General features: G+C 65.4%; 111 protein-coding genes and 2 pseudogenes (1 of these 113 only partly in view). 63 read left to right on the top strand and 50 right to left on the bottom strand.

Translation table 11 applies throughout. From position 1 onward, the window contains the following. The 5 genes and pseudogenes from mmsB to ACVWW6_RS32375 all read left to right on the top strand — a co-directional run. Positions 1 to 544, top strand: a pseudogene (gene mmsB / locus ACVWW6_RS32395) (3-hydroxyisobutyrate dehydrogenase); its annotated part reaches 350 nt to the left of the window's first position; the annotation flags it as partial. 132 nt (positions 545 to 676) lie between these two features. Further along, positions 677 to 2,395 (top strand): AMP-binding protein, encoded by a 1,719-nt coding sequence (locus tag ACVWW6_RS32390; RefSeq protein WP_456682073.1) that lies wholly within the window; start codon positions 677 to 679, stop codon positions 2,393 to 2,395. A 132-nt stretch (positions 2,396 to 2,527) separates the two neighbouring features. Continuing rightward, a complete protein-coding gene (locus tag ACVWW6_RS32385) occupies positions 2,528 to 3,007 on the top strand; it encodes a MaoC family dehydratase (RefSeq protein WP_011086736.1) in 480 nt (159 codons plus the stop codon). 144 nt (positions 3,008 to 3,151) lie between these two features. Continuing rightward, on the top strand, positions 3,152 to 4,069 hold the full coding sequence (locus tag ACVWW6_RS32380; protein WP_011086737.1) for an SDR family NAD(P)-dependent oxidoreductase: 918 nt from the start codon (positions 3,152 to 3,154) through the stop codon (positions 4,067 to 4,069). A gap of 144 nt (positions 4,070 to 4,213) precedes the next feature. Beyond that, complete coding sequence (locus ACVWW6_RS32375) at positions 4,214 to 5,446, top strand: NAD(P)/FAD-dependent oxidoreductase (RefSeq protein ID WP_456682072.1); 1,233 nt, start codon at positions 4,214 to 4,216, stop codon at positions 5,444 to 5,446. A gap of 37 nt (positions 5,447 to 5,483) precedes the next feature. On the opposite strand, the gene ACVWW6_RS32370 is transcribed toward ACVWW6_RS32375, so the two are convergent. Beyond that, on the bottom strand, positions 5,484 to 6,701 hold the full coding sequence (locus tag ACVWW6_RS32370) for an MFS transporter (protein ID WP_011086739.1): 1,218 nt from the start codon (positions 6,699 to 6,701) through the stop codon (positions 5,484 to 5,486). A gap of 92 nt (positions 6,702 to 6,793) precedes the next feature. On the opposite strand from ACVWW6_RS32370, the gene ACVWW6_RS32365 reads away from it, so the two are divergent. Then, the gene (locus ACVWW6_RS32365) at positions 6,794 to 7,696 is read left to right on the top strand and encodes a LysR family transcriptional regulator (protein ID WP_011086740.1); all 903 of its coding nucleotides are present in this window, start codon (positions 6,794 to 6,796) and stop codon (positions 7,694 to 7,696) included. On the opposite strand, the gene ACVWW6_RS32360 is transcribed toward ACVWW6_RS32365, so the two are convergent. From ACVWW6_RS32360 to ACVWW6_RS32350, 3 genes are all read right to left on the bottom strand, one after another. Continuing rightward, positions 7,693 to 8,772 (bottom strand): D-TA family PLP-dependent enzyme, encoded by a 1,080-nt coding sequence (locus tag ACVWW6_RS32360; RefSeq protein WP_456682071.1) that lies wholly within the window; start codon positions 8,770 to 8,772, stop codon positions 7,693 to 7,695. The two genes, ACVWW6_RS32365 and ACVWW6_RS32360, sit on opposite strands and share 4 nt — an antisense overlap. A 112-nt stretch (positions 8,773 to 8,884) precedes the next feature. Then, the gene (locus tag ACVWW6_RS32355; protein ID WP_456682070.1) at positions 8,885 to 10,696 is read right to left on the bottom strand and encodes an ABC-F family ATP-binding cassette domain-containing protein; all 1,812 of its coding nucleotides are present in this window, start codon (positions 10,694 to 10,696) and stop codon (positions 8,885 to 8,887) included. 2 nt (positions 10,697 to 10,698) lie between these two features. Continuing rightward, the gene (locus tag ACVWW6_RS32350) at positions 10,699 to 11,202 is read right to left on the bottom strand and encodes a YaiI/YqxD family protein (protein WP_456682069.1); all 504 of its coding nucleotides are present in this window, start codon (positions 11,200 to 11,202) and stop codon (positions 10,699 to 10,701) included. Between the two features lie 107 nt (positions 11,203 to 11,309). Here ACVWW6_RS32350 and ACVWW6_RS32345 point away from each other — a divergent pair, with 107 nt between their 5' ends. Continuing rightward, positions 11,310 to 12,110, top strand: a complete 801-nt coding sequence (locus tag ACVWW6_RS32345; RefSeq protein ID WP_456682068.1) for a hypothetical protein — start codon at positions 11,310 to 11,312, stop codon at positions 12,108 to 12,110. Between the two features lie 100 nt (positions 12,111 to 12,210). On the opposite strand, the gene ACVWW6_RS32340 is transcribed toward ACVWW6_RS32345, so the two are convergent. Next, positions 12,211 to 14,583 carry a xanthine dehydrogenase family protein molybdopterin-binding subunit gene (locus ACVWW6_RS32340; protein WP_456682067.1) on the bottom strand — a complete coding sequence of 791 codons (2,373 nt, stop codon included), beginning with the start codon at positions 14,581 to 14,583 and terminating at the stop codon, positions 12,211 to 12,213. Positions 14,584 to 14,796: 213 nt separating this feature from the next. Here ACVWW6_RS32340 and ACVWW6_RS32335 point away from each other — a divergent pair, with 213 nt between their 5' ends. Both ACVWW6_RS32335 and ACVWW6_RS32330 read left to right on the top strand, forming a co-directional pair. Further along, positions 14,797 to 15,870 carry a Ppx/GppA phosphatase family protein gene (locus ACVWW6_RS32335; protein WP_011086746.1) on the top strand — a complete coding sequence of 358 codons (1,074 nt, stop codon included), beginning with the start codon at positions 14,797 to 14,799 and terminating at the stop codon, positions 15,868 to 15,870. Between the two features lies 1 nt (position 15,871). Beyond that, positions 15,872 to 16,558 carry an RlmE family RNA methyltransferase gene (locus tag ACVWW6_RS32330; protein WP_404522579.1) on the top strand — a complete coding sequence of 229 codons (687 nt, stop codon included), beginning with the start codon at positions 15,872 to 15,874 and terminating at the stop codon, positions 16,556 to 16,558. 153 nt (positions 16,559 to 16,711) lie between these two features. Here the strand turns inward: ACVWW6_RS32330 and ACVWW6_RS32325 are convergent, their stop codons facing one another. After that, the gene (locus tag ACVWW6_RS32325; protein WP_304552836.1) at positions 16,712 to 18,202 is read right to left on the bottom strand and encodes an MFS transporter; all 1,491 of its coding nucleotides are present in this window, start codon (positions 18,200 to 18,202) and stop codon (positions 16,712 to 16,714) included. Between the two features lie 405 nt (positions 18,203 to 18,607). On the opposite strand from ACVWW6_RS32325, the gene guaB reads away from it, so the two are divergent. The 3 genes from guaB to ACVWW6_RS32310 all read left to right on the top strand — a co-directional run bounded on the left by guaB (position 18,608) and on the right by ACVWW6_RS32310 (position 21,887). Further along, a complete protein-coding gene (gene guaB, locus ACVWW6_RS32320) occupies positions 18,608 to 20,101 on the top strand; it encodes an IMP dehydrogenase (protein WP_011086749.1) in 1,494 nt (497 codons plus the stop codon). Between the two features lie 291 nt (positions 20,102 to 20,392). After that, entirely contained in the window at positions 20,393 to 21,415 is a 1,023-nt protein-coding gene (locus ACVWW6_RS32315; protein ID WP_456682066.1) for an NADP-dependent oxidoreductase, read from the top strand. Between the two features lie 163 nt (positions 21,416 to 21,578). Further along, positions 21,579 to 21,887 (top strand): hypothetical protein, encoded by a 309-nt coding sequence (locus tag ACVWW6_RS32310; protein ID WP_028170998.1) that lies wholly within the window; start codon positions 21,579 to 21,581, stop codon positions 21,885 to 21,887. Between the two features lie 10 nt (positions 21,888 to 21,897). Here the strand turns inward: ACVWW6_RS32310 and ACVWW6_RS32305 are convergent, their stop codons facing one another. The 10 genes from ACVWW6_RS32305 to ACVWW6_RS32260 all read right to left on the bottom strand — a co-directional run bounded on the left by ACVWW6_RS32305 (position 21,898) and on the right by ACVWW6_RS32260 (position 30,358). Further along, positions 21,898 to 22,962, bottom strand: a complete 1,065-nt coding sequence (locus tag ACVWW6_RS32305; protein ID WP_456682065.1) for a LacI family DNA-binding transcriptional regulator — start codon at positions 22,960 to 22,962, stop codon at positions 21,898 to 21,900. A gap of 41 nt (positions 22,963 to 23,003) precedes the next feature. Continuing rightward, positions 23,004 to 24,032, bottom strand: a complete 1,029-nt coding sequence (locus ACVWW6_RS32300; protein ID WP_456682064.1) for a succinylglutamate desuccinylase/aspartoacylase family protein — start codon at positions 24,030 to 24,032, stop codon at positions 23,004 to 23,006. Between the two features lie 62 nt (positions 24,033 to 24,094). After that, complete coding sequence (locus tag ACVWW6_RS32295) at positions 24,095 to 24,439, bottom strand: RidA family protein (protein ID WP_456682063.1); 345 nt, start codon at positions 24,437 to 24,439, stop codon at positions 24,095 to 24,097. Positions 24,440 to 24,496: 57 nt separating this feature from the next. Next, positions 24,497 to 25,294, bottom strand: coding sequence for a transporter substrate-binding domain-containing protein (locus ACVWW6_RS32290; RefSeq protein WP_456682062.1), 798 nt, complete (start codon positions 25,292 to 25,294; stop codon positions 24,497 to 24,499). A gap of 31 nt (positions 25,295 to 25,325) precedes the next feature. Next, a complete protein-coding gene (locus ACVWW6_RS32285) occupies positions 25,326 to 26,054 on the bottom strand; it encodes an amino acid ABC transporter ATP-binding protein (RefSeq protein WP_404522576.1) in 729 nt (242 codons plus the stop codon). After that, positions 26,041 to 26,691, bottom strand: a complete 651-nt coding sequence (locus tag ACVWW6_RS32280; RefSeq protein WP_092182998.1) for an amino acid ABC transporter permease — start codon at positions 26,689 to 26,691, stop codon at positions 26,041 to 26,043. Before ACVWW6_RS32280 ends, ACVWW6_RS32285 begins: the two co-directional genes overlap by 14 nt. A gap of 10 nt (positions 26,692 to 26,701) precedes the next feature. After that, a complete protein-coding gene (locus tag ACVWW6_RS32275; RefSeq protein WP_011086757.1) occupies positions 26,702 to 27,361 on the bottom strand; it encodes an amino acid ABC transporter permease in 660 nt (219 codons plus the stop codon). 11 nt (positions 27,362 to 27,372) lie between these two features. Then, the gene (locus ACVWW6_RS32270) at positions 27,373 to 28,668 is read right to left on the bottom strand and encodes an amino acid deaminase (protein WP_456682061.1); all 1,296 of its coding nucleotides are present in this window, start codon (positions 28,666 to 28,668) and stop codon (positions 27,373 to 27,375) included. A 141-nt stretch (positions 28,669 to 28,809) separates the two neighbouring features. Beyond that, positions 28,810 to 29,652, bottom strand: coding sequence for a metallophosphoesterase family protein (locus tag ACVWW6_RS32265; protein ID WP_456682060.1), 843 nt, complete (start codon positions 29,650 to 29,652; stop codon positions 28,810 to 28,812). A 70-nt stretch (positions 29,653 to 29,722) separates the two neighbouring features. Continuing rightward, on the bottom strand, positions 29,723 to 30,358 hold the full coding sequence (locus ACVWW6_RS32260; protein WP_456682059.1) for an acriflavin resistance protein: 636 nt from the start codon (positions 30,356 to 30,358) through the stop codon (positions 29,723 to 29,725). Positions 30,359 to 30,515: 157 nt separating this feature from the next. Here ACVWW6_RS32260 and ACVWW6_RS32255 point away from each other — a divergent pair, with 157 nt between their 5' ends. Together ACVWW6_RS32255 and ACVWW6_RS32250 are read left to right on the top strand one after the other, a co-directional pair. After that, a complete protein-coding gene (locus ACVWW6_RS32255) occupies positions 30,516 to 30,938 on the top strand; it encodes an MAPEG family protein (protein ID WP_028171008.1) in 423 nt (140 codons plus the stop codon). Positions 30,939 to 30,973: 35 nt separating this feature from the next. Next, positions 30,974 to 32,275 (top strand): RsmB/NOP family class I SAM-dependent RNA methyltransferase, encoded by a 1,302-nt coding sequence (locus ACVWW6_RS32250; RefSeq protein ID WP_456682058.1) that lies wholly within the window; start codon positions 30,974 to 30,976, stop codon positions 32,273 to 32,275. 224 nt (positions 32,276 to 32,499) lie between these two features. Here the strand turns inward: ACVWW6_RS32250 and ACVWW6_RS32245 are convergent, their stop codons facing one another. The 3 genes from ACVWW6_RS32245 to ACVWW6_RS32235 all read right to left on the bottom strand — a co-directional run bounded on the left by ACVWW6_RS32245 (position 32,500) and on the right by ACVWW6_RS32235 (position 34,068). Further along, positions 32,500 to 32,709, bottom strand: coding sequence for a cold-shock protein (locus ACVWW6_RS32245; protein WP_008141931.1), 210 nt, complete (start codon positions 32,707 to 32,709; stop codon positions 32,500 to 32,502). 267 nt (positions 32,710 to 32,976) lie between these two features. Further along, positions 32,977 to 33,309: a DHCW motif cupin fold protein gene (locus tag ACVWW6_RS32240; RefSeq protein ID WP_011086763.1), complete on the bottom strand. Its 333-nt coding sequence runs from the start codon at positions 33,307 to 33,309 to the stop codon at positions 32,977 to 32,979. A 387-nt stretch (positions 33,310 to 33,696) separates the two neighbouring features. Beyond that, the gene (locus ACVWW6_RS32235) at positions 33,697 to 34,068 is read right to left on the bottom strand and encodes a nuclear transport factor 2 family protein (RefSeq protein ID WP_456682057.1); all 372 of its coding nucleotides are present in this window, start codon (positions 34,066 to 34,068) and stop codon (positions 33,697 to 33,699) included. Positions 34,069 to 34,218: 150 nt separating this feature from the next. Here ACVWW6_RS32235 and guaA point away from each other — a divergent pair, with 150 nt between their 5' ends. Then, positions 34,219 to 35,817, top strand: coding sequence for a glutamine-hydrolyzing GMP synthase (guaA, locus tag ACVWW6_RS32230; protein WP_456682056.1), 1,599 nt, complete (start codon positions 34,219 to 34,221; stop codon positions 35,815 to 35,817). Between the two features lie 319 nt (positions 35,818 to 36,136). Here the strand turns inward: guaA and ACVWW6_RS32225 are convergent, their stop codons facing one another. Then, positions 36,137 to 36,730, bottom strand: coding sequence for an NADPH-dependent F420 reductase (locus tag ACVWW6_RS32225; protein ID WP_456682055.1), 594 nt, complete (start codon positions 36,728 to 36,730; stop codon positions 36,137 to 36,139). A 16-nt stretch (positions 36,731 to 36,746) separates the two neighbouring features. Next, positions 36,747 to 37,481: an SDR family NAD(P)-dependent oxidoreductase gene (locus tag ACVWW6_RS32220; RefSeq protein WP_456682054.1), complete on the bottom strand. Its 735-nt coding sequence runs from the start codon at positions 37,479 to 37,481 to the stop codon at positions 36,747 to 36,749. Between the two features lie 284 nt (positions 37,482 to 37,765). Here ACVWW6_RS32220 and ACVWW6_RS32215 point away from each other — a divergent pair, with 284 nt between their 5' ends. Next, the gene (locus ACVWW6_RS32215; protein WP_456682053.1) at positions 37,766 to 38,662 is read left to right on the top strand and encodes a LysR family transcriptional regulator; all 897 of its coding nucleotides are present in this window, start codon (positions 37,766 to 37,768) and stop codon (positions 38,660 to 38,662) included. Positions 38,663 to 38,740: 78 nt separating this feature from the next. Here the strand turns inward: ACVWW6_RS32215 and ACVWW6_RS32210 are convergent, their stop codons facing one another. Together ACVWW6_RS32210 and ACVWW6_RS32205 are read right to left on the bottom strand one after the other, a co-directional pair. After that, complete coding sequence (locus ACVWW6_RS32210) at positions 38,741 to 39,424, bottom strand: methyltransferase family protein (protein WP_456683202.1); 684 nt, start codon at positions 39,422 to 39,424, stop codon at positions 38,741 to 38,743. Positions 39,425 to 39,488: 64 nt separating this feature from the next. Beyond that, complete coding sequence (locus ACVWW6_RS32205) at positions 39,489 to 39,950, bottom strand: GbsR/MarR family transcriptional regulator (protein WP_456682052.1); 462 nt, start codon at positions 39,948 to 39,950, stop codon at positions 39,489 to 39,491. Positions 39,951 to 40,099: 149 nt separating this feature from the next. Between ACVWW6_RS32205 and ACVWW6_RS32200 the strand changes: the two genes are divergently transcribed. From ACVWW6_RS32200 to ACVWW6_RS32185, 4 genes are all read left to right on the top strand, one after another. Continuing rightward, positions 40,100 to 40,423: an SGNH/GDSL hydrolase family protein gene (locus ACVWW6_RS32200; protein WP_456682051.1), complete on the top strand. Its 324-nt coding sequence runs from the start codon at positions 40,100 to 40,102 to the stop codon at positions 40,421 to 40,423. Positions 40,424 to 40,460: 37 nt separating this feature from the next. Then, a complete protein-coding gene (locus ACVWW6_RS32195) occupies positions 40,461 to 40,844 on the top strand; it encodes a glyoxalase (protein WP_456682050.1) in 384 nt (127 codons plus the stop codon). 239 nt (positions 40,845 to 41,083) lie between these two features. Then, a complete protein-coding gene (locus ACVWW6_RS32190) occupies positions 41,084 to 41,380 on the top strand; it encodes a hypothetical protein (RefSeq protein ID WP_011086772.1) in 297 nt (98 codons plus the stop codon). Positions 41,381 to 41,527: 147 nt separating this feature from the next. After that, positions 41,528 to 43,750 (top strand): hypothetical protein, encoded by a 2,223-nt coding sequence (locus tag ACVWW6_RS32185; protein ID WP_456682049.1) that lies wholly within the window; start codon positions 41,528 to 41,530, stop codon positions 43,748 to 43,750. 91 nt (positions 43,751 to 43,841) lie between these two features. On the opposite strand, the gene ACVWW6_RS32180 is transcribed toward ACVWW6_RS32185, so the two are convergent. Beyond that, positions 43,842 to 45,233 carry an NAD-dependent succinate-semialdehyde dehydrogenase gene (locus tag ACVWW6_RS32180; RefSeq protein ID WP_456682048.1) on the bottom strand — a complete coding sequence of 464 codons (1,392 nt, stop codon included), beginning with the start codon at positions 45,231 to 45,233 and terminating at the stop codon, positions 43,842 to 43,844. Between the two features lie 278 nt (positions 45,234 to 45,511). Here ACVWW6_RS32180 and ACVWW6_RS32175 point away from each other — a divergent pair, with 278 nt between their 5' ends. Both ACVWW6_RS32175 and ACVWW6_RS32170 read left to right on the top strand, forming a co-directional pair. Further along, positions 45,512 to 46,771 (top strand): serine hydrolase domain-containing protein, encoded by a 1,260-nt coding sequence (locus ACVWW6_RS32175; protein ID WP_456682047.1) that lies wholly within the window; start codon positions 45,512 to 45,514, stop codon positions 46,769 to 46,771. Between the two features lie 175 nt (positions 46,772 to 46,946). Then, positions 46,947 to 47,828 (top strand): AraC family transcriptional regulator, encoded by an 882-nt coding sequence (locus ACVWW6_RS32170; protein ID WP_456682046.1) that lies wholly within the window; start codon positions 46,947 to 46,949, stop codon positions 47,826 to 47,828. Between the two features lie 74 nt (positions 47,829 to 47,902). Here the strand turns inward: ACVWW6_RS32170 and ACVWW6_RS32165 are convergent, their stop codons facing one another. Next, positions 47,903 to 49,453: a carboxylesterase/lipase family protein gene (locus ACVWW6_RS32165; RefSeq protein WP_456682045.1), complete on the bottom strand. Its 1,551-nt coding sequence runs from the start codon at positions 49,451 to 49,453 to the stop codon at positions 47,903 to 47,905. 120 nt (positions 49,454 to 49,573) lie between these two features. Between ACVWW6_RS32165 and ACVWW6_RS32160 the strand changes: the two genes are divergently transcribed. The 3 genes from ACVWW6_RS32160 (at position 49,574) to ACVWW6_RS32150 (ending at position 51,591) form a co-directional block, all read left to right on the top strand. Continuing rightward, complete coding sequence (locus ACVWW6_RS32160; protein WP_161535209.1) at positions 49,574 to 50,365, top strand: AraC family transcriptional regulator; 792 nt, start codon at positions 49,574 to 49,576, stop codon at positions 50,363 to 50,365. Positions 50,366 to 50,566: 201 nt separating this feature from the next. Then, a complete protein-coding gene (locus ACVWW6_RS32155) occupies positions 50,567 to 51,229 on the top strand; it encodes an SRPBCC family protein (protein WP_271613010.1) in 663 nt (220 codons plus the stop codon). Continuing rightward, on the top strand, positions 51,229 to 51,591 hold the full coding sequence (locus ACVWW6_RS32150) for an ArsR/SmtB family transcription factor (RefSeq protein WP_028171024.1): 363 nt from the start codon (positions 51,229 to 51,231) through the stop codon (positions 51,589 to 51,591). Before ACVWW6_RS32155 ends, ACVWW6_RS32150 begins: the two co-directional genes overlap by 1 nt. Before the next feature lie 42 nt (positions 51,592 to 51,633). Here ACVWW6_RS32150 and ACVWW6_RS32145 read toward each other — a convergent pair whose 3' ends face one another. Beyond that, complete coding sequence (locus tag ACVWW6_RS32145) at positions 51,634 to 52,131, bottom strand: peptide deformylase (protein WP_456682044.1); 498 nt, start codon at positions 52,129 to 52,131, stop codon at positions 51,634 to 51,636. A gap of 77 nt (positions 52,132 to 52,208) precedes the next feature. Between ACVWW6_RS32145 and ACVWW6_RS32140 the strand changes: the two genes are divergently transcribed. Together ACVWW6_RS32140 and ACVWW6_RS32135 are read left to right on the top strand one after the other, a co-directional pair. After that, on the top strand, positions 52,209 to 52,793 hold the full coding sequence (locus tag ACVWW6_RS32140; RefSeq protein ID WP_028171026.1) for a TetR/AcrR family transcriptional regulator: 585 nt from the start codon (positions 52,209 to 52,211) through the stop codon (positions 52,791 to 52,793). A 105-nt stretch (positions 52,794 to 52,898) separates the two neighbouring features. Next, on the top strand, positions 52,899 to 53,492 hold the full coding sequence (locus ACVWW6_RS32135) for a DUF308 domain-containing protein (protein WP_271613008.1): 594 nt from the start codon (positions 52,899 to 52,901) through the stop codon (positions 53,490 to 53,492). Positions 53,493 to 53,658: 166 nt separating this feature from the next. Here the strand turns inward: ACVWW6_RS32135 and ACVWW6_RS32130 are convergent, their stop codons facing one another. Further along, the gene (locus tag ACVWW6_RS32130) at positions 53,659 to 54,120 is read right to left on the bottom strand and encodes a cupin domain-containing protein (RefSeq protein WP_456682043.1); all 462 of its coding nucleotides are present in this window, start codon (positions 54,118 to 54,120) and stop codon (positions 53,659 to 53,661) included. Between the two features lie 184 nt (positions 54,121 to 54,304). On the opposite strand from ACVWW6_RS32130, the gene ACVWW6_RS32125 reads away from it, so the two are divergent. Next, the gene (locus ACVWW6_RS32125) at positions 54,305 to 55,525 is read left to right on the top strand and encodes an MFS transporter (RefSeq protein ID WP_370198388.1); all 1,221 of its coding nucleotides are present in this window, start codon (positions 54,305 to 54,307) and stop codon (positions 55,523 to 55,525) included. A gap of 43 nt (positions 55,526 to 55,568) precedes the next feature. Here the strand turns inward: ACVWW6_RS32125 and ACVWW6_RS32120 are convergent, their stop codons facing one another. The 3 genes from ACVWW6_RS32120 to ACVWW6_RS32110 all read right to left on the bottom strand — a co-directional run bounded on the left by ACVWW6_RS32120 (position 55,569) and on the right by ACVWW6_RS32110 (position 57,388). Continuing rightward, complete coding sequence (locus ACVWW6_RS32120) at positions 55,569 to 56,441, bottom strand: bifunctional helix-turn-helix transcriptional regulator/GNAT family N-acetyltransferase (protein ID WP_011086786.1); 873 nt, start codon at positions 56,439 to 56,441, stop codon at positions 55,569 to 55,571. Positions 56,442 to 56,493: 52 nt separating this feature from the next. Further along, positions 56,494 to 56,907, bottom strand: a complete 414-nt coding sequence (locus tag ACVWW6_RS32115) for a cupin domain-containing protein (protein ID WP_304552912.1) — start codon at positions 56,905 to 56,907, stop codon at positions 56,494 to 56,496. A 79-nt stretch (positions 56,908 to 56,986) separates the two neighbouring features. Then, positions 56,987 to 57,388: an Ohr family peroxiredoxin gene (locus ACVWW6_RS32110; RefSeq protein ID WP_028171032.1), complete on the bottom strand. Its 402-nt coding sequence runs from the start codon at positions 57,386 to 57,388 to the stop codon at positions 56,987 to 56,989. Between the two features lie 148 nt (positions 57,389 to 57,536). On the opposite strand from ACVWW6_RS32110, the gene ACVWW6_RS32105 reads away from it, so the two are divergent. Continuing rightward, the gene (locus ACVWW6_RS32105) at positions 57,537 to 58,007 is read left to right on the top strand and encodes a MarR family winged helix-turn-helix transcriptional regulator (protein ID WP_011086789.1); all 471 of its coding nucleotides are present in this window, start codon (positions 57,537 to 57,539) and stop codon (positions 58,005 to 58,007) included. A gap of 75 nt (positions 58,008 to 58,082) precedes the next feature. Here ACVWW6_RS32105 and ACVWW6_RS32100 read toward each other — a convergent pair whose 3' ends face one another. The 7 genes from ACVWW6_RS32100 to ACVWW6_RS32070 all read right to left on the bottom strand — a co-directional run bounded on the left by ACVWW6_RS32100 (position 58,083) and on the right by ACVWW6_RS32070 (position 62,829). Next, the gene (locus ACVWW6_RS32100) at positions 58,083 to 58,238 is read right to left on the bottom strand and encodes a hypothetical protein (protein WP_011086790.1); all 156 of its coding nucleotides are present in this window, start codon (positions 58,236 to 58,238) and stop codon (positions 58,083 to 58,085) included. Positions 58,239 to 58,340: 102 nt separating this feature from the next. Further along, a complete protein-coding gene (locus ACVWW6_RS32095) occupies positions 58,341 to 58,694 on the bottom strand; it encodes an MmcQ/YjbR family DNA-binding protein (protein WP_011086791.1) in 354 nt (117 codons plus the stop codon). Between the two features lie 65 nt (positions 58,695 to 58,759). Then, a complete protein-coding gene (locus tag ACVWW6_RS32090; RefSeq protein ID WP_011086792.1) occupies positions 58,760 to 59,803 on the bottom strand; it encodes a threonine aldolase family protein in 1,044 nt (347 codons plus the stop codon). Further along, positions 59,803 to 61,053: a dicarboxylate/amino acid:cation symporter gene (locus ACVWW6_RS32085; RefSeq protein WP_011086793.1), complete on the bottom strand. Its 1,251-nt coding sequence runs from the start codon at positions 61,051 to 61,053 to the stop codon at positions 59,803 to 59,805. The genes ACVWW6_RS32090 and ACVWW6_RS32085 overlap by 1 nt, the downstream gene beginning before the upstream one ends. Further along, positions 61,050 to 61,733 carry a GntR family transcriptional regulator gene (locus ACVWW6_RS32080; protein WP_246740269.1) on the bottom strand — a complete coding sequence of 228 codons (684 nt, stop codon included), beginning with the start codon at positions 61,731 to 61,733 and terminating at the stop codon, positions 61,050 to 61,052. Before ACVWW6_RS32080 ends, ACVWW6_RS32085 begins: the two co-directional genes overlap by 4 nt. 85 nt (positions 61,734 to 61,818) lie before the next feature. Next, positions 61,819 to 62,052 (bottom strand): tautomerase family protein, encoded by a 234-nt coding sequence (locus tag ACVWW6_RS32075; protein WP_011086795.1) that lies wholly within the window; start codon positions 62,050 to 62,052, stop codon positions 61,819 to 61,821. A 36-nt stretch (positions 62,053 to 62,088) separates the two neighbouring features. Beyond that, the gene (locus ACVWW6_RS32070) at positions 62,089 to 62,829 is read right to left on the bottom strand and encodes an SDR family oxidoreductase (protein ID WP_038967644.1); all 741 of its coding nucleotides are present in this window, start codon (positions 62,827 to 62,829) and stop codon (positions 62,089 to 62,091) included. 104 nt (positions 62,830 to 62,933) lie between these two features. Here ACVWW6_RS32070 and ACVWW6_RS32065 point away from each other — a divergent pair, with 104 nt between their 5' ends. The 11 genes from ACVWW6_RS32065 (at position 62,934) to ACVWW6_RS32015 (ending at position 71,911) form a co-directional block, all read left to right on the top strand. Then, positions 62,934 to 63,827, top strand: coding sequence for a LysR family transcriptional regulator (locus tag ACVWW6_RS32065; protein ID WP_161535198.1), 894 nt, complete (start codon positions 62,934 to 62,936; stop codon positions 63,825 to 63,827). Between the two features lie 996 nt (positions 63,828 to 64,823). Further along, entirely contained in the window at positions 64,824 to 66,488 is a 1,665-nt protein-coding gene (locus ACVWW6_RS32060) for an acetolactate synthase large subunit (protein WP_011086799.1), read from the top strand. A gap of 181 nt (positions 66,489 to 66,669) precedes the next feature. Next, positions 66,670 to 67,017 (top strand): Lin0512 family protein, encoded by a 348-nt coding sequence (locus ACVWW6_RS32055; protein ID WP_008134681.1) that lies wholly within the window; start codon positions 66,670 to 66,672, stop codon positions 67,015 to 67,017. A 4-nt stretch (positions 67,018 to 67,021) separates the two neighbouring features. Then, positions 67,022 to 67,714, top strand: coding sequence for a GNAT family N-acetyltransferase (locus tag ACVWW6_RS32050; protein ID WP_028171040.1), 693 nt, complete (start codon positions 67,022 to 67,024; stop codon positions 67,712 to 67,714). A 74-nt stretch (positions 67,715 to 67,788) separates the two neighbouring features. Continuing rightward, complete coding sequence (locus ACVWW6_RS32045; RefSeq protein ID WP_456682042.1) at positions 67,789 to 68,973, top strand: serine hydrolase domain-containing protein; 1,185 nt, start codon at positions 67,789 to 67,791, stop codon at positions 68,971 to 68,973. A gap of 95 nt (positions 68,974 to 69,068) precedes the next feature. Next, complete coding sequence (locus tag ACVWW6_RS32040; RefSeq protein ID WP_456682041.1) at positions 69,069 to 69,278, top strand: YgaP family membrane protein; 210 nt, start codon at positions 69,069 to 69,071, stop codon at positions 69,276 to 69,278. After that, on the top strand, positions 69,275 to 69,796 hold the full coding sequence (locus ACVWW6_RS32035; protein ID WP_456682040.1) for an RNA polymerase sigma factor: 522 nt from the start codon (positions 69,275 to 69,277) through the stop codon (positions 69,794 to 69,796). The genes ACVWW6_RS32040 and ACVWW6_RS32035 overlap by 4 nt, the downstream gene beginning before the upstream one ends. A gap of 3 nt (positions 69,797 to 69,799) precedes the next feature. Then, positions 69,800 to 70,147: a carboxymuconolactone decarboxylase family protein gene (locus ACVWW6_RS32030; protein WP_456682039.1), complete on the top strand. Its 348-nt coding sequence runs from the start codon at positions 69,800 to 69,802 to the stop codon at positions 70,145 to 70,147. Positions 70,148 to 70,174: 27 nt separating this feature from the next. Next, positions 70,175 to 70,840: a DUF429 domain-containing protein gene (locus tag ACVWW6_RS32025; protein WP_456682038.1), complete on the top strand. Its 666-nt coding sequence runs from the start codon at positions 70,175 to 70,177 to the stop codon at positions 70,838 to 70,840. A 117-nt stretch (positions 70,841 to 70,957) separates the two neighbouring features. After that, positions 70,958 to 71,101: a hypothetical protein gene (locus ACVWW6_RS32020; RefSeq protein ID WP_165448151.1), complete on the top strand. Its 144-nt coding sequence runs from the start codon at positions 70,958 to 70,960 to the stop codon at positions 71,099 to 71,101. Between the two features lie 105 nt (positions 71,102 to 71,206). Then, complete coding sequence (locus ACVWW6_RS32015) at positions 71,207 to 71,911, top strand: glutathione S-transferase family protein (protein WP_456682037.1); 705 nt, start codon at positions 71,207 to 71,209, stop codon at positions 71,909 to 71,911. A gap of 1 nt (position 71,912) precedes the next feature. On the opposite strand, the gene ACVWW6_RS32010 is transcribed toward ACVWW6_RS32015, so the two are convergent. The 3 genes from ACVWW6_RS32010 to ACVWW6_RS32000 form a co-directional block, all read right to left on the bottom strand. Then, complete coding sequence (locus ACVWW6_RS32010) at positions 71,913 to 72,695, bottom strand: sulfite exporter TauE/SafE family protein (protein ID WP_456682036.1); 783 nt, start codon at positions 72,693 to 72,695, stop codon at positions 71,913 to 71,915. 3 nt (positions 72,696 to 72,698) lie between these two features. Next, the gene (locus tag ACVWW6_RS32005; RefSeq protein WP_456682035.1) at positions 72,699 to 73,331 is read right to left on the bottom strand and encodes a TetR/AcrR family transcriptional regulator; all 633 of its coding nucleotides are present in this window, start codon (positions 73,329 to 73,331) and stop codon (positions 72,699 to 72,701) included. A 217-nt stretch (positions 73,332 to 73,548) separates the two neighbouring features. Then, on the bottom strand, positions 73,549 to 73,920 hold the full coding sequence (locus ACVWW6_RS32000; RefSeq protein WP_011086810.1) for a tRNA-binding protein: 372 nt from the start codon (positions 73,918 to 73,920) through the stop codon (positions 73,549 to 73,551). A gap of 107 nt (positions 73,921 to 74,027) precedes the next feature. Here ACVWW6_RS32000 and ACVWW6_RS31995 point away from each other — a divergent pair, with 107 nt between their 5' ends. Continuing rightward, on the top strand, positions 74,028 to 74,381 hold the full coding sequence (locus tag ACVWW6_RS31995; RefSeq protein ID WP_028171049.1) for an ArsC family reductase: 354 nt from the start codon (positions 74,028 to 74,030) through the stop codon (positions 74,379 to 74,381). Between the two features lie 24 nt (positions 74,382 to 74,405). On the opposite strand, the gene ACVWW6_RS31990 is transcribed toward ACVWW6_RS31995, so the two are convergent. Continuing rightward, a complete protein-coding gene (locus tag ACVWW6_RS31990) occupies positions 74,406 to 75,086 on the bottom strand; it encodes a hypothetical protein (protein WP_456682034.1) in 681 nt (226 codons plus the stop codon). 310 nt (positions 75,087 to 75,396) lie between these two features. Here ACVWW6_RS31990 and ACVWW6_RS31985 point away from each other — a divergent pair, with 310 nt between their 5' ends. The 7 genes from ACVWW6_RS31985 (at position 75,397) to ACVWW6_RS31955 (ending at position 82,000) form a co-directional block, all read left to right on the top strand. After that, on the top strand, positions 75,397 to 76,152 hold the full coding sequence (locus ACVWW6_RS31985) for an ABC transporter ATP-binding protein (protein ID WP_011086813.1): 756 nt from the start codon (positions 75,397 to 75,399) through the stop codon (positions 76,150 to 76,152). Then, on the top strand, positions 76,145 to 76,891 hold the full coding sequence (locus tag ACVWW6_RS31980) for an ABC transporter ATP-binding protein (RefSeq protein WP_060911715.1): 747 nt from the start codon (positions 76,145 to 76,147) through the stop codon (positions 76,889 to 76,891). Before ACVWW6_RS31985 ends, ACVWW6_RS31980 begins: the two co-directional genes overlap by 8 nt. A gap of 90 nt (positions 76,892 to 76,981) precedes the next feature. Continuing rightward, positions 76,982 to 78,205: an ABC transporter substrate-binding protein gene (locus ACVWW6_RS31975; RefSeq protein ID WP_028171051.1), complete on the top strand. Its 1,224-nt coding sequence runs from the start codon at positions 76,982 to 76,984 to the stop codon at positions 78,203 to 78,205. A gap of 74 nt (positions 78,206 to 78,279) precedes the next feature. Then, entirely contained in the window at positions 78,280 to 79,149 is an 870-nt protein-coding gene (locus ACVWW6_RS31970; RefSeq protein ID WP_011086816.1) for a branched-chain amino acid ABC transporter permease, read from the top strand. Position 79,150: 1 nt separating this feature from the next. After that, a complete protein-coding gene (locus ACVWW6_RS31965; RefSeq protein WP_011086817.1) occupies positions 79,151 to 80,119 on the top strand; it encodes a branched-chain amino acid ABC transporter permease in 969 nt (322 codons plus the stop codon). Between the two features lie 156 nt (positions 80,120 to 80,275). After that, positions 80,276 to 80,920 carry a DUF47 domain-containing protein gene (locus ACVWW6_RS31960; protein WP_011086818.1) on the top strand — a complete coding sequence of 215 codons (645 nt, stop codon included), beginning with the start codon at positions 80,276 to 80,278 and terminating at the stop codon, positions 80,918 to 80,920. 72 nt (positions 80,921 to 80,992) lie between these two features. After that, entirely contained in the window at positions 80,993 to 82,000 is a 1,008-nt protein-coding gene (locus ACVWW6_RS31955; protein ID WP_011086819.1) for an inorganic phosphate transporter, read from the top strand. Here ACVWW6_RS31955 and sugE read toward each other — a convergent pair. Then, positions 81,993 to 82,307, bottom strand: a complete 315-nt coding sequence (sugE, locus tag ACVWW6_RS31950; RefSeq protein ID WP_028171053.1) for a quaternary ammonium compound efflux SMR transporter SugE — start codon at positions 82,305 to 82,307, stop codon at positions 81,993 to 81,995. The two genes, ACVWW6_RS31955 and sugE, sit on opposite strands and share 8 nt — an antisense overlap. A 158-nt stretch (positions 82,308 to 82,465) precedes the next feature. Between sugE and ACVWW6_RS31945 the strand changes: the two genes are divergently transcribed. The 10 genes from ACVWW6_RS31945 to ACVWW6_RS31900 all read left to right on the top strand — a co-directional run bounded on the left by ACVWW6_RS31945 (position 82,466) and on the right by ACVWW6_RS31900 (position 95,412). Continuing rightward, on the top strand, positions 82,466 to 84,088 hold the full coding sequence (locus ACVWW6_RS31945; protein ID WP_011086821.1) for a peptide chain release factor 3: 1,623 nt from the start codon (positions 82,466 to 82,468) through the stop codon (positions 84,086 to 84,088). 107 nt (positions 84,089 to 84,195) lie between these two features. Beyond that, positions 84,196 to 84,774, top strand: coding sequence for a hypothetical protein (locus ACVWW6_RS31940; RefSeq protein WP_028171054.1), 579 nt, complete (start codon positions 84,196 to 84,198; stop codon positions 84,772 to 84,774). Between the two features lie 69 nt (positions 84,775 to 84,843). Next, complete coding sequence (locus ACVWW6_RS31935; RefSeq protein ID WP_456682033.1) at positions 84,844 to 85,428, top strand: NnrU family protein; 585 nt, start codon at positions 84,844 to 84,846, stop codon at positions 85,426 to 85,428. A gap of 3 nt (positions 85,429 to 85,431) precedes the next feature. Then, the gene (panB, locus tag ACVWW6_RS31930) at positions 85,432 to 86,253 is read left to right on the top strand and encodes a 3-methyl-2-oxobutanoate hydroxymethyltransferase (protein ID WP_456682032.1); all 822 of its coding nucleotides are present in this window, start codon (positions 85,432 to 85,434) and stop codon (positions 86,251 to 86,253) included. 12 nt (positions 86,254 to 86,265) lie between these two features. Then, positions 86,266 to 87,858, top strand: a complete 1,593-nt coding sequence (locus tag ACVWW6_RS31925) for a class I adenylate-forming enzyme family protein (protein WP_456682031.1) — start codon at positions 86,266 to 86,268, stop codon at positions 87,856 to 87,858. Between the two features lie 169 nt (positions 87,859 to 88,027). Continuing rightward, positions 88,028 to 88,681 carry a tetratricopeptide repeat protein gene (locus tag ACVWW6_RS31920; RefSeq protein ID WP_456682030.1) on the top strand — a complete coding sequence of 218 codons (654 nt, stop codon included), beginning with the start codon at positions 88,028 to 88,030 and terminating at the stop codon, positions 88,679 to 88,681. Positions 88,682 to 88,711: 30 nt separating this feature from the next. Further along, on the top strand, positions 88,712 to 89,263 hold the full coding sequence (locus ACVWW6_RS31915) for a hypothetical protein (RefSeq protein WP_028171058.1): 552 nt from the start codon (positions 88,712 to 88,714) through the stop codon (positions 89,261 to 89,263). Positions 89,264 to 89,312: 49 nt separating this feature from the next. Then, positions 89,313 to 90,695, top strand: a complete 1,383-nt coding sequence (der, locus tag ACVWW6_RS31910) for a ribosome biogenesis GTPase Der (RefSeq protein ID WP_456682029.1) — start codon at positions 89,313 to 89,315, stop codon at positions 90,693 to 90,695. Further along, positions 90,692 to 91,966, top strand: a complete 1,275-nt coding sequence (locus ACVWW6_RS31905) for a TCR/Tet family MFS transporter (protein WP_271556756.1) — start codon at positions 90,692 to 90,694, stop codon at positions 91,964 to 91,966. The genes der and ACVWW6_RS31905 overlap by 4 nt, the downstream gene beginning before the upstream one ends. Before the next feature lie 365 nt (positions 91,967 to 92,331). Then, positions 92,332 to 95,412 (top strand): autotransporter outer membrane beta-barrel domain-containing protein, encoded by a 3,081-nt coding sequence (locus ACVWW6_RS31900; protein WP_456682028.1) that lies wholly within the window; start codon positions 92,332 to 92,334, stop codon positions 95,410 to 95,412. Positions 95,413 to 95,588: 176 nt separating this feature from the next. Here ACVWW6_RS31900 and ACVWW6_RS31895 read toward each other — a convergent pair whose 3' ends face one another. From ACVWW6_RS31895 to radA, 6 genes are all read right to left on the bottom strand, one after another. Then, on the bottom strand, positions 95,589 to 96,815 hold the full coding sequence (locus ACVWW6_RS31895) for an ABC transporter substrate-binding protein (protein WP_028171062.1): 1,227 nt from the start codon (positions 96,813 to 96,815) through the stop codon (positions 95,589 to 95,591). Between the two features lie 164 nt (positions 96,816 to 96,979). Then, complete coding sequence (locus tag ACVWW6_RS31890; protein WP_456682027.1) at positions 96,980 to 98,128, bottom strand: hypothetical protein; 1,149 nt, start codon at positions 98,126 to 98,128, stop codon at positions 96,980 to 96,982. Positions 98,129 to 98,219: 91 nt separating this feature from the next. Next, a complete protein-coding gene (locus tag ACVWW6_RS31885) occupies positions 98,220 to 98,960 on the bottom strand; it encodes an SDR family NAD(P)-dependent oxidoreductase (protein WP_456682026.1) in 741 nt (246 codons plus the stop codon). A 137-nt stretch (positions 98,961 to 99,097) separates the two neighbouring features. Further along, positions 99,098 to 100,621, bottom strand: coding sequence for an amidophosphoribosyltransferase (gene purF / locus ACVWW6_RS31880; protein ID WP_011086836.1), 1,524 nt, complete (start codon positions 100,619 to 100,621; stop codon positions 99,098 to 99,100). Positions 100,622 to 100,649: 28 nt separating this feature from the next. Beyond that, positions 100,650 to 101,279: a CvpA family protein gene (locus tag ACVWW6_RS31875; RefSeq protein ID WP_011086837.1), complete on the bottom strand. Its 630-nt coding sequence runs from the start codon at positions 101,277 to 101,279 to the stop codon at positions 100,650 to 100,652. 166 nt (positions 101,280 to 101,445) lie between these two features. Further along, complete coding sequence (gene radA, locus ACVWW6_RS31870; protein ID WP_011086838.1) at positions 101,446 to 102,891, bottom strand: DNA repair protein RadA; 1,446 nt, start codon at positions 102,889 to 102,891, stop codon at positions 101,446 to 101,448. Between the two features lie 204 nt (positions 102,892 to 103,095). Between radA and ACVWW6_RS31865 the strand changes: the two genes are divergently transcribed. Both ACVWW6_RS31865 and ACVWW6_RS31860 read left to right on the top strand, forming a co-directional pair. Beyond that, positions 103,096 to 104,253: an ABC transporter substrate-binding protein gene (locus ACVWW6_RS31865; protein WP_038967546.1), complete on the top strand. Its 1,158-nt coding sequence runs from the start codon at positions 103,096 to 103,098 to the stop codon at positions 104,251 to 104,253. Next, complete coding sequence (locus ACVWW6_RS31860) at positions 104,253 to 106,322, top strand: putative bifunctional diguanylate cyclase/phosphodiesterase (protein ID WP_011086840.1); 2,070 nt, start codon at positions 104,253 to 104,255, stop codon at positions 106,320 to 106,322. The genes ACVWW6_RS31865 and ACVWW6_RS31860 overlap by 1 nt, the downstream gene beginning before the upstream one ends. An 11-nt stretch (positions 106,323 to 106,333) precedes the next feature. On the opposite strand, the gene ACVWW6_RS31855 is transcribed toward ACVWW6_RS31860, so the two are convergent. After that, positions 106,334 to 107,059 carry a sulfite exporter TauE/SafE family protein gene (locus ACVWW6_RS31855; RefSeq protein WP_028171067.1) on the bottom strand — a complete coding sequence of 242 codons (726 nt, stop codon included), beginning with the start codon at positions 107,057 to 107,059 and terminating at the stop codon, positions 106,334 to 106,336. A gap of 186 nt (positions 107,060 to 107,245) precedes the next feature. On the opposite strand from ACVWW6_RS31855, the gene ACVWW6_RS31850 reads away from it, so the two are divergent. The 3 genes and pseudogenes from ACVWW6_RS31850 to ACVWW6_RS31840 all read left to right on the top strand — a co-directional run bounded on the left by ACVWW6_RS31850 (position 107,246) and on the right by ACVWW6_RS31840 (position 108,911). Then, positions 107,246 to 107,563, top strand: coding sequence for a hypothetical protein (locus ACVWW6_RS31850; RefSeq protein WP_011086842.1), 318 nt, complete (start codon positions 107,246 to 107,248; stop codon positions 107,561 to 107,563). Positions 107,564 to 107,639: 76 nt separating this feature from the next. Then, positions 107,640 to 108,009 (top strand): annotated as a pseudogene (locus tag ACVWW6_RS31845) (GFA family protein). Positions 108,010 to 108,092: 83 nt separating this feature from the next. Beyond that, positions 108,093 to 108,911, top strand: coding sequence for a DUF4886 domain-containing protein (locus ACVWW6_RS31840; RefSeq protein WP_011086844.1), 819 nt, complete (start codon positions 108,093 to 108,095; stop codon positions 108,909 to 108,911). 1 nt (position 108,912) lies between these two features. Here the strand turns inward: ACVWW6_RS31840 and ACVWW6_RS31835 are convergent, their stop codons facing one another. Continuing rightward, a complete protein-coding gene (locus tag ACVWW6_RS31835; RefSeq protein ID WP_011086845.1) occupies positions 108,913 to 109,683 on the bottom strand; it encodes an exodeoxyribonuclease III in 771 nt (256 codons plus the stop codon). Positions 109,684 to 109,722 lie beyond the last annotated feature (39 nt).

Raw genomic sequence — 109,722 nt, 5'->3', positions numbered from 1 at the left:
TGCGCCGGTGTCCGGCGGTACCGGCGGCGCCAAGGGGGCGACGCTCACCTTCATGTGCGGCGGCGAGGACAAGGCGTTCGCCGCGGCAAAGCCCGTGCTCGAAAACATGGGCAAGAAGATCGTGCATTGCGGCGGCGCCGGCGCCGGCCAGGCGGCCAAGATCTGCAACAACATGATCCTCGGCATTTCCATGATCGCTGTGAGCGAGGCCTTCGCGCTGGGTGAGAAGCTCGGCCTCTCGCATCAGGCGCTGTTCGACGTCGCCTCGACCTCGTCGGGCCAGTGCTGGTCGCTGACGACCTATTGTCCGGTTCCGGGCCCGGTGCCGACCTCTCCGGCGAACAACGACTACAAGCCGGGTTTCGCCTCGGCACTGATGGTGAAGGACCTGACCCTGGCGCAGGATGCCGCCAAGGCCGCCGGCGCGGCGACGCCGCTCGGGCAGCATGCGCAGGAGATTTACCAGGCCTTCGACAAGGCGGGGCAGGGCGGGGTGGATTTTTCCGGAATTATCAAGCACGTTCGCGGCCTCGCTGGAAAATAGCGAGGCTTTGCCCGTAGCCCGGATGGAGCGAATCGAAATCCGGGACAGCTTCTGCCAATTGCGTAGCCGGCCCCGGATTGCGCTTCGCTCCATCCGGGCTACGCTCGCAGGTCAATTGGACGGGCCCGGACCATGACGACATTTCAGGAAGCGCGCGCGTTTCTTCTACAACACCGCACGGATTACGAGGCAGCGGTCAAAGGCTTCCGCTGGCCCGATCCGGCCCCCTTCAACTGGGCGCTCGACTGGTTCGACGCCGAGCTGGCGGCGAATGCGGAGAGCAAGGATCGCCCCGCGCTCTGGATCGTCGATGCCGCACAGGACCGGCAGACGAAATTGTCCTTCGCGGCGCTGTCGCGCCGTTCCAACCAGGTCGCCAACTTCCTCCGAGCGCAGGGCCTGAAGCGTGGCGACCATCTCCTGCTGCTGCTCGGTAATGTGGTTCCGCTGTGGGAGACCATGCTCGCTGCGATGAAGCTCGGTGTCGTCGTCATCCCCGCCACCACGCTGCTCACCGCCGACGAGCTGCGCGACCGGCTCGATCGCGGCAAGGCGAAGGCCGTGGTGGCCGCGCAGGATCAGGTCGCGAAGTTCGCGAGCCTCGGTGCAGAGAATGTCGTCCGCATCGTGGTCGGCGCGGCCTCCGATGGCTGGCTCGCTTACGATGAAGCGGCAGAGGCTCCGGATAACTTCGTGCCCGACGGCCCCACCCACGCCGACGACCCGATGCTGCTCTATTTCACCTCGGGCACCACGGCAAAGCCGAAGCTGGTGCTGCATAGCCAGCGCAGCTATCCCGTCGGCCATCTCTCCACCATGTACTGGATCGGGCTGAAGCCCGGCGACGTCCATCTCAACATCTCTTCGCCCGGCTGGGCCAAGCACGCCTGGAGCTGCTTCTTCGCGCCGTGGAACGCGGGCGCCACCGTGTTCGTGGTGAACCAGCCGCGCTTCGATGCGAAGGCGCTGCTCGCCACCATCGGCCGCTGCGGTGTCACCACGCTATGCGCGCCGCCGACCGTGTGGCGGCTGTTCATCCAGGAGAACCTTGCCTCGTTCAAGGTCGCGTTGCGCGAGGTCTGCGGCGCCGGCGAGCCGCTCAATCCCGAGGTGATCGACCAGGTGCAGGCGGCCTGGGGCCTTACCATCCGCGACGGCTACGGCCAGACCGAGACCACCGCGCTTGCCGGCAACTCGCCGGGGCAAAACATCAAGGTCGGCTCGATGGGCCGCCCGCTGCCGGGCTATCGCGTGCAGGTCAGCGATGCCGACGGCAACCCGGCGAAGGAAGGCGAGGTGACGCTGGTGCTCGGGGCGAACCGTCCCGCCGGCCTGATGCAGGGCTATCAGGGCGACGACGGCAAGCTCTCGGGTGCCGAGGGCGCACTCTATCGCAGCGGCGACGTCGTGTTCGAAGACGAAGATGGTTATCTCACCTTCGTCGGCCGCTCCGACGACGTGTTCAAATCGTCCGATTACCGCATCAGTCCGTTCGAGCTGGAAAGCGTGTTGCTCGAGCATGAACTCGTCGCCGAGGCTGCCGTGGTGCCGAGCCCGGATCCGATCCGGCTGGCAATCCCCAAGGCGTTCGTGCTGCTGACTTCGGGTGCGGAGCGAACGCCGGAGACGGCGCTGTCGATCTTCAAGCACCTGCACACCCGACTTGCGCCGTTCAAGCGCATCCGCCGCCTTGAAATCGTCACCGAGCTGCCGAAGACGATCTCTGGCAAAATCCGCCGCGTGCAGCTACGACGTCTCGAGCGCGACGATGATCGGGGCGATCCGCTGCGTGGCCGGGAATTCCGCGAGGAGGATTTTCCGGAGCTGCCGAAAACCCGGAGCGAGAGTTAAGTGGGTACCTTCGTCATTCCGGGGCGCGCGGAGCGCGAACCCGGAATCCATTCGGCGACAAACTCTGTGGCACAGTGGATTCCGGGCTCGATGCTGCGCATCGCCCCAGAATGACGCCATCTGGAGCTATCAATGAACGAAGTCTGGAAGAAGCCGCCGATTACGCTGGACGCCTATCAGGCCATGGTCGGCAAGGAGATCGGCGTGTCGTCATGGCACCTGATCGACCAGCCCCGCATCGACACCTATGCCGACGTGATCGAGGATCACCAGTTCATCCACGTCGACCCTGAACGGGCAAAGAAGGAGACCGCGTTCGGCACCACCATCGCGCACGGCTTCCTGACCATGTCGCTGCTGTCGATCATGTCCTATGAGGTGATGCCGGTCATCGCCGGCACCACGATGGGCGTCAATTACGGCTTCGACAAGCTGCGCTTCATCTCGCCGGTGCGCTCGGGAAAGCGCGTCCGTGGCCGTTTCGTGCTGGCGGAGGCCAAGCTGCGCAAGCCGAATGAGCTGCAGTCCCGCACCAATGTCACGGTGGAGATCGAGGGCGAGGACAAGCCGGCGCTGGTCGCCGAGTGGCTGGGCCTGATCTATTTCGCGTAGGTCTGGCCGGGCTTGACCCGGTCCTTCATCGCTGCTCAAAAGCTGTCCAATCTCTCGCGAAGCGCTCTTACCCACTCCCCCTGTGGGAGAGGGTGGCTTCGCGCCACCTTCTCCCACAAGGGGAGAAGGAAGAAAGGAAGCACAATGGCAATCAGGTTTGACGGACGCGTCGCCATCGTCACCGGCGCGGGCAATGGCCTCGGACGGGCGCATGCGCTGGGACTGGCCAGCCGCGGCGCGAAGGTCGTGGTCAACGATTTCGGCGGCGCGCGCGACGGCACTGGTGGCTCGCTGTCGCCGGCGGAAGCCGTGGTCGAGGAGATCCGCAAAGCCGGCGGCACCGCGATGGCCGACGGTGCCGACGTCTCGAACTTCGAGCAGGTCACCGCGATGGTCGAGCGTGCCACGAAGGAATGGGGCAGCGTCGACCTCTTGTGCGCCAATGCCGGCATCCTGCGCGACAAGTCGTTCGGCAAGATGGAGGCGGCCGATTTCCAGAAGGTGCTCGACGTGCACCTCGTCGGCACCTTCTACTGCTGCAAGGCGGCCTGGGCCGGCATGCGTGACCGCAACTACGGCCGCATCGTGCTGACCACGTCGTCCTCCGGCCTTTACGGTAATTTCGGCCAGGCCAATTACGGCGCGGCGAAGTCCGGCATGGTCGGCCTGATGAATGTGCTGGCGGAAGAGGGCCGCAAGACCAACATCCGCGTCAACATCATCTCGCCGACCGCGGCGACCCGCATGACCGAAGAGCTGCTGCCGCCACAGGCGCTGCAACTGATGAAGCCGAACGCGATCACGCCCGCGGTCGAGTACATGCTCAGCGAGGACGCGCCCACCCGCACCATCATGGGCGCCGGTGCCGGCTCCTTCGCCGTGATCAAGATTGTGGAGAGCGAAGGCATCAACCTGCCGGAGTCCGAATGGACGCCGGACGCGGTCGCCGCGCATTTCGCCGAGATCAGCGACATGTCGAAGGCGAAGGCTTTGCAGGGCGCCTTCGAGCAGACGCAGAAGTATGTTGCGCAGGCCGCGGCCAGGGCCGGCATCAAGCTCTGAGTTGTCATTCCGGGGCGCGCGTAGCGCGAACCCGGAATCCATCGTGCCTCAGAATCCGTCGTCTAATGGATTCCGGGTTCGCGCCCAAGAAGGCGCGCCCCGGAACGACGAGCTGGGCGCTAGAATCTGGCCTAAACTCCCACCATGACCGCACCCGAATCCCACGTTGCCATCATTGGCGCAGGTCCGGCCGGGCTGATGGCGGCCGAGGTGCTGGCGCAGGGTGGCGCGCGCGTCACCGTCTACGACGCGATGCCATCCGCCGGCCGCAAATTCCTGATGGCGGGCCGCGGCGGGCTCAACCTCACTCACAGCGAGCCTCTGCCGCAGTTCATGCCGCACTATCGCGAGGCGGCGGCGAAGCTGCAGGCCGCTATCGAAGCGTTTCCACCCGACGCGCTACGCGCCTGGAGCGAGGCGCTGGGCGAGCCGACCTTTGTCGGCACCAGCGGCCGCGTGTTTCCGAACGCATTCAAGGCCTCGCCATTGCTGCGCGCGTGGCTACGGCGACTGGACGCCAGCGGCGTACGGTTCGCCTTTCGCCATCGCTGGACCGGGTGGGATGGGGAAGGGCGGCTGTTGTTTCAAACCCGGAGCGGCACCTCCGTCGTTGCGGCCGATGCCACGGTGCTTGCGCTCGGCGGCGCAAGCTGGCCGCGGCTCGGGTCGGACGGCGGCTGGGTCGATATCCTTGCGGCCAACGGCATTGCCATCTCAAAGCTGCGGCCGGCCAATTCCGGCTTCACCGTCGCCTGGTCCGAATTGTTCCGTGACCGTTTCGAGGGCCAGCCGCTCAAGGGCGTGGCGCTGACGATCGGTGCACACACGGTGCGCGGCGAAGCGATGATCACCCGCGGCGGCATCGAAGGTGGCGCGATCTACGCGCTGTCGGCGGAGCTGCGCGAGGCGGTGCTGGGGATCGGGCAGGCGACGTTGACCATCGCGCTGCGGCCCGACCTCGGCGCCGCCGCGCTGACCACGCGCCTGTCGGGTACGCGCGGCAAGCAATCGCTCGCAAACTTCCTGCGCAAGGCTGCGCAAGTATCGCCGGTCGGGATCGGCCTGATGCAGGAGGCCGCGATCGCATCCGGCCGGCCGCTGGCATCGTTCTCGCCGGCCGAGCTCGCACACCTGATCACCGCAATTCCGGTTCAGCTCACCGGCGTTGCCCCGATCGATCGCGCGATCTCGACTGCAGGCGGAGTTTCGTTTGACGAGCTCGACGCGGACTTCATGATCCGCAAGCTGCCGGGCGTGTTCGCCGCCGGCGAAATGCTGGACTGGGAAGCGCCGACCGGCGGTTATCTGCTGCAGGCGTCGTTCGCGACCGGCGCTGCCGCGGGCAGGGGTGTGCTGGAGTGGCTGAAGCGCTCGTAGAATCCCGTCGCTGTTCGAGGCTCGCTGATAGCGGTGCTCATGATGTCCCCGTCCGGCTGACGAGATCCGTGACCAGGCCGAGCACCCCAAAACCCGCCGCCACCGCGCAGACCATCGTCCAGCCGCCAAGGGTCCATGCCAGCGATGCCGCGGCGGCACCGACACCGCCGCCGATGAAGAACAGCGCGACGAACAGGCCGTTGATGCGGCCGCGTGCCTCGGGCCGCAACAGGTTGATTGCCCGGCGGCCGAGCGTCTGGTCGGTGGTGATGCCGACATCGAGCAGGATGGTGCCCAGACTGAGCACGAGGAGGGCGGCAATGCGGGACTCCAGCGCGCCGGCCCAGGCGCAGAGCGCGAGCGAGCCGATGATGAGCAGATGGGCCGCAACAAACATCGAGCGTGCCCATCCCTTGTCCCCCCACCGGCCGGCCATCGGCGTCGCGGCGGCGCCAACGACGCCAATCAGCGCGAAAGCGGCAATTCCCTTGGCATCGAGGCCGAACGGCGCCTCCGGCAGTCGCAGCGCGACCGCCGACCAGAAGGCGGTGAAGGAGGCCATGACCAGCGATGCGGTCCAGGCGCGCACGCGCAGCACGGGCTCTTCGCGCAGCAGCCTGGGAAATGAGCGCAGCAATTCGCCGTAGCTTGCGCGCACCGGCGATTGCAGGACTGGAAGGTAGCGGCCGAGCGCGCCGGCAAGCAGCGCCATCAGGGCGGCGGAGACGACGTAGTAGGCGCGCCAGCTCCAGAGATCGGCGATCAGGCTCGCCGCAGGCCGCGACAGCAGAATGCCGATCATCAACCCGCTCATCACCTCGCCGATGGCCTGTCCGCGCCGCTCCGGCGCCACCATTGACGCAACCAGCGGAACCATCATCTGAATCGCCGCGCAGGAGGCGCCGAGGGCGAAGGTGCCAAGCAAGAGCAGGAACGGCTTCGGCGCAAACGCCGTGGCGAGCGCGGCAAGGATAGCGCAGCCGAGCGTGCGCAGGATGACGCGCCGGTTTTCGACGAGATCGACCAGTGGCACCAGCAGCAACAGGCCGAGGGCATAGCCGAGCAGCGTCAACGTGCTGATCAGGCCCGCCTGCCACGCCGGCATGGACAAGGAGCGCCCGATCTGCCCGAGCAGGATCTGCGGCGCGAACAGGTTGGTGACGACGACACCGGCAGTGATGGCGCCAAGCCAGATCAGGGGCCGTTCGGCGAGTTGGTTTCGCGACGCAAGCGTGGGGGTTTCTGAAATCGTCATGGGACCTCGCGGGGCTCAGTGCAGGTCCCTTTAAGCCGCGGGTCTAATATGCTACAATTCAAATAAGTCTATAAAGAATATGCGAGTTAGTTATGAACACCCATGACCTTGTGGCGTTTGTTGCGGTAGTCGAGACCGGATCGATCGTGGCGGCCTCGGCGCGCCTCAATCTCACGCAGCCCGGCGTGACGCGGCGTATCCAGAACCTCGAGGAGATGCTGGGGGCGAAGCTTCTGGACCGGCTCTCCAAGCCGCTGAAACCGACCGCGGCGGGCCATGAAGCGTATGAGCAGGGCCGGCGCCTGCTCCGGATGCTGGACGATCTCAAATCAGGGGTCGCCAATGACGGCGTGGTGCGCGGCGAATTCCGGCTCGGCCTGACGCCGTTCCTCTCGGAGGCGGGGCTGACCGGACCGCTCGACGCGGTGCGTGCCGAATTTCCCGCGCTGGCCGTGCGTGTCGTCTCCGGCTGGTCGCCGAACCAGCTCGAACGTGTCTGCCGCAACGAGCTCGATGCGGCCGCGATCTGTCTGCCCGACGGCGCGGTCCCGCCTTCCGATCTCGCCGCCGACGATCTCGGCGCACAGCCCGTCGTGTTCGTCGTTGCGCGCGACATGAAGATCCCGCGCATCGTCGATCTTGAACGGCTGTCGCAGCTGTCGTGGGTGATCAACCAGGACGGTTGCGGCTTTCGCGATTCGCTGAAACGAAAATTCGACGCGGAGCATCTGCCGTTCAGCATCGCCGTGGAAGCGCTGGACAGCGAGCTCCGCCTGTCGCTGGTGTCGCGCGGCCTCGGCGTCGGGCTGGTCACTCCGATCGCCCTGAAACGCAGCGCGTTTCGCGACAAGCTCAAGCCGGTGGTGGCGCGCGACTTCAAACCCGCCGTGCGCGCCTGGATAGTCCATCGTGCGCCCGCCGGCCGTCTGGAGCGGCCGATCAAGCTGTTCCGCGATGGACTGGACCGGGAGCTCCAGGCGATGATCGGGAGTTAGCGCAGCTTCCCCCGCGCCGCCACCGGCAGCGTGCCGATGATCTCCTCGCCACGCACCATCACGACCTCGTCCATCATGTTGACGACGACGCAGACATGATTGGGAATGATCCGCACGACGTCGCCGACGTTCGGGCGCGTGTTGCTGCGGGAGAGATCGAGGAAGCCGTGCTCTTCGGCAAAGCGCGCGATCTTGGCTCCGGGGTGCTCCAGGATCAGGCCGTGGCCGTCGAGCCCGCCGGTGTCCGTGGTCAGCGTCTTCGAGCCGGCGTCGAGGATACCGCGCTCGGGCGCGGCGCGGCTCACCACGGTCGAATAGATGTGCAGCGCGCAGTCGTCCCAGGTGGCGGAGCCGGCCGCGACCTGCATGCGGTCGTTGTAGATATAAGTGCCGAAGCGATGCTCGGTGCCGCCCTTGAGCTTGCCGATGTTGACGAGGTTCGGCGTGCCGCCGGTGGAGACGATCTTCGCATCCAGCCCGTGCGCGCGCACGCCGGCCAGCGCCTCGTCATAGAATTTCTGCGCGTCCGCCCAGCCGGTCTCGGTCGGATAGAGCATGAAGCCGGCGAATTCGAGCCCCTTGGACCCGGCGATCTCGCGCGCCAGCGCAATCGCCTCGGCCGGCGTCTCGACGCCGGCGCGCTTGCGGCCGGTATCGCATTCGACCACCACCGAGAGCGGACGGCCTGATGCTGCGGCCGCCTTGGGCAAACCGGCAACGACCGTCGAATTGTCGGCGGCCACCGTCATGTTCGCCTTCGCCTGCAGCGCGCCGAGCCGCGCCATCTTCTCTTCGCCGAGCAGATTGTAGCTGATCAGGATGTCGTCGATGCCGGCATTGGCCATGATCTCGGCCTCGCCGAGCTTCTGGCAGGTGATGCCCTTGGCGCCGGCCGCGATCTGCATCTTCGCAATGGTCGGGTTCTTGTGCGTCTTGATGTGGGGACGATTGGCGACGCCGGCCTCGTCGCAGGCCTTCTGGATCCGCGCGATGTTGCGCTCGACCTTGTCCATGTCGATGACGGCGCAGGGGGTGCCGTATTCACGGGCGATCTTGGCGGCGAGAGGAGTGGTCATGTGATGTCTCTATGTTCGGTCCTGCAGGATGGGTAGAGCGCGGCGAAACCCATCATTTGCAGCAACCGGGCAAGTGTCGATGGGTTTCGCTTCGCTCTACCCATCCTACGGTTCAAGCCTGTTCGATTTCTTCGCGGAGCATTTCCAGTTCGAGCCAGCGCTCTTCGGCGGCGGACAATTCGTCATGCGCCTTGGCGATGGCGGCGGAGGTGTCGTCGAATGTCTTGCGATCCTTGGTGTAGAGGTTGGGATCGTCGAGCACGCGTTGCAGCTTGGCGATGTCGGCCTGCAACGTCTCCATCTTCTTCGGAAGTGTTTCCAGCGCGTGCTTCTCGTTGAAGCTCAATCGCCGCTTTGGCGCGGCAGCGGGAATAGCGATCCGCTCCTCTTTCTTCTCCGCGGGGGCTTGCGCCTTCGCCGTCTCGCGCTTCAAGTCCGCGCCGCGCTGCGCCAGCATATCGCTATAGCCGCCGGCATATTCGATCCATTTGCCGTTGCCCTCAGGCGCGATCACGGAGGTGACGACGCGGTCGAGGAAGTCGCGGTCATGGCTGATCAGGATGACGGTGCCCTCGTAGTCGCCGAGCATGTCCTCGAGCACGTCCAGCGTTTCGAGGTCGAGATCGTTGGTTGGCTCGTCCAGCACCAGCAGGTTCGAGGGCTTGGCCAGTGCGCGCGCCAGCATCAGCCGGCCGCGTTCGCCGCCCGAGAGCACTTCCAGCGGCGTGCCGCGCTGCTCCTGCGCGAACAGAAAGTCCTTCATGTAGCCGACGACATGCTTCGGCTTGCCCCCGACCATGATCTGGTCGCCACGGCCGCCGGTCAGCGCCTCCGCCAGCGTCGATTTGGGGTCGAGGCTTTCACGGTGCTGGTCGAGGGTTGCCATCTCCAGATTGGCCCCGAGCCGCACGGTGCCGCTGTCAGGCTGCATGCCGCCGGTGAGCAGATTGACCAGCGTGGTCTTGCCGGCGCCGTTCGGCCCGATGATGCCGAGCCGGTCGCCGCGCTGGATGCGGGTGGAGAAATTGTCGACGATCTTGCGCTCGCCATAGGCCTTGGTGATGCCCTTGGCTTCGATCACCAGCTTGCCGGACTGCTCGGCCTCGGCGGCTGCGAGATTGGCGCTGCCGGCGGTGCCGCGATAGTTGCGGCGCTGGTCGCGCAGCGTGTGCAGATTGGCAAGCCGCTTGACGTTGCGCTTGCGCCGGCCGGAGACGCCGTGGCGCAGCCAGTGCTCCTCGTCGACGATCTTGCGGTCGAGCTTGTGCTGGTCGCGCTCTTCCTCCGCCAGCACCTCGTCGCGCCAGGCTTCGAACGAGGCAAAACCGCGGTCGATCTGGTTGATCCGGCCGCGGTCGAGCCAGGCGGTCGAGCGCGAGAGGTTGGTGAGGAAGCGGCGGTCGTGGCTGATCAGCACCAGCGCGCTGCGGCGGCTGTCGAGCTCCTGCTCCAGCCACTCGATGGTGGAGAGATCGAGATGGTTGGTCGGCTCGTCGAGCAGTAGGATGTCGGGTGAGGGCGCAAGCACACATGCGAGCGCCGCGCGGCGAGCTTCGCCGCCGGAGAGGTTGTGCGGGTTCTCGTCGCCGGTCAGCCCGAGCTGCTCGAGCAGATAGCGCGCCTGATGCTGGTCGTCGCCGGGCGCAAGTCCCGCCTCGACATAGGCGAGCGTGGTCTTGTGGTCGCCGAAGTCAGGCTCCTGCGGCAGATAGCGGATCGTGGCGCCCGGCTGCACGAAGCGCGTGCCGCCGTCGGGCTCGACCAGGCCGGCTGCGATCTTCAGCAATGTCGATTTGCCCGAGCCGTTGCGGCCGATCAGGCAGACCCGCTCGCCAGTCGCGACGTTGAGCTCGACGCCGTTCAAGAGCGGCGTGCCGCCAAACGTCAGCTTGATGTCCTTGAGTTGGATCAGCGGCGGCGCCATCGTCAGCCCTGACTTGAATTCTGGCTCGTTGCGGCCGCTTCGGTGCGGCGCCGCTGGATCCGGCGCAGCGTCTGGTCGAGCGCCGAGAGGAACGTCGAGCGGTCGCGCGGTGCGAACGATCGCGGCCCGCCGGTGACTTCGCCGGCCGAGCGCAGATCCGTCATCAGGTTGCGTACCGCCAGCGTCATCCCGATCGACTCTTCGGTGAACGGTTTTCCGTTCGGCGCGATCACGTCGGCGCCCGCCTTCACGCAGCGGCTGGCGAGCGGAATGTCGGAGGTCACGACGACGTCGCCGGGCCTGGCGCGTTCGGCGATCCAGTCGTCAGCGGCATCCATGCCGGCTCCCGCCGCGATGCGCTCGATCAAGGGGTCCTGCGGCACGCGAATGAAGTTGCCGGCCACCACGCTCACGGGCACGCTGTGCCGGAGCGCGACGCGGTAGATCTCGTCCTTCACCGGACAGGCGTCGGCGTCGACATAGATGCGGGTGGGCGTGTCAGTCATTCGCGGGGTGGTACCCCATTCGGGCCGCAAAGGCGAGGGGATTGACCGGTGTTCCCCGGGGCCTACGATCGATCCGAAACAACAGGAATTTTGGGGGAAGGCCAGCCATGCCGAACCGGCTCGAAACCTACCGCGTCGAGGCCTACAACACCGCCAAACAATCCGAGAACAAGATGCATGACGACAAGGTGGCGCGCCGCTTCGGCTTCTCGGGCGGGCTGGTGCCCGGCGTCGATGTCTTCGCCTACATGATGCATGTGCCGCTGGCGCGCTGGGGCCGCGATTTCCTCACCCGCGGACTAGTGGAGGCCCGCTTCATCAAGCCGGTCTATGACGGCGAGACGGCCGATGTCGATGCGACCGAGCACAATGGCCTGCTCACGGTCGAGGTGTTCAGCCGTACCGAGCTCTGCGCCACCGGGACGGCCTCGCTGCCAGCGGCTGCGCCTGCGGTGGATTTGAGCGACTATCGCGCGGTCCCCGCGGTCGCCGAGCGCAAGCCGGTCAGCCCGGCGACGTTCGAGACCGGCAAATGGCTTGGCACAGAGCCGCGCCGATGGATCGGGCAGGCCGCCGCGGACTATCTCGCCGATATCAGGGAAACCGATCCGATCTTCGCGCGAGAGGGGCTCGGCCATCCCGGCCTGATCCAGCGCGTGATGAATCGCGTCCTCGTCGACAATACCATTTTGGGCCCGTGGATCCACGTCGGCAGCCGCATGCAGCTGCTGTCGCCCGCGCGTGCCGGCGACGAGATCGTTGCGCGGGCCAAGGTCACCGCGAACTACGAGAAGAAGGGCCACCGCTTCGTCGAGCTCGACGCGCTGGTCGTCGCCAACGGCACGACACCGCTGGCGCATTGCCAGCACACCGCGATCTACCAGCCGCGCGAGGAGGCTGCGGCGTAACATCCAGCGTCGTCATTCCGGGGCGGTCCGCAGGACCGAACCCGGAATCTCGAGGTTCCGGGTTCGATGCTTCGCATCGCCCCGGAACGACAAACAACTCCTACGCCGCCTTGCCCTTCGCATCCTGGATCGCACGCCACACGCGCTCCGGCGTCAGCGGCATGTCGATGTGCTTGATGCCGTGGTCGGAGAGCGCATCGAGCACGGCGTTCACCACGGTCGACAGGCTGCCGGCGCAGCCGGCTTCGCCGCAGCCCTTGCTGCCGAGCGGATTGGTCGTGGCCGGCACCGGGTGATCGCCGACCGTCATGAACGGCACGTCCTCGGCTCGGGGCAGGGCGTAGTCCATCAGCGAGCCTGTGATCGGCTGGCCGCTCTCGTCGTAGCGGACGTGCTCCATCAGCGCCTGTCCAATGCCCTGGACGACGCCGCCGTGGAGCTGGCCTGCGACCAGCAGCGGGTTGATCACCGTGCCGAAATCGTTCACCGCACTGTAGCGCACGATCTGCACCACGCCGGTGTCGGGATCGATCTCGACCTCGGCGACGTGGCAGCCGTTCGGGAAGGCAGAGGGCACCGGCTCGCTGGTGTGATCGACGTCGAGGCTATCAGGCACGCCGTCCGGCACCTTGCCGTCATGCAGGCGCTTGGCGAGCTCCATGATGTCGATGCTGCGGTCGGTGCCGGCGATGGTGAAGCTGCCGCCTTCGAACTCGATGTCGGCTTCGGACGCCTCCAGCATGTGCGCGGCGGCGCGCTTGCCCTTCTCGATCACGAGCTTGGCGGCTCCCACGATCGCCATGCCGCTCGCGGTGATCGAGCGCGAGCCGCCGGTGCCGTTGCCGGCGTGGACGATGTCGCTGTCGCCCTGCACGAGCGTGACGCTCTCGAAGGGCACGCCGAGCTGCTCGCACAGAACCTGCGCGAACGGAGTGGCGTGGCCCTGGCCGTAGTCGAGCGTGCCGGTGATGAGCTGCACGCTGCCGTCGGGATCGAACACGATCTTGCCGAGCTCGGGGCTCGGCGGCGCCGTGACCTCGAGATAGGAGCCGACGGCGATGCCGCGCAGCTTGCCGGCCTTCTTGCTCTCCTTCTTGCGCTTGGCGAAATTCTCGTGGTCGGAGATTTCGAGCGCCTTGTTGAAGACGGCCTGGAAGTCGCCGCTGTCATAGGTGACGCCGGAGGACGCCGGGAACGGCATCTGGGTCGGCTTGATGAAGTTGCGCTTGCGCATCGTCAGCCGGTTGATGCCCATCTCGTCGGCGGCGCGATCGATCAGCCGCTCCATGTAGTAGTTCGCCTCGGGCCGGCCGGCGCCGCGATAGGCGCCCATCAGCGTGGTGTTGGTCAGCACCGTCTTGATGTCGATGCCCATCAGCGGCGTGCGGTAGACGCTGGAAAAGTTCTTGCCGGTGTTGAGCGAGAGCGGGCCCGGCGCAACGCCGGTGATGTAGGCGCCGAGATTGCCGTAGCCTTCGAGCTTGGCCGCGAGGAAATGCCCCTCGGCGTCGAGCGCGAGCTCGGCATGGATCTTTTGCGCGCGGCCGTGGCTGTCCGACAGGAAGCTGGTCGAACGCTCGTCCAGCCACTTCACCGGCCGTCCCAGCGCCTTGGCCGCGTACAGGATGCACATGTATTCGGGGTAGTTGATGTTCTTCATGCCGAAGGAGCCGCCGACATTGGCAGTGAGAATGCGCACCTTCTCGTTCGGCACTTTCAGGTTCTTGGCGAGGTTGGCGCGGTTGCCGGCGACACCCTGCGTCGGAACCTGGAGCGTGTAGCGCTCGGCCTTCTTGTCGTAGGAGGCGAGCCCGACGCGCGGCTCCATCGAGACCACGGCGACGCGGGTGTTCTCGATGTCGATCTTGGTGATGTGAGCGGCGCTGGCGAAGGCCGCGTTCACCTGCTCCATGTCGCCATAATGGTAGTCCAGCGCGACGTTGTTCGGGATGTGGTCGTAGAGCTGCGGCGCGCCGGGCTTGGCGGCCTCCTCGGGGTCGGTCACAGCCGGCAGCGGCTCGATATCGAGCTCGACCGCCTCGGCCGCATCGCGCGCCTGGGCCAATGTCTCCGCCACCACGAAGGCGACGGGATCGCCGACGAAGCGAACCTTGTCGGTCGCCAGCGGCTGGCGGTTGGTCTGGAGCAGGGGCGAGCCGTCACGGCTCTTCAGCGGCAGGCCGCAGGTGAAGGGGCCGTAGCCGGCGGCATCGAGGTCCGTCCCGGTCCAGACCCCCAGCACGCCCGGCATCGCCTTGGCGGCATCGAGGCCGATGCCACGGATGATTCCATGGGCGTGGGTCGAGCGGACCACCACGGCGTAGGCCTGGCCGGGCAGGTTGAAATCGTCGGTGTAGCGGCCCTTGCCGCGCACCAGCGTGTCGTCCTCCTTGCGGCGGACGGGCTGCCCGACGCCGTATTTTTGCAGTGCAATAGCGTTTTCGAGCGTGGACGATTTGGTGTGTTCTTGCATGGAATTGACCTGAAAAGCCGGCAATTGCGCGTTTTGGGGGGCGCTTGGGGGGGCCGGACCCCTCAAAAATAACCCACGGTCCCGTTCACGACAACGCACGAATGGGCATGGTGCCATGTGATGCGTTGTTGCGCAGGCCTGCCGCGCTGCTAATGTTTCAGGCGAAAAAGCAATTCCAGCTCGGCCCCAGCGGGCCGCGGAAAGACAGTTTGTATGAATGACCACACGCGGCTCCGCGACGGCCATGGGCCGCACGGTGAGCTCGAGGGGTCGATGGCGGCGGTGGCGTTGGCCACTGAACCGGCCGTCGCCGCGCAAGCGCCGGGAACCGGCGTCTACGCGGCGCTGGACCTCGGAACCAACAATTGCAGGCTCCTGATCGCCAGTCCGACCAGCGACGGCTTTCGCGTGGTCGATTCCTTCTCGCGCATCATCCGGCTCGGCGAGGGGGTCTCGGCGACCGGCTCCATCAGCGAGGCCGCGATCGAGCGCGCCATCGCGGCGCTCAGCATCTGCCGCGACAAGATCAACTTGCGGAAAGCGCGCCGGCTGCGGCTGATCGCGACCGAAGCCTGCCGCGCGGCCTCGAACGCGGAGGGTTTTCGCAGCCGCGTCGCGGCCGAGACCGGCATCGAGCTCGAGGTGATCGACCGTGAGACCGAGGCATCGCTCGCCGTGCTCGGCTGCTCGCCGCTGGTTGACCCCAGGGGGCGCGGCGCGATCCTGTTCGACATCGGCGGCGGCTCGACCGAACTGGTGCGGATCGAGCGCGATCCGGAAAATCCGGAGCCGCGCATCAAGGCCTGGATGTCGATCCCGTTCGGCGTGGTCACGCTCGCCGAGCAGTTCGGCGGCCGCGACGTGACGCCGGAGATCTACGACGCGATGGAGCGGGAGGTCGCACACCACGTTGCGCCGTTCGCCGAACAGCACGGCGTCGATCTCGCCGACATGCACTTGCTCGGCACCTCAGGCACGGTGACGACGCTCGCCGGCATCCATCTCAATCTCGCGCGCTACGACCGCCGCCGCATCGACAGCATCTGGATGAACGATTCCGACATCACCGCGACCATCAACAAGCTGCTCGGCATGAGCTACGAGGAGCGCGCGAACAACAGCTGCATCAGCGTCGAGCGCGCCGATCTCGTGCTTGCGGGCTGCGCCATCCTCGACGCGATCCGCCGCGCCTTTCCGCTGCCGCGCCTGCGCGTCGCCGACCGCGGCCTGCGCGAAGGCATGCTGGTCGAGATGATGCGCGAGGACGGCGCGCTCAGGAGCTGGTGAGATGGCCAAGGACACCACCGGCCGCTTGCACGTCCAGGTCAAGACCGGCGGCAAGCGTAAATTGTCATCGAAGCTGTGGCTGGAACGGCAGCTCAACGATCCCTATGTGGCGAAGGCCAAGGCGGCGGGTTATCGCTCGCGCGCGGCATTCAAGCTGCTCGAGATCGACGACAAGTTTCGGCTGCTGAAGCACGGCATGGCCGTGGTCGATCTTGGTGCCGCGCCGGGCGGCTGGAGTCAGATCGCCGCCAAGCGCGTCGGCTCGGTGGACGGCAAGGGCAAGGTCGTTGCGATCGACCTTTTGGAGATGCCCGAGATTGCCGGCGTCGAGTTCGCGCAGCTCGACTTCATGGACAACGACGCCCCTAGCAAGCTCACCGCGATGCTGGGGGGCGGCGCCGATGTCGTGATGTCCGACATGGCCGCCAACACCACCGGTCACCGCAAGACCGACCAGCTCCGCATCGTCGGCCTGATCGAGACCGCGGCGGCGTTTGCGTGCGACGTGCTCAAGCCCGGTGGCACCTTCCTCGCCAAGACGTTCCAGAGCGGCGCCGATGCCGATCTGCTCGCCCAACTCAAGCGCGACTTCGCCACAGTGCGCCATGTGAAGCCGGCGGCGAGCCGGCAGGATTCGTCGGAACGTTACGTGCTGGCGACCGGGTTTCGCGGCGGGGCGAAGGCGTAGCAACGAACTCCGTCATTCCGGGGCGCCTCGAAGAGGCGAGCCCGGAATCCATTTCTCCCAGGACTCTTGCGGCACAATGGATTCCGGGCTCGATGCTCCGGGCCGCGCTTGCGCGGTCCCGTGGCATCACCCCGGAATGACGGAGCGCGTTTTTTATCCCAGCCGCTGGTCGCGCACGTCCTGCGTATCCTCCGTCGCTGCCTTCACGGCGGCCTTGGCCGCGCCCTTGCCGGCGCCCTTGCGGCTCGCGATTTCGGTCGCCTTGCGGCCGGAGATCTCGTGGCCGGCATCAGCGGGCATCTGCCAGAAGAACCAGCTCGACGCCGCCGAGGTCAGCGCGACCACGACGAAGGCCGGCGCGAACACGGTGGCGTTGAGCTCGCTGACATGGCTGAGCCACATCGTCGTCTCGACGGACGCTGCGCCGACGGCGACGCCGGCGGAGACCGCAAGCTGCTGGTTGACGCTGACGAGCGTGGTGGCGCGGCTCATCTGCCCAGTCTCGACCTCGGCATAGGCCACCGTGTTGATCGCGGTGAACTCGAGCGAGCGGAAGAAGCCGCCGACCACCAGGATCACCATGATGATCAGCAGCGGCGTCGTCACCGTGAACAGCGCGCAGACGCCGAGAAAGAACGCGCTGACGATCGCGTTCACCGTCATCAGATTGCGGAAGCCGAAGGTGCGGATGATCCGCGCCGCCAGCGTCTTCATGCCCATGGCGCCGAGCGAGGAGGCAAAGGTGACGAGGCCGGAGTGGAACGGCGACAGCCCGAAGCCGATCTGCATCAGGAGCGGCAGCAGGAACGGTAGCGCCCCGATGCCGAGCCGGAACAGGAAGCCGCCGAGCACGGCCGCGCGCAGCGTCGGCAGGTTCAGCAGCGAAAAGTCCAGCACCGGCGATCCCGTGCGCCGGGCGTGAATGACATAAAGCGTCATCGAGATCGCGCCGCCGGCGATCAGCGCGGCGACCGTGCTCCAGGGCAGCAGGTTGAGGCCGGCCACCGACAGGCCGAAGGCGATGCCGGCGAGCCCGATCCCCGCGAGCACCATGCCGTAGAGGTCGAACGGCTCGCGTTCCTCGCTCTTGATGGGATCGATGAAGCGCAGGGCCATGAAGATGCCGAGCAGCCCTATCGGGATGTTGATCAGGAAGATCCAGTGCCAGGACGCGTAGGTCGTGATGAAACCGCCGAGCGGCGGGCCGATCACAGGGCCTATAAGGGCAGGGACCGTCACCCAGGCCATCGCATTGACCAGCGCGCTCTTGTCCACCGAGCGCAGCAGCACGAGGCGCCCGACCGGCGTCATCATCGCTCCGCCCATGCCCTGGAGGATGCGCGCGAACACGAAATCGGTGACCGAGGTCGAGAGCGCGCAGCCGACCGAGCCGACCATGAAGACGCCGACCGCGATCGCGAACACCATCCGCGCGCCGAACCGGTCCGCGGTCCAGCCGCTCGCCGGGATGAACACCGCGAGCGACAGCAGATAGGAGGTGATCGCGAGCTTCAGCGTCAGCGGGCTGGTGCCGATGTCGGCCGCGATCGCCGGCAGCGAGGTGGCGATCACCGTCGAGTCCATGTTCTCCATGAAGAGAGCAGTGGCCACGATCAGCGGAATGACGCGTTGCTTGTCGACCATGACGGATTGGTAACGAAAATCGGAAGGAAGGGCGAGGCTTGCGGCTTAACACCGCCGCCCGGCGGCGACCATTGCGGATCAACGCATGGCACCTAAATCCTGGGTAATAACCATGTGACCCTCGACGGCGGTTGCACTCGCTCCCTCGTCATTCCGGTGCGCGTTGGTCGCGCCCCGGGGATGACGAGGGGTGGCCGTCGCCCGGCTATCCACGCTGAATTTAGGTAAAAAGCCTGTGCATGGCTGGCCAGCGGCTCGATTTGCTTTGATTCGTCACGCGGCCGTGCTATCGACCCGCGTCAACCCCACCGATGGGCTCCGATTCTCCGGCGATGCCGCAAGGTACGCCGAGGGCGGCGCTCATCCATAGCTATTTGCGGCAGGGCCGCAGGAAGGAGTTGGCAGATGGCCACGGTGCAAGTTCAAGGCATCCGCGAAGCCCTTACGTTCGACGACGTGCTGTTGAAGCCAGGCCTCTCGGACGTCATGCCGGGCGAGGTCGACATCCGCTCCCGCGTCACCCGCGCCATTCCGCTCAACATCCCGATCATGGCCTCCGCCATGGACACCGTCACCGAGGCCCGCATGGCGATTGCCATGGCGCAGGCCGGCGGCCTCGGCGTCATCCACCGCAATTTCGATCCCGAAGGGCAGGCCGCCCAGGTGCGCCAGGTCAAGCGCTACGAGTCGGGCATGGTGGTGAACCCGCTCACCATCAGCCCCGAGGCGACGCTCGACGATGCGCTCAAGCTGATGAGCGATCACGGCATCTCCGGCATTCCCGTCGTCACTGGCGCGGGCAAGTCCACGCCGGGCAAGCTGGTCGGCATCCTCACCAACCGCGACGTGCGGTTCGCCACCGACCGCCGGCAAAAAGTCTCCGAGCTGATGACGCATGAAGGCCTCGTCACGGTGCGCGAGAATGTCAGCCAGGACGAGGCGCGGCGGATGCTGCACCAGCATCGCATCGAGAAATTGCTCGTGGTCGACGAGCAATATCGCTGCGTCGGCCTCGTCACCGTGAAGGACATGGAAAAGGCGGTGGCCCATCCGCTCGCCTGCAAGGACGCGCAGGGCCGCCTGCGCGTCGCCGCCGCCACCACCGTCGGCGACACCGGCTTCGAGCGCACCGAGCGGCTGATCGACGCCGGCGTCGACCTCGTCGTCGTCGACACCGCGCACGGCCATTCCCGTCACGTGCTGCATGCGGTGAACCGGATCAAGCGCCTGTCCAACTCTGTGCAGGTCGTCGCCGGCAACGTCGCGACCTCCGAAGGCGCGCAGGCGCTGATCGATGCTGGCGCGGACTGCATCAAGGTCGGCATCGGCCCCGGCTCGATCTGCACCACCCGCATCGTCGCCGGCGTCGGCGTGCCGCAGCTCACCGCGATCATGGATGCGGTCGAGGCTGCGAAGAAGGCCGACATTCCCGTCATCGCCGATGGCGGCATCAAGTTCTCCGGCGACCTCGCCAAGGCGCTCGCCGCCGGTGCCGACATCGCCATGGTCGGCTCGCTGCTCGCCGGCACCGACGAGACGCCCGGCGAAGTCTTCCTGTGGCAGGGCCGTTCCTACAAGGCCTATCGTGGCATGGGCTCGGTCGGCGCAATGGCGCGCGGCTCGGCGGACCGATATTTCCAGCAGGACATCAAGGACACGCTCAAGCTCGTGCCTGAAGGCATCGAGGGCCAGGTACCCTACAAGGGCGCGGTCGGCCACGTCATGCACCAGCTCGCCGGCGGCCTGCGCGCCGCGATGGGCTATGTCGGCGCAAAGGACATGAAGGAGCTGCACGACAAGGCGCAGTTCGTCCGCATCACCGGTGCAGGCCTGCGCGAAAGCCACGTCCACGACGTCACGATTACCCGCGAGAGCCCGAACTATCCGGGCGGGGGTTAGTCGCCTCTGCCGTCATTTCGGGGGCGCGAAGCGCAACCCGGAATCTCGAGATTCCGGGTTCGATGCTTCGCATCGCCCCGGAATGACAATGAGTGGTTTGCGCGCTCGCCTCAACGACGGTGTCATTCCCCGCGAAGGCGGGGAATCCAGTACGCCGCGGCTTCTCGGTTCAATCACAGCCGCCCCTGAACTACTGGATCGCCCGCTTTCGCGATGACAGCGAGTGTGGGATTTGCTTCATTCCCACCTACCTCCTAAATGACTGCAACAAGCATTCAGGAGGAAGCCATCATGTCCCAAGCAAAACGCATCGTTCTCGCCGCGCGTCCCGTCGGCGAACCCAAGCCGTCCGATTTCCGCATTGAGGAATTCGCTGTCCCGACACCGGGGCAGGGCGAAGTCCTGCTGCGCACGATCTGGCTGTCGCTCGATCCCTATATGCGCGGCCGCATGAGTGACGGTCCGTCCTATGCCGCGCCGGTGCCGATCGACGGCGTGATGGAGGGCGAGGCGGTTAGCGAGGTCGCGGCGTCGAACAATCCTGATTTCGCGGCAGGCGACATCGTGCGAGCCCGTACCGGATGGCAGACGCATGCGATCTCCAGCGGCAAGGGCCTGATCAAGGTGGATCCCAAGCTCGGTCCGATCTCGACCTCGATCGGCGTGCTCGGCATGCCCGGCATGACCGCCTATACCGGCCTGCTCGACATCGGCAAGCCACAGGAAGGCGAGACCGTCGTCGTCGCCGGCGCATCCGGCGCGGTCGGCTCCGCCGTCGGCCAGATCGCCAAGATCAAGGGCGCGCGCGCGGTCGGAATTGCGGGCGGCAAGGACAAATGCGACTACGTGGTGAAGGAGCTCGGCTTCGATGCCTGCATCGATCACCGCGATCCCGATCTTGCGGCCAAGCTGAAGGAGGCCTGCCCGAAGGGGATCGACGTCTATTTCGAGAATGTCGGCGGCGCCGTGTTCGAAGCGGTGTTCCCGCTGCTCAATCCGTTCGCGCGCGTGCCGGTCTGCGGCCTGATCGCCCATTACAACGACACCGAGGCCAAGCCGCCGAAATGGGCCGCCAGCATGATGCGCGCGACCCTGACCAAGCGGCTGACCTTCCGCGGCTTCATCGTCTCCGACTTCGCCGCGCGCCATGGCGACTTCCTGCGCGACATGTCCGGCTGGGTCCGCGATGGCAAGGTGAAATACAAGGAGTTCGTCACCGAGGGCCTGGAGAGCGCCCCCGGCGCCTTCATGGGGCTTCTGAAGGGCGCCAATTTCGGCAAGCAGCTGGTGCGGGTCGGGCAAGATAAGGCCTGATGGCGAGGGCCTGGTTGCGCCGCCGACGCCCTCCGGGCGGTGGATGGTTAAGAAAGAGTCACCAAAAGGTCACACCCGGCCCGCAAAAGCCGCAGGTGTGACCGCCGGTTCATTGACCGGCGAGCGAAGGCATTGAATCATCGCGCATATTTTGGGTGTTGCGATGTTAGAGATCAGTGTTTTCTGCGTAATCCTCCTGGCCGCCGGCTATTGGACGACCATGTTCGTCATGGGCCGCCGCGACGACGTCATCCATGGCAAGTTCGTTCATGCCGAGGACGAGGGCGATTTGACCCGGCCCGCGATGCCGACACCGCCGCCGTTCCCGAAGCGTCCGCTCAAAGCTGCGCAGCCCGCCGGCGTCCAGTCCGCCAACGTCCAGCCCGAGATGGCCGAGGCGAGGCCGGTGAACAGCGCAGCGCTGGAATCCTTGCTGGCTGCGATCCAGCAGGACCTCAAGAGCGTCGCGTAAGCCGCAATCCTCAGACGCTGCCGCGCTCGACCAGGAACAGGTCGACGGCGAGCCGCTGTTCGGCAAGCTGCGTGCCCGACAGGCGCGCCAGCAGCAGTTCGGCCGCGATGCGCCCCACGGCCGCCGCATCGAACGAGATGGTGGTGAGGCCGGGCGTGATCTGATCGGCGACGTCGTTGTCGCCGAAGCCGAGCACGGCGAGATCGTGCGGCACCGACAGGCCGCGCGCGCGGGCCTCGATCAGCGCGCCGGTCGCGAGCAGATCGTTGGCGCAGAACACGGCATCGACGCGGTCGCCGCGATCGAGCAGGGCGGTGAAGGCGGCGCGGCCGTCTATGAGGCCTGTGATCTCGCCAACGCCGATCTCGTGGACGATCTCGAGGCCGAGCTGCGCCGCTGCCGCGCGAAAACCGTCGCGGCGCAGCGCGCCGCGGCCGCTGCTGCGGCCAATGAACGCGACGCGGCGATGTCCGGCCTCGGCAAGCCTGCGCGCCGCCATCGCGCCGGCATCCGCATTGGGCAGGCCGACCAGCATGTCGATGGGGTCGCGCGGAAACGCCCAGGTCTCGATCACGGGAATGCCGAGCTCCGCAAGCGCGGCGCGATTTTCCTCGAGCTCGATCACGCCGGTGAACATCACCGCGGCGGGGCGGATGCCGCGCAGCGACTGGATCATCGCGACCTCCTTGACATAGGAGTAGGAGGTCTGGCCGACGAGCACCTCGAATCCTTCCGGCTCGAGCGTGGCCGCGAAGCTGCTCACCGCCAGCCCGAACTGCTGGCTGAGAATGTTGGAGACGAAGGCGACGACCACGTTCGAGCGGCCCGAACGCAGCGCGCGCGCATGCGGGTTGGAGGCGTATCCGGTTGCCTCGATCACCTCGAGGATGCGCTCGCGGGTCTTTCGATTGACCTTCTGGGGGTGGCGCAGCACCCGCGACACCGTGATCGGGGATACCCCGGCGCGCTCCGCCACCTCCGCGATGCGCGGCGGCCGTCCGGTCGCGCTGGCGCGGCCGGGCGGCGCCGGAATGCGCACCACGTCGTCATAGCTCGGCTTTGCCGGATCGGTCATCGAATCCCGAGGGTAGTCGAAGTCGCTATCGTCTCCAAAGCTCAGCGCGCTGGCAGCTCGTCGCGCGACAGCGCGCGGCCGACCTGGACCAGGCAGTCGCCGCTCTGGCTGTCGGTGTGCAGGCGCTGCGAGATCACGATGCCATCGGCCGGGAAGCGCAACACGTCCTCCGGCAGCTCCGGCCGCTCGAAATCATGATACCAGCCGGCGACGTCGCCGGCCGCAACGCGCGCGCCGACCATGACGGCGGGCTCGAACCAGCCGCGCCGTGTCGCGAACACCGCCTGCGCATGGCTTTGCAGCGCCAGCAACTCGGTGGCACGCTCAACCGGCGCGTGCGGCCCCAGCACCGGGGCCTGGACGATGCCGAGCGCGAGCAGCAGCCGGTCGACGGCGCGCGCGGTGAACGCCATCGTCTGCGGCGTGACGGTGCCGCCGCCGCCGAACTCGCCTGACAGTCCGATCGCGCCGGCGCGCGCGGCCGCCGCCATCGATGTCGGCGCAGCGGCGCCGTTCTCGGCGACGAAGGCGAAGGGCATCCCTAATCCTTCCATCAGACGCAGCGCCTGGCCGAACATCTCGGGCGGTCCCTGCCGCTCGATCAGGGCGCAGGGCACGTGCGCCATCGACGTGCCGCCGGAATGGATGTCGAAGACGACGTCATGGCGCGGAAACAGCTCGTGCTCGAGGAAGTGCGCGAGGCGGAACGTCGGCGTGCCCCCGGCATCGCCCGGGAAGGCGCGGTTGAGATTGCCCTCGTCGAGCGGCGAGCGCCGTCGCGCCGCCATCACGGCAGGAAGATTGGCGAAGGGCAGGATGGTGATCTCGCCCTTGACCGCCTTGGCATCGAGCCGGCGATACAGCCGCGTCAGCGTGATCTCGCCCTCGTATTCGTCGCCGTGATTGCCGGCCATCAGGAGAAGTTTTGGGCCGGCGCCGTTCTTGATCCGGAAGATCGGGATCTTGAGCTGGAAGTAGGGCGATCGATCGATCGAGAAGGGAATGCCTAGATGGCCGGACCATTTCTGGTCCTTCTCGAAATCGATCTCGTGGAAAAGTCCGGTATGCATGGCTTGCCTCGGGGCCGCGTCGTCGCCGACGCCGGCCGAAGGTTGAAAGAGGGACGATGCCGTTACAGCAAGGCGACCGCGGTCATCTCGACGCGCAGGTCGGGATCGGCGAGACGGGCTTCGACGCAGGCGCGTGCCGGCGGATTGGCCGGATCGATCCAGGAATCGTAGACCGAGTTCATGGTGTCGAAGTCGGTGATATGCGGCAGGAAGACGTTGACCGCGATCAGCTTGGAGCGGTCGGTGCCGGCTTCCATGAGCAGCGCGTCGATCTTGGCGAGCACCTGCTGGGTCTGCGACACGATGCCGGCCTTGCGGTCGTCCGCAACTTGACCTGCGATATGCACCATGCCGCCGGCGGCGACGGCCTGGCTCATGCGCGAGCCGACGACGTAACGTTTGATCATCTCGAAGTCTCCTTGGGAAAAGCGGCTCCCGCGCGGGCGCGGGAGCCGCTTGTGAACTTACAGCGTCGGCAGCGACTGCTCTTCCCTAAACCATTTCAGCTGAAGTGCGCCGAGCTTGCCGTTGAGCTTGTTGAAGAAGATATCGGTGTTGATCCAGTTCAGCAGGTTCTGCTCGCCCTGGCGCACGCCGACATGGGCCGGCGACTGGCGGATCAGGAATTTCAGCTCGACCTCCTTGGTCGGGTTCTGGTCCTGCACCTTCAGCGCGATGGCGCTGTTCTCGGCGAAGGTGTCGGCCTGGCCGGCGAGGAAGGCGGCGAGCGCGGCCGGCGTGTCCTCGAAACGCACCAGCTTCACCTTCGGTGCGTTGTCGGTGAGCCAGACGTCGAGCGTCGAGCCCTTGGCTACCGCGACGCTGCGGCCGTCGAGATTGTCGGGCTTCTTGCCGGTGGCGGCGGGAAGCGACTTGGCGCCGTAGACGCCGAGATTCACCACGGCGTAGGGCTGCGAGAACATCACCTGCTGGGCGCGCTCGGGCGTGGCGCCAAGGCCCGCGATCAGCATGTCGATCTTGTCCGAGAGCAGGCTCGGGATGCGCGCTGCCCCCGTCACCGGCACGAGCTCGAGCTTCACGCCCATGTCGGCGGCGATCAGCCGGGCGAGATCGGCGTCAAGACCTGCGATCTCGCCCTTGTCGTCCTTGAAGCCCCAGGGCGCGGCATCGGTCAGGATGCCGACGCGCAGCTTGCCGGAGCCGAGCACGTCCTGCAGCTTGTCGGCGTGTGCAAGGTTCGGCGCGGCGAGCACTGCGAGTGCCGCGGCTGCGATCGCAAAGAGGGATTTCAGTTGTCTCATGACTCTCTCCTGGTGGCGGATGGCTGGATGATCATTTTGCGGAGGCGATGAAGCTGGCGAGCTCGGGGGTCTCAGGATTGGCGAACAGCTTTGCCGGCGGCCCCTGTTCCCAGACGCGGCCCTGGTGCATGAAGACGATGCGGTTGGCGACGTTGCGGGCAAAACCCATCTCGTGGGTGACTAGGATCATGGTCATGCCTTGCTTCGCCATCGCCTCCATCACCTTCAGCACTTCGCCGACGAGTTCAGGGTCGAGTGCGGACGTCACCTCGTCGAACAGCATGAGGTGAGGCGCCATGGCGAGGCAGCGCGCGATCGCGACGCGCTGCTGCTGGCCACCGGAGAGCTGCTCGGGCCAGGCGTCGATCTTCTCGGCAAGGCCGACGCGGGTGAGCACATCCTCCGCCAGCGTGCGTGCGCGGGCCTTGTCGATGCGGCCGGTGAGCAGCGGAGCCAGCGTGATGTTGCGCTCGACCTTCAGATGCGGAAACAGGTTGAAGGCCTGGAACACGATGCCGACGCGCTGACGGAATTTCTTGAGGTCGGGCATCTTCGTATGGACCCGCTCGCCCTCGACGCGGATCTCGCCGGAATCGACGCTCTCCAGCGCATTGATGCAGCGGAGCAGCGTCGACTTGCCCGAGCCCGAGCGGCCGATGATCGTGACGATCTCGCCTTCCTCGACGTCGAGCGAGACGCCCTTGAGCACCTCGACCTTGCCGAATGTCTTGTGCACGTCGCGGATTTCAACGAGAGCCATCGAGGCGGGCCTCCAGGGAGCGGGACCAAAGCGTGAGCGGCAGGCACAGCGCGAAATAGATCGCGGCGACCAGCGCGTAGGTGAGCAGCGGCTGGAACGTCGCCGCGCTCACCACTTGGCCTGCGCGGGCAAGCTCGACGAAGCCGAGGATCGAGGCGAGCGAGGTGCCCTTGATGAGCTGCACCAGGAAGCCGACGGTCGGCGGCAGCGACAGCCGCAGCGCCTGCGGCGCGATGATGTGGCGGAATTGCTGCCAGGCGGAGAGGCCGAGGCAGGCACCGGCCTCCCATTGCGCCTGCTTCACGGCCTCCAGCCCGCCGCGCCAGATCTCGCCGAGGAAGGCGGCGGTGTAGAGCGTGTAGGCGACGGTCACGGCGACGAGCGCCGGCACCTGGATGCCCAAAAACACCGGCATGCCGAAATAGAAGAAGAACAACAGCCCGAGCAGCGGCACGCTCTGGATCACCTGGATGCACGCCGCCATCGTCCACCGCAGCCCGGCGAAGCGGCTGATGCGGCCCATGGCGAGCCCGAGCGCCAGCGGCGCGCCGAAGGCGAGCGCGAGCACGACCAGCGCGACGGTCCAGCGCAGCGCCGCGAACAGCGAGACGAAATCGATGAGGGAGAAGGATCGCATCGCTGTCCCCTCAGCGCCGCCGCGGCCAGCGGAAGGCCGCCAGACCGATGATTGCGAACAGCGCCTTGAACGACATCGCCATCGCGAAATAGACCGCGCAGATCACCGCATAGACCTCGAAGCTGCGATAGGTGCGGCTCTCGATGAAGCCGGCGACATGAAACAGTTCGTCGGCCGCGACCTGCGAGGCGAGCGAGGTGCCGAGCAGCAGCAGCACGAACTGGCTGGTCACGGCCGGATAGGCGTTGCGCAGTGCCGGCGGCAGCAGGATGTGACGGAACACCTGCCAGCCCGACAGCCCGAGGCACTGGCCGGCCTCGATCTGGTTCTTCGGCACGGAGTCGAGGCCGGCGCGGATGATCTCGACCGAATAGGCGCCGAAATAGAGCGACAGCGCGACGGCAGCCGCCTCGAAGGCCGGCAGCTTCAGGCCGAAGTTCGGCAGCACGAAGAAGACGATGAAGATCTGGATCAGCGACGGCGTGTTGCGGAACAGCTCGATATAGCCGCGCACCAGCCAGCGCAGCGGCGTGATGCGGCCGTTGAGCGCGACCGCGCCGGCAACGCCGATCACGAGCCCGGCCAGTGCCGCGATCACCGTCAGCTCGAGCGTGACGATGGCCCCGTCGATGAGCTGGTTCTGATAGCGCCAGAGCGGCAGGAAATTCATCGCGCGCGCTCTCAGCCGAACTGGGTGGGGAGGGCGCGCGTGACCACACCATCGGCGTCGAGCCCGAGGATCACCCGCCAGCGGTCGAGGCAGGTGCAGGGATGCGAGATGCCGAAGGCGATGATGTCGCCGACAGCAAGGGCGCCTTCGGGGGCAACGGACAGGAACGCATGCTGGTCGTTGAGGCGCGTGACCGCCAGCGCAGCGTCGAGCCCTTGCTGCTCGATGCCGTCGCGGAATACGCGCAACGGGACCGGCAGTCCCTGATCGAAGGAGGCGTCGCGCATGCCGAAGCCGGCAATCGCAAGGCCTGTCTCGGGGCGCGACAAGACTTCGGCCCAGAGCGTCAGTGCAGGGCGAAAGCCTTCTACGGCGGAGTGGTGCAGACCGTCGATGAGGAGACCGCCGCGCCGGTCTACTTCCGCGAAGGCGCGGGCATAGATGCCGTGATCGGCGAAGAACAGCGCGCCGGAGCGCAGGATCACGCTGGCGTTGCCGTCAGCCTGCGCGCCAGGTGCGAGCGCGCGCGCGACGATGTCGAAAAAGGCCGAGCCGCCGGCACTGATGATCAGTGGCCGCTGCGGGGCGGCGGCGCGCACCAGCGCAAAAGTCTCGATGGTGCGCTCCATCAGTGCCGCGATCGCGCGCATCGTCTCGTCGGCATCGGGCGTTGCGGCTGCGCCCTCATAGGTCGCAACGCCGCCGAGCACGAGCCGGTCGGCGGCGAGCACGGATGCGATCGTCGCCTCGATGGCGGCGCGATCGCGCGCGCCGGCGCGGCCTGCGCCGAGCTCGACCAGCACGGACAATTCGCGGCGCTCCGCGATCCGTGCCGCTTCGGCGAGCGCGGCGACAGCGGCGGGTGAATCCGCGAAGGCGTGAAATTCGGCGTCGGGATAGGCGCTGAGCAGCGCGCCGAGCCGCCGACCGGCTGCCAGCCCGCCGATCTCGTTGGCCAGCAGCAGGCGCCGCTCGCCGCTCGCGAGCAGCACGGCGGCCTGCTGGACGTTGGCGACCGTCGTACCCCAGGCGCCGGCTGCGCGCAGCGAGCGGGCGAGCTCCGGCGACATCGGGGTCTTGGCGTGGGGCGCGACGCTGACGCCGGCGCTGGCGCACCATGTCAGGAAGAGGTCGCGGTTGGCCGCGAAGGCGGCCTCATCAAGGGTGAGGGCGGGCAGGGCAAGATCGCCGCGCGAAGGTGACCAGCGCTGGTTGCCGATGTCTTCAGTGGCCAGGCCATCGACCAGGGGAATGCCCCGGGTAGTCGTCGAAAGGCGTTGGCTATCCCACCGGGACAAGAACTGCATCGTCGCTCCTCCGCGGCCCTCGACCGCCGGAATGAACGATATGTCCGAATGACAACGTTGTCATCGACGGATTTTAGCCATCTACGGACCAAGTTCAGTGCAAATAGGTATGAAAGTAGAGGTGAATGCCGTCGAATTGGGCTAGTGCTCGCCGTCCATCTGGAGGAGGACTTCCTCGATATCGATGTCGACCTGGCCCGCCGCCCTGAGATGGCGGACCTCGAGACTGTCGCCCCGGAAGCGGTACTCGACGAGGCCGGTCTCCTTGATCGCGATCCGGTCCTGGCGCTGGTCGTTGATCTTGAAGCCGACCGACGGCGCCCAGACGTGGCGCGTGTGGCGGAACGTGAAGTCGCGGCGCTGGTGCACGTGGCCGCTGGCGATGAGGCGCAGATCGACACGCGCAAACATCTCGATCAGCCGCGCCCGCGCCGGCTGCGGCACGTAGCGGATCGAGGTCTCCGGCGTCTCTGGATCGTCGGGCAGGTTGAGGAACACGGGCTTGTGCAGGAACAGCGCGACCGGCCTGCCATTGGTGCGTGCGATCTCCTGGGTTAGCCAGTCGAACTGCGTGGCCTCGAAGGCGAGCCCGGAATTCATCACCAGCGTGTTGAGGCCGATGAAGCACCAGCCCGCGGCCTCGAACGACCAATGGTCTTCGCCGATGATGTCGCGGAATTGCTGGCGGTATGCCTCGCTGACCGGCGGCTTCGGCGCCGGCCCGATCGCGGTCGGATTGTCGCCGATGTCGTGATTGCCGGGGAGGTAACGGCAGGTCACGGGCAGGGCGTCGTGCAGGCCTTTGGCGAATACGACATCATCGCGGCTGGTCGGCCCGTCGAAGGAGACGTCGCCGGTGTTGATGACGAGATCGGGCCTGTCAGCGTCGATGTGCTCGCAGACGCGATGGAAGTTGGCGATCAGGCCGGGAAAGCGCCGGCCGAGATGGGTGTCGGAAATCTGCGTCAGGCGAAATTCGGACATGGCGTCAGCATACGCGTTGTCGCACGTCAGAACGATGACGGCGCGCGCATCATCCGCGATCGAACAATGTTTAAAGCACGCGATAGCGGATCGTGTAGGCGTCCTGCGGCGCGATGCTGCCCGTCACCGGCGAGGCGATGCGGTCGGCGAGATGCCAGGGGCCGAACTGCTCGGAGCGATGCGGCTCGGCCGGAAGGCGGAGGCGGAATTCGAACGTGCCCTTGCCGGGCAGGTTCACCACCAGCACGCGGTCGGCGGTGCGGTGGTTGAGCGCCACCGCGCCGCGCAGCAGAGCGCGGCCGTCGGCGAGGTCGCGCACGCCGTCGACCAGCGCCAGCGTCTGGTTGCGGTCGGTATGCAGCTCGATCTGGGTGTCGGTTACAGCCGTCAGCGTCTCCCTGGGCATGCGGATCTCGAACTCGACCGCGGGCTTGGACGGGTTGAGGCCGAGATAGGCGAGCGCAGCGTGGCGCATGTCGTAGGCGGCGAAGGCGAACAGGGCGACGGCGGCGAGCGTGGCGAGGCCATGCCTGACGACATCGCGCCAAGGGGAATAGCTCATCCGATAGCCCAGGCGGAAATACACCGTCATCGCCAGCGCGACCGCGAGCGCCATCGCGATACCTGACAGCGCCGACATCAGGATGCCGAGCCGGCCGCTGGCGGATTCGGCAAGGGGGCCGATCAGGCCGGAGAGGGTGTTCATGGCGGTCGCTCGCCTTGCGCCCCAAAGGGGACGAAATTGCTTTAACAATCGGTGGTTGGTCGCAAGAGCGGGAACACCGGTTCAACTCGCTGATTGTCAGCGTCAGAAGTCGCGGCTAATGACGGTCCGCGGTGTTCCGCCTTACGGGAAAGTTCCGATGTCTGTCCAAATGGTCCTGCTGCCTGTCTTCGTGCAGGTCGGTCTCACCTTCGCGCTTCTGATCGGCATGGTCTTCGGGCGCCGCAAGGCGCTGGTCTCGGGCGAGACCAAGATCCGCGACATTGCGCTGGGCGAGCCGAACTGGCCCAAGAGCACCACGCAAATCGCCAATTGCTACCGCAACCAGTTCGAGCTGCCGTTGCTGTTCTACGCCCTGATCGCGCTGGCGCTCCCCTTGCGCCATGTCGATCTCTTCATCGTGCTGATGTCATGGGTGTTCGTGGTGACACGGTTCGCCCATGCCGGCGTGTTCGTCTCCTCGAACGATCTCGGCCGCCGCTCGACGATCTGGCTCGCCGGCGTACTGGTGCTGCTGGTGATGTGGATCTACTTCGCGCTGAGAATGCTCTTGTTGATCTGACTTTTAACGGTCGGATTTCATCTGAAAGATTTGAAATGACCCCCGCTGCCCGGCTGTCCGCAGCCATCGAACTGATCGATACCATCGAGAGAGACCGCGTGCCCGCGGCCAAGGCACTGAAGGAGTGGGGCACCGCGCACCGCTTCGCCGGCTCCGGCGACCGCGCCGCGATTGCCGGCCTCGTCTGGGACGTGCTGCGCCGCTATGCCTCGAGCGCCTTCCTGATGGACGCCGACACCGCGCGGGCGCGGCTGATCGGCATGCTCCGCCTCGAGCGCGACATGGACGCGGCCACCATGGCCGCCCTGTTCGACGGCAGCCGGTTTGCGCCGGCGCCGCTGACGGAGGCCGAGCAGGCGGCGCTCAGCCATCGCTCCCTCAGGGACGCTCCCGCTGCGATCGCCGGCGACTACCCCGAATGGCTCGATCCGCATCTGGCAAAGGTGTTCGGCGAGGACCGTGCGGCGGAGGCGGCCGCGATGGCGAGCCGGGCGCCGCTGGACCTGCGCGTCAACACGCTAAAGTCCAATCGTGACAAGGTGCTGCGGGCGCTTGCTCATCTTCATGCGAAACCGACGCCCTGGTCTGCAACCGGCCTGCGCATCGAGCTTTCCGCCGATGCGCGCAACCCCGGCATCCAGGCCGAGGAGGATTTCATCAAGGGCGCCGTTGAAGTGCAGGATGAGGGATCGCAGCTTGCGGCCCAGTTCACCGCGGCAAAACCCGGCGAGCAGGTGATCGATCTGTGCGCCGGCGCCGGCGGCAAGACGCTGGCGCTCGCCGCCATGATGCAGGGCAAGGGCCGGCTGATCGCCACCGATCGCGACAAGCGGCAGCTTGCGCCCATTCACGAACGCCTGTCGCGCGCCGGCGTCCACAATGCCGATGTCCGCACGCCCAAGGGCGAGGCCGATCCGTTGGCCGACATCAGTGCCACGGCCGACCTCGTCGTGATCGACGCCCCCTGCACAGGAACCGGCACCTGGCGCCGCAACCCCGACGCCAAATGGCGGATGCGGCCGGGCGCGCTGGAGATTCGCCTGCGCGACCAGGCCGAGGTGCTGGAGCGCGCCGTGCCATTGGTGAAGGCCGGCGGCCGCGTCGCCTACATCACCTGCTCGGTTTTGGCGGAAGAGAACGGCGAGCAGGTGAGGGCGTTCATCGGCCGCCATCCGGAGTTCGCGGTGGTGCCACCCGAGCAGACCGCGAGCGTGCTCTGGGACAAGGCGGAAGATTTCGCAAAAGCCGCGCTGCAATCGCCCGAGGGCTGGCTGATGACGCCGCGCCGGACGGGGACGGATGGCTTCTTCGTCTCGGTGCTGAAGAAGACCGCCTGATCAACGTTGTCATTCCGGGGCTCGCGAAGCGAGAACCCGGAATCCATCGAGCCGCAGGGGCCGCCGCGCGATGGATTCCGGGTTCGCCCTCCGGGCGCCCCGGAATGACGGCCGTTGGGCCCCCCAAAAACAAAAGCCCCGCAGACCGAATCCCGGTCACGGGGCTTTCCAGTTCTCGCGCTCTGCCGGTACGTCCGTGGTCAGAAGCGCTGGTGCGTTGGCGATTAGCCGACGCGGAGATTATCAGCCGACGACTTGCCGCTGCGACGGTCGGCGACGATGTCGAACGAGACCTTCTGACCCTCGTTGAGGGAGGAGAGGCCAGCGCGCTCGACGGCGCTGATGTGCACGAACACGTCCTTCTGGCCGTCGTCCGGCTGGATGAAACCATAACCCTTTTGGGTGTTGAACCACTTCACGGTGCCCATAGCCATGGGAATTTCCTTTAGTTAGTTAGAGAGGATACGCACGCGGACCGGTACGCAGCACTGCGCCCATAGTCCTGATGAGTCGATGTTTTGGAGAAATCATCTGAAGCGTGCGCGCCTGTCTTAGACGAGGCGAAGCGGCCCAGTCGTTCGGCCAAGTATCGATGATCACAATATAGCGAGAATTTTGGGCCACTTCAAGGCACCACCCGCCACCCGGCACCTCGCCCGGATTTTCTATTTTGCGGTGCAAATTAACCGCTCCGGCGCATCTCAATCGACGATAAACAGCGTCGCTCCGGTGGCCGTCGAGGACCGGTGCGCGGCGTCGCCGAAGTCGGAGACCTGGTAGCTCATCCCCGCCGTGAGCTTGAACTTGCGGCCGTCGCGCAGCTCCGAATCGAGCTCGCCCTTGACCACGAAGATGACGTGGCCGCGGTCGCACCAATGGTCGGCGAGATAACCCGGCGAATACTCGACCATCCGCACCCGGAGATCGCCGATGTTGAGCGTGCGCCACAGCGCCTGGCCGGTCTCGCCGGCATGCTTGGTCGGCTCGACCTTGCTCCAGTCGGTGACGGTGAAGGGGGAGGTGGGGAGTTTCATTGGGAGGTCCTGTCTCAGAGCCGGCAATGCCGGTGTTAGCGTACGCTGCCGCCGTAGTCTCCGTCATTGCGAGCGCAGCGAAGCAATCCAGAAATGCATCCGCGGAGGCCGTCTGGATTGCTTCGTCGCGTCAGCGCAAAATTGCTCCGCAATTTTGTCTCGCGATGACGGGCTTGGGGCACGCTCGCACCCCGCTCAAGGTGTCATCGCCCGCCTTGTGCGCACTTGCGCACTGGAGCGGGCGATCCAGTATTCCAGAGGCCGTGCCGTGATACGGAGAAGCCGCGGCGTACTGGATTCCCCGCTTCCGCGGGGAATCCAGCGGTGGGTGGGGCGGCACCGTCTGCACACGACAAGCCGCGGCGGGGACAGCAACCCACGCAGGCGTCACTGCGGCAGATGGTTCGCCGACCCCTGCACGATCAGACCCGCGTCGTTCACCCGCAGATACTCGCAGATCTTCTTGCCCCGCTCGTTCGCGTAAAACACCACGACGCTGTCAGGGCTGACGAACACGTCGATCAGGGAGAAGTGCAGGTCAGGCAGCAGGGCGAGCGCCTTGCCCCAATAGGCCCGCAACGCGTCCTTGCCGCGCACGGTGCCGCTGGCATCGAATCCCATCACCGGGATGCGGTCCGAGGTCATCACGGTGTCCTCGTCATAGAGCGTCAGCACGCGTTCGAGATCGCGCGCGTTCCAGGCCTCGACCCAGGTCCGGCCGAGCGCGGCAAGCGTCGATGGCTGATGGTGCTGTGACATGGCATTCTCCCTGATCGGCCCCTGGTTGAAGGGTGGGGCAAATTAGGTCAATAATACTTACCTATATCCGTTTGTCCATGCCCAAAGAAGAATGTGGGCGCGCAAACCTGCGCGGTTGCGGGCCGGGCGCCTGTCGCGTATCTGCTTGCCATGACAGCAGCACAGAACGACCGCTCCGCGTCGACGCCCTCCGTGGCCTCGGCGCATGACAAGATTCTCATCGTCGACTTCGGCAGCCAGGTGACGCAGCTGATCGCGCGTCGCGTGCGCGAGGACGGCGTCTATTGCGAGATCGTCCCGTTCAACAAGGCCGAAGAGGCCTTCAAGGAGATGAAGCCGAAGGCGGTGATCCTCTCCGGCGGGCCGGAGTCGGTGCACGAGGCCGGCTCGCCCCGCGCCCCGCAATTGATCTTCGCCTCCGGCGTTCCCGTGATGGGCATCTGCTACGGCCAGATGACCATGGCGGCCCAGCTGGGGGGCGAGGTCGAAGGCGGCCATCACCGCGAATTCGGCCGCGCCGATGTCGAGGTGAAGGCGCAGAGCAAGCTGTTCGAGGACGTCTGGTCATCAGGCAGCAAGAACCAGGTCTGGATGAGCCATGGCGACCGCATCACCAGGATGCCGCCGGGCTTCTCCGTCGCCGGCACCTCGCCGAACGCGCCTTTCGCGATCATCCAGGACGAGAAGCGCAAATATTACGGCCTGATGTTCCACCCCGAAGTAGTGCACACGCCCGACGGCGCCAAGCTGATCCGCAACTTCGTGCGCAAGATCGCCGGCCTCACCGGCGACTGGACCATGCGCGCCTTCCGCGAGGAGGAGATTGCCAAGATCCGCGCCCAGGTCGGCAAGGGCAAGGTGATCTGCGGCCTCTCCGGCGGCGTCGATTCGGCCGTCGCGGCCGTGCTGATCCACGAAGCCATCGGCGACCAGCTGACGTGTGTGTTCGTCGATCACGGCTTGATGCGCCTCAACGAGGCCGAGCAGGTGGTTGACCTGTTCCGCCACCACTACAACATCCCGCTCGTGCACGTGGATGCGTCGAAGCAGTTTTTGGGCGAACTCGAAGGCGTCACCGACCCCGAGACCAAGCGCAAGACCATCGGCCGCCTCTTCATCGAGGTGTTCGAGGCCGAGGCCAAGAAGATCGGCGGCGCCGACTTCCTGGCGCAAGGCACGCTCTATCCTGATGTGATCGAGAGCGTCTCCTTCACCGGCGGCCCCTCGGTCACCATCAAGTCGCACCACAATGTCGGCGGTCTCCCTGAACGCATGAACATGAAGCTCGTCGAGCCGCTGCGCGAGCTGTTCAAGGACGAGGTCCGCAAGCTAGGGCGCGAGCTCGGCCTTCCCGAAATCTTCGTCGGCCGCCACCCGTTCCCGGGCCCGGGCCTTGCCATCCGCTGCCCCGGCGACATCACAAGCGACAAGCTCGACATCCTGCGCAAGGCCGATGCCGTCTACATCGACCAGATCCGCAAGCACGGCCTCTACGACGACATCTGGCAGGCTTTTGCGGTGCTGCTCCCCGTGAAGACGGTGGGCGTCATGGGCGACGGCCGCACCTACGACTACGTCGTGGGTCTGCGCGCCGTCACCTCCACCGACGGCATGACCGCGGACTTCTACCAGTTCGACATGAAGTTCTTAGGCGAGACCGCCACGCGCATCATCAACGAGGTGAAGGGCGTGAACCGGGTGGTGTACGACGTGACCAGCAAGCCGCCCGGGACGATTGAGTGGGAGTAGTGGACCGGTTGTCATCGGGCAGTTTGGCGTGGTTTTGGAGCGTCTATCTCATTTCTTCCCGGTCGCGTCGTCACATAAGCCTGATCGAGGTCTGAAAACTATCGCGCTTCCGCGAACAGCGCAATGTGGCGTACTGCGGCGTGCAGAAAGGTCGGAAGCGGTGAGCCGAAGTCTCAGTTTGAGGGATCGGGATTACGGTGACAGTGCATTTGACTATCGCTCGCTAAAGAAGGCTTGCGAGTTGAATTCACTGTCACCGTAATGTTCGAAGAAGTCAGCGCGCGACCGGTTCTCGGCGTCGATCACGGCCATAGATCGATTACTGCTCCTTCCTGAACAAATCCTGGAAGACCAGCGGGCCCCAGGTGCGGCCGCGCGCGTGCACCAGCGCGCCACCCTCGTTGAGCTTTCCGAGCTTCACGGGTGCGAAGCCGAGTTGTTTCGCCAGGGCCGCGACGGGAACGATCGCGTCCTCGTCGTCGCTGGACAGAAAGACGACCCGGTGGCCGCCCTCGACGACCGGATCGCTAGCCAGTTTGGCTGCAATCAGATGATTGAAACCTTTCACGAACCTGGCTCCGGTGAACGCCTTCGCGACGACGGCGGAGGACAGAAGACCGTCCAGCTCTTCTCCAAAGCCGTTCGTCGCGTCGATGATCGTCTTGCCTTGCCAACTCGGCAGGGCCTTCGCAACCGCGCGATGCTCCCCGAACGGGACCGCCAGAATGATGGTGTCGGCCTCGAGTGCGTCCTCCAGCGACCTGGCGACGACCGTGGGTCCGATCGCCCGAGCCTGCGGCGCCAACGTCTCGGGCGGCCGGCGGCTCGCGACTGATACGTCGATGTTCCTGCGGGCGAAGGCATGGGCGAGGGCCTGGCCTATCTTGCCGAATCCTATGATTGCGTAGCTCATCATACGTCTCCTATTTTCAGATGGCCGAGAAGCCGCCGTCGACGGACAACTCCACCCCGTTCACGAAGCTTGAATCGTCTGAGGCAAGAAACAGCGCGACCGCCGCGATTTCCTCAGGACGACCCATCGTTCCCCTGGGGATCAGGGATTCGAACATCCGCTTCGCGTCCTCGGTGAGAACCTGGTCCTGCATCGGTGTGGCGATCGGCCCCGGGCTCAGCACGTTCACCCGGATGTTTCTGCCCTTCAGTTCGTTGAGCCAGGTGCGTGCAAATGAGCGCAACGCCGCCTTGCTCGCCGCATACACGCCGTAACCGGGAAAGCCTTTCACCGACGCAACGGACCCGGTCATGAAGATCGATCCGCCGTCGCGGAACAGCGGCAACGCCTTCTGCACCGTAAACAGCGTGCCGCGCGTATTCAGGCCGAAGGTTGCATCGAAATGCTGCTCGGTAATCTCGCCGAGCGGAACGGCTTCCCCCATGCCGGCGCTCGCGTAGAGAACGTCGATCTTGCCCTTCTCCCGCTTGACCGTGTCGAACAGGCGGTCGAGATCGTCGAGATTGGCCGCGTCGCCGCGCACGCCGGTCACGTTCCGGCCAATCAGCCTGACGGCCTCGTCGAGCGCCTGCTGCCTCCGGCCCGTGATGAAAACGTACGCGCCTTCGTCAACGAACCGCCTGGCGCTCGCCAGCGCCATGCCACTCGATCCACCCGTGACGACCGCAACCTTGCCTTCAAGCTTTCCCATGACTTCTCCATTCGTGGTGTCGGGACAGCATCTGCCTCCGAGAACCCCGAGATGGGTCCGCCGGGGTCAGGTGTTGAGTGCGAAAGCGCGCACATCGGTGGTGCGAAATCGATCCGGCTGGACGATTGACGCCGGCCGCGACGAGCGGTGTCCGCCGGTCGGAATTGGGCCGTACCTGCCGGCATGGGGCTGTGATCGCTGCCCGTGCTACCCACATACGAGATGCCGCTCGATGTGTTGGACACGGGCTTTGGAAGGCGCACCGTGCGGTGCGGGATTGCACCATGATCGACTGGGATGACGTTCGCTACTTTCTTGCCGTCGCGCGCGGAGGCTCGGTGCGGGCTGCCGCCGAGCGCCTCGGTGTGAACCACGCGACCGTGCTGCGACGCATCGCCCAGCTCGAGGAGCGCCTCGCGGTCCATATGTTCGAAAAGCTGCCTTCGGGCTACCGCCTGACGGCTGCAGGCGAGGAGGTCCTCGAGTTCGCGGACCAGATGGAAACGTCTTCGCACCTGCTGGAGACGCGCGTCTTCGGGCGCGACCAGAGCGTGCGCGGGCTTCTGCGGGTGACGCTGGCGCCGCCGCTGGCGACACACCTGCTCATGCCTGATTTCGCCGATTTCGCGCGTCTGCATCCGGACATCGAGATGGACATCCTGTCGTTCGGCGAGTTGGCAAATCTGACCAACCGGGAGGCCGACGTCGCGATCCGCGTCGTCTACGACCGCAAAACCCTGCCGCTCAATCTTCACGGCCTGAAGGGACCGGAGCTGTTCGGCGCCGTCTACATGTCCAGGGATCGACTGGCCGCGTGGCGTGCGGGCGCGCCTGATCCTGTCAGGTGGATCGTCATCAGCATGCATGGGATTCCGGATTGGGCCAGCGAGGGTGAGGTTCGCACCACGGGCGGTCCGTTCAGGGTCACGGATGCCGGCGCGCAGATCGCTGCCGTACGGCAAGGGCTCGGGATCACGACACTGCCGTGCTTCGTCGGCGATGCCGACCCCCTGCTGGTGAGGGTGCCGGGCAGCGACCTGCACATGTACGGAACGGTTTGGCTTCTCACACAGGGCGAGACACGCAAGACGAAGCGCGTGCGGCTCTTCACCGAGTTCGTATCCCGCAGGCTCACCGCGTACGCGCCGCTTCTCGCGGGGCTGTCCGTATTGCGCGACTGATGCAGCGTCGTACTAAGGCGATGTTGTGTCAGCAATAGCAGGCGATCGTTCTCGCGTTGCCATGCAGGACGTACCGTCTCACCAGATGAACGGAATCAGGCGCCGGCGCACACGGCGCGCGTAATCGTCATAGCCCTCGAGGCCCGCGCGCAGCGTCCGCTCCTCGATGCCGATCCGGATGCCAAACAACAGGGCGAGGATGGGGACCGTCGGAAGTCCCCACCACGAGCCGAGCACCAGCGATGTCCCGGCGACGTAGAAGAGCGTGCCGAAATACATGGGATGGCGGACGATGGCATAGGGGCCTGTTGTGATGACCGCCTGCCCGCGGTCCTTTTGCAGTTTCACGACCGGCGCCGCGAAGCTGTTCGTGCGCATGATCCAGTAAATGAACAACATCGCCGCCAGGAGGAGCCCGCAGCCTGCCCACTGCACGGAAGACGGCATTGCCGACCAGTGCCAGCGCGCCGCATCCGCCGCCATGAAGCCCATTCCTCCAAATATGAGGAGCAGGATCGGGATGAGAATCAGCTTGTCCGCGAGCGGCTGATCTTTCTGCACGGGCGGCTTAAGGCGCTCTCTGAGCAGGCTCGGATCAACGCGCGCCATGTTTATCCCGAACACGACCGAGAGCACGACCATCACACCGAGAGAGAGCCACCCGCCGGGGTAGTCCGTCGTGCCTGCAGCACCAAAGATGATCGCGCCCATGAAGCCGAACCAGACGATTGTCTGCACGATGAGATTGAGAACGAGACCCATTGTTTCTGCCTTTCCCGTCGAAGGTTCGGAGTCTTCCGCACGGCCAGCGCCGCTGCGGGTTTCCTCATTGCCGTCGTCGGCCACGTGTCCAGCGGCTCATGGCGTCCTCCATGGCGCCCCGCATGACCCGATAGAAGTCGGCCATCTCCCTGAGACGCGCGCTTGCCGCCTTGGACGCAGCTATTTCAGCTCCGGCGTTCAACTGCCCGGCCAACGCGTCGAGCAGACGATTCTGCTGCCGGACCATGGCTTCGTAGTCGTCTGCCACGGCATAGAGCGCGCGTTTTGTCCCAGCCTCGCTATGGCGACGCGCCAGCGTGTAACTCTCGAGCAGTCGAGCGGCTACGCTCGCGCTGCTCTTGCTGATCCCGAGGTTTTCGGTGATCTGATCGAGGCTGACGGGACGAGGGCAGAGAAGCAAATAACCATAGAGACGGGCGGCGACGGGCGGCACGCCCCAGGGCGTGAGCAGCCGTGCCACGTCCTCCGTGAACCGCTGCTCGTCCCTGCTGGTCTTGTTTGACATATTCGGCATATTCCGAATATATAGAAGTTATGGCTGACGGCAAGCGCCAAGCGGGGGCTCATGCCTCCCTGTCAGTCCGCTGCGGCTTGTGTTCTGCAGGATCGGTATCATGTCGCCGGAGTTCACGCCTCGGCGGGAGCGATAGCACCATGACGGTCTTCGAGCAGAAAACCGTGGCGTGCCTCGGATCGAGCAGCACGGCAGGCAAAGGGCAGGCCTTCGATTGGATCGCCGAGCTGCGCGCCCGGCCGCGCAACGCGCAGGTCAAGTTCGAGAACTTCGGTGTCGGTGGTGACCTGGCCTACAATGCGCTGAAGCGATTGCCTGCTGTGCTTGCCTGTCGTCCCGGCAAGGTCGTCGTTTGGGTCTCGCGCATGAATGGATGGCGGTTCCATACCGATGGCGTGCACCTCGACAGCCGCGCGGGACGGATCGTGGCGGCTCGCATTCAAGAGTTCATCGACGCCTGCTAGGGTGCAATCATTGCATGATATTCAACGGAGCAGCGCCATGGACGAGCGGCAGACGTCGAGCGTAGTCGCAATCATTCCCTGCAACGACCTCGATGCAGCGGAACGGTGGTGGAACAGGCTCGGCTTCTTCAGGCCGGTCGATCAAGGCTACGAAGACTATCGGATGCTGTCAGATGGTGTTGGTGGCGAGGTGCATTTGCAGCAGGCGGTGGAAGGCTGGCTCATTCCGGGGAGCAACCCGTTTGGCGTCTACGTCTATACGCCCCGGGTCCGCGGCCTGGCCGCGGCGATGTGCCCGGAGATCGTCGAGCCGAGCCGCGCGGCCGAGCACAAGCCGTGGGGCATGTATGAAGTCGCGCTAAATGGCCCTGACGACCTGCTCGTCCGCGTGGGCTGGCCGAGCCGGTTGATGACGGAGTAGGTCTGGCGTTGGCGCGAGCCTCTCGGCGCTCAATTGTCGCACCTTCATGTGAAGCATCTCACACGCACGCTTGCGTCAATCATGCGACAGAACACCTGCTGTGATTGTACGTGGTGAATTGGGCTTATTGCGATGCCCGCCACCACATCAGCTGAAATGAGCTGCACACGCCAGAACGACATGTTGAGATAGCCATCAACCGGCCGATTGCGTCGGTTCATGAGAGCTATGGAGACACTATGGCTGACAAACACGAACAGAGCATGGTTGGTACGTGGACCAAAACCACGGCGGCTGCGTGTGCGGACAAATATCCCGCCACCATCACCTTCTCGACCGGCACCTACCGCGGCATGCGCGGCGAGGGGCAGGGCATGGTGTGGTGGGACGCGGGAATCTACCGTCTCGAGGATTCCAACACACTCGTCGTCGGGACGGCCAGCGATGAACTTGTGACCTATCGCATTTCACTCGAGGCCGACCGGTTTGAGTTTACGGATTCCGAGGGCTGTGTCGTGACCTATCGGCGCGCGTAGGACTGCGCACGCCACAGCTGACTTGAGATAACGCGGGCGTACCCGCGAACGAGCCCGATGCTCACGTCGATCGCCTCGTCATTTCAACGAGGAGATTACGACATGTGCAATTGCTCAGAGCATGAATCGAGTGGCAGCCTTGCGAAGATGACCGGAGCATCGGTCGAGCCGGCGATGAAGCCGCAGGTGCCGCTGTCGCGTCAGATCAGCATCAGCGACGACGATTCCGGCGACCAGCCGGCCGCGACCGATCTGCAGCCGTTTCCGCCGTTCAGGCTGTGCAGGCTCGACTTTCGCGAAGGCTGCTACCAGATCAACTTCAGGCCGACGGCCGGCTTCGTGTCCTTCGAAGGCACGCTGCGCGTCGATCGCTCGGCGCCCGACGGCGGCGCGGATCATCTGATCGTCAGCGGCGATCTCTATTCGAAGCGGCCGGTGATCGGTCCGATCCCCCATCCGTTGCCGCCGGTGGGGAACAAGGACGGAGATGCAGCCACAGCGGACGCGGGGCTGACGAGCCTCGCCGGTTCGCTCAGCGCGGTCGATGAGCCGGCTATTCCGTTCCCGATCCGCAGGCCGAGGATCCCCATCTTCCCCCGCGCGCGCTATCATTCCTATCTCAGGGTGACCAGCGTGTCCGCGCCGGTCGCGGTCCCGCTGCCGAAGAAGTGCGAGCTCACCATCGTCGCCGAGCAGTTCAATTACACGCAGCCGCCGGTCGGCCAGTTCAAGGGCACGTTCCCGGCGACGCCGTCGCGCACCGTGACGATGAAGCTTGCGAAGGTGCCGGCGCCGTTTCCGTTCTCCCTGACCGGCGGACCGTTCTACGAGGGCCGGCTGTTCGAGGGCGGTGTGGACAAGGGCAGCGTCACGCTCGCCTGGGTGTCGAAATTCTTCCGCAGAGCGACGCTGGAAATCGATACGCTGGTCGGCGCCGTGCGGCCCGCGCCGGTGCCCGACGGCACCGGCGGCACGGAGTTCTTCGACACGATCTTCGCCAGGACAGGCTGGCAGCTCACGGTGGTGCAGGACCAGCTCAACGTCCCGGTGCCATCAGGCGTGGTGCCGACCAACTGCTGGAGCTCTGCGGATCTGCACGCGCTGATGACGACCGTGCGCAATCCGGCGACGAATCTGGACGCCGAATGGCGCGTGCACATGATCGTCGTGCCTGCGAAGCTCGGCTGCTCGCGCGGCATCATGTACGACCAGATCGGCGTTCCTCGCGAAGGCTGCGCGAGCTTCTCCGATGACGGCTATCCCACCTCGGACTCGTCGAACTTTGGTCTCGCCGCGAACAGGAAGCAGCGCGACGTGCCGCGTGCGTTCCTGCGCAGTGCGACCCACGAGCTGACGCACACGCTGAACCAGATCCACCAGGAGCAGGAGACGGCGGCCGACAACTCGATCATGACCACGACGCCGAGCGTGGCGGACGTGCTCGGCGGTCCCGCGACCGGCGAGCCCGGCGTGTTCCCGGATCAGATCAAGCTCGCGCACAACACCAACGTCCGTCATCACCTGAACCACATGCCGGATCCGGTCATTCGTCCGGGCGGATGGCCGTTCGCAAGCTGGTTCCCGACCGGCGCGCCGCAGGCCGCCGACCGGCACGACTTCGAACCTTCCGAGCTGACGCTTGCGGTGACGGCTACGACCGACCGCGTCGCGCTCGGCCAGCCGCTGGATCTGACCTGGACGATGACGAACACCAGCGGCGTGTCGCTGCGCGCGCCGAACGACGTCGGCATCGAGGCCCTGTTCGCGTCGATCACGGTCACCGATGCCGAGGGGCGCGAGCGCCCGGTGAGGCCCTTCGTGATCCTGTGCGAGCACGCAAAATTGAGCGAGCTCAAGCCCGGCAAGAGCGTCACGGCCTCGGCGAAGGTGTTCTGGAGCACGGCGGGCTTTGCCTTCGAGCGACCGGGCCGCTACCGCGTCGACGTCGCCGTGTCGTGGTCGGCGCAGGGCGTGATGGTGGGCGTGCAGTCGGGGATCGACGTGTTCGTCGACTATCCGTCCAGCGCCAGCGACAACCATTCGGCCAATCTCGTGCTGCATCCCGAGGTCGGCAAATGGGTGGCGCTCGGCGGCGATGCCTATCACCTCGGCGAAGCGTGCCGGCGCTTGCAGGCGCTCAGCCAGACCGCGGCGCCGGCAGGTGCACTGGCCGTCGCCGGCGACGGTGCGCCCGCGCCGCGGGTGCTCGACGGCTTCGCGGACCTGCTGCCGGACCGCGCCAAGCTCGCCAGATTGCGTCCCGAGCTGACCGCCGATACGGGCGGCCGCGCGGAACGCGGTCCCGCGCGAGCAGCCCCGGGGCGCAAGCGCGCGGCAAAGGCAAAGAAGCGCACGGGGCGAAAGGGGTAAGCCGAAGCCGGAGCGACGGGTATCGATCGCCCGACCCATCCATCGCACGTCACCCGCGCCGCGCACGGCGCGGGTGACGCACGACACGCCGTCAGAACCGGGCGTCGATGTCGACGACGTCGATCAGCTTGTGATTGACGAACTCCTTGAGGCCGAGCCCCAGCAATTCGCGTCCGTAGCCGGAGCGGCGGATGCCGCCGAAGGGCGGGTCGGCCTCGACCTTGGTCGGGTGGTTGACGAACACCATGCCGGTCGAGATCTTCCTGGCGACGTCCGCGCCGTGCTTCGTGTCGGAGGTGAACACCGAGCCGCCGAGGCCGAACGGGGAATCATTGGCGATGCGCACGGCATCATTCTCGTCCCTGGCGCGAAATAGCATCGAGACGGGGCCGAAGAATTCCCAGTAGCGCGCCGGATTGTCGTCGGCGACATCGGTCAGGATCGTCGGCTGCACGAAGGCGCCCTGGTTGGGGACGGGCGGGCCGACCTGCTCGGCCTTGGCGCCATGCGCAACGGCCTGGCGGATCTTCTCCTTGATCTCGTCGGCCGCGGCCTGCGAAGAGAGCGGCGCGAGCGTGGTTTCGGGGGCGAAGGGGTCGCCCGCCCTGAGGCCGGCCACGCCCTCGCGGTAGCGCGCAAGAAATTCGTCATAGACTGCATCGACGATGATCATGCGCTTGGATGAGACGCAGACCTGACCGCCGTTCCAGTGACGGCCGAACACCGCCCATTTGATCGTCTTGGCCATGTCGGCGTCGGCGAGCACGACGAACGCGTCGGCGCCGCCGAGCTCCATGGTCGACTTCTTCAACGCCTTGCCGGCCTGCGCGGCGACGACCGCGCCGGCATCTTCCGAGCCCGTGAGCGCCACGCCATGGACGCGCGGATCGTTGATGATCGTCTCGACCTGCGAGCGGGTCGCGTAGAGATTGATGAAGGCGCCCTCGGGCAGCCCCGCTTCGCGCATCAGCCGTTCGAACGCCGCCGCGCTCTGCGGCACGTTGGAGGCGTGCTTCAGCAGCATGGTGTTGCCGGCCGAAAGCTGCGGGGCGATGATGCGGGCGATCTGGTAGTAAGGGAAGTTCCAGGGTTCGATGGCGAGCAGCACGCCGAGCGGCTCGCAGACGATGACGGCCTCGCCCTCGGCGGGATCGGCGACAGTCAATTTCTCCGGCCGGAGCAGGCTTTCGGCATTCTGGACGTAATATTCGAAGATCTTCGCGGACAATTCGACCTCGGCCTTCGCTTCGGTGAACAGCTTGCCCATCTCGAGCGTCAGGAGCTTTGCGTAGGCGTCGGCGTCCTTGCGCAGCAGGTCGGCTGCCTTTTGCAGGATCGCGCCGCGCGCGGCAAAGGACGTCTCGCGCCAGGCAAGGAAGGCCGCATGCGCCGCGTCGATCGCGCGGGCGACCTCGGCATCGGTGGCGGTGGGGAATGTCTCGAGGACTTCACCCGTGTAGGGGTAGGTGGTTGCGTAGGCCATGTGTCGTTCTCGCTCCAGGCATCGTGCAGTGCTTGGTGCCGGCTGCCTTCATGCGCTTCCGACGGGACTGCTGATGAAAGGATGGATCACAACCCAATTCGTCACTTTGAGACAGGTCAATCGAGATGCCTCAGCGCCGTTCACGAGACTGCGAGCGGGCGGTGGTCGGACCTGTCGTCATCAGGGGGCACTGCACAGCACCCCGGCACAAACGCGGGATGTGGGTTGCGCTGTCTCATGATACGCCAGCCACATCGTCCTCTCCGGAGCCTGCCTTCATGTCCGTCGCGACCACCGCCAATCAAGCCCCCGCAACCGCCGCTGAGACCGATCCCGAAACGCTCGGCTGGATGAAGGGCTTCCCGCCGGCGCCGGAGCGGACGATCACCTTCCAGGACGGCTCGTTCCGCAGCTTCCCCGAGCTGCGCTGGGCCTGGAGCAATATCCGCCAATTGGTGCCGACCGTGAACGTCTGGCGCGGGGCGGGACCGGCATCGCCGCTGCCGCGCGAGGACCACGACATCGGCGCGGTCGCCTCGACCACGATGGACGGCCGTCCCATGACCTTCGCGAAAGTGCTGGAGGAGACCTACACCGACGGCATCGCCGTGCTGCATCGGGGCAAGCTGATCTACGAGCGCTACTTCGGTGCGTTGAAGCCGCACAAGCCGCATATCGGAATGTCGGTAACGAAATCCTTCACCGGCGTGCTCGCGGGCATTCTGGTCACCGAGGGCAAGATCGATCCGCAGGCACCGGTCACGGACTATGTACCGGAGCTGAAGGCGAGCGCATTTGGCGATGCGCGCGTGCACGAGGTCATGGATATGACGACCGGCCTCGAATACACCGAAGTCTACACCGACAGGAATTCGCATGTTTGGGGCTTGCGGCGCGCCAACGGCATGGCGCCGATCCCGCCTGATTATGACGGCCCGACCACCATTTTCGATTTCCTCGTCGCGCAGAAGAAGCAGGGCGAGCACGGCAAGGCCTTCGCCTACAAGACCGTCAACACCGACGTGCTGGCCTGGATCTGCCGGCGCGCCAGCGGCCTGACGCTGTCCGATCTTCTCTCCGAGCGGATCTGGACGCAAATCGGCGCGGAGGAGGACGCGCATTATCACGTCGACCGCATCGGCACCGAGAGCGGCGGCGGCGGTCTCTCGACCACTTTGCGCGATCTCGCCCGCTTCGGCGAGACCATGCGCAATCACGGCCGTTTTAGTGGCCGCCAGATCGTGCCGTCGTCCGTTGTCGAGGACATTTCGCGCGGCGGCGATCCCGAGAAATTCAAGCCCGCCGGCTACACCACGTTGCCAGGTGCCTCCTATCGCAATCAATGGTGGGTGACGCACAACCCCCACGGTGCCTACATGGCGCGCGGCGTCCACGGCCAGGGCATCTACGTCGATCCCAAGGCCGAGATGGTGATCGCGCGCTACGCCTCGCACCCTGTCGCGGGCAACGCCGCCAACGATCCCGTGACGCTGCCGGCCTACATGGCGCTGGCAAAGGCGCTGATGGCGGGCGGATGAGGTGAGGTTGTAGGATGGGTAGAGCGATAGCGAAACCCATCGGCTTCTCTCGCGGAGCACCAGCGATGATGGGTTTCGCTGCGCTCTATCCATCCTACGAGTCCCCAAACCGCAAGATCGGTCGAGCACGTCGCAGCCGTCAGCGATTAACTGGAGCCGCCACGGAGGAGGGACGATGAAGGCGGCGCTGCAAAATTATCAGGATCGGATGCGGCGGGTGCTGGAGCATATCGACCGGCATCTCGACGCTGATCTGGACCTCGACACGCTGAGCGCTGTTGCGGCCTTCTCGAAATTTCATTTCCACCGGCAGTTCACGGCGACCTTCGGGCTGTCCGTGCATCGCTATGTTCAGCTTGCCCGTATGAAGCGCGCTTCGCATCGGCTGGCCTACAGGGACGACGAAAGCGTCACCGACATCGCGATGGATGCCGGCTACGACGCACCGGACGCCTTCGCCCGCGCCTTTCGGCAACGGTTCGGGCAATCGCCGTCGTCGTTCCGGAAATCTCCCGACTGGGAGCCGTGGCTTGCGGCCTTCGGGCCTCTCGACAACGCGAGGAGCAAGCTCATGCAGAAGACCTTTACCCCTGACGACGTGACGATCCGCGATGTGCCCACGACGAAGGTGGCGATCATGGAGCATCGGGGCGACCCGGCGACGCTTCCTGCCACCATCCAGCGGTTCATCGCCTGGCGCAGGGCGGCTAACCTGCACCCCAGGACAAGTCCGACCTTCAATGTCTGGCGTTCCGAGCGGCGTCCCGCCTCGCCGGCCGATTACAGCGTGGACCTCTGCGCCGGGACCGACCAGCCGATCCAGGCGAATGGCGAAGCGATCAAGGCCGGCGAGATCCCCGGCGGACGTTGCGCAGTGCTGCGCGTCGTCGGCCACACCGACAATCTGGAGCCCGCCGCGCTCTACCTTTATCGCGACTGGCTTCCGACCAGCGGCGAGGAAGCGCGCGACTTCCCGATTTATTGCCAGCGGCTGAGCTTGTTCCCGGAGGTGCCGGAGCATGAGGCGGTCGCGGAGCTTTTCCTGCCGCTGAAATAGCGCACCTGACGGCGGCGTGTCCGTTTCGGTCGTAGGAGACGGACTGGTCGCTATCGAGTTGGCGGTTAAGCCGCTTATGCCATCTCGCGCCAGCGCATCGGCAATACGCCGTCCTGCCTGAAACTGTCGAGGAAGCGGAAGCGGGCGGCTTGCGGATTGGGACGGGCTTCGATCGTCGTATCGAGGATCTGCACGACGTCGTTCTCGTCATAGGCGGGCCAGGGTGGCAGACCTGATCCGTTCGGGTTCCCCTGCGTCGCGAAATTCACCCAGTAACCCATCATCGTCCGCGCCAGCGCGCGGTCCTCCTCGGCCGGCGGTGCTGTGCTGCCGATCACCTGTTGCGGCGTCAGCGTGCCGAACACGAACGGGATTTCGGTGACATGCGAGGCGATCGGCGTGTAGCGCGACGTATAGCTGAACAGATAGCCGTAGGCGGGCGCGCGCCGGCGACGCCGATGCAGCCGCAGCCACTGCCAGCACTGCTCGCCGATCACGGTGTCGCCGGTGAGGGCCGCCGCGGAGGCCTTCGCCTCGGCATCGGTCGCGGCGGGGTAGACCTTCAGGAAATCGGCCATGCGTTCCCGGCCGAACATTGCCTCGGCCGCGGTGAGAAAGGCGCGCGCCGAGTGGTCGGGCAGGGATTGCGCAGGGAAGGGGAATTCCTCCGCGCTATTCCAGCCCGCCAGCAAGGGGATGTGCATCTGCTCGCCGCGCAGGAATCTGCGGGCGGGCACGTCGGGCACCACATCATGATCGATGCTCGGTGAGAATGCCGCGACGACGGGACTGGCCTTGAAGCTCCACGGCGCGGCTGCGTTCAATTGGTCGGCCGGCATCGCGCGCAAGGCGGCGATGGACTCATCGCCTTGTTGCCGGGCGAACGCGAGACCGCGCGCGCGGGCTTCTTCAAAACTCTGAAGTGGCCCGTGCTTGCCATCCCAGAACGCGCCGCTCTGTCCGATGGCCTTGTGAAACAGTCCGTGCGCGAGCGGCGAGGCCATCAGGATCCCGACGGCCATGGCGCCGGCGGACTCGCCGAACAGGGTGACGTTGTCAGGATCGCCGCCGAAGCCGGCAATGTTGGCCTTGACCCAGCGCAGCGACGCCAGTTGGTCTCTGAGGCCGTAATTGCCCGACGGCGCTTCCGCGTCGAGATCAGGATGGGCGAGGAAGCCGAAGACGCCGAGGCGATAGTTGAAGCTGACGACGACGACCCCGCTGGCCGCCAGCGCGCCGCCGTCGGTCGCGGGGTTGGCCGAGGAGCCGAATTGAAAGCCCCCGCCATGAATCCACACCATCACGGGCCGCCTCTCGTCCGGATGCTCCGCTGTGGTCCAGACATTGAGATAGAGGCAATCCTCGTCGCGCGGTCCCGGCCGATGGTCGTTTTCGAGAGCTGAAAGACAGCCGGCGCCAAACACACTTGCATCTCGCACGCCGTCCCAAGGCGCTGGCGGCCGCGGTGCGCACCAGCGCAGCCGTCCAACCGGGGGCGCCGCGTAGGGGATGCCCTTGAACGACAGCACGCCGCTTGCGTCCCGCACGCCGCCGCGCACGAAACCGGCTTGGGTGCGGACCACACGTCCGAGTTCGGCTGCTGTCGCGGTCGTGAAGGCATTCATGGTCGTATCCCGTCATCGGTGGGCGCCTGGCCGCCGCCCGGCAGGTTTGGCAGCAACCTATCGACTTTCGCCCTCGTTGAATTTAGATATTTAGCCATTCAATGACTAAAAACCGGCAGCATGCGGCAACCCCTTCGCTTTCCATGGTCCAGCCTCGATGTGGACGATCGCTCCGCCCCGGTCATCGCCGTGCGCGTTGACGTGACGGGGACCAAGGGGGAGGTCCCCGATCACAGCCACCGCAAGGGACAACTGGTCTTCGCGTTGGGAGGTGGTGTCACATGTCGCGTTCCCAGTGGCCTGTGGATGGTGCCGCCACATTGCGCGGTGTGGATTCCCGGCGGCATGCAGCACAGCAACCTCGCCACAGAGAATGCCCGGCTGTTTTTCGTCTACATCGAGCCCGACATCGTGGACCTGCCGGGTCGATGCTGCACGCTGTCGATCTCGCCGCTGCTGCGTGAGCTGATCGTCGAGTTGTGCGATCAGGTCGGGGATGACTTGGCGAGGGTGGACCTCCTGGCGAGCGTCCTGCTCCGCGAGCTGCCGCGCATGCCCGTCCAGCAGCTCCATCTGCCGCTCTCGTCCGAGCCGCGGTTGAAGCGGATCGCGGCTGCGCTGGCAAAAGATCCTTCCGACCGCAGGACCCTCGCCGAATGGTCGAAGCGCGTCGCGCTCAGCGAGAGCAGCCTCGCGCGTCTCGTCGTCAGGGAAACGGGTCTGAGCTTCGGGCGCTGGCGCCAGCAATTGCACCTGATCGTCGCCCTGCGAGAACTCACTGCCGGCGCCAGCGTGCAGCAGGTCTCGGCCGATCTCGGCTACGAGTCCGTCGCGGCCTTCATCACGATGTTCAAGAAGGCGCTCGGCAACCCCCCGGCAAAATATCTCAGCAGTATCGTGCGGGATGCGTAGGGAAGCACGCAACTTCCCGATCTATTGCCAGCGGCGGAGCTTCTTCCCGGAGGTGCCGGAGCACGAGGCGGTTGGGGACCTTTTTCTGCCGCTGAAGGAGGGGCACCGAATTCCAGGCGTCGAACGTCGTTAATATAAGACTTGACTTATATTAGTGCAGATCGATATTTGCCCTTGCGATCAACGACAAGGAGGAATGCAATGGAGATCGACGTCGCCAGAGTCTTGGGGCTTGTGACGCGTTCGGTGCGGAATTTCGAGAAAGACGGCAAGCCGGCCAGCGCGGTGACACTGACGCGGCTTTACGAGACGAGCGTTGACGATCTTTGGGACGCGGTGACCAGCAGGGAGCGCATTCCGCGCTGGTTCTTGCCGGTCGAGGGAGACCTCCAGCTCGGCGGAAGGTACCAGCTCAAGGGCAATGCGGGCGGCACCATCACGGCATGTACGCCGCCGATCCATTTTGCAGCGACGTGGGAATTCGGTGGTGCGATGAGCTGGATCGACGTCCAGCTCGCGGCAGAACGACATCAGGCGCGGTTGACGCTGGAGCACACCGCGATCATCGAGGATCACTGGAATCAGTTCGGCCCAGGCGCCGTGGGTATCGGTTGGGACCTCGCCATTGCCGGACTTGAGCGATATGTTGCCACCGGGGCATCGGTCGACCATGAGACGGCCGAGGCATGGATGGGATCTCCTGCGGGCAAGGAATTCATGACACGAAGCGGCGAGCAATGGCGCGAGGCGCATGTCGCGAGCGGGGTCGACCCTGAGACGGCGAAGCAGCGCTCGGACCGCACCATCGCCTTCTATCGCGGCGAGATGCCGCCCGATGTCGCACATCCAGGCACAGGAAGCTGATGCACGTCTTCGAGGTCCTCGCCGATCCCGTGCGCCGTCGCATCCTCGAGCTGCTGTCGCCCGGGGAAATGGCGTCCGGCGAGGTCGTCGAGGCGATCGGGGCGGAGTTCGGAATCACGCAGGCCGCCGTGTCGCAGCACCTCAAGGTGCTGCGCGAGAGCGGCTTCGCGACGGTTCGGGCGGAGGCGCAAAGGCGGCTCTATTCGGTCGACGTTGCGGGGCTTCGCGCGGTGGATGCGTGGATCGGTCAGTTCAGGAATTTCTGGGAGCCGAAGCTGGACGCGCTGGCGACCGAGATCGCGCGCGGCAAGCGGGAGCGTCGTCACGCTCCCGTCACCAAACGGAGCGGGAAGAGGGCTTGAAGGCGTCGCGAACAAGGTGGCGAAGCCGCCTTAGCGTCACGGTCACCCCCGCGACATTTTCTCGAACTTCTTCACCAGCCGTTCCCGCTTCTGCCGCGACAGCCGCTGGATCCAGAACATCCCGTCGAGCTGGTCGATCTCGTGCTGGTGACAGACGGCGCGCAGGGCTTCCGACTCCTCGGTCTGCATGGTGCCGTCGAGATCCCAGTAGCTGATGCGCACGCGGGCGTGACGCTGGACCTCGTCGTTGACCCCGGGCATCGAGACGCTGCCCTCCCGGTGCATGATCATCTCGGGCGAAGCCCATGTGATCTCAGGATTGACATAGGTCCGTGCGCCGTCTTTGGCGTCGAGCTCGAGCACCACGACGCGCAAGGGCACGCCGATATGCGGAGCCGTGATGCCGATGCCGGGCGCGGCGCGCATGGTGTCGAGCAGGTCCGCGGCGAGCTCGCGGAGCTCGTCGTCGAACGCAGTGACGGGGCGGGCAGGAATCGCCAGCCGGCGGTCGGGGTAGCGGACGAGGGGGCGGATGGTCATGCACGCTCCTACCACTCACGGATGGTTGAAGCACCTCGTTCTTGACGCCCTACCAACTGGAAGGTAGCTCATGCGCCATGACCAACGTTTCCTCGACCGCCGACGACATCCTGGCCTGCGCGCGCACGCTGATCATTGCCGGCGGCTATAACGGCTTCAGCTACGCCGACATCGCCGACATCGTCGGCATCCGCAAGCCGAGCATCCACCACCATTTCGCCAGCAAGGTCGACCTGGTCCGCACCCTCGTGTCGCGCTATCGCGAGGAGGCCGCGGCGGGACTCTCCGCAATCGAGCGCAACATCCCGGACCCCGGCGCACAGCTCAAAAGCTATCTCGCCTATTGGGAGGCGTGCATCAAGGACGCGACGGCTCCGTTCTGCGTGTGTGCGCTTCTTGCCAGTGAGCTTCCGCTCCTGCCCGAGGAGGTGGCGCTTGAAGTGCGCGCCCATTTCCGCGCCCTGGCATCCTGGCTGACCTCGGTGATGGAGCGCGGCAAGCGGCAGGGGCGGCTACAGCTTTCCGGCACGGCGCGGGTCGAGGCCGAAGGATTCATGGCCACGGTTCACGGCGCGATGCTGTCGGCGCGTGCCTATGGCGATCCCAAGATGTTCGGTGTCATCACCCGGCCGCTGCTGGAGCGGCTGTCCGCGACGCGCTGAGATCACGCGGCGGGCCCCCGACAATCACACAAGCTGCAAGCCATCTGCGTCGCTGCAATTTCGCTTCGCTCGAGAAACTACCAACTAGTAGGTAAGGAGACTGTCATGAGAGATCATCATCAGCCGGATTCGGCCCTGGCCGGTCAGGAGCAATGGCTGAGGCTGTACTACTTCACGCGCGCGGGGTTTTCCGTCGCCTGGGTCGCCGCTGCGTTTGCCGTCGGTCAGTCCTCCGCGCCGGTCGCCGGAGCTTTGCTCGTCGCCTATCCGGCGTGGGACGCCGCGGCCAATTGGCTCGACGCGCTGCGTAGCGGTGGGCTCAGCCAGAACCGCACCCAGGCTCTGAACGTCCTGGTCAGTCTGGCGACCACAGTCGCGGTCGTCCTTGCCTTGCAGGTCAGCATGAACTGGGTGCTCGGCGTGTTCGGTGCATGGGCGATCCTGTCCGGATTGCTGCAGCTCGGGACGGCAATCCGGCGCTGGAGGCGTTTTGGCGCGCAGTGGGCCATGGCGCTCAGCGGTGGCCAATCAGCGCTGGCAGGCGGCTTCTTCATCGCTCAAGCCGCGATGCCCGCGGCTCCGTCGATCACGAATGTCGCCGGCTATGCTGCGGTCGGCGCGCTCTACTTCCTGGTCTCGGCGATCTGGCTCACCGTCAGCGCGTGGCGGCGTGGCGCCAGGCGGGCTCAGCTGGGGTGATGCGATGGCGTTGGCGGGATCATGACAGGATGCCGGTGTTTTGCCCGACGAGTCAAATTGCGGCCTGGTATCGCATCGCAAGTGACGACATCGTAAGTCATTGATCCCGCAGCGCCCGCCTACTGTGCATGGGGTTGCTTTCGAGGTTTTTGTTCTCGTGGCCGAACTAGCCGTCCGGATAGGGCTTGCCATCCTTGTGCAGGAACCGGCCGTCGGAAGCCGGGCTCATCATGTCGATGTCGGAGCAGGTGATGAGGTCGGCGGGCGAGCGCGAGCCGATTTCGAGGTAGAAGGCCATCGCGTCCGACCGGTTGATCATGTGATGGCCGTTGCCGCTGCCTTTCGGAAAGGCGGCGCAATCGCCCGCGCGCAAGACGGTTTCACCGTCGTCCTCGATCAGTGTCAGTTCGCCTTCGAGCAAATAGACGAACTCGTCCTCATGCGGATGCCAGTGCCGCTGGCTCGACCAGCTGCCCGGCGGCAGCCGCATCAAATTGACGCCGAAATCGGAAAGGCCCCCGGCGTTGCCGAGCCGCTGCCGGATGCGCTCGGCGCAAGGAAGGCTGAAGGGCGAGGGATAGCCGGAGCCTCTGCGCTCCGGCACTGCGGCGATGTCGATCTTGGGCATGCGGGTGCTTTCCTGAAACCTTTGGAGTTATGAGGCGCGAACAGGCCGCATCAGGGGCGGCGCTTGCGGAACCGCGCACCGGCGGCGCGGTCGCGATCGCCGGAAAATTAAAGTACCGTCGCCTGTCGGCGCGCGCCAATCCCAATCGTCTTTCACTCAGACAGACTGACGGGAGACAAGGAAAATGAACTCGTCCTACTATCGCTGGGTGATCGTCGCCGCCGGCGGCCTGCTTGGCTGTGTCGCGATCGGCGGCATGTTTTCGCTGCCGGTGTTCCTGCAGCCGATCGCCAAGGACACCGGCTGGTCGGTGACCGGCATCTCCAGCGCCATGACGATCGGCTTTCTGGCGATGGCCTTCACCAGCATGGCCTGGGGCACCGCGACGGACAGGTTCGGGCCGCGGCCGGTGGTGCTGACGGGCTCGACGGTGTTGGCGCTGAGCCTGTTCGGGGCGAGCCATGCGACCTCGCTCATTGCGTTCCAGTTCGTGTTCGGCCTCTTGGTCGGTGCCTCCTGCGCGGCGATCTTCGCGCCGATGATGGCGACCGTCACCGGCTGGTTCGACACCCACCGCAGCCTCGCGGTCTCGCTGGTGTCGGCCGGCATGGGCATGGCGCCGATGACGATGTCGCCGCTCGCGGCCTGGCTCGTCTCCGGCCATGACTGGCGCACCTCGATGCAGATCGTGGCACTGGTGGTCGGCGCCATCATGATCCCGGTATCGCTGCTGGTGCGCCGTCCGCCCGCGCTTGCGCAGGCGATGCCCGTGCCGTCGGGTGAGGACGCCGCGCAGGCGGAGATGTCGCTGGGGGAGGCGCTGCGCTCGCCGCAATTCCTCATCCTGCTCGCGACCAATTTCTTCTGCTGCGCCACCCATTCCGGCCCGATCATCCACACCGTCAGCTATGCCGTGAGCTGCGGCATTCCGCTGATCGCGGCGGTGACGATCTACAGCATCGAGGGTTTTGCCGGCATGGGCGGCCGCATCGCCTTCGGCCTGCTCGGCGATCGCTTCGGCGCTAAGCGCGTGCTGGTCACGGGCCTGCTGTTGCAGGCGTTCGGCGCGCTCGCCTACGTCTTCGCGCATCAGCTCGCGACTTTCTACGCGGTCGGCGCCATCTTCGGCTTCATCTATGCCGGCACCATGCCGCTCTACGCGGTGCTGGTGCGCGAAAACTTTCCGCTGCGCATGATGGGCACGGTGATCGGCGGCACCGCGATGGCCGGCAGCCTCGGCATGGCGACGGGGCCGCTCGCCGGCGGCCTGATCTACGACGCGTTCTCGAGCTACGCCTGGCTCTACATCGCCTCCTGGGCGATGGGCCTCGGCGCCTTCCTGATGGCGATGACCTTCCGCCCGTTCGCGAAGCCGCAAGGGCAGGTGGCGACCGCGGCGGCGTGAGGCTGTAGCCCGGGTGAGCGAAGCGACACCCGGGACTTCTGCCTCACAGCTGCTTTTCGAAGAACAGATCCGGATAGGGATCGTCATTGAACCGCGGGATCTCGCGCCAGCCCGTGCTGCGGTAGAGCTGGCCGGCCTCGGGGAGGGCGCTGTTGGTGTCGAGCCGCAGCAGCGCGATGCCGAGCTCGCGCGCCGCGTCTTCGGCCGCGTCCATCAGGCGACGGCCGAGCCGCAATCCGCGCGCGGCGGGGGCGACCCACAGCCGCTTGATCTCGGCATAGCCGTGATCGGTTCCCTTCAGCCCGACACAGCCGATCGGGAGCGTGTCCGACATCGCGACGATGAAGCTCCCGCGCGGCCGGCGCATGTCCTTGGCATCGGGATCGCGCGACAGCGAAACGTCAAAGCCCTGTTTGAAACGGCGGCTGAGCTCCGCGTAATATTCGCCGAGGCAATAGCGCGCCTCCTCGGATCGCGGGTCCGTCTCGTCGAGCGCAACGCGCTCGCGTGTCAGCGCGGAGGCGATCATGTCCATGGCCGCCAGCAGCGCATCGCGCTGCAAATGGTGGGCGAGGAAGCTTTCTGCCTGCGTATTCGACAGCGCCTCGTAGGCTGCGAACTCGCGCCGGCCCGTGCGTGTGAGTTTTGCCACGCGGCGGCGCGCATCGCCCGCATGCGCCGTGGTCTCGACCAGCCCTTCGTCTTCGAGGCTGCGCAACAGCCGGCTCATCAGCCCGGAATCGAGCCCGAGATAGTCTCGGATCTCGGCCACGTCCGAACGTCCGTGCCCGATTGCGTTGAGCACCCGCGCGGCGCCGAGCGGCCGGCCACGGCCGAGGAACGAGGTGTCGAGCGCGCCGACGGCGGAGGTGACGGCACGGTTGAAGCGGCGAACGCGTGAGACGGGGTCGAGCATGATATCTGACTTTAGTCAGATATTGTCTCCTGGTCAATTGGAGTGGCTGGCCTCACTTCGCCAGCGTCAGCAGCGGCTTGTCCTTCGCGACGATATAGGTCGCAAGCTCGCTGGCGGTCTCGGTGCCCACGTTCTTCGCCGCATGCACCGTGCCGGACGGGATGAACAGCACGTCGCCGGCCTTCAGCGTCACCGGTGGCTTGCCTTCGACGGCGTATTCGATGGCGCCTGACAGCACGTAGATGATTTCTTCGCCCGGATGGGTGTGCCGGCCGAACGCCACGCCGGGGGCGAGGTCGACGCGCACCTGCACGGCTTCGCGGCCGGGCGCGCTGAGATCGTGGCGCTGGAGGTCGGTGCGCGTGACACCGGCCGGCTGCGCCGCTACCGGCAGCGTGAACAGGTTTGCGGCCAGTACGGCTGTGCTGGCGAGGATACGCACGGCGGGCAAAAGACGATGGCTCATGGTCGGCTCCGTGTGGTCGCTGGACTGATCGCACCACGCGGGCCCAGCCGATGCCGGCCGGTTCCCGCGTCGTGGCGCTTCAGACGAGGGTGGTGGTCACCTCGATGTTGCCGTGCACCGCCTTGGAGTACGGGCAGATGCCGTGCGCGGCCTCGATCAGCTCCTGCGCCACCGCACGGTCGACGCCGGGGACGCTGACGTCGAGACGGGCGCGCAAGAAGAAGGCGCCGTTCGCATTGTTGAGGTCGATCGCGGTGTCGACCGACGGCTCGCTCGGCAGCTTGACCTTGCGCTGGGCGGCGGCGAGCCCGAGCGCGCCGAGGTAGCAGGCCGACCAGGCGGCCGCGAACAGGTTTTCGGCGGCCGGATGCGGCTGCGCCAACTTGATGTCGAGGAAGCCGTCGCTGGAGCGCGCGGCACCGTCGGAGCCTGAGGTGACGTGGGTCTTGCCGGTAAAGAGAAGCTTGGCAGCGGATGACATGGCGGGGTCCTTTCGGGATGCCATTTATCGTATCCGATCTAATCGGATGCGCCTTTAAATAAACCCGCCGCATCCGCCGGTCAAGATCTTCCGATTTAATCGGATACGATTTATATCGGTTGGCAGATCACGAATTGCGGAGGTTCCCGTGGCCCGTTCCCCCAAAGCCGCCGGCAAAGGCCGAAAGCTGTCGAATTTCCTGTGCTTTGCGGTCTATTCGGCCAATCTCGCCTTCGGCCGTGCCTACAAGCCCCTCTTGGACAAGGTCGGGCTGACCTACACCCAGTACATCGCCCTGGTGGCGCTGTCGGAGGAGGACGAGCAGACCGTCAGCGCGCTCGGCGAGAAGCTGTTCCTGGAATCCAACACGCTGACGCCGATCCTGAAGAAGCTCGAGCAGACGGGTTACATCAGGCGCCACCGTGATCCCGCCGACGAGCGGCAGGTGCGGGTGAGCCTGACGCCGGGCGGGCGCAAGCTGATCGAACAGGATCTCGGCGAGTCCCTGATCGAGGCGACCGGCCTCGGCGACGATTTTCCGGTGGTGCAGAAGACGGTGAGCACATTGCGCGACAATCTGCTGCGCGCGACCCAAACGGGTGCAGAGAAGAAGCGCTGAGCGGGGCGGGCTTCTGCAGGGAAGCCGGAGGCGGTGTCCGCCTCCGGCGCAAGCACGAGGGACAAGCGCTCCGCTTCAGCTGCAGACCGTGCGCGGAATCATCCATGTCGCAAAGGTCTGCCAAATCCCGTCTTCGCGACGGCGCTGGTAGGCGACGAAGTCGGCTCCGTCACCATGCACGAGTTCATAGCGATGAGATTTGGCGGCTGTGGTGGTGCTCGGTGAGCTCATAAAACACTCCATCTCGAATGGACTTTGCCCTCAGTTAGTTGCGGTGCAGCACAAGTCCATGGGAGGAACATCACGTTATGGCGAGGGCGGCGCAGCGAGGCTCTAGTCCAGCCCCAGCATCTTGCGCGATTTGCGCGTCAGCTTGGCCACGATCAGCGCGTGGGCCTGCGCCAGATAGGCGGTGAGCTCGGCATCCGGCAGGGCGTTGTTGCTGACGAGCTGCACCCATTTGGCGCGGGCGAGATACGGCGCCGGACGTGCCACGCCGTGCTCGATCAGCATCGCATAGGCCATGTCCGAGACCTTGAACATGTAGCCGCCGGAGCTTGCGACAAAGCCGCCGCCGAGCGCGAACATCTTGCCGCCGACCTTGAATACGGAAGTGCCCTCCCACTGCACCACCTTGGTGGCGGCGGGCAGGCGCAGGCAGCGCGCTTCGAAGCTTTTCGGAGTCATGGGGCGAGCGATAGCACGCCGCGTGCGGCTTGCAATGCGCGCGCTTGCTGCTTGCAATGCGCGCGCTAGCGGCCGAGCGCCGCGAAGGCGGCAATGGTGCGGTCCACCGCCGCTCCGTCGATGTGGCGATGGGTGACGAGCCGGAGCTGCGAGGGGCCGCTGGCCTGCACCAGGATGCCGCGCTGCTTCACGCCCTCGGCCCATGCGGCGGCCTCGCGTCCGCTTGCGGAGACGTCGACGCGCAGGATGTTGGTTTGCACCTGGTCGGGATCGGCGAGTGCCGGGTCGAGCCAGCTCAAGGCCGCGGCGAGCCGCCTTGCTGCCGCGTGATCCTTGGAGAGGCGCTCGATCATCGTCTCCAGCGCGACGAGGCCCGCGGCTGCGACGACACCGGACTGGCGCATGGTGCCGCCGACGAGTTTCCGCAACGTGCGCGCCCGTGCGACGAACGCCGCGCCGCCGCACAGCAGGCTGCCGACCGGCGCGCTCAGGCCCTTGGACAGGCAGACCATCACGCTGTCGGCATGCTCGGCGATCCGTGCCGCCGGCACGCCGAGCGCGACCGAGGCATTGAACAGGCGGGCGCCGTCCAGATGCACGGGGATCCCGTTGCTCTGTCCGAGCGCGTGAATTCGCATCATGTGCGGCGGGGGCAGCACGGCGCCGCCGGCGCCGTTATGCGCAGTCTCCATTGCGATCAGGCCGGGACGTTCCGAGCCGCGGATCGCGTCTGCAAGCGCCGCTTCGTCCATTGCACCGCGACGGCTCGGCATGGGCTTGGGCACCAGCCCCGCGATCGTCACGACGCTGCCGAGCTCGGAGTTGAGCAGGTGCGCACCAGCGTCGGCGAAGACCTCTCCGCCGCGCTCGGCATGGGCGAGCATCGCCAGGAGATTGCCCATCGTGCCGCTCGGCACGAACAGGGCAGCTTCCTTGCCGGTCAACGCGGCGCCCCGCGCTTCGAGCGCGCGGACGGTCGGGTCGCCCTCGCGGCCGTCGTCGCCGAGCGGGGCCCGCTGCATGCGCTCCAGCATCGCGGCCGTCGGCAGCGTGACGGTGTCGCTGCGCAGATCGACGACGCCGTCGCGGCCTCTCTCTTGCGCGACCATCAGGCGTCCTGCACTTGCAGGCCGGCCGCCGTCGGCTGGGTCTCATCGGCGGCCATGTCGCCGGCAAACTTTTCGACCAGCTTCACCGCGACCGTGTTGCCGAACACGTTGATCGCGGTGCGGCCCATGTCGAGGAAGGCGTCGACGCCGGCGATGACCGCGAGCGCCTCGATCGGCAGCCCGATCGCCGACAGCACCATGGCGATGGCGACGAGCCCGCCGGAGGGGACGTTGGCGCTGCCCTTGCTCGCGATCGTCGTGACCATGACGATGGTGAACAGCGTCGACCAGGTCAGCGTCACGCCATAGGCTTCCGCGAGGAAAGTGACGGCGAGGGCAAAATACATGATGGCGCCGTCGCGGTTGAAGGCATAGCCGAGCGGCAGCACCACCGAGACGATGCGCTCTGAGGCGCCCATCGCCCGCAGCTTCTCCATGTGCAGCGGCAGGGTCACTTCCGAGGAGCGGGTGGAGAAGGCCAGGATCATCGGCTCCATCACCGCCTTGGTGACGGCAAGCGGCTTCTCGCCGATCGCAAGCAGCATCAGCCAGAAGATCGCGACCATGATCGCAAGGCCCAGATACATCACGCCGACGAGCTTGGCGAGCGCGACCACGGTGGCGAGTCCTTGCGTCGCGAACAGCCACGCCATCACCGCGAAGATGGCGATCGGAGCGAGCGAGGTGATCCATTTGGTGATCTTGAACATCGCCGCCATCACCGCCTCGAGCACGGCGACCATGGGCTCGCCGACCTTGCCGCTAGAGGCGAGTGCGAGGCCGAACAGAATGGCGAAGACGAGCGTCGGGAGAATCTTCTGCTCGGCCATCGCCGCGACGATGTTGGAGGGGATCATGTCCATGAAGAACTTGATCCAGTCCACCGACACTGCGAGGTTCTGCGGCACCTTGCCGGTCGCGGCCAGCGGGGCACCGGCGCCGGGATGGAAGGCGGCGTTGAGGAGCAGGCCGATCAGGATCGAGATCACGGTGGCGAGGTAGAAATAGCCGAGGCTGATCGCGGCGACGCGCCCCAGGACCTTCAACTCGCTCCCCATGCGGTAGAGGCCGAGCGTGACGGCCGCGAACACCACGGGAATGACGATCATCTTCACCGCCTCGACGAAGGCGGTGCCGATCGGCCGCAGGCTCGCGCCGAAATCCGGCCAGAGCAGGCCGACGCCGAGGCCCAGCACCAATCCGAGCAGCATCTGGAACACGAGCGGCAATCTGAACAGCGGCCGGATCATGCGTGGTGGTCTCCTTGTCCCGGATATTGCGTGCGGATCGCGCCCAGCGCGGTGAGGCGGGCCTCGAATGCGGACGACAGATGCCGCCACATGCGCTGCTGCGCGGCGTCAGGATCGTGCGCTTCGATGGCCGCGTAGATGTCGAGATGCTCGCTGACGGCCTGGCGCGTGCGCTCGACGCTGTATTGCCGCATCTTCTGGAGGGCGAGGCCGCTCTGCGCGCGCAGATTGTCGTAGGACTGCGCCAGCCGGCCATTGCCGGTCGCGCGAAAGAGTTCGTCGTGGAAGGCCCAGCCGACCTGCTGCGCCTCCTCGACATCGAGGTTTTCGCGCGACTGAATGCTGCGCAGCTCCCCGGCGCATTGGCGCAGCGGCTCCGTCGGCCCGCGCGTCGCGGCGAGATAGGCGGCCATGCCTTCGAGCGCGAGTCGCAATTCATGAATCTCGCGCAGATCGTCGAAGGACATCTGGCGCAGGAAGGTGCCGCGCATCGGATGGATGGTGAGCAGGCCGTCCCTGGCGAGCGCCTTCAGCGCCTCGCGGATCGGGGTGCGGCCCAGCGCCAGGCGGCTCGACAGGCTGCGTTCGGAGAGGGGTTCGTCAGGCGCAAACTCGCCTGACACGACGAGGTCGCGGAGCAGGGCATAGGCGCGGTCGCGGTCGAGGGAGGCGGTGGGCATAACTGACATACCAGCGGCATGTCAGAGGAATGTCAAGCGGGCCTACTGATTTTGCTGGTGAAACGAACCAAGGGCGGCACCGAGCTCAGCCTGAAGCTGGCGTGACGGCGTCGCGGGCGCGCCAGGCGTCGGGAACGACGAACACCTCGTCGGCGCGGCCGTAGCCGCCGTCGGGGACTTCCTCGATCAGCACCATCGTGTGCGGCCGCGCCGCTTCGCCGAAATAGTCGACGAACAGCGCGGTGAGGCGATGCACGATCTCCGCCTTCTGGGTGCGAGACAGCGCGGCTTGCGGAATCTTGATGTTGGCGAAAGGCATGATGGGTCTCTCCGTGTGATGCGATCGTGCCGTGCGTCAGACCACGCCGCCATTGGCGCGGATGACCTGGCCGTTGATCCAGCCGCCATCGCGACCGGTGAGGAAGGCGACGATTCCTGCGATGTCGTCGGGCTGGCCGAGGCGGCCGAACGGGTTCATGGCGGCAATGGCGCGCACCTGCTGCTCGCTCTTGCCTTCGAGGAACAGCCGGGTCTCGACCGGCCCGGGCGCCACCGCGTTGACGGTGATGCGCCGGCTGCCGAGCTCCTTGGCGAGGATGTGCGTCATGGTTTCGACCGCGGCCTTGGTCGCGGCGTAGACGCCGTAGCCGGGCTGGTAGAGACCGACCACGCTGGAGGAGAAGCTGACGATGCGGCCGCCGTCGCGAAGCCGCCGCGCCGCCTCGCGCAAGGACCGGAACACGCTTCCGAGATTGATCGACGTTTGCCGCGCGAACGCTTCATCGGTCACCTCGGCGAGCGGCCCGAGCTCGATGATGCCGGCATTGTTGACGAGGATGTCGACGCCGCCGAAGGCGCGCTCGGCCGCATCGAACAGCCGCGAAGGGGTTGCCGAATCGGCGAGGTCGGCCTGCACGGCGATGGCGCGCCCGCCGGCGGCCTCGATCTCGGCGACGAGCGCATCGGCAGCCGCGCGGCCGCTCGCATAGTTGATCGCGACCGCAATCCCGCCCTGCGCCAGCCGGCGGGCGATCGCTGCGCCGATGCCGCGGGAGCCGCCGGTCACGATGGCGGCGCGCTGATGTTGGTGGGTCATGGCAGGTCTCCTCGTTGTCTTCAGCCGGAGATTTAGCTGATCGCCGTGGCCGGATAATCGCCTCAGACTTGCCATCACTTGTCGGCTGTGGTGAACAATCGGCCATGGACCGATTTGACGCCATGCGTCTGTTCGTTCGCCTCGTCGAGCGGCAGAGTTTTACGGCTGCGGCCGCCGATCTCGGCATTCCCCGCTCGACGGCGAGCGAGGTCTTGCGCGGCCTGGAGTCGCGCTTGGGCGCGCGCCTGCTCGACCGCACGACGCGGCATGTCACGCCGACGCTCGACGGCGAGGACTACTACCGCCGCTGCGTCGCGATCCTGGCCGAGGTCGAGGAAGCGGAAACTGCGATGCGCGATGCGCGGCCGCGCGGCCTGCTCCGCATCGACGCCCATCCCTTGCTGACCCGCACCTTCATCCTGCCGCACCTGCCGGCATTCCTGGCGCGCTATCCGCAGCTCGACTTGCAGATCGGGCAGGGCGACCGCCTGGTCGATCTCGTGCGTGAAGGCATCGATTGCGTGATCCGGTCGGGCGAGCCGGAGGACAGCGGGATGATCCTGCGCCGCCTCGGCACGATCGCCGAGATCACGGTGGCGAGCCCGGCCTATCTCGCCAGCCACGGCGTGCCTATGGCGCCTGATACGCTCGACGGCCATCAGATGGTCGCCTTCGTCTCCTCGCGCACCGGCGATGTGCTGCCGCTGGAATTTTCCGTCGCCGGCGCGCTGCATCACGTCGTGCTGCCGAGCCGGGTTCGCGTCAACAATTCCGACACCATGGCCGATCTCGCACGGCTCGGCTTCGGCCTCGCCCAGGCCCCCCGCTATCGCTTCGCGGATGATCTCGCCAGCGGCGCGCTGGTCGAGGTGCTCGCCGACTATCCGCCGTCACCGACGCCGCTCTCCGCGCTGTACCTGCAAAACCGCCAGCCCGCGCTGCGCCTGCGCGTCTTCCTCGACTGGATATCGGGCATTTTTGCCGAGGCGAAGCTTTGATGTGACTCGTAGCCCGGGTGAGCGAAGCGATACCCGGGACCGCCGCCCGCACGAATCCCGGATATCGCTTCGCTCATCCGGGCTACAAGAGCTTGCGTTGCCCGACGGGCAAAACACCCAAGCTGCGGGTCAATCCGCTCAAGCAAAAATATTCCACTTTACCGAAATTCGGCTTTGGCGTATTCGTGCGCCACCTCATCCCGGTCAGAGGGGCGTATCGCGATCGTCACGACACGCGGGGTGAGCTGCGGTGGACGCTAGTCACATCGGCGCGAGGGCATCGCAGGGCGGGCAACCGTGAGCGAAGGCCGTCGCGCACACGACCGGTGTGATCTGCGTACGGCAAAACCGTGTCGTCCTGGCGCCCGGGGTCTGTGCGCCAAGTCTTGCGGTGATGCGGCGGCCCGACCGGGCGCGCACATCAGCGATCCGCACGGCGACGGGGGCAATAGTGCATCGCTCCCCGGGGAGAACGCGGCATAAGCCGTCAAACCACTGCGCAGGGAAGGCCGTGTGTTGGGCTTCACCTGTATGCCGCTGTGCAGATTTTTCGTAGCCACCTTTCGCACAGTGGACCGTGGGTGCCTGGCCGGCACCCGGCCTTCCCTGCGCCCTCTGACATCGGAGGGTGTCGCGATGAAGCAAAGCTCGGGCGAAGCAAGCCGCGAGGATGCGAAGATGTGTCTGCGATTGGGAAATCCGACTGGTCGCGAGCACCAATTTATCACCGTCACCCTGAGGTGCTCGTCCTGCGATGTATCGCAGGGCGAGCCTCGAAGGGCGACGGCCCGGCTGCATCCCGGCCGTTCATCCTTCGAGGCTCGGCTTGCGATGCATTCGCACCGCAAGCCTCGCACCTCAGGATGACGGAACAGTCACTCTCTACATAGTTGGCCAACTGCGCCGCTTTGTGAGTTGTGCCGGAGCGCCACGCGGTTACGATACACTTGAGGTTCCCGTCGAACACAGGGGCCGACATTGTGACCGGGAGGCGACATGAGCGGGCAGGAGCGCAAGGTGAAGGGATCGGACCTGTTTGTCGCGGCGCTGGAGAATGAAGGCGTCGATCGCATCTTCGGCGTTCCCGGCGAAGAAAACCTCGATCTCGTGGAATCGCTCCGCACCTCCAAGATCGAGCTGATCCTGACCCGCCACGAGCAGGCGGCCGCCTTCATGGCTGCCACCCATGGCCGGCTCACCGGGAAGCCCGGCGTCTGTCTCTCGACGCTCGGCCCAGGGGCGCTCAATCTGTCCACGGGTGCGGCCTATGCGCATCTCGGCGCGATGCCGATGATCCTGATCACCGGCCAGAAGCCGATCATGAGCAGCAGGCAGGCGCGCTTCCAGATCGTGGACGTGGTCGCGACCATGAAGCCGCTGACAAAGCTGTCGCGGCAGATCATCAGCGCCTCCAGCATCCCGACCGTGGTGCGCGATGCCTTTCGCGTGGCGATGGAGGAGCGGCCGGGGCCGGTGCATCTCGAACTGCCCGAGGACATCGCGGGCGATGAAGTGCCGGCCGCTCCCGTGATTCCGATCCATCCGATCGAGATTCCGGTCGCCCACCGCGCCGCGCTCGATCGTGCCGCCGAGATGATTCTCGCCGCAAGGCATCCGCTGGTGATGATGGGCGCCGCGACCAGCCGGCCGCGATCGACCCACGGCATCGCGAGCTTCGTGCGGCGAACCGGCATTCCCTTTTTCACCACGCAGATGGGGAAGGGCACCGTGCCCGGCGGCACCAATCTCTATATGGGCACCGCGGCGCTGTCGGAGCGCGACTATGTCCACGACGCGATCGACGCCGCCGATCTGATCGTGGCGATCGGTCACGACCCGATCGAGAAGCCGCCCTTCATCATGGGGCCGTCGGGCCCGAAGGTTATTCACGTCAGCTACACGTCGGCCAGCGTCGAGCAGGTCTATTTCCCGGATGCCGAGGTTGTCGGCGACGTGGGCCCGAGTCTGGAGCTGCTCGCCGACCGGCTCGAAGGCAAGCTGCCGCAGGCCGCGGCGCTGCTGCCGCTCCGTGAGGAGATCCTCAGGCATATCGCCGACCGCGCCACCGAGGCGCGCTGGCCGCCGACGCCGCAGCGGATCGTGCACGACATTCGCCAGGTGATCCCGGAGAACGGCATCGTCGCGCTCGACAACGGCATGTACAAGATCTGGTTCGCGCGCAACTACCGCACCCGCGTCGCCAACACGCTGTTGTTGGACAACGCGCTGGCGACGATGGGCGCAGGCCTGCCGTCGGCGATGATGGCGGCGATGCTCTATCCCGATCGCCGCGTGCTCGCGGTCGCCGGCGACGGCGGATTCATGATGAACAGCCAGGAGATGGAAACCGCCGTCCGCCTCAAGCTCAACCTGGTCGTGCTGGTGCTGGAGGACAACGCCTACGGCATGATCCGCTGGAAGCAGGCAGTCGATCATTTCGCCGATTTCGGCATGACCTTTGGCAATCCCGATTTCGTCCTCTACGCGAAGGCCTATGGAGCCAAGGGCCATCGCATCGCGAGTATCGACAGCTTCGGCCCGACGCTGGATGCCGCGTTCAGGGAAGGCGGCGTGCACCTGGTCTCGATCCCGATCGACTATTCGGAGAACGTGCGGGTGCTCGTGGATGAGCTGCGGGCTCACGAGAAGTCGAAGGCGTGATGTGCTCGCCACTCTCGCCACACCCGTCATTGCGAGCGTAGCGAAGCAATCCAGAGTGTTTCCGCAGAGGCAGTCTGGATTGCTTCGTCGCTTCGCTCCTCGCAATGACGGAGTATGCCGATCAGCCAAAATGCGATAACAACTTGCGTCAACGTAATCCAACCAGCCACAGGAATATGAAATGACTCGCGTTCGCTGTATCACCGAGATGGGCATGGGCGTCGACGTTCACGGCAGGGACGCCACCAAGGCGGCGAAGCGGGCGGTGTCGGATGCCATCCGGCATTCGAGCCTCGGTTTCTTCCGGATGATCGGCAAGACCGCGAACGACATGTTCGTCGATGTCACGATCGGAGTGCCCAACCCCGAGGCGGTGGACAAGGAAGCCGTTGCGAAGGAGCTGCCCTACGGCACCGTGACCGTGACTGCGGTCAAGGGCGGACTTGAGATTCCCTCGGCCACGGAGGTGGCCAACGACCCCATCCTCATCGCCAATGCCGCCGTCATCGTCAGCTTCGACAAGGACTAGGCCGGTGTCCGACAGCGATGAGGCGCTGCTGGATCGCCCGATCTGGAGCGCGCTGACAACGAGCCAGAAGCATCTGGCGGAGGGCGGCCCGCGAGCGCTGCGTTATCCTGTGGACATGACGCCGTTTGCCGACATGGCCGACATGTCCGCGGCAAGTTTTGCCGCGCTCCGTGATCTCCTGTCGGGCTCGCAGGTTGCCGCGCTGTTCACGCCGGAGCCGGTCGAAATGCCCGCCGGTTTCAAGGTGGTGCTGGCCGAGACTGGCGAACAGATGATCGGCTCGCCCGCTGACAGTTCGCTGCGCGACGCCGAGATCGTCAAATTAAGCGCCGCCGACGTTCCCGCCATGATGGCGCTGACGGATCTGACGAAGCCCGGTCCATTCGCACTGCGTACGCATGAGCTCGGCACATTCCTCGGCATCCGCGTCAGCGGCGAATTGGTCGCGATGACCGGCGAGCGGATGAAGCCGGGAAGGTTCGTCGAAATGACAGCCGTCTGCGTCCATCCGGACTATCGCGGGCGCGGCTATGCGCAGGCGCTGCTCGCGGCGGTCGCGCGCCGGATCGAGGCGCGCGGCGAGATTCCGTTCCTGCACGTGTTTTCCGGCAACGCGTCCGCGATCGCGCTGTACCAGCGACAGGGCATGCGAATTCGGCGGCGCCTGTACGTCACTGCGTTCATGAAGGAGGGATAGGCTCCCTCGGGGATCGCCCTTCATTTCCTTCGAATTCACGCTATATCCGTCCCAACCACAATTGGGGGAAACACATGGACGCCAGGACAACCGATTTTTCCGCCGTACGGACGGCGATGCAGCGCTACGTCGATCAGGAGATCATTCCCGGCGTGTCCTGGGCGGTGCTGCGCGGCCGGGAGGTCGTTGACCAGCAATGCGTCGGGCTTGCCGACCGCGAAGCCAAAACCGCGCTCCGGACCGACCACATTTTCCGCGCGTTTTCGAATACCAAGATCTTCGTCACGTGCGCGATCATGCTTCTGGTGGAAGAGGGCCGCATCGGGCTTGACGATGTCGTCGAAAAATTCCTGCCGCAGCTCGGCAATCGCAAGGTGCTGAAGCAGGGCGCTTTGAGCCTTGCCGATGTCGAGCCGGCGAAGGGCTCGATCACGATCCGCCAGCTCCTGACCCACACCTCCGGCCTCAGCTACGGCATCTTCGACCCCGGCACGGTGCTGTTCAAAGGCTATAACGAGGCGGGCGTGCTCAATCCGTTGACGCCGCTGACCGACATGATCGACAAGCTTGCCGATTTGCCGCTGTCCTATCATCCCGGCACGGGCTGGGAATATTCGGTGGCGACCGACGTGCTCGGCCGCATCGTCGAGGTCGTCTCCGGAAAATCCCTCGATGCCTTCCTCAAGGCGCGCATTTTCGATCCGCTCGCCATGACCGATACCGGCTTCTACGTGCCCGAAGCGCAGCAGGGCAGGCTGGTCGCGCTCTACACCGGCGCCGACGTGCTCGATCCGATGAAGCCCGGCCTGACGCGGGCCGACAATCTGCCTTACCCGCAGGCCTATCGCCGTCCGTTCCCGCGGCTCTCGGGCGGCGGCGGTCTGGTCTCGACCCTGCCGGACATGCTTGCGCTGGTGCGCGCCTTGGTGCCCGGGTCAGATACACTGCTGAAGCCGGAGACGCTGCGGCAGATGATGACGAACCAGCTGCCCGCAGGCCAGACCATCCGCTTTGCCAATCTCGGGCCGATGCCCGGCAAGGGTTTTGGTCTCGGCGGCGCCGTCACCTTCGCGCCGACGCCGTTCGATCCGCCGAATTCCACCGGCGAATTCCAGTGGGGCGGCCTTGCCGGCACCCATTGGTGGATCTGCCCGCAGGCGAATACCGCCGGCGTCCTGATGGCCCAGCGCTACATGGGCTTCTGGAATCCGTTCTTCTTCGAGTTCAAGCGCCTGGCGTACCAGGCGGTCGGAGGCTGACCGCGAAAAAATTGCAGGCCTCCGCGAATCCTTTTCGCCCGTCGCGTCCTCCTTGTCCTCGAGGCATTCCGCCTCGGCGCGTGTCGGAGGATGTGATGGGATTTTACAGGAAGAACATCGGTGGCGTGCATCAGGCGGTGCGGGTGGCGCTCGGAATTGCGGTCGGGATTGCCGCGTTCGCGTCTCTGTCGGGGCTTGCGGCGTGGCTGGTCGCACTCGGCGGCGCCGGCTTCGCGCTGACCGGTCTCGTCGGCTATTGCCCGATGTGTGCGATGGCCGGGATCGGACGAGGAGGCGTGTCGTGAGTGCGGCTGCGATCTCGCCCAATCTGTTCGAGGCGGCGCGGCTCGGCGATCCCGAGGCGATCGCGTCGCTGCTCGCGACGGCGCAGCCCGATATCCGCCGCTACGCGCGCGCGACCTGCCGCAGCTCGGCGGATGCCGAGGATGCGACGCAGGAGGCGCTGTGGATCCTGTTCCGCCATGTCGGCACCATCCGCTCGCTGCTGGCGCTGTCCGCCTGGCTGTTCAGCGTGGTCCGCCGCGAATGCCTGCGGCTCGCGCGCAAGGCCGGCCTTATGCCGGCCATCGATGCGAGTGACGCGGAGGCCGCACTGCTGTCGCGGCCCGAGGCCGATCTGCGGCTCGACGTGGCCGCGGCCTTCGAGGCGCTGCCGCTGCACTATCGCGACGTCGCGCTGATGCGCGACGTCAAGGAGATGACCATCGACGAAATCGCCGTCGCACTCGGCGCGTCCAGGCAGACCGTCAAGGCACGCCTGCATCGCGCCCGCGCATTGATGCGCGAATATCTGACGAGATGAGACATGACCGATTATCAAAACCCCGATGACCTGAAATCCGTCCCGGCCTTCGTCGCGCTCGCGCCGGTCGAGGTCAACGCCTTCCTCGCCTTCAATCATGCCGTCGAGCGCAAGGACGGCTTGATCCCGTCGAAATATCGCGAGCTGATTTCGCTCGCGGTCGCGCTCACCACGCAATGCGCCTATTGCCTCGACGTGCATACGGCGCAGGCGGCGAAAGCCGGTGCGACGCGCGAGGAGGTCGCGGAAGCTGCGTTGATCGCCGCTGCGGTCCGCGCCGGCGGCACGCTCGGCCATGCGCTGTTGGCCCAGCGCCTGTTCGAACGACATCAAGGTGAAACCACGGGATGAACGCGCATCGGAGGCTCGGTCGTCCGCGTGAACAATTATCTCGGTCTCGATGGATTTCGTTACGGCTGGGTCGCAGCCTGGATCGACGAGCACGGCGATCACGGCTTCGACTATTCGCCGGGGCTGACGCGATTGCTCGCGATGCCGCATGCGCGCGCGATGATCGACATGCCGATTGGGTTGAACGTGAGCGGCTATCGAACATGCGACCTGCGTGCGCGCGAACTGGTTGGCCCCGCCGTATTTCTCGGCGCGCGCCGCGACCTCTGGAGATTTCCCGACATGCCGGCAGCCAATCGGCACTACTGGAAGCACGAGGGCAAGGGCAGGGGCGTGTCGGCGCAGCTCTGGAACATCAGGGACAAGATCAGGGAGGTCGACGAGATCATGACGCCGGCACGCCAGGCCACGATCGGCGAGGCGCATCCGGAATTGATCTTCTGGAATCTCGCCGGCCGCCTGCTGCTCGAGAGCAAGGTATCAGCGCAGGGCCGCGAACAACGCATCGCGCTACTGGAGCAACGCGGCTTCACACGCTTGCGGAAATGGCTGACGCAGCGTCACGGCACCGGCATCGGCCGTGATGATCTCATCGACGCCTGCGCCTGCGCGGTCGCAGCGCGCGACAGCACGCAGTCGGTCGGTGATGGCGAGATCGATCCGCGCGGATTGCGAATGGAGATCAACTATTGAGGCGACCGGCCGCCAAGGCGCGCTCGGGATAAAGCGGCAATTTATTTGACAGATATAGGAACTGTCGATGGTCGGCCCGCGTTCCCCGTGCGAAGAGATTACAGAGATGCTCGTGCGATGAATGATACCAGTCAATTCGCGACCGCGCTGCTCGCGCTCGTTTTCACCGGAGCCCTGCTCGTCACCGGGCAGCGCTTCATCGAGCAACGTGCGCAGCGCGATATCGTGTATGCGACAAGTCACTTGCTGCGGCCGCTGTGATCCGGCTTCAGTGCGAAAAGATCGTGTGACCTCTGCATCGGCCTTGTGCCGTTCGTCCGCTCGCCTAGATTAGGCGACAATCTCACGAACGATGCCGGGGTCCCGATGTCCGATCTCTCCGCCTTTCCCATCACCAAGCGCTGGCCGGCAAGGCATCCGGAGCTGCTTCAGCTCTATTCGTTGCCGACGCCGAACGGCGTCAAGGTGTCGATCATGCTGGAGGAGATCGGGCTTCCCTACGAGGTCCATCTCGTCGATTTCGGCAAGGACGACCAGAAGACGCCCGAGTTTCTGTCGCTCAATCCGAACGGCAAGATCCCGGCGATCCTCGATCCCAACGGTCCCGGCGGCCGGCCGCTGCCGCTGTTCGAGTCCGGGACTATCCTGCAATATCTAGCGGAGAAGACCGGCAAGCTGTTGCCGCAGGATGCCGCGCGCCGCTACCAGGCCATCCAGTGGGTGCATTTCCAGATGGGCGGGATCGGGCCTATGTTCGGCCAGGTCGGTTTCTTCCACAAATTCGCCGGCAAGGATTTCGAGGACAAGCGGCCGCTCGAACGCTACGTGGGCGAGTCCAGGCGTCTGCTCGGCGTGATGGAGACGCATCTGGCCGGCCGGCAATGGTTCATGGATGACGACTACACCATCGCCGACATCTCGATGCTTGGCTGGGTGCGCAACCTCATCGGCTTCTACGGCGCCGGTGATCTCGTCGAATTCACCCAGTTCAAATCGGTTGCCGCATGGCTCGAACGGGGACTTACACGTCCGGCGGTGCAACGTGGGCTCAATATTCCGAAGCGGCCGTGAACTAGCTCAGCGCCTTGTAGGTCATGTAGAGCGCCATCAGCGAGACGAGGGCGATCATGACCCGGCGCAGCACCGATTTGCTGACCCCATTGGCCATGCGTGCGCCGAGATCGGTGCCGACCCAGAGGCCGGCAACGATGCCGACGATGGCCGGCCAGCCGACCATGAGCCCCTTGCTCCAGTAGATCCACGCCGCTGGAATGTTGGTCGGGATCACCGAGAAGACGAGGCTGACGAGTTGCGCCTGGTGCTGCGGCACGCGCAGGCCCGCGGCAAGGCCGACGGTGATCGCCAGGCCGCCGCCGATCCCCATGAAGCCGGAGGAAAAGCCGGCCAGCGCGCCGATGAGGAACAGCGGGAGCCAGGGCAGTTCGGCGGGATCGCCGGCCTCGCCGGCTCCGTCCTTGCGGTCGCGGCGCAGCAGCAGGGCTGCGATCAGCAGAGCGAGGTAGACGACGTAGGTCCATTGCAGCACTGCGTCGGACACGCCGGCCGCGGCATAGCCGCCGCCCGCGCCACCGACGAGAAATCCGATGCCGATCCAGACGATCCATTGCAGCGGACTGCGATTGCCGCTCTGCCAGTAGCGGCGCACTCCGGCGAAACCGGTCGGCGGGACCTGCGTGATCAGCGAGGTGCCCTGGGCGACGTGCTGCTCCGCGCCGAGCAGCAGAACGGAGAAGATCACGAGACCGCCGCCCGGGCTCGTGCCCATGAAGCCCGATGTCGCGCCGCCGACGAGGCCGACGCCGATGCCTGCGAGCAGTTCGTAGATCCAGGACATCGCTCAAGCCCGGGTTCGTCGCTTGACGTCCGGCTTCGTCGTGCGGAAGCCGTCGATCACGCCATCGACAGCCGCCATGCAGGCATCGACGTCAAAGTCCTCGCCCCAGCATTTTTGCAGCACAAAGCCCTGGAAGATAGCGATCAACACGCGCGCGATGGCGTCTGCGCCGAGGTCGCGCCTGATGAGGTCGTCGTGCTGGGCGCGCTCGACCAGCGCCACGATCAGGGCGCGCGGCATCTCGATGCCTTCGACGACGCTGGTGCGGACGCGGCGGTTACGCAGCGCCTCGGCCCAGCCATGGATGCCGACGCGCCGCCGCGCTTCGCCGGCGGGATCGGTGAGCCATTGCGCGTAGACGCGGACCAGCGCGTGAAGTCCTTCGATCGGATCGCCCGATCCCTGCGCGACCGAGTTGAGCACGGCTTCGCGGCGGTGCCGGTCGTCGGCGAGCGCCTCGATCAGGTCGTCCTTGCTCTGGAAGTAGAGATAGACCGCGCCATGGCTCAGCCCCGACCGCTTCACGATGTCGGCCATGCCGGTCTGGTGAAAGCCATTCTCGGCGAAGCAGGCGAGGGCGGCCTCGAGGATCTGCCGTCGCCGGCCTTCACGCTGCTTGTCGCTGATCTTCGGCATCGGAGCCTCCGCAAATAACTGACTGATCGATCGTTTTAGCGATTCATCGAGAGCAGTTTGATTATTGGCGGGTATAATAAAAAACGATCAGTCAGTCATTTTTAGATCAACGACGGGTTTTGGTCAAGTCTCGATGGCTCCGAGCCGGGGAACAGGAGACGTAAACGGCTGGCGAGCCGCCGACAGACGCAACGGCTCGGCTCGCGACCGTGTGCCGCTAGAACAGCCGTCCGCCGTTCGGCACCGGCTTGCCCGGCTGCACCAGCACGACCTTGCCGTCGGCATCGGGAAATCCGAGCGTCAGCACTTCCGATACGACCGGCCCGATCTGGCGCGGGGGAAAATTGACGACGGCCGCGACCTGTTGCCCCACCAGCGTCTCGAGCGGATGGTTCTCGGTGATCTGCGCCGAGCTCTTGCGCACGCCGATCGCCGGGCCGAAGTCGATCCACAGCCGCCAGGCCGGCTTGCGCGCCTCCGGGAACGGCTTGGCATCGACGATGGTGCCGACGCGGATATCGACCGCGAGGAAGCTGTTGAAGTCGATGGTCGGCGACGGGGCCGCGGCGGGATCGTGGGTGACGTGCATGATGAGTCCGTTGACAGAGTTTGTAAGCTTCGCTCGCAATATTGTCGCGCGAACCGGAGTTTCGTACAACGCCGCAGCCGAAGCATCACGCATGCGAGAGGAACGTCTTGCCCAACATCATCTACGGCATCAAGAACTGCGACACCATGAAGAAGGCGCGCGCCTGGCTCGACAGCCATGGCGTTGCCTATGAGTTTCACGACTACAAGACGGCGGGCGTCGAGAAGGACAAGCTCAAGCAGTGGAGCGACAAGCTCGGCTGGGAGATTCTGCTCAATCGTGCCGGCACGACCTTCAAGAAGCTGCCCGAGGCCGACAGGGAGGGTCTTACCGAGAATAAGGCACTGGCGTTGATGCTAGCGCAACCATCGATGATCAAGCGTCCGGTGCTGGAAGTCGGCGGCAAGCTGCTGGTCGGCTTCAAGCCGGACATCTACGCCAAGGAAGTCAGGGCGAAGTAAGTCGGCGCCAAATCGCGCTGAAGGCTAGTTCAGCTCGATGATCTCGGTGGCGTCGGCGGGACCGGACTGGTCCGCGAACTCGACGACGTCGGCGGCCGCGATACGGCCGGGGGCGCGATGAAAGAGGTCGCGATCGATCACGGCGCGCAGCTTCGGTCGCGGCGGCGCGTCATTTCCGCGCATCAGATTCTTGATCTCGAAGCCGCCGTCCTCGCAGAAGGTCTTGAGCGAGGCGATGATGTGACAGACCTTTCCGTCGGTCAGGAACGGCAACAGCAGGCGTTCGTAGGCGACGTTGCGCCCGTAGATGTCGTCGACGTCGGCAACGCTGTAGACCGGAAGCCCGCGCGCGACGCATTCGTAATAGATGGGCATCACGGAGCGCACGAGCCGCGGCCCGATATATTCATCCAGCGGCACGCCTTTGCCGGTGTGTCCATAGGCGCGCGAGATTCGCGTGCCTTCGCTCTGGATGATGAGGCGCGGCACCGGAGTTGAGGCGTCAACGGTATAATAGATGAGATCGGACAGCTCTTCCTCGAGCCGCGCAGGTTGATACTCCCAGATCGCCGGCGCGATCTGCTGGCGCGCGTAGAGCCGCAGCCACGTGTTCAGGAGATCACGCTGCCTGATCGACTTGACGACGGAGGGAGCGGCGCTTGCGAAATCCAAAACAATATTCCCGGCAGATCGAAACCCGCGCATCATCCATGCCGCGGGAAAATTTTCTATGAAGGCTGGCGCGCGGGACGAAAGACCGTTAACGACGGCTTGACGACCGGTGCTTTCTTGAACCGGAAGGCCGGGCAGGCGTGACATCAAAACATCTCCGACTAAGGGAGCATTTGTATCCCAGCCGGAGACCTGATCTGCTCAGCTTTCCGCCTTGCCTAACCCCCGTCACCTCCGGCATATTCCGCGCCCGGAGGCGGCGTTCCGGGAAGGCTCCAAGGCCTCCTGAAAGCCGAAGCAACAAGGACAGCCACGCGGGTCGCGCGGGCAGGGGGAAATCTGTTTGGCCGATGAGTTCATTCTCGAAACGGAAGGCTTGACCAAGGAGTTCGCGGGCTTCTTCGCTGTCCGCGACGTTGCGCTCAAGGTCCGCCGTGGGAGCATTCACGCGTTGATCGGCCCGAACGGCGCCGGTAAGACGACGTGCTTCAATCTTTTGACCAAGTTCCTCAGGCCGTCCGCCGGGAAGATCCTGTACAAGGGACAGGACATCACCGCGATGGCACCGGCCGACGTGGCCCGCATGGGACTGGTGCGATCGTTCCAGATCTCGGCGGTGTTTCCGCATATGACCGCATTGGAAAACGTTCGCGTCGCGCTTCAGCGCCAGCACGGCAGTTCCTTCGATTTCTGGCGCTCCAAGTCCGTGCTCAACCGTTTCAACGATCGCGCACGCGATCTGTTGAACGATGTCGGCCTCAGCGAGTTTGCCAATACGCCTGCGGTCGAGATGCCCTACGGGCGCAAGCGCGCACTCGAGATTGCAACCACGCTCGCGCTCGACCCCGAGATGATGCTGCTGGACGAGCCGATGGCCGGCATGGGCCACGAGGACATCGACAAGATCGCGGCGCTGATCAAGCGCATCTCCGCGAAATACACCATCTTGATGGTCGAGCATAATCTGAGCGTCGTGGCGAATCTCTCCGACATCATCACCGTGCTGACGCGCGGGCAGGTTCTCGCGCAGGGCCATTACAGCGAGCTCACCAAGGACGAACGCGTCAAGGAAGCCTATCTGGGAGCCGGTCATGCCTGACACTGCGATCGCCGAGGCTCCGGCAAAGGCTGCGAGCGGCGGAAACATCCTCCAGGTCCGCAACCTCGAGGCCTGGTATGGCGAGTCCCACATCCTGCATGGGATCAATTTCGACGTGAACGCGGGCGAGGTCGTCACCCTGCTCGGGCGTAACGGCGCCGGCAAGACGACCACGCTGAAGTCGATCATGGGCATCATCGGCAAGCGTACCGGCTCGGTGAAGTTCAACAACCAGGAGATCATCCGCACGACCTCCGATAAGATCGCGCGCATGGGCATCGCGTTCTGCCCGGAAGAGCGGGGGATATTCTCCAGCCTCGACGTGCGGGAGAATTTGTTGTTGCCGCCAGTGGTCCGCGAAGGCGGACTGCCGCTCGAGCAGATCTTCGACCTGTTTCCGAACCTGAAGGAGCGGCTCAACAGCCAGGGCACGAAGTTGTCCGGCGGCGAGCAGCAGATGCTGGCGATCGCGCGCATCCTGCGCACCGGTGCGAGCTTCCTGATGCTGGACGAGCCGACCGAAGGGTTGGCGCCAGTCATCATCCAGCAGATCGGCCACACCATTGCGCGGCTCAAGAAGGAGGGCTTTACGATCCTCCTGGTCGAGCAGAACTTCCGGTTCGCATCCACCGTTGCCGACCGCTACTACGTGGTCGAGCACGGCAAGATCATTGACGGATTTTCCAATGCGGAGCTTGCCGCCAACATGGACAAGCTCCACACTTATCTCGGCGTCTAGGCATGATCCGGAAGGTGTGAAGCGATTTTCCGAAAAGATCATGCTTAAACAGAAGAACTGCCAACGAGAAAATTCAAAAAGGAAAGTTGCATGAAGACCAGGTCGATTGCATCATTGCTGCTGACCACCGCGCTCACCTTCGCCGCAGCCGGCGTCGCGTCCGCGCAGGACAAGACCGTCAAGATCGGCGCGCTGTCCGATCAGTCAGGACTCTATGCCGATCTCGGCGGCCCCGGCTCGACGCTCGCAGCGCAGATGGCCGTTGAAGATTCCGGCCTTACCGCCAAGGGCTGGAAGATCGACATTGTCTCCGGCGATCACCAGAACAAGCCCGACATCGGCACCGCGATCGCGCGGCAGTGGTTCGACGTCGACAAGATCGATGTCATCGTGGACGTGCCGAATTCCGGTGTGGCGCTCGCCGTCAACAACGTCATCAAGGAAAAGAACGGCGTCTACATCAACTCTGGTGCGGCGACCTCCGACCTCACCAACGCGCAGTGCTCACCCAACACCGTGCACTGGACCTACGACACCTACATGCTGGCCCACACCACGGGCCAGGCGCTGGTGAAGGCGGGTGGCGACAGCTGGTTCTTCCTGACCGCGGACTACGCCTTCGGTGCGGCGCTCGAGCGCGATACAACGGCCGTTGTCACCGCCAATGGCGGCAAGGTGGTCGGCGGCGTGAAGCATCCGCTGAACACGCCGGACTTCTCGTCCTTCCTGCTCCAGGCGCAGGCCTCCAAGGCCAAGATCATCGGCCTTGCCAATGCCGGCGGCGACACCACCAACGCCATCAAGCAGGCGGCCGAGTTCGGCATCGTCAAGGGCGGCCAGAAGCTCGCCGCGCTCTTGCTTTTCCTCACCGACGTCAAGGCGATCGGTCTGGAGACCGCGCAGGGCCTCAACTTCACCGAGACGTTCTACTGGGACATGAACGACCAGACCCGGGCGTTCTCGAAGCGCTTTGCCGGGAAAATGAAGAACAACGCGCCGCCGACCATGGTGCAGGCCGGCGTCTATGCCGGCGTGCGCCACTATCTCAAGGCGCTGGACGCACTCGGCGGCAATCCTCACGACGGCGTCAAGGTCGTCGAGAAGATGAAGTCGATGCCGACGGAGGACGATCTGTTCGGCAAGGGCGAGATCCAGCCGAACGGCCGCACCATCCACAGCGCCTATCTGTTCGAGGTCAAGAAGCCCTCGGAGTCCAAGGGCCCGTGGGACTTCTACAAGCTGGTCGGCACGGTGCCGGGCGATCAGGCCTTCACGCCGCTGTCCGAGAGCAAGTGCGCGCTGTTGAAGAAGTAGGATAACGGCCCGCAGGCCTTTGAGGCCTGCGGGCGACTTTCAGGGGAACGCCGAAGGGACCGGGTGCGGGATCGATGCAGGCACTTTACGCTCAGCTACTGGTGGGACTGATCAACGGCTCGTTCTACGCGCTGCTCAGTCTCGGGCTTGCCGTGATCTTCGGCATGCTCAACATCATCAATTTCGCCCATGGCGCGCTCTACATGATGGGCGCCTTCGTCGCCTATTTCCTGCTGAACAATGATTATCTCAGTATTGGCTACTGGCCGGCATTGATCGTCGCTCCGATTGTCGTCGGCATCTTCGGCATGATCCTGGAACGGACCATGCTGCAATGGCTGACCGGGCTTGACCATCTCTACGGCCTGCTGCTGACCTTCGGCATTGCGCTGATCGTGCAGGGCGTGTTCCAGAACTATTTTGGATCGTCGGGCCTGCCTTACGCCATTCCTGACCAGCTCAAGGGCGGCATGAATCTCGGCTTCATGTTCTTACCGGTCTATCGCGGCTGGGTCGTCGTGTTCTCGCTTATCGTGTGTCTGGCGACCTGGTACCTGATCGAGAAGACGCGGCTCGGCGCTTACCTCCGCGCCGCGACCGAAAACCCGACGCTGGTCCGCGCCTTCGGCATCAACGTGCCGCGCATGATCACGCTGACCTACGGTCTCGGCGTCGGCCTTGCCGCGCTCGCCGGCGTGCTCTCGGCGCCGATCAACCAGGTGCGGCCGCTGATGGGCGCCGACCTCATCATCGTCGTGTTTGCCGTGGTGGTGATCGGCGGCATGGGATCGATCATGGGCTCGATCATCACCGGTTTCGCTCTCGGCGTGATCGAGGGCCTGACCAAGTATTTCTACCCCGAGGCCTCCAACACCGTCGTGTTCGTGCTGATGGTGCTGGTGCTCTTGGTGAAGCCATCGGGATTGACGGGAAGGGCGGCCTGATATGACAGCCTTGACGGACGATACGCTGCGGGCGACCCCGCGCGCGATGCGTGACGAGATGATCGTGTTTGCGGTGATGGCGCTGCTGCTGGCGTCGGTGCCGTTCACGGGGGTCTATCCGTTCTTCGTGATGCAGGCGCTGTGCTTCGCGCTCCTCGCCTGCGCCTTCAACCTTCTGATCGGCTATGGCGGCCTGCTGTCGTTCGGCCACGCGATGTTCTTAGGCACGGCCGGCTATTGCAGCGCGCATGCGCTGAAGGTGTGGGCGTTGCCGCCGGAGCTCGGCATCCTCGTCGGCGTCGCCGGTGCTTTCGTGCTCTCGATCGTGACCGGCTACATCTCGATCCGCCGCCAGGGCATCTATTTCTCGATGATCACGCTGGCGCTGTCGCAGCTCCTGTACTTCATCTACCTCCAGGCGCCGTTCACCCATGGCGAAGACGGCATCCAGGGCATTCCGCAGGGGCACATGTTCGGCGTCCTCGATCTCTCCAAGCCGACGGTCCTGTACTACGTCGTGCTGGTCGGCTTCCTCGCCGGCTTCCTGTTGATCTTCCGCATCATCAACTCGCCGTTCGGCGAGGTGCTGAAGTCGATCCGCGAGAACGAGCAGCGCGCGATCTCGCTCGGCTACCGGACCGACCAGTACAAGTTCCTGGCCTTCGTCCTGTCGGGCACGCTGGCCGGCTTCGCCGGATCGCTGAAGGTGTTCGTGGCGCAAAATGCCTCGCTCACCGACGTACACTGGTCGATGTCGGGCGAAGTCGTGCTGATGACGCTGGTCGGGGGTCTCGGGACCATCTTCGGACCCGTGGTCGGCGCCTTCGTGATCATCGCCATGCAGCAATATCTGGCGAGCTTCGGCCAATGGGTGACGGTGATCCAGGGCTCGATCTTCGTGATCTGCGTGCTCACCTTCCGCCGCGGCGTCGTCGGTGAAATCGCGCATTACTTCCGGCGTTCGCTCTAAGTAATTGATTTAAGGTCAATTTACCCGCTTCGTGAAAGTGGTGGATGATCCGGCACCGCGAGCGTGAGGCGGCACGCGCGCGGACCGAAAATGGTCTATGACAGTTTCGTGACGGCCCTTCCGGGCCGGGCCATTTCCAACCGGTAGTCTATCCCCATGATGCGATGGTTTCGCGCTTTCCTGCCCAAGGAAGAACGGTTCTTCGACCTGTTCGACCGACATGCCCAGACCGTGATCCAGGGCTCGATCGCGCTCCAGGGCATGCTCAACGGGGGCGAGGAGACGCCGGTCTATTGCCAGCGCGTCAACCAGTTCGAGAACGATGCCGACAACATCACCCGTGAGGTGCTGACGGCGGTGCGCCGCACCTTCATCACGCCGTTCGACCGCGGCGACATCAAGAACCTCATCACCTCGATGGACGACGCCATCGACCAGATGCAGCAGACCGCCAAGGCCGTGATGCTGTTCGAGGTCCGCGCCTTCGAGCCGCCGATGCGCGAGATCGGCGGGCTTCTGATCGAATGCGCCAATCTGGTCGGCCGTGCGCTGCCCCTGATGCAGCAGATCGGCAAGAACGTGGCCATGCTGACCGCCATCACGGAAGAGCTGACCAAGCTCGAGGGCCGGGTCGACGATCTCCACGACATCGGGATGAAGGAGCTGTTCCTCAAGCACCGCGACGGCAACGCGATGGATTTCATCGTCGGTGTCGAGATCTACGACCATCTCGAAAAGGTCGCCGATCGCTTCGATGACGTCGCAAACGAGATCAACAGCATCGTCATCGAGCAAGTGTAGCGCATGATCCGGAAAAATGTGCAGCGGTTGTCCGCGCAAATCATGCCAAAACTTTAAGGCAGGGGCCTCGCCGTGGATGCTGCGTTGGGTCTTCCCGTCCTGGTCGGACTGATCGCCGTCGCGCTGCTGTTCGACTTCTTGAACGGCCTGCATGATGCCGCCAATTCGATCGCGACCATCGTCTCGACCCGCGTGCTGCGGCCGCAATTCGCGGTGTTCTGGGCCGCTTTCTTCAATTTCGTCGCCTTCATGGTGTTCGGGCTGCACGTCGCCCAGACCATCGGCACCGGCATCATCGATCCCTCGATCGTCGATGCCCACGTGATCTTCGCGGCGCTGGTCGGCGCCATCGTCTGGAACCTCGTGACCTGGGCGCTCGGCATCCCGTCTTCGTCGTCGCATGCGCTGATCGGCGGGTTGTTCGGTGCCGGCGTGGCCAAAGCCGGGATTTCGGCGGCGGTCTGGAGCGGATTGTCCAAGACGGTGATCGCCATCGTGCTGTCTCCGCTGGTCGGCTTCCTGCTGGCGATGCTGCTGGTTGCGATCGTCTCCTGGGCCTCGGTGCGATCGACGCCCTTCGCCGTGGACCGCGCCTTCCGCATCCTGCAATTCGCCTCCGCCTCGCTCTATTCGCTCGGCCATGGCGGCAATGACGCGCAGAAGACCATGGGCATCATCGCCGTGCTGCTCTATTCACAGGGCCATCTCGGCAGCGAATTCTCGGTGCCGTTCTGGGTCGTGCTGTCCTGCCAGGCCGCGATGGCGATGGGCACGCTGATGGGCGGCTGGCGCATCGTCCGCACCATGGGCCTGCGCATCACGAAACTGACGCCGATGCAGGGCTTTTGCGCCGAAACCGGCGGCGCCGCGACCCTGTTCATGGCGACCTTCCTCGGGGTTCCCGTCTCGACCACCCACACCATCACCGGCGCCATCGTCGGCGTCGGCGCCGCCCGCCGCCTCTCGGCGGTGCGCTGGAACGTCGCCAGCTCGATCGTCTATGCCTGGGTGATCACGATGCCGGCCTCGGCGATCGTCGCCGCGCTGACCTGGTGGGCGGTCAGGATTTTCGTCAAGTAACGAGCTTCAGCCCGATGATACCGGCAACGATCAGTCCGATGCTGGCCAGGCGAAGCGCGGTGGCCGGCTCGCCGAACAGGATGATCCCGAGCGTCGCCGTGCCGACCGCGCCGATGCCGGTCCACACCGCATAGGCGGTCCCGACGGGCAGCGATTTGAGCGCGAGCCCGAGCAGGATGACGCTGCCCGCCATCGCCGCGAGCGTGATGACGGAGGGAACAAGCCTGGTGAAACCCTCGGTGTATTTCAGGCCGATCGCCCAGGTGATCTCGAGAAGACCGGCGACGAACAGGATGCTCCAGGCCATGACGACCCTCCATTCAAGGCAGGGTCGTCCCCGCGGCTGATATGCTGGTGGATAGGAGGGCCGTCCCTCCCAAACGGCGATATGGGGCTGGCCGAAGGGCTCCGCAATTACCAAATCAGGCTTGATCCGGCCCATTTTCCCTGCCAAACGCTCCCGCCATGTCCGACATCGCCACCACCACAGCCGAATCGCCGGCCCGTTCCCCGCTTGCCGCTGAAGTGGCGCGGCGGCGCACCTTTGCGATCATCTCCCACCCCGACGCCGGCAAGACCACGCTGACCGAAAAGCTGCTGCTGTTCGGCGGCGCCATCAACCTCGCCGGTCAGGTCAAGGCCAAGGGCGAGCGGCGCAACACGCGCTCGGACTGGATGAAGATCGAGCGCGAGCGCGGTATCTCGGTCGTGACGTCCGTGATGACCTTCGAGTTCGAGGGCCTCGTGTTCAACCTGCTGGACACGCCGGGCCACGAGGATTTTTCGGAAGACACCTATCGCACGCTGACGGCCGTCGATTCCGCCGTCATGGTCATCGACGCCGCCAAGGGCATCGAGGCGCGCACCCGAAAACTGTTCGAGGTCTGTCGCCTGCGCGACATTCCGATCATCACCTTCATCAACAAGATGGACCGAGAGAGCCGCGACGTCTTCGAGCTGCTGGACGAGATCGAGAAGACGCTGGCGCTCGACACCACGCCGATGACCTGGCCGGTCGGCCGCGGCCGCGACTTCCTCGGCACCTATGACGTCGTCAATGGCGGCGTGCGCCTGCTCGAAGGCGGCGGCGCCAAGACCGGCGCGGCGCAGCAGATCGAGATCGAGGAGCTTGCCAAGCTCAACGCCAATCTCGACGTCTCCGCGGTGAAGGACGAGCTCGAGCTCGTCACCGAGGCTTCAAAGCCGTTCGAGCTGGAGGCGTTTCGCGAGGGCCACCTGACGCCGGTCTATTTCGGCAGCGCGCTGCGCAATTTCGGCGTCGGCGACCTCCTGGAGGGCCTCGGCAAGTTCGCGCCCGAGCCGCGTGCGCAGGAGAGCGACCAGCGCAAGGTCGAGGCGACCGATCCGCGCATGAGCGCCTTCGTGTTCAAGATCCAGGCGAACATGGATCCGAACCACCGCGACCGCATCGCCTTTGCGCGCCTGTGCTCGGGCAAGCTCAGCCGCGGCATGAAGGCGAAACTGGTGCGCACCGGCAAGAGCATGCCGCTGTCGAGCCCGCAATTCTTCTTCGCGCAGGACCGTTCGGTGGCGGATGAGGCCTTTGCCGGCGACGTCGTCGGCATTCCCAACCACGGCACGCTGCGCATCGGTGACACGCTGACCGAGGGCGAGGATTTCAACTTCGTCGGCGTGCCGAGCTTTGCGCCGGAAATCGTCCGCCGCGTCCGTCTCACCGACGCGATGAAGGCGAAGAAGCTGAAGGAAGCGCTTCAGCAGATGTCGGAAGAGGGCGTCGTCCAGGTGTTCCGCCCGCGCGACGGTGCGCCTGCGCTGGTCGGCGTGGTCGGCGCGCTCCAGCTCGACGTGCTGAAGGCACGGCTGGAGGCGGAATATTCCCTTCCGGTCGAGTTCGAGGTCAGCGAGTTCCAGCTTGCGCGCTGGGTTTCTTCAGACGATCGCAAGAAGCTCGACACTTTCATCGCCGCCAACACCTCGAGTATCGCCGACGACGTCGATGGTGATCCCGTCTATCTGGCGAGGAACGAGTTCTATCTCGGCTACACCAGGGAACGCGCCGAGGGGATCGAGTTCACCAACGTCAAGGACGTCAAGAAGAAGGGATAACGCGCGCCAAGGCCGCCTAAAACGCGAGCATGTGAACGCGCGCGCACTTGACGCTTTCGCGACGAATGCCACCTTTCGTCCACAGTGGCATTGAGAGTTCGCATACCATGTGGCGCGGCATTCTCCTTCTTATACTGCTGGCGATATCGACGGTGGCCGCCGACGCGCAGCGGCGCCAGATCAATCCCATCCCGTTTGCGCATGAACCGTGCAGCGTGCTCGACAACCGGCCCTGCACGCCGTCCTATTGCAGCCCGCTCGAGCCCGGGCCCTGCATTCCCGAGATCGACTATCCTTACGGCCAGAATCTCCAGCTCACGATCGTCAGCGTGCCGTCCGAATCCGACCGCGCCAAATACCGGAAGCCGGATCACGATCTCGATACGATCGGCGACCTCTTCGCCGAATTGCGCACTTGCTGGTCGCCGCCAGCGGACAACGCGCGGGCCGGCATGCAGATGTCGGTGCGCTTCAGCTTCAACAAGGCGGGCGGCCTGATCGGTCCGCCACGCCTCACATACGCCACCGCGGGCGTCCCGGCCGACACCCGCACGACCTATCTGAACGCCATCGATGCTTCGCTGAAGGCCTGCTTGCCGCTGAAATTCACCAGCGGTCTCGGCGGCGCCCTGGCAGGGCGGCCGATCGCGATCCGCTATGTCGACAATCGGCAGCTCGGCAAGTAGCGCATCGGTTGCGACCGACCGCCAATCGATGCTACGCCAGAGGCGGGCGCTGGTTGAGGGGAGGATGTCGTGGGTCTGCTGGTCATGATCCTGGGGCTGGTGCTGTTTTTCGCGGCGCATGTCTTCACAACGAAACGCGAGGCGCGCGCGCAGGCCATCGCGAGGCTGGGCGAGGGGACCTACAAGATCCTTTATGCGCTCGTCTCACTCGCGGGGCTCGCGCTGATCATCTGGGGCTTTGGTCATTACCGTGCGACCGGCTGGATCGACGTCTGGTATCCGCCGAAGGCGATGAAGCACATCACGCTCGCGCTGATGCTGCCCGCGGTCATCCTGGTTGTCGCGTCATACCTGCGCGGCCGCATCTACGCGACGCTGAAACATCCGATGCTGGCCGGCATCAAGCTGTGGGCGGCCGCGCATCTCCTCGCCAATGGCGATCTCGGTTCCATCATCCTGTTCGGCTCGTTCCTGGGCTGGGCTGTGTATGACCGCATTTCGTTGAAGCATCGCACTGACGTTGGCGGCCCGCCGATTCCGGTAGGCGGCGTCTCCAACGATCTGATCGCGGTCGCGGTCGGCGTCGTTGCCTATCTGGCGCTGGCGTTTGCATTCCATCCTGTCGTGATCGGAGTTCCTGTCGTAGGGGTCTGACAAATGTCCGTCCAATCCGCCATCAGGCGCAAGACCGCGCCCGACCTCCGCATTCGCAAGAATGGCGAGCCGATCGTGATGCTGACCTCCTATCACGCGCACACCGCCGCGCTGGTCGACAGGCACTGCGATGCGATCCTGGTTGGCGATTCCCTTGGCAATGTCATGCATGGCTTCGAGACCACGGTGCCCGTGACGCTTGAGATGATGATCCTGCAGGGCTGCGCGGTGATGCGCGGCTCCAGCCAGGCGCTCGTCGTCGTCGACATGCCGTTCGGCTCCTACGAAGGCTCGAAGGAGCAGGCCTTCCAGTCGGCGGTGCGGATCATGAAGGAGACGCTGTGCGGCGCGGTCAAGCTCGAGGGCGGCGCGCGGATGGCGGAGACGGTGGCGTTTCTCTCCGAGCGCGGCATTCCCGTGATGGGCCATATCGGGCTGACGCCACAGTCGATCAACACGCTTGGCTCGTTCCGCGCGCAGGGCCGCGAGGAGGCGAACTGGGCTCCGATCGAGAACGACGCCAGGGCGATCGCAGAGGCGGGGGCCTTCTCGATCGTGATCGAGGCGGTCGCCGAGCCGCTGGCGCGCAAGATCACGCAATCGATCGCAGTTCCTACCATCGGCATTGGCGCGAGCGCAGCCTGCGACGGCCAGATTTTGGTGCTGGAAGATATGCTCGGCTTGTCGCCAAGGTCGCCGAAATTCGTACGCCGCTATGGCAATCTCGGACCGGCGATCGAGGAAGCCATCGCGGGCTATGCGCGCGACGTGAAGAGCCGGGCCTTCCCGGGCCCGGAGCATGTCTACGATATGAAGACGAGCTGAGGAGGGGCGCGCATGGACTGGTCGCAGCACGCACTTCCGTCGATGCGGCTTGAGCCGCGCTTCGGCGACCGCGTCGTGCCGGCCTTTGTGAAGCGGCCGGGCAGCGTTTGGGCGATGATTGCGGAAGCGGTTGCGCAGAACGCCGATGGCGAGGCCCTGATCTGCGGTCATGTCCGGCTGAGCTGGCGCCAGGTCGTCGACCGGGCCGCCCGGATCGCCGAGGGCTTTCGCAAGCTCGGCCTCAAGCGCGGTGATCGCGTGGCCATCCTGCTGGGCAACCGCATCGAATTTCCGCTGCTGCTGTTTGCCGCCGCGCATGAGGGGCTGGTCACGGTTCTGCTCAGCACGCGCCAGCAGAAGCCGGAGATTGCCTATGTGCTCACCGATTGCGGCGCCAAGATCCTGATCCACGAGGCAGGGCTCGCCGGGCGGCTGCCGGATGCGCGGGATGTGCCCGATGTGATCCACCGCGTTGCCGTCGACGACGACCCGCATGCGTCGCGCTTCGCAGTGCTCGCAGACAACGCCGCGGCCGCCGCGCCCGTTGACGTGCACGAAGAGGACACGGCGATGATCCTCTACACCTCGGGCACGACGGGCAAGCCGAAGGGCGCGATGCTGGCCAATTGCAACATCGTCCATTCCTCGATGGTGTTTGCGTCCTGCCTGCAATTGACGGAAGCGGACCGTTCGATCGCGGCCGTGCCGCTCGGTCACGTCACTGGTGTCGTCGCCAACATCACGACCATGATCCGCTGCGGCGGCGCGTTGATCATCATGCCGGAGTTCAAGGCCGCCGATTATCTCAAGCTCGCCGCGCGCGAGCGCGTCACCTACACGGTGATGGTTCCGGCAATGTACAATCTCTGCCTGCTCCAGCCCGATTTCGACAGCTACGATCTGTCGAGCTGGCGCATCGGCGGCTTTGGCGGCGCGCCGATGCCGGTCGCGACCATCGAGAGGCTCAAGGCGACGATTCCCGGCCTGAAGCTGATGAACTGCTACGGCGCGACCGAGACGACATCGCCCTCGACGATCATGCCGGGCGAACTGACGGCGAGCCATATCGACAGCGTGGGCCTGCCGTGTCCCGGCGCGCGCATCGTCGCGATGGGACCCGATGGGCGCGAGCTGCCCCATGGCGAGATCGGGGAGCTTTGGATTCAGAGCGCCTCCGTCATCAAGGGTTACTGGAACAACCCGAAAGCCACGACCGAGAGCTTCACCGGTGGGTTCTGGCACTCGGGCGATCTGGGGTCAGTCGATGCGGACGGTTTTGTCCGCGTCTTCGACCGCCAGAAGGACATGATCAATCGCGGCGGACTGAAGATCTATTCCGCGGAGGTCGAATCCGTGCTGGCGGGCCACCCCGCGGTGATCGAGAGCGCGATCATTGCCAGGGCCTGCCCGGTGCTCGGTGAGCGCGTCCATGCTGTCGTGGTGACCCGCACCCCGGTCGCCGGCGACGTCTTGCGGGCCTGGTGCGCCGAGCGGCTGTCCGACTACAAGGTCCCCGAAACCATGGCGATCACCACCGAGCCGCTGCCGCGCAACGCCAATGGCAAGGTGCTGAAGCGGCAGTTGCGGGAGCACTTGGGAACCTGAGCCGGGCAGGGGCTTCTTCCGGGCTCTCCCGGGTGGTTAACGCCTTGATCGGGCTCGCTTTGCCTTGCCACCGCCATATCGTTAGGCTACCTCGCCGCCACGCGGGGGACGGGATTCCTGACGCGAACGCTGTGGCGCGCGCACCCGGACGGGCATGGGATTAGCATAAGTGTCTGAATTATTTGACGAAGTCGACGAGGAAGTACGTCGCGAACAGCTCAAGAAGCTGTGGGAAAAATATTCGATCTACTTCATCGCCCTGATGGTGCTCATCGTGGCCGCCGTGGGCGGCTGGCGCGGCTACCAGTATCTGGAGGCCAAGAAGGCCGCCGAGGCCGGCGCCGCCTTCGAGAAGGCCGTCGAGCTGTCAGAGCAGGACAAGCATGCCGAGGCTGAGACGGCCTTCACCGAGCTCGCCGCCAAGGCTCCGTCGGGCTATCGCACTCTGGCGCGGCTGCGTGCTGCGGCCGAGGCCGCTGGCCGCGATCCCAAGGCCGCCGCCAAGATGTACGACGACATTGCCGCCGACCGCGGCGTCGGCGGCGAGTGGCAGGATCTGGCGAAGATCCGCGCCGCCGGCCTGCTGGTCGACAGCGCCAGCTACGTCGACATGCAGCAGCGGCTGGAGGCTTCCGCCACACCCAAATCGACCTTCCGCCACAGCGCCCGCGAGTTGCTGGCGCTGTCGGCCTGGCGCAACAACGACACGACCGCAGCCCGCAAATGGCTCGACGCGATCGCAGAGGACGGCGAAACGCCGCCGGGCCTGCGCTCGCGCGCCGAGGCGCTCCAGGCCCTGCTGCCGCCCGTCGCCAAAAGCTGACGGTCCCGAGAGCTGAGACGAGACACCGATATGCGCCGCACGCCACGCTTGATCGCAGCCGCCGTCCTGATCGCCTTCACGGGCGTGCTGGGCGGCTGCTCCAGCTTCGATCCGAGCGACATGCTCGATTTCCTCGACACCAAGAAGAAGCTGCCAGGCGATCGCAAGCCGGTCTTCCCGGAGGGCGTGCCGGGCCTCGAGCAGGGTGTGCCGAAGGACATGTACAAGGGCGCACAGCAGCAGCCCGATCCGAATGCGCCTGCCGTTGCGGCTTTGCCCACGGAGCCGCCGCCTGAGCCGGCCAAGCCGGCAAAGGGTGCGAAGGCGAAAAAGACCAGACAGCCGGCTGCCAGCGCGGCCGCGCCCGCCGATGCGCCTGCCGGCGAAGTCGATGGCGAGGCCCAGCCGGAGGCCGCGCCGCCCGCGGCCGCTCCGCAGCCCAAGCAGAAGATCGTGCGCAAGCGCACCACCGCGCCGCCGCCCGATCAGCCCGTCCAGCAGGCCCAACCGACCCAGACCACGCAGCAGCAGTCGCAGGGCGGCTTCCCGGCGCCGCTGCCGAGCGGCAGCTTCTCGCGCTAATAATTTCATTGCATTGACAGGCGCGGCCTTCGCAGCGCACGAATGACCGATGTCCTTCACGATTGCCATTATCGGCCGGCCCAATGTCGGCAAATCGACGCTGTTCAACCGCCTGGTTGGGCAAAAGCTCGCGCTCGTCGATGACCTGCCGGGTGTCACCCGCGACCGCCGCGAGGGTGAGGCCAGGCTCGGCGACCTCGAATTCACCATCATCGACACCGCCGGCCTCGACGAGGGCGCCAAGGGCTCGCTGACCGCGCGGATGCAGGAGCAGACCGAGGCCGCGATCGCGCAGGCCGACGCGCTGTTCTTCGTCGTCGATGCCCGCATCGGCCTGACGCCGACCGACCGCGCCTTCGCCGACTTCGCCCGCAGGGCCAACAAGCCGGTGCTGCTGGTCGCCAACAAGAGCGAAGGCAAGCATGGCGATGCCGGCGCGATGGAAGCCTTTGCGCTTGGTCTTGGCGATCCCATCCAGATCTCGGCCGAGCACGGCGAGGGGATGGGCGAGCTTTATGACGCCCTCGCCAAGCTGATGCCGGAGCCCGTCGAGGAGGATGAGGACGAGGACGACGCACCGCTCTCCGAGGAAGAGGCCGCGACGCGCCCGATCCGGGTCGCCATCGTCGGCCGGCCGAATGCCGGCAAGTCGACACTGATCAACCATTTGCTCGGCGAAGAGCGCCTGCTGACGAGCCCGGAGGCCGGCACCACGCGCGATTCCATCGCGGTCGAGATCAACTGGCAGGGCCGGGATTTTCGCGTGTTCGACACCGCCGGCCTGCGGCGTCGCTCGCGCATCGAGGAGAAGCTCGAAAAGCTCTCGGTCGCCGACGCGCTGCGCGCGGTGCGCTTTGCCGAAGTCGTCGTGCTGATGATGGATGCGCAGAACCGCTTCGAGGAGCAGGATCTGCGCATTGCCGATCTGGTCGAGCGCGAGGGCCGCGCGCTCGTGCTCGCCGCCAACAAATGGGACCTGATGGAGACCAAGGGCGGCGGCGCGATCTCGGGCCTGCGCCGCGACGCCGACCACTGGCTGCCGCAGGTCAAGGGCGTGCCGATCGTCGCGGTATCAGGCCTGATGGGCGAGGGCATCGATCGCCTGATGGAGGCGATCCAGGACGCCTACGCGGTCTGGAACAGACGCGTGTCGACGTCAGCGCTCAATCGCTGGTTCGAGCAGGCGGTCCAGGCCAATCCGCCGCCGGCCGTGTCCGGCCGCAGGCTGAAGCTGAACTACATCACGCAGACCAAGGCGCGGCCGCCGAGCTTCGTGCTGTTCTGCTCGCGTGCCGACGCGGTGCCGCAGTCGTACCTGCGCTACCTGACCAATTCCATGCGCGAGGCTTTCGATCTGCCGGGCACGCCCGTGCGCATCACCTTGCGCGAGAAGGCCAACCCCTTCGCCCATAAGCGCAAGCGGCCGTCGTGAGCAACGATGCCGGCGAGGCGATGGCGCGGGGCGCTGCGCCGGTCCGGCGCGGCGCGGTCGCCTTCATCTTCGTCACCATCCTGCTCGACATGCTCGCGCTCGGCGTGATCATGCCGATCCTGCCAAAGCTCATCGAGAGCTTCGTCGACAACGACACCGCACACGCGGCCCGCATCTTCGGCCTGTTCGGCACCGCCTGGGCGTTGATGCAGTTCGTGTTCTCGCCGGTGCTGGGCGCGCTGTCCGATCGTTTCGGGCGGCGGCCGGTGGTGCTGCTGTCGAATTTCGGGCTCGCCGCCGACTACGTGCTGATGGCGCTGGCGCCGTCGCTGGTGTGGCTTTTCATTGGGCGCGTGATCTCCGGCATCACCTCGGCCAGCATCTCGACGGCGTTTGCCTATATTGCCGACATTACGCCGCCGGAGCGGCGCGCGGCGATCTTCGGCAGGATTGGCGCGGCCTTCGGCGCCGGCTTCATCCTGGGCCCCGCGCTCGGCGGCCTGCTCGGCGACATCGATCCGCGTCTGCCGTTCTGGGCGTCGGCGGCTTTGAGCTTCGCCAATGCGCTCTATGGGCTCCTGGTCCTGCCGGAATCTTTGGCGCCCGACAAGCGCGCGCCGTTCCGCTGGACCAGCGCCAATCCGGTCGGGGCGCTGCGTCTGCTGCGTTCCAACGCGATGCTGGCTGCGCTGTCGGTCGTCAACTTCATCGCGCAGGTCGCGCATGTCGTGCTGCCGTCGACCTTCGTGCTCTATGCGACCTATCGCTACGGGTGGGATTCCAAGACGGTCGGGCTGACGCTCGCGATGGTCGGCATCTGCGCCATGGTGGTGCAGGGGCTCGCCATCGGCCCGATCGTGCGCGCGCTCGGCGAGCGGAACACACTGTTGCTGGGCCTGTGCTGTGGTGCGATCGGGTTCGTGATCTTTGGCGCAGCGCCGACCGGACCGCTGTTCTGGATCGGCATTCCAGTGATGTCGCTGTGGGGCATCTCGGGTGCCGCGATGCAATCGCTGATGACGCGGCTGGTCGCACCCGATCAACAGGGTCAGCTGCAGGGCGCAACCGCGAGCGTGCAGAGCGTGTCGCAGCTCGTCGGGCCGTTCCTGTTCACGCTGACGTTTTCATACTTCATCGGCACCAGCGCGCCCTGGCAATTGCCCGGCGCGCCATTCCTCCTCGCGGGCGCGCTGATGGTGGTATGCGTGGCCATCGCGATGCGGACGCTGGCGACAGTCGCATCCGCCCGGCAGACTGGTGGCCGCGAATAGGACGGTTGCGACTGTCGCCAATTCGCAACAGAGATTCCGATTCGTCGGATTCTCGCCAGACGTGCGTACATGGAGCCTTTCGGCGGCGATACTTAGCCTGTTCAATAAATCTGTTGATTCGTTCTTTTTGCAATTGAAGGCCGGGGCCGCCGACGCCTCGGAAGCAAGCCATTCAAATGACGCGCCTGCCGATTCGGATATGGTGTTTCCCTCGGCAGCGCTTGCTGATTTGGCGAGCTGCGGCTGCAATTGCGATCACGGCTTCCGTCACGCTTGCTCTGATGGGCGGGGCGTATGCGGCCTGTTCGCCGGCGGCCGACAATAGCCCCAATCCTCCGCCAGGCACGACCATTACATGCTCGGGCGTGACGACCGATCAGAACGGGACCAACGGTTACGGGACGGGCAACCAGACCGGCATTGTCATCAATGTCGATAGCGGTGCCTCTGTCACCGGAAGCGTGAATAGCGGAATTAATATCGGCAACGCTACGGTCAGCAATTCGGGAAGCATCACAGGCGCAACGAACGGTGTCTTCTCTCAAAATGACGTCACCGTCACCAACAACACCGGCGCCACCATCACCGGCACTGTCCTATCCGGCATCGGCTCGAACAACGGCAGTGTGACTGTCGTCAACTCCGGCACGATCACGGGCAACGCAAACGTTGGCGTATTCGCCTTCGTCAACGCCACGGTTACCAACAATGCGGGCGCCACCATCGCCGGCGATCTCGGCGTCAATTCCGGCTATTCCGCTGTCGGAAATGTCACCAATGCCGGCAATATCATCGGCACCTCTTACGGTTTCATTGCCTACGGCACGGGGGTCGTCTCCAACGCTGCGGGCGGTCTGATTTCCGGCGGGATAAGCGGTGTCCAGGCCAACCAATTGTTGAATGTCACCAATGCCGGCACGATTACCGGTACGACCAGCTACGGCCTGGAGGTGACCGGCAATATGGACGTCACCAACGCCGCCGCCGGGACGATTACCGGCGCAACGGCTGCCATCCGCGCCAACAGCGGATCGATTTCGGTAACGAATTTCGGCACCATCTCGAGCCCCACCGGCTTTGCCGCCTCTGCGAATGCCAATCTGACAATAACGAACGGTGTCACTGGAAGCATTACCGGCGGCATGGCTGCCAATTTGGGCTTTGCTCACGTTACCAATCACGGGACCATTTCCGGTGTCAACAATATCGCCATCTTTGCCTTCACCGACGTCAATGTAACCAACGGCGTTGGCGGGCAGATCACGAGCCTGATCAACAACGGAATCTATGCCAGCAATGGCGTCGCAACCGTCGTCAATTCCGGAACCATAAGTGCCGGCGGCTTTGGCTACGCCATTCGCGCCGAGACGAGTGCGGTGGTGACCAACAATGCCGGCGCGCAGATCAGTGGCGGCGACACCGGCGTCCGCGCCAGCCTCGGGTCCGTCTCAGTCATCAACTACGGCTCCATTTCCGGCCTTGCGGGCAACGGCATCTATGCGGGCACGGGTGGGTCGGACGTGTTCAATGCGGGGACCATCACTGGAGGAACGGCCGCGATCCAGTTCGCCGGTAGCGGCAACGTTCTCACGCTCGCGCCGGGATCGGTGATATCGGGCAACGTGCTCGGTGGGGGCAGTGATACGTTCCAACTCGGGGGCAGCGGTGCGGCGACCTTCGATGTCAGCACGTTGGGCGCGGCGGCCCAGTATCGGGGGTTCACGACCTTCAACAAGGTCGACGATTCAGTCTGGACGCTGACTGGCACCGGCTCCTTCTCCGGTGATGTCAATGTCGGCGGCGGGGCGCTGATCGTAAACGGCAATATCGCATCGGCCAGCAATCTCGTTGTCAATGCCGGCGGCACGTTGGGCGGCAACGGCATCGTCGGCAATACCGTCATCAACGGCGGCATTCTGTCTCCAGGCAACTCGGTCGGCACCATCAACGTTCAGGGCAGCCTCGTATTCACGGCCGCCTCGACCTACCTTGTGCAGGTGTCATCGGCGGCTTCCGACCTCACCAATGTGACGGGGGCGGCGACGTTGGCCGGGACGGTTCGGGTTGCGCTCGCCAACGGCACCCTTCGGTTCAATTCGCCCTATACCATCCTGACCGCGGGGGCGCTGAACGGTTCGCGCTTTGATTCGGTGGCGACGCCGACGGGAATTTCCGGTTCGCTGACCTATTCGGGCGGCACGGTGCAGCTTGTTCTGGCCTCGGGCCTTGGGGAGATTGCCGGCCTCAACATCAACCAGCGGGCCGTCGCCACCGCGCTCGACAGGGCGTTCAATTCCTTCGGCAACGTTCCTTCGGCGTTTGGCGGTATCTTCGCCGGCAATGTCCCGGCGAACCTGACACAGGCCTCGGGCGAGCTGGCGACAGGTTCGCAGCAGACAACATTCGACGCGATGAACCTCTTCGTCAATTTGCTGGCCGATCCGTTTACCGCTGGCCGCGACGGGACCGCACCGACGCCCGTTTCATTTGGGAAAGAGGGAGCAGCCGATAGCTATGCCGGCGGTCGCCGCCGGCCCGGTGCCGAGCGTGACGCCTACGCCATGATCGCCAAGACGCCGAGCGCGATCGATTTCGGCCAGCGCTGGAGCGTGTGGGGCGCGGGCTATGGGGGCTCGCAGACCACCGACGGCAATGCCGTACAGGGATCGAACACGTCCACCAGCCGCATCGCTGGCACGGCCGTCGGCGCCGATTATCGGATCTCTCCATTCACCCAGGTCGGGTTCGCCTTGGCCGGCGGCGGTACCAACTTCGTCGTCGCCAACGGTCTCGGTTCGGGACGCTCCGACCTGTTCCAGGCCGGTGCATTCGTTCGTCATACGGCCGGCGCCGCGTATGTCTCCGGCGCCCTGGCCTATGGCTGGCAGGATATCACGACGAACCGGACGGTCACGATTGCGGGCAGTGACCAGTTGCGTGCGCAGTTCAACGCCAATGCGTGGGCGGGGCGTATCGAGGGCGGCTATCGCCTCATCACCCCATGGGCCGGCATCGGCCTCACGCCCTATGCCGCCGCGCAATTCGCGACCTTCGAGCTGCCGGGCTATGCCGAACGGCCCATCGTCGGTGCCAACACCTTTGCGCTGGCCTATGCGGCCAAGACCGCTACCTCGCCGCGCTCCGAATTGGGATTCCGCACTGACCGATCGTTGGCATTGCCGGGAGCGATCCTCACCCTGCGCAGCCGCTTCGGCTGGGCACATGACTACAATATCGATCGCGGCATCGCCGCCACTTTCCAGGCGTTGCCGGGCGCATCCTTCGTCGTCGGCGGTGCATCGCCTGCGCGAGACGCGGCGCTCACCTCGGCAACCGCCGAGGTGAAATGGCTGAACGGTTTCTCGCTCGCCGGGACCTTTGAGGGTGAGTTCTCGAACGTCACCACAAGCTACTCCGGAAAGGGCGTGGTGCGCTATGCCTGGTAGGAAGCGCTCGTCCGCGTTGTAGAGACGCGACGTAGAGAAATGGCGCGAGCGGCGCCTTGCCCGCCGGTACCCTCGTCCTTTGTGCAGGCCCCGAACGTAAATGCCCGGGACGAAGACGCGCTTCGCGCTCTCGCCCGGGCATGTCGTCGTGGAGACTGCGCGCGTCCGCTACGCGGTCACTTCTTGACCAGCGGGCACTCGCTCGCCTCGAGCGGCTTGGCGGCATCTTCCGGCGCGATGGTGGCCACCAGCTTGTAGTAATCCCACGGCCCCTTCGACTCTTCCGGCTTCTTCACCTCGAAGAGATAGGCCGGGATGAGGCGGCGGCCGTCGGCGCGCAGCGGGCCCTTGCCGAACAGCGGATCGTCGGTCGGCAGCTCCTTCATCTTGGCGACGACCTTGGCGCCGTCATGCGGATTGCCGCCGAGCGCGTCCATTGCCTTCAGGTAGTGCAGGATTTCCGCATAGAGGCCCGCCACCGTCATCGAGGGCATCGAGCCCTTGGGCGACACTTTCTGGAAGCGCTTCGACCATTCGCGGGTCTGATCGTTGAGGTCCCAGTAGAAGGACTCGGTGAAGGTCAGCCCCTGTGCCGTTTTCAGGCCCAGCGAATGCACGTCGTTGATGAACAGCAGCAGCGCGGCGAGCTTCTGGCCGCCGGCCACGATGCCGAACTCGGCCGCCTGCTTGATCGCGTTGGTGGTGTCGCCGCCGGCGTTGGCAAGGCCGATGACCTTGGCCTTCGACGACTGCGCCTGCAGCAGGAAGGAGGAGAAGTCGGAGGAGTTGAGCGGATGCTTGACGCCGCCGAGCACCTTGCCGCCGGTGGCCGTGACGACGGCGCTGGTGTCACGCTCCAGCGCGTGGCCGAACGCGTAGTCCGCGGTCAGGAAGAACCAGCTGTCGCCGCCGGCTTTGGTCAGGGCCTTGCCGGTGCCGTTGGCGAGCATGTAGGTGTCGTAGGTGAAGGAGACGGTGTTGGGCGTGCAGGCCTTGCCGGTGAGGTCGGCCGTGGCGGCGCCCGAATTGAGCAGCACCGAATTCTTATCCTTGACGAGGTTGCTCACCGCGAGTGCAACGCCGGAGCTCGGCGTGTCGGCGATGGCGTCGACCTTGTCGGCATCGATCCATTGCCGGGCGATGTTGACGCCGATGTCGGGCTTGTTCTGGTGATCACCCGAGAGGACATCGATGGTCCAGCCCTTGGCCTTCAGGCCGGAATCTTCGACCGCCATTTTCACCGCGGCGACCGAGTTCGGGCCGCCGATGTCGGCATAGAGGCTCGACATGTCGTTCAAGACGCCGATCTTGACGGTCTTGTCTTGCGCGAAGGCGGATGTGGAAAAACCGAAGGCGGCACAGGCCAGAAGGGCCGCGGAGCGGCGCGCGAATGTCGTCATAATAGATTCCCTCCATTGTCAAACATGCGGACGGCTCTCTTGCGGAGCCTTGGTCCGGCTGATCGCTCTACCGTGTCCCCCGGCCGGCGGCAATGCGCCTAAAGCCGGATGACGCTGCGTCGTTACGTCATCCGTCGGTTAACTTTTGGGCAAAATGCGTTGAGGCGCTATTTGAGCGCGTCCGACGTCAGCTTGAATTTCTGGATGCGCTTTCCGGTATCGACCTCGGCGGTATAGACGTTACCCTTGGCGTCGATCGCCATGGCGTGCACCCAGTGGAATTGACCGGCATTGCGGCCGTTGCGCCCGAAGCTGCCGACCACGCTGCCGTCGTCGCGCCTGATCACCCTGATCTCGTTGTTCTCGCCGTCGGCGCTGAGCAGCCAGGTCTGCTTTGGATCGGGCCAGATCGCGATGTCCCACACCGCGCCGTTGCCGAGCGTGTTCTTCTCGAAGAAAAACTCCTTCACGAAGGTGCCGTCCTTCCGAAACACCTGGATACGGTTGTTGATGCGGTCGCAGACATAGACCAGCCCGTCATTGGCGAGCTTCACGCAATGGACGGGATTGCCGAATTGCTGGGCAACCGGCGCTTTGGGATCGTAGGGCGCCTGCTTGTTGTCATCAGGCTTGTTGCCATAGGCGCCCCAGTGCCGCTTGTAGGCCAGCGTGCTCGCGTCGAACACGATGATGCGGCGGTTGCCGTAGCCGTCGGCGACGTAGATCTCGTTCGCCTCCTTGTCGATCGCGGTCTCCGCGGGCTTGCCGAGTTGCGTCGTGTCGTTGCTGCCGAGGCTCGGCGCGATCTTGCCGATCTGGGCGACGAACTTGCCGTCGAGCGTGAACTTCAAAATGGCGTTGTCATTGTCGGCGTTGCCGCCGACCCAGACGAAGCCGCGCTCGTCGACCTCGATGCCGTGCTCGCGGCCGACCCATTCGTAGCCTTCGCCCAGGCCGCCCCAGGACCGCAGCAGGTTGCCGTCGGTGTCGAATTCGAGCACGGGCGGCGCCGAGACGCAGCATTTCGAGCGCGGCGGATTGAGGCTTGCGCCTTTCTCGTCATCGGTGAGCGAGCGCGGGCGATGGATCACCCAGATGTGGCCCTGCCAGTCGACGGTGATGCCACCGACCTGGCCGAGGATCCAGTTGTTCGGCAGCGGCTTTGGCCAGGCGGGATCGACGGCGAAGGTCGGGACATCGCCGGCGGTCGCAACGCCCGGAAGCGCAAATGCGAGTGCCGCGATCAGGATGGAGAAGGCGTGAGAGACCCGTGCGAGCGCACCGCCAACGCGTGCGCGATCATGCGATGGTGCCATCGCAACCTCCCTTTTTTGGCCTGCGGCTTGCTGCCGCTTGAGCACGGGCAGTCAATCGCGGGGAGGGACCCAAGTCAATCAGCCAAGTCAATCAGGCTGGCGAGCGGAAGCTCATCAGGCTGCGGGTCTTGTAGTCGTAGAACTTGCCGGTCTCGGTCCAGTCGGGTGCGCACATCGGCACGATGAATTCGGCGACCTGCTCGGCGGTGTCGAGCGTCGCGGGATCCTCGCCCGGCATCAAGGTGGCACGCATGCGGGTGCGGACCGGGCCGGGGTTGAACAGGTTGACACGAAGAGGCGTGTTCGCGGTCTCCTGCGCCCAGGCGCGCGCCAGCGTTTCCAGCGCGGCCTTGGAGGCGGCGTAGGGGCTGACATAGGCGGTCGCCTTGCTGGCGGCGCCCGAGGTGATGAACACGGCGCGGCCGGCATCGGACTGCTTCAGCAGCGGCTCCATGCAGCGGATGAGCTGGAAGTTCGCGGAGACGTTGACCGCCATCACGTCGTTGAAGGCCTTCAGCTCGATATGACCGATCGGCGAGGAGGGGCCGAGCACGCCGGCATTGCCGACGAGGATGTCGAGCTTGCCGTAGCGCTCGTGCAGGCCTGCGCCCAGCCGCGCGATGCCGTCGGAATCGGTGAGGTTGAGCGGCACCAGCGTGGCGCTGCCGCCGTCTTTGCGGATCTCGTCGTCGAGCTCTTCCAGCCCGCCCTGCGTGCGCGCCACCGCGACGATGTGTGCGCCGGCCTTCGCCAGCGCCTTGGCCGTGGCGAAGCCGATGCCGCGCGAGGCGCCGGTGACGAGAGCGATGCGGTCGGCGAGGGGATTTGTCATGGCGGGGTTTTACAGCCGTGGATGGCCGGGACAAGCCCCCGCATCCCCGTCATTCCGGGGCGCGCGTAGCGCGAACCCGGAATCTCGAGATCCCGGGTTCGGTCCTTACGGACCGCCCCGGGATGACGGCTCCGCCGTCAGCTCGCCTCCGCCAGCAGCGACAATTGCCGGGGCTGCTGCTCGGTCTGGGTCTGGTCGGTGAGGTGGGTCGGATAGGCCCCGGTGAAGCAGTGATCCGAGAACTTCGGATTGGCCGGGTCGCGGCCGGGCTCGCCCATGGCGCGGTACATGCCGTCGATCGACAGGAAGGCGAGCGAGTCGGCGCCGATGATCTCGCGCATTTCCTCCAGCGAATGCGTTGCGGCCAGCAGGCCGCCGCGATCCGGCAGGTCGATGCCGTAATAATCGGGATAGAGGATCGGCGGCGAGGCGAGGCGGAAATGCACTTCCTTGGCGCCCGCATCGCGCATCATGCGCACGATCTTCTTCGAGGTGGTGCCGCGGACCAGCGAGTCGTCGATCAGGATGATGCGCTTGCCTTCGATCGCGGCGCGGTTGGCCGAATGCTTCATGCGCACGCCGGATTCGCGGATTGCCTGCGTCGGCTGGATGAAGGTGCGGCCGACATAGTGGTTGCGGATGATGCCGAGCTCGAACGGCACGCCGGAATGCTGGCTGTAGCCGACAGCGGCGGGCACGCCGGAATCCGGCACCGGTACGACGACGTCGATCGGCACGTGGCTCTCGCGCGCGAGCTGCGCACCAAAGGCCTTGCGCACCTCGTAGACCGAGCGGCCGTGGACGATGGAATCCGGACGGGAGAAATAGATGTATTCGAAGATGCAGGGACGCGGCGCCATCGGCGGGAACGGCTTGTGGATGTCCTGGCCGTTCTCGTCGAACACGATGACTTCGCCCGGCTCGATGTCGCGGATGAAGCGCGCGCCGATGATGTCGAGCGCGCAAGTCTCCGACGTCAGGATCGGGCAGCCATCGAGCTCACCGAGCACCAGGGGACGGATGCCGCGCGGGTCGCGCGCGCCGACCAGCTTCTTGTTGGTCAGCGAGACCAGCGCATAGGCGCCCTCGATCTCGCGCAGCGCGTCGATATAGCGCTCGATGAAGCGGCTGCGCCGGGAGCGCGCGACGAGGTGCAGGATCACCTCGGTGTCGGTGGTCGACTGCATCATCGCGCCGTTCCTCACGAGCTCGCGACGCAGCGTCAGGCCGTTGGTGAGGTTGCCGTTATGGGCGACCGCAAGGCCGCCGGCGTTGAGCTCGGCGAACAGCGGCTGCACGTTGCGCAGGATGGTCGCGCCGGTGGTGGAGTAGCGGACATGGCCGACCGCCATGTTGCCGGGCAGGCGGTCGATCACCTCGCGGCGGGAGAAAGTGTCGCCGACGAGGCCGAGGCGGCGTTCGCTGTGAAAGCGGCTGCCGTCATAGGAGACGATACCGGCGGCTTCCTGGCCGCGGTGCTGAAGGGCGTGGAGGCCGAGGGCGGTGATGGCGGCGGCGTCGGGGTGGCCGTAGATGCCGAATACGCCGCATTCCTCGCGGAGCGTATCCCCCTCCAGATCGTCCTGAAGCTCTAGCGCGGCCGGGCTCAAACCGGCTTTTGGATCGAGATCAAGTTGGGCGTCCTGGTCAGGGTGTCGCATCTCGTCCGCGCCTCTCTTTAGGGCCTAATCAACGCGCCGCAGGTTTCTCGATCAGCTTTTTCAGGCTGTCACGAGCAGGTTTACTGTATCCGTCGCCGCTGCCCGAAGGCTGCTGCTCGGAATCAGCTTGATCATCATCTGGTTTGTTTTTCTTGAATCTCTTCAAGATGGTGTTCTCGGGGTCGTCCGGCAAGAGCGCCATCAGCCAATCGCCGGTTCCCTGGAGCACCACGCGGGATTTCGCCCCCGTAACCCAGTCCGGGCGCTGCTTGTCCGGCACCAGCCAGGTGAAGAACAGGAAGGCGACCACGACGATCAAAAGGCCGCGAGCCAGCCCGAACAGGAAGCCGAGGGTGCGGTCCAGCGCGCCGATCCGCGAATCCAGGATCATGTCGGAGATCCGGACGGTGATCACGGAGACCACGACCAGGGTACCGACGAACACGCCGGCGACCACGACCACACTCGCGACCGTGTCGTTGTTGAAATAGGTCTTTGCGGTCGGCAGCAGCTTGGAGAAGGAGTACAGCGTCACGATCGCCGCCGCGCCCCAGGCTGCGATCGACAGGATTTCGCGCATGAAGCCGCGGACCATCGCAAGCAGGCCCGAGATCAGCATCACACCGAGCAGGATCAGGTCGAGGAGTGTTACTGGCATCGGCTGGTCTGGTCCGCTCGTACTTCAAAGGTGCTCAGCGAATCGGTGTTTGGCCGCCGTCCTAAAAGAGGGGCAGACGGCGTTCCCGGCAAGGCCGCAACCACGCAATCCCATGCTGCTTTTGTGACGGCTGTATAGCGGCGGGGGCCGGGGACGTCACCTCCGGCTACCCCTCTCCGCGGCGGAATCTTGCCGGTGTGGCATTTTTCTCTGCCGATCCGCCGGATTCGCCCCGACGGGAGCCGCGGGCGGCGATCTCGGCCACCAAAGTCGTCAGGCTGTTCACCGCATTGAGCGACAGTCCGGCGTCGCCGCCGGCTTCGCCCCGGGCCGATTCGGGCAGCACGGCGCGCTGGAAGCCGAGTTTTGCCGCTTCCTTCAGCCGGGCCGGGGTCTGCGCCACCGGACGGACCACGCCTGAGAGCGAAATCTCGCCGAAATAGACTGCATCCGTGGGTAACTGCGCATTAACCAGGGACGACACCAGTGCCGCCGCCGCGGCGAGGTCGGCCGCCGGCTCGTGGATGCGCAAGCCGCCGGCGACGTTCAGATAGACGTCATGGCCGGACAGCTTGACCCCGCAATGGGCTTCCAGCACCGCCAGCACCATCGAGAGGCGGCTCGGATCCCAGCCGACCACGGCCCGGCGCGGGGTGCCGAGCGAGGTTGGTGCGACCAGTGCCTGCAATTCGACCAGGACCGGCCTTGTGCCCTCGATGCCCGCAAACACCGCGGTGCCCGGCGTGCCGAGATCGCGCTCCGACAGGAACAGTTCGGAGGGATTGGTGACCTCGCGCAGACCAAGGCCGGTCATCTCGAACACGCCGATCTCGTCGGTTGGCCCGAAGCGGTTCTTGACGGCGCGCAGGATGCGGAATTGCTGCGAGCCTTCGCCCTCGAACGACATCACGGCATCGACCATGTGCTCGACCACGCGGGGGCCTGCGATCTGGCCGTCCTTGGTGACGTGGCCGACCAGGATGATGGCGGCGCCGGTTTTCTTGGCGAAACGGATCAACGCCTGCGCCGAAGCGCGCACCTGCGTGACGGTGCCGGGCGCGGATTCCACGGTGTCGGTCCACATGGTCTGGATCGAGTCGATCACGATCAGGCGGGGAACCGCGCCCTCCGACAGCGTCGAGACGATGTCCTCGACCGAGGTCTCGGCCGCAAGCTGCACCGGCGCGTCCGACAGGCCGAGCCGCTCGGCACGCAGCCGCACCTGGGCGATGGCTTCTTCGCCGGAGATGTAGACGATCCGATGCCCGGCGCGCGCCATCAGACTGGTCGCCTGCGTCAGCAGTGTCGATTTGCCGATGCCCGGATCGCCGCCGACGAGGAGCACCGAGCCGCGGACGAAGCCGCCGCCGGTGACGCGGTCGAGCTCGGTCATCCCCGAGGACAGGCGCGGCGCGTCCGGGCTCTTGCCGGCAAGGCTCTCCAGCGCAAAGGTCCGGCCCTTGCGCTTGGAGCGGATCGAGACCGGCACGCTGCCGCTCGTGTCCTCCTCGGCGAGCGTATTCCACTCGCCGCAGGACTCGCACTTGCCCTGCCAGCGGTTATAGGCCGCGCCGCAGTTCTGGCAGACGAAGGAAAGCGTGTTCTTGGCCATGGGGACAGTTGAGTCGGGGGTCTTGATGTCAGCTGATAGCACGGAATGGCGGGCCGCGAGGCCGATCGCCCGCGCGCCCAATATCGCAATTCAACGCAACCAGTACACCCTTTGTTAGTTCTAGGCCCCAGCGCCGCACCGGGCTTTGCCAAATGTTAGCGGACGACGGTCCAGTTTCGGAACCAGTACGGGGTGACGAGACCAATGACGATATTTTTGCGGATATTGCTCGCCGTGGGCATGGCCTGCGGCGTCCTGGCGCCTGCCGGCCGTGTCGTCGCGGCTGACGCCAAATCCCTCAACATCGTCTTCGTGAATCCCGGCAAGACCGGCGAGGTCTATTGGGACATGGTCGCGCAGACCATGCAGGCCGCCGGCCGCAAGCTTGATGCGCATGTCGAGGTGCTGACCAGCGAGCGCAACTACCGCACCATGCAGGAACTGGGGTTCGGCGTCGTGGCACGTCCCGACAAGCCCGACTTCCTCATTCTCTCGAACGAGGAATCCGCCGCCGTTCCGATCCTGGAAGCGGCCGAGGTCGCGGGCGTCAAGACACTGCTGCTCTCGAACACGCTGATCGGCGAGGATGCGGCGCGGCTCGGACCGCCGCGCCAGACGCTCAAGACCTGGCTCGGCGACATCACGACCGATCTTCAGACCGCGGGCGCGCGGATGGCGAATGCGCTGATCAGCGCGGCGCGTGCCGAGAAATGGCAGAGCCCGGACGGCAAGATCCACATTCTCGGCATCGGTGGCGACGAGATCACGCCCGCCTCGATCGCGCGCAACGCCGGGCTCCAGCTTGCGGTGGCGGCCGCGCCCGACGTGGTGGTGGACCGGATGCTGTTCGCCAACTGGACGCAGTCGGAGGCCGAGCAGGTCACGGCGAATTATCTGAGCTGGGCCGCGCGCAAGGAGATTCGGCCCGCCGGCATCTGGGCCGGAAACGATCCGATGGCGCTCGGCGCGCTTCGCGCGGCGACCGCTGCCGGCCTCATGCCCGGTCGGAATATTCAGGTGGTCGGCCTCAACTGGTCGGAGGATGCACTGCGCGAGATCAGGGCCGGCCGTCTGCTCCTGACCGACGGCGGCCACTTCCTGCTCGGCGGCTGGTCGATCGTCCTGCTCCGCGACTACGCCGATGGCTGCGATTTCGCGGCCACATCGCCCCGCGTCGAGGCCAAGACATCCGCGATCACCCGCGACAATCTCGCTGCGGTCGGAGACCTCATCAAGACGCGCGCCTTCGATCGGATCGATTTCGCGCGTTTCAGGGCGAGGGCAGGGCGCTGCGGCCAGTACGATTTCTCCGTCGATGCGCTGATTTCTTCGCTGACGCTGCCGGAAGGCATCGCTGACTGATGCGGAACGGTGACGACATGACCGATCCGGATCGCAAGCAGCAAGCGGCGGCGCCGTCGCGCTCGCGCTCGGTGGTCCGCGCGATGATCTGGGCCACCGTGCCGGTGCTGCTGGTGGTGCAGTTGCTCGCCTCCGCCGGCGTCGAGGCATCCAGCTTCTGGTCGCAGATCAGGCAGCTCGACGCGCGCATTGCCCGCACGGCCGAGAGCCGCGCCGAGCTGATCGCCGAGCCGCTCTGGAAGATGCGTTACGACCAGGTCACGAACGTGCTCAATGAGATCATGCACGACGAGACCATCGCGGCGGCGGCCGTCTATGACGACACCGGCGCTGCAATCGCCCGCGTGGTGGCGCGCCCCTCCGGGCAGGCGGTCGCGGAGGTGTCGCGTCCGATCAACTACAGCAACGGCAACATGGCCGTGCAGGCCGGCCGCATCGCGATCGCCTATTCCTACGCGACAGTCTACGCCGACACGGGCAGCCGTCTGATGCGGCTGCTGATCGTTGGCCTGCTCGCAACGCTTGCGACCGTGGTCGCAATGCGGATATCGGCGAACATCTTCATCGGCAAGCCGCTTGACGCAATCATGTCGGCGATCCAGCGCAGCAAGCGGGATGGTCGCGCCTATCCGGCGGACATCACATCGTCGAACGAATTCGGCCAGCTCGCGCACGCCTTCAACGCGATGCAGCACACGACGTCAGGTGCGCTCGACCGGCTCGGGCACATGGCGTCGCACGACCCGCTTACGAGCCTGCCCAATCGGCGCTCGCTGTCCGAGCGCCTGGTGACCTTGAGCGGCGATGCAGGCTCGCCGGATTCCCTGATCGCCTTCTGCTTCATCGATCTGGACGACTTCAAGGGCATCAACGACACTTTCGGTCATGATGCCGGCGACAAGTTCCTGGTCCACATTTCCGGGCGTCTCCGCGAGGCGGTCGAGCCGCAGGATTGGGTGGCGCGGCTCGGCGGCGACGAATTCGTCGTGATCCGCCCCGAAGTCAGCAACGAAGCGACCGCGCAGGCCTTCGCGCGCCATCTGCTGGCCGCGATTTCCGAGCCGATCCGGCTTCACGACAAGCAGGTCGTGCCGCGGGCCAGCATCGGTCTTGCCGTGCGCCGCGCCGACGATCCCGAGCTATCGCACCTGCCGGCGCTCGCCGACATCGCGCTCTACCATGCCAAGACCAAGGCGCCCGGCACCGTCGCGGTGCTGAACGAGGCGCTCCAGCGCGACTACCGCCGTCGCAGGGAGCTCGAGCTTGCCATTCCCACAGGCTTCGCCGAGGGCCAGTTCGAGGTCTGGTATCAAAGCCAGGTCGACCTCGACAGCCAGGGCGTCGTCGGCCTGGAGGCGCTCATTCGTTGGCGCCACCCTGAATATGGCGTGATCGGTCCCGGCGAATTCCTGTCACTGATCGAGCGCAGCGGCAACAATGCACGGCTGACGCGCTATGTGCTGACCGATGCCTGCCGCGCGCTGCGACATCTGGCTGCCGCCGGCAGGCCGGATATCCGGATCGCGATCAACCTGCCGCCGTCCGAGCTCGCCGACCATTCGCTTGCCGCCGAGCTGCGCGAGACCTGCCAGCGCTTCGGCGTCGCGGCATCGTCGCTCGAGCTTGAGATCACCGAGGGTTCGCTGATCAACAACATCGCCAGCGCGTCCGAGACGTTGCACCGCCTGCGGCGCCTCGGCGCCACCATCGCGCTCGACGATTTCGGCACGGGCTACAGCTCGCTCGCCCATCTCAGGCGTTTCCCACTCGACAAGGTCAAGATCGACAAGGCCTTCATCAGCGAGATTCCGGACAGCGCGGAAGACAAGGCGATCGTTGGCGTCATCGCCTCGCTCGCCGGCACGCTGGGGCTGACGCTTGTCGCGGAAGGCATCGAGCGGCCCGAGCAAGCTGACGCCATGCGCGAGATGGGTGTGATGCTCGGGCAGGGTTATCACTATCATCGGCCGCAACCGCTCGCGGCCGTGCTGCAATGGCTCGAGGGACAGGCGGCTGGGAGCCGCGTCGTCACCGACAGCCCGTCGATCGCGCCCGAATTTGCCGCCTGAGCGCTGTGCGGCTACGGCTGTGTCGCGTTCCAGAACATCGAGAGCCCGGCTGCGATCATGATCGCGTCCATCAGCAGGCGGAACATCTCGGGCTTCAGATGCAGCACGAAACGCTTTGCGATGAAGGCGCCGGCCATCAATGACGATCCTGCGATCAGACCTTTGATGAACACATCGCTCGTCAGTGCGCCGAAGCGCTCGAAGGTCACGGACTTCGCGAAGTAGAGGCCGAGCGAGGCGGCCGCCTCGGTGGCGAGGAATGCGCCCTTGGAGAGGCCGTAGAACAGGAACAGCGGCACGCTGAGCGGCCCGGTCGAGACCACGATGCCGGTGAGATAGCCGATGACGGCGCCGCCGATCGCAAGATGCCAGAGATTGGCCTTGAGGTCGTGCCGCGCCAGCCAGTGCCGGACCGGCACCATTGCGATCAGGAAGATGCCGATGGCAAGATCGACGGTGTGGGAGGGGAGCGCGAGCAGCGTGCGCGCGCCAAGCGCTGCGGCCGGAACACCCGTCACCGAATAGGCCGCGCAGGCCCGCCAGTCGACCTCGCGCCACCAGGCCAGGATCCGCGAGAAATTCGCCATGACGGAGGCGACCGCCATGATCGGCACGGCTTCCTTCGGCCCATAGGCGTAGACCAGCACCGGCATCAGCATGATCGACGAGCCGGTGCCGACGATGCCTGAGATGGTGCCGGCGACGAGGCCGACGGTGAGGACGAAGAGGAAGGCCAAGGGCGGGGCTCCGGGAATCGGACGAATGTAGCCCGTGGCCGGCAACCGTGCCCAGCCGCATCGACATCGCCTCTTGGTTAATCGGCGGTGTCGCAGGAACCGCCAATCCGACCCGCTCGGCGGCCTGGTCCTTAGAATTTGAAGCGTATTGATCGGAGCGCTCGCCTAGAGAATTTGAGGTCCGCGATGCCGGATCACCATTCCTTCTCCGCGCTCGACCGCCATGCCGTGCTCAGCGGGTCCGACAACGGTTTTCCCTGGTACGCCGGCGCGATGCTCGCGGTCGAAGCGAGTAAAGTGGTGCGGCTGCGCTGCGAGAAGCTCAGCCAGGGCGATGAGGCCGCCGGGCAGGAGGCCGTGCTGATGGTGAGCGAGAAGATCGCTGCAGCCTTCGAGGCCGCCGCGGGCCTGCTTGCGGGGGCAACGCCGGCCGCCATCGTCCGGCGCTATCGTGAGCATGTGGCCGCGAATGCCAGGCGCCTCTCCGTGAACGAGACTCCATGAGGGAATTGCGCTGCTGACAGCATGTTGGCAGCAGGGGCCGGCTACGACCATCTCCTGACAAAACGGAGAGGTGGTCATGTCGATCGAGGCGAGCTGTCATTGCGGTGAAACGGTGTTCGAGGTGACGGAGGCGCCCTCCAGCGTGACGCGCTGCACCTGTTCGCTCTGCGCCAAGCGCGGCTCGCTGTGGGCCTATTACAAGCCGGCGCAGTTTCGTCTGCTGTCGCCGCCGGAAAAACGTCACGACCTATCTCTGGGGCAGCCGCACCGTCAAACACCATTTCTGTGCGAGCTGCGGCTGCGGCACCTATTCGGAGTCGCCGGACTGGTCGACCGGCAAGCCTGACTTCGACAACCCCAAGGTCGCGGTGAACGCGCGCCTGTTCGACGATTTCGACCTCGACGCGGTACCGGTGAACATGATCGACGGCAAGAATTTGTGGTGAGGATGCCGCCTCCCGTCCTCTTGAGGCTGGCGGAGAAAGCTGATCTGTTTCCGGCCTCGGTGAGAAGAAAGGCGAGGAAACCCATGATGCGTCTTTTGACGCGAGCGATGCTCGCAATGTGTCTGGGAGTTGTAGTCAGCTTCAACGCGGCGCAGGCGCAGACCAGGCCGAAGGTCACGACGCTCGGACCTGACTTCCCCAAGGCGGCGCTGTTCGTCGGGAACAGCTTCTTCTATTACAACAACGGCATGCCCTGGCATCTCTCCTTCATGGAGCGGGCTGCGGATGCGGCCAACAAGGCGGCGTATCGCAACACCATGGTCACGATCGGCGGCTCCGGCCTCGACTGGCACGACATGGACAATCTGCTGCGGCCGGGCGGCATCGGCGCCTACTCCTTCGACGAGCAGAACGTCGTGGTCTTCAACAAGCCCGGCAGGCAGTTCGAAGCGGTTGTGATGATGGATTGCAGCCAGTGCCCAATCCATCCGCAATTGAAAGACGCCTTCGTCGCCTTCGCGAAGAAGGACAGCGAGATCGTCCGCGCCCACGACATGCGGCCGGTGCTGTTCATGTCCTGGGCCTACGCCGACAAGCCGGAGATGACGGAAGGACTGGCCGAGGCCTATACGCTCGCCGGCAATGCCAATGATGCGCTCGTCATTCCCGCGGGTCTTGCGTTTGCGCGCGTCCGCAAGCTTCAGCCCGAGCTCAATCTCTATGCGCCGGACAAGCGGCATCCGAGTCCGGCCGGCACGTATCTGGCGGCCTGCACGACGCTCGCCGCGCTGACAGGTCGCACGCCGGTCGGCAATTCCTACACGATAGGGCTGGATCCGGAGACGGCGCAACTGTTGCAAAAGGCGGCGTGGGACACGGTGCAGGAGTATTACGGGCTCTGATCTAGCGCAGGACGATCCAGGCCGGCGCGTGATCGCTTGCGCCGTCCTCGCCGCGCACCTTCTTGTCGACGCCGGCCTTGGCCAGGCGTGAAATAAGGGCAGGGCTGAGCAGCAGATGATCGAGCCGCAGGCCGGCATCGCGCGGCCAGCGGTTCCGCTTATAGTCCCAGAAAGTGTAGATGCGCTTGTCCGGATGAAGCTCGCGGATCGCGTCGCCCCAGCCTTGCGCGACGAGCGAGGCAAATGCCGCGCGGCTCTTCGGCTGGATCAGCGCATCCTTGTCCCAGGACCTCGTCGGATAAATGTCGATCGCCGTCGGCGCCACGTTGTAGTCGCCGGCGAGCACCACGGGCAGATCCTGCTTGATGAAGGTCTTGGCGTGGCGCTTCAGGCGCGCGAACCAGTCAAGCTTGTAGTCGAATTTCGGCCCCGGCTGGGGGTTGCCGTTGGGCAGGTAGATGCTGGTGACGATGATGCCGCGCACGGCGGCCTCGATGTAGCGCGCCTCGTGATCGTCGCTGCCGCCGGGCAGGCGGTCGCGGGTGAGAATGGGCTCGGCATCGCGGGCGAGGATGGCAACGCCGTTCCAGGTTTTTTGTCCACGCCATACTGCGCCGTAGCCGGCCTTTTCGATGGCTGCCGCCGGAAATTCGCCATCACTTGCCTTCAATTCCTGGAGCGCGACGACATCTGGCTTTGCCGCGCGCATCCATGCCAGCAGATTGGGCAGGCGGCGGTTGATGTTGTTGATGTTGAATGTCGCGATCTTCATGTAGAGCTAGCGGCTCCTGCCTTCCGTCACCGGAGATAC

The sequence above is a fragment of the Bradyrhizobium sp. USDA 3311 genome, assembly GCF_054062495.1.
This window is presented reverse-complemented; position numbering and strand designations above follow the sequence as displayed.

What these genes read in the sequence shown, in the direction of transcription:
- ACVWW6_RS32300 (WP_456682064.1), bottom strand. Translation starts at nt 24,032, where the DNA reads ATGCATACCGGACTTTTCCACGAGATCGATTTCGAGAAGGACCAGAAA.
- ACVWW6_RS32325 (WP_304552836.1), bottom strand. Translation starts at nt 18,202, where the DNA reads ATGGTCGACAAGCAACGCGTCATTCCGCTGATCGTGGCCACTGCTCTC.
- ACVWW6_RS32390 (WP_456682073.1), top strand. Translation starts at nt 677, where the DNA reads ATGACGACATTTCAGGAAGCGCGCGCGTTTCTTCTACAACACCGCACG.
- ACVWW6_RS32045 (WP_456682042.1), top strand. Translation starts at nt 67,789, where the DNA reads ATGGACGCCAGGACAACCGATTTTTCCGCCGTACGGACGGCGATGCAG.
- ACVWW6_RS32135 (WP_271613008.1), top strand. Translation starts at nt 52,899, where the DNA reads ATGAGAGATCATCATCAGCCGGATTCGGCCCTGGCCGGTCAGGAGCAA.
- ACVWW6_RS32190 (WP_011086772.1), top strand. Translation starts at nt 41,084, where the DNA reads ATGGCTGACAAACACGAACAGAGCATGGTTGGTACGTGGACCAAAACC.
- ACVWW6_RS32305 (WP_456682065.1), bottom strand. Translation starts at nt 22,962, where the DNA reads ATGACCGATCCGGCAAAGCCGAGCTATGACGACGTGGTGCGCATTCCG.
- ACVWW6_RS32090 (WP_011086792.1), bottom strand. Translation starts at nt 59,803, where the DNA reads ATGGTCGCGCAAGAGAGAGGCCGCGACGGCGTCGTCGATCTGCGCAGC.
- ACVWW6_RS31925 (WP_456682031.1), top strand. Translation starts at nt 86,266, where the DNA reads ATGGACTGGTCGCAGCACGCACTTCCGTCGATGCGGCTTGAGCCGCGC.
- ACVWW6_RS32295 (WP_456682063.1), bottom strand. Translation starts at nt 24,439, where the DNA reads ATGATCAAACGTTACGTCGTCGGCTCGCGCATGAGCCAGGCCGTCGCC.
- ACVWW6_RS32065 (WP_161535198.1), top strand. Translation starts at nt 62,934, where the DNA reads ATGGACCGATTTGACGCCATGCGTCTGTTCGTTCGCCTCGTCGAGCGG.
- ACVWW6_RS32110 (WP_028171032.1), bottom strand. Translation starts at nt 57,388, where the DNA reads ATGTCATCCGCTGCCAAGCTTCTCTTTACCGGCAAGACCCACGTCACC.
- ACVWW6_RS31860 (WP_011086840.1), top strand. Translation starts at nt 104,253, where the DNA reads ATGCGGAACGGTGACGACATGACCGATCCGGATCGCAAGCAGCAAGCG.
- ACVWW6_RS31865 (WP_038967546.1), top strand. Translation starts at nt 103,096, where the DNA reads ATGACGATATTTTTGCGGATATTGCTCGCCGTGGGCATGGCCTGCGGC.
- ACVWW6_RS32055 (WP_008134681.1), top strand. Translation starts at nt 66,670, where the DNA reads ATGACTCGCGTTCGCTGTATCACCGAGATGGGCATGGGCGTCGACGTT.
- ACVWW6_RS31840 (WP_011086844.1), top strand. Translation starts at nt 108,093, where the DNA reads ATGATGCGTCTTTTGACGCGAGCGATGCTCGCAATGTGTCTGGGAGTT.
- ACVWW6_RS32200 (WP_456682051.1), top strand. Translation starts at nt 40,100, where the DNA reads ATGACGGTCTTCGAGCAGAAAACCGTGGCGTGCCTCGGATCGAGCAGC.
- ACVWW6_RS32255 (WP_028171008.1), top strand. Translation starts at nt 30,516, where the DNA reads ATGTCTGTCCAAATGGTCCTGCTGCCTGTCTTCGTGCAGGTCGGTCTC.
- ACVWW6_RS31835 (WP_011086845.1), bottom strand. Translation starts at nt 109,683, where the DNA reads ATGAAGATCGCGACATTCAACATCAACAACATCAACCGCCGCCTGCCC.
- ACVWW6_RS32245 (WP_008141931.1), bottom strand. Translation starts at nt 32,709, where the DNA reads ATGGCTATGGGCACCGTGAAGTGGTTCAACACCCAAAAGGGTTATGGT.
- ACVWW6_RS32375 (WP_456682072.1), top strand. Translation starts at nt 4,214, where the DNA reads ATGACCGCACCCGAATCCCACGTTGCCATCATTGGCGCAGGTCCGGCC.
- ACVWW6_RS32070 (WP_038967644.1), bottom strand. Translation starts at nt 62,829, where the DNA reads ATGACCCACCAACATCAGCGCGCCGCCATCGTGACCGGCGGCTCCCGC.
- ACVWW6_RS32290 (WP_456682062.1), bottom strand. Translation starts at nt 25,294, where the DNA reads ATGAGACAACTGAAATCCCTCTTTGCGATCGCAGCCGCGGCACTCGCA.
- guaA (WP_456682056.1), top strand. Translation starts at nt 34,219, where the DNA reads ATGACAGCAGCACAGAACGACCGCTCCGCGTCGACGCCCTCCGTGGCC.
- ACVWW6_RS32310 (WP_028170998.1), top strand. Translation starts at nt 21,579, where the DNA reads ATGTTAGAGATCAGTGTTTTCTGCGTAATCCTCCTGGCCGCCGGCTAT.
- ACVWW6_RS32155 (WP_271613010.1), top strand. Translation starts at nt 50,567, where the DNA reads ATGGAGATCGACGTCGCCAGAGTCTTGGGGCTTGTGACGCGTTCGGTG.
- ACVWW6_RS32100 (WP_011086790.1), bottom strand. Translation starts at nt 58,238, where the DNA reads ATGAGCTCACCGAGCACCACCACAGCCGCCAAATCTCATCGCTATGAA.
- ACVWW6_RS32315 (WP_456682066.1), top strand. Translation starts at nt 20,393, where the DNA reads ATGTCCCAAGCAAAACGCATCGTTCTCGCCGCGCGTCCCGTCGGCGAA.
- ACVWW6_RS32285 (WP_404522576.1), bottom strand. Translation starts at nt 26,054, where the DNA reads ATGGCTCTCGTTGAAATCCGCGACGTGCACAAGACATTCGGCAAGGTC.
- ACVWW6_RS32370 (WP_011086739.1), bottom strand. Translation starts at nt 6,701, where the DNA reads ATGACGATTTCAGAAACCCCCACGCTTGCGTCGCGAAACCAACTCGCC.
- ACVWW6_RS31945 (WP_011086821.1), top strand. Translation starts at nt 82,466, where the DNA reads ATGTCCGACATCGCCACCACCACAGCCGAATCGCCGGCCCGTTCCCCG.
- ACVWW6_RS32000 (WP_011086810.1), bottom strand. Translation starts at nt 73,920, where the DNA reads ATGCACGTCACCCACGATCCCGCCGCGGCCCCGTCGCCGACCATCGAC.
- sugE (WP_028171053.1), bottom strand. Translation starts at nt 82,307, where the DNA reads ATGGCCTGGAGCATCCTGTTCGTCGCCGGTCTTCTCGAGATCACCTGG.
- panB (WP_456682032.1), top strand. Translation starts at nt 85,432, where the DNA reads ATGTCCGTCCAATCCGCCATCAGGCGCAAGACCGCGCCCGACCTCCGC.
- ACVWW6_RS31970 (WP_011086816.1), top strand. Translation starts at nt 78,280, where the DNA reads ATGCAGGCACTTTACGCTCAGCTACTGGTGGGACTGATCAACGGCTCG.
- ACVWW6_RS32345 (WP_456682068.1), top strand. Translation starts at nt 11,310, where the DNA reads ATGCCGAACCGGCTCGAAACCTACCGCGTCGAGGCCTACAACACCGCC.
- ACVWW6_RS32350 (WP_456682069.1), bottom strand. Translation starts at nt 11,202, where the DNA reads ATGACTGACACGCCCACCCGCATCTATGTCGACGCCGACGCCTGTCCG.
- ACVWW6_RS32385 (WP_011086736.1), top strand. Translation starts at nt 2,528, where the DNA reads ATGAACGAAGTCTGGAAGAAGCCGCCGATTACGCTGGACGCCTATCAG.
- ACVWW6_RS31965 (WP_011086817.1), top strand. Translation starts at nt 79,151, where the DNA reads ATGACAGCCTTGACGGACGATACGCTGCGGGCGACCCCGCGCGCGATG.
- ACVWW6_RS31885 (WP_456682026.1), bottom strand. Translation starts at nt 98,960, where the DNA reads ATGACAAATCCCCTCGCCGACCGCATCGCTCTCGTCACCGGCGCCTCG.
- purF (WP_011086836.1), bottom strand. Translation starts at nt 100,621, where the DNA reads ATGCGACACCCTGACCAGGACGCCCAACTTGATCTCGATCCAAAAGCC.
- ACVWW6_RS32225 (WP_456682055.1), bottom strand. Translation starts at nt 36,730, where the DNA reads ATGAGCTACGCAATCATAGGATTCGGCAAGATAGGCCAGGCCCTCGCC.
- ACVWW6_RS31875 (WP_011086837.1), bottom strand. Translation starts at nt 101,279, where the DNA reads ATGCCAGTAACACTCCTCGACCTGATCCTGCTCGGTGTGATGCTGATC.
- ACVWW6_RS32260 (WP_456682059.1), bottom strand. Translation starts at nt 30,358, where the DNA reads ATGAACACCCTCTCCGGCCTGATCGGCCCCCTTGCCGAATCCGCCAGC.
- ACVWW6_RS31890 (WP_456682027.1), bottom strand. Translation starts at nt 98,128, where the DNA reads ATGGCACCATCGCATGATCGCGCACGCGTTGGCGGTGCGCTCGCACGG.
- ACVWW6_RS32180 (WP_456682048.1), bottom strand. Translation starts at nt 45,233, where the DNA reads ATGGCCTACGCAACCACCTACCCCTACACGGGTGAAGTCCTCGAGACA.
- der (WP_456682029.1), top strand. Translation starts at nt 89,313, where the DNA reads ATGTCCTTCACGATTGCCATTATCGGCCGGCCCAATGTCGGCAAATCG.
- ACVWW6_RS32365 (WP_011086740.1), top strand. Translation starts at nt 6,794, where the DNA reads ATGAACACCCATGACCTTGTGGCGTTTGTTGCGGTAGTCGAGACCGGA.
- ACVWW6_RS31915 (WP_028171058.1), top strand. Translation starts at nt 88,712, where the DNA reads ATGCGCCGCACGCCACGCTTGATCGCAGCCGCCGTCCTGATCGCCTTC.
- ACVWW6_RS32265 (WP_456682060.1), bottom strand. Translation starts at nt 29,652, where the DNA reads ATGTCCGAATTTCGCCTGACGCAGATTTCCGACACCCATCTCGGCCGG.
- ACVWW6_RS32355 (WP_456682070.1), bottom strand. Translation starts at nt 10,696, where the DNA reads ATGGCGCCGCCGCTGATCCAACTCAAGGACATCAAGCTGACGTTTGGC.
- ACVWW6_RS32060 (WP_011086799.1), top strand. Translation starts at nt 64,824, where the DNA reads ATGAGCGGGCAGGAGCGCAAGGTGAAGGGATCGGACCTGTTTGTCGCG.
- ACVWW6_RS32195 (WP_456682050.1), top strand. Translation starts at nt 40,461, where the DNA reads ATGGACGAGCGGCAGACGTCGAGCGTAGTCGCAATCATTCCCTGCAAC.
- ACVWW6_RS31850 (WP_011086842.1), top strand. Translation starts at nt 107,246, where the DNA reads ATGCCGGATCACCATTCCTTCTCCGCGCTCGACCGCCATGCCGTGCTC.
- ACVWW6_RS32330 (WP_404522579.1), top strand. Translation starts at nt 15,872, where the DNA reads ATGGCCAAGGACACCACCGGCCGCTTGCACGTCCAGGTCAAGACCGGC.
- ACVWW6_RS32120 (WP_011086786.1), bottom strand. Translation starts at nt 56,441, where the DNA reads ATGCTCGACCCCGTCTCACGCGTTCGCCGCTTCAACCGTGCCGTCACC.
- ACVWW6_RS32020 (WP_165448151.1), top strand. Translation starts at nt 70,958, where the DNA reads ATGAATGATACCAGTCAATTCGCGACCGCGCTGCTCGCGCTCGTTTTC.
- ACVWW6_RS31980 (WP_060911715.1), top strand. Translation starts at nt 76,145, where the DNA reads ATGCCTGACACTGCGATCGCCGAGGCTCCGGCAAAGGCTGCGAGCGGC.
- ACVWW6_RS32380 (WP_011086737.1), top strand. Translation starts at nt 3,152, where the DNA reads ATGGCAATCAGGTTTGACGGACGCGTCGCCATCGTCACCGGCGCGGGC.
- ACVWW6_RS32240 (WP_011086763.1), bottom strand. Translation starts at nt 33,309, where the DNA reads ATGAAACTCCCCACCTCCCCCTTCACCGTCACCGACTGGAGCAAGGTC.
- ACVWW6_RS32085 (WP_011086793.1), bottom strand. Translation starts at nt 61,053, where the DNA reads ATGATCCGGCCGCTGTTCAGATTGCCGCTCGTGTTCCAGATGCTGCTC.
- ACVWW6_RS32275 (WP_011086757.1), bottom strand. Translation starts at nt 27,361, where the DNA reads ATGAATTTCCTGCCGCTCTGGCGCTATCAGAACCAGCTCATCGACGGG.
- ACVWW6_RS32040 (WP_456682041.1), top strand. Translation starts at nt 69,069, where the DNA reads ATGGGATTTTACAGGAAGAACATCGGTGGCGTGCATCAGGCGGTGCGG.
- ACVWW6_RS32140 (WP_028171026.1), top strand. Translation starts at nt 52,209, where the DNA reads ATGACCAACGTTTCCTCGACCGCCGACGACATCCTGGCCTGCGCGCGC.
- ACVWW6_RS32160 (WP_161535209.1), top strand. Translation starts at nt 49,574, where the DNA reads ATGCGGCAACCCCTTCGCTTTCCATGGTCCAGCCTCGATGTGGACGAT.
- ACVWW6_RS32280 (WP_092182998.1), bottom strand. Translation starts at nt 26,691, where the DNA reads ATGCGATCCTTCTCCCTCATCGATTTCGTCTCGCTGTTCGCGGCGCTG.
- ACVWW6_RS32170 (WP_456682046.1), top strand. Translation starts at nt 46,947, where the DNA reads ATGAAGGCGGCGCTGCAAAATTATCAGGATCGGATGCGGCGGGTGCTG.
- ACVWW6_RS32250 (WP_456682058.1), top strand. Translation starts at nt 30,974, where the DNA reads ATGACCCCCGCTGCCCGGCTGTCCGCAGCCATCGAACTGATCGATACC.
- guaB (WP_011086749.1), top strand. Translation starts at nt 18,608, where the DNA reads ATGGCCACGGTGCAAGTTCAAGGCATCCGCGAAGCCCTTACGTTCGAC.
- ACVWW6_RS32340 (WP_456682067.1), bottom strand. Translation starts at nt 14,583, where the DNA reads ATGCAAGAACACACCAAATCGTCCACGCTCGAAAACGCTATTGCACTG.
- ACVWW6_RS32125 (WP_370198388.1), top strand. Translation starts at nt 54,305, where the DNA reads ATGAACTCGTCCTACTATCGCTGGGTGATCGTCGCCGCCGGCGGCCTG.
- ACVWW6_RS32270 (WP_456682061.1), bottom strand. Translation starts at nt 28,668, where the DNA reads ATGCAGTTCTTGTCCCGGTGGGATAGCCAACGCCTTTCGACGACTACC.
- ACVWW6_RS32205 (WP_456682052.1), bottom strand. Translation starts at nt 39,950, where the DNA reads ATGTCAAACAAGACCAGCAGGGACGAGCAGCGGTTCACGGAGGACGTG.
- ACVWW6_RS32165 (WP_456682045.1), bottom strand. Translation starts at nt 49,453, where the DNA reads ATGAATGCCTTCACGACCGCGACAGCAGCCGAACTCGGACGTGTGGTC.
- ACVWW6_RS32005 (WP_456682035.1), bottom strand. Translation starts at nt 73,331, where the DNA reads ATGCCGAAGATCAGCGACAAGCAGCGTGAAGGCCGGCGACGGCAGATC.
- ACVWW6_RS32175 (WP_456682047.1), top strand. Translation starts at nt 45,512, where the DNA reads ATGTCCGTCGCGACCACCGCCAATCAAGCCCCCGCAACCGCCGCTGAG.
- ACVWW6_RS32115 (WP_304552912.1), bottom strand. Translation starts at nt 56,907, where the DNA reads ATGAGCCATCGTCTTTTGCCCGCCGTGCGTATCCTCGCCAGCACAGCC.
- ACVWW6_RS32010 (WP_456682036.1), bottom strand. Translation starts at nt 72,695, where the DNA reads ATGTCCTGGATCTACGAACTGCTCGCAGGCATCGGCGTCGGCCTCGTC.
- ACVWW6_RS32210 (WP_456683202.1), bottom strand. Translation starts at nt 39,424, where the DNA reads ATGGGTCTCGTTCTCAATCTCATCGTGCAGACAATCGTCTGGTTCGGC.
- ACVWW6_RS31960 (WP_011086818.1), top strand. Translation starts at nt 80,276, where the DNA reads ATGATGCGATGGTTTCGCGCTTTCCTGCCCAAGGAAGAACGGTTCTTC.
- ACVWW6_RS32235 (WP_456682057.1), bottom strand. Translation starts at nt 34,068, where the DNA reads ATGTCACAGCACCATCAGCCATCGACGCTTGCCGCGCTCGGCCGGACC.
- ACVWW6_RS31940 (WP_028171054.1), top strand. Translation starts at nt 84,196, where the DNA reads ATGTGGCGCGGCATTCTCCTTCTTATACTGCTGGCGATATCGACGGTG.
- ACVWW6_RS32360 (WP_456682071.1), bottom strand. Translation starts at nt 8,772, where the DNA reads ATGACCACTCCTCTCGCCGCCAAGATCGCCCGTGAATACGGCACCCCC.
- ACVWW6_RS32185 (WP_456682049.1), top strand. Translation starts at nt 41,528, where the DNA reads ATGACCGGAGCATCGGTCGAGCCGGCGATGAAGCCGCAGGTGCCGCTG.
- ACVWW6_RS32130 (WP_456682043.1), bottom strand. Translation starts at nt 54,120, where the DNA reads ATGCCCAAGATCGACATCGCCGCAGTGCCGGAGCGCAGAGGCTCCGGC.
- ACVWW6_RS32095 (WP_011086791.1), bottom strand. Translation starts at nt 58,694, where the DNA reads ATGACTCCGAAAAGCTTCGAAGCGCGCTGCCTGCGCCTGCCCGCCGCC.
- ACVWW6_RS32030 (WP_456682039.1), top strand. Translation starts at nt 69,800, where the DNA reads ATGACCGATTATCAAAACCCCGATGACCTGAAATCCGTCCCGGCCTTC.
- ACVWW6_RS32220 (WP_456682054.1), bottom strand. Translation starts at nt 37,481, where the DNA reads ATGGGAAAGCTTGAAGGCAAGGTTGCGGTCGTCACGGGTGGATCGAGT.
- ACVWW6_RS32075 (WP_011086795.1), bottom strand. Translation starts at nt 62,052, where the DNA reads ATGCCTTTCGCCAACATCAAGATTCCGCAAGCCGCGCTGTCTCGCACC.
- ACVWW6_RS32150 (WP_028171024.1), top strand. Translation starts at nt 51,229, where the DNA reads ATGCACGTCTTCGAGGTCCTCGCCGATCCCGTGCGCCGTCGCATCCTC.
- ACVWW6_RS32335 (WP_011086746.1), top strand. Translation starts at nt 14,797, where the DNA reads ATGAATGACCACACGCGGCTCCGCGACGGCCATGGGCCGCACGGTGAG.
- ACVWW6_RS32215 (WP_456682053.1), top strand. Translation starts at nt 37,766, where the DNA reads ATGATCGACTGGGATGACGTTCGCTACTTTCTTGCCGTCGCGCGCGGA.
- ACVWW6_RS31975 (WP_028171051.1), top strand. Translation starts at nt 76,982, where the DNA reads ATGAAGACCAGGTCGATTGCATCATTGCTGCTGACCACCGCGCTCACC.
- radA (WP_011086838.1), bottom strand. Translation starts at nt 102,891, where the DNA reads ATGGCCAAGAACACGCTTTCCTTCGTCTGCCAGAACTGCGGCGCGGCC.
- ACVWW6_RS32080 (WP_246740269.1), bottom strand. Translation starts at nt 61,733, where the DNA reads ATGCCCACCGCCTCCCTCGACCGCGACCGCGCCTATGCCCTGCTCCGC.
- ACVWW6_RS31990 (WP_456682034.1), bottom strand. Translation starts at nt 75,086, where the DNA reads ATGCGCGGGTTTCGATCTGCCGGGAATATTGTTTTGGATTTCGCAAGC.
- ACVWW6_RS32015 (WP_456682037.1), top strand. Translation starts at nt 71,207, where the DNA reads ATGTCCGATCTCTCCGCCTTTCCCATCACCAAGCGCTGGCCGGCAAGG.
- ACVWW6_RS32145 (WP_456682044.1), bottom strand. Translation starts at nt 52,131, where the DNA reads ATGACCATCCGCCCCCTCGTCCGCTACCCCGACCGCCGGCTGGCGATT.